Source organism: Duffyella gerundensis (genome assembly GCF_001517405.1).
GTDB classification, from domain to species: Bacteria; Pseudomonadota; Gammaproteobacteria; order Enterobacterales; family Enterobacteriaceae; genus Duffyella; species Duffyella gerundensis.
On sequence record NZ_LN907827.1, the window covers coordinates 286,798 to 402,140 of the forward strand.

The 115,343-nt window shown below is 56.2% G+C and carries 86 protein-coding genes (2 of these 86 only partly in view); 55 read left to right on the plus strand and 31 right to left on the minus strand.

Annotated features, from left to right (window positions below; genetic code table 11):
• The 4 genes from ftsY to rpoH all read left to right on the plus strand — a co-directional run.
• Positions 1-253, plus strand: partial view of a signal recognition particle-docking protein FtsY gene (gene ftsY, locus EM595_RS01285; protein ID WP_067435057.1) — the 3' portion only. It extends 1,334 nt beyond the left edge of the window; only the last 253 of its 1,587 coding nucleotides appear in the window; its start codon lies off the left edge, out of view; the stop codon is at positions 251-253.
• A 5-nt stretch (positions 254-258) separates the two neighbouring features.
• The gene (gene ftsE, locus EM595_RS01290) at positions 259-927 is read left to right on the plus strand and encodes a cell division ATP-binding protein FtsE (RefSeq protein ID WP_067427097.1); all 669 of its coding nucleotides are present in this window, start codon (positions 259-261) and stop codon (positions 925-927) included.
• Complete coding sequence (ftsX, locus tag EM595_RS01295) at positions 917-1,900, plus strand: permease-like cell division protein FtsX (protein ID WP_067427099.1); 984 nt, start codon at positions 917-919, stop codon at positions 1,898-1,900. The genes ftsE and ftsX overlap by 11 nt, the downstream gene beginning before the upstream one ends.
• 244 nt (positions 1,901-2,144) lie before the next feature.
• Positions 2,145-3,002, plus strand: a complete 858-nt coding sequence (rpoH, locus tag EM595_RS01300; RefSeq protein WP_067427102.1) for an RNA polymerase sigma factor RpoH — start codon at positions 2,145-2,147, stop codon at positions 3,000-3,002.
• Between the two features lie 60 nt (positions 3,003-3,062).
• Here rpoH and panM read toward each other — a convergent pair whose 3' ends face one another.
• Positions 3,063-3,464 carry an aspartate 1-decarboxylase autocleavage activator PanM gene (panM, locus tag EM595_RS01305; protein WP_067427105.1) on the minus strand — a complete coding sequence of 134 codons (402 nt, stop codon included), beginning with the start codon at positions 3,462-3,464 and terminating at the stop codon, positions 3,063-3,065.
• A 397-nt stretch (positions 3,465-3,861) separates the two neighbouring features.
• On the opposite strand from panM, the gene EM595_RS01310 reads away from it, so the two are divergent.
• The 10 genes from EM595_RS01310 (at position 3,862) to ugpQ (ending at position 14,209) form a co-directional block, all read left to right on the plus strand.
• Positions 3,862-4,977, plus strand: a complete 1,116-nt coding sequence (locus tag EM595_RS01310; RefSeq protein ID WP_067427108.1) for a branched-chain amino acid ABC transporter substrate-binding protein — start codon at positions 3,862-3,864, stop codon at positions 4,975-4,977.
• A gap of 230 nt (positions 4,978-5,207) precedes the next feature.
• On the plus strand, positions 5,208-6,134 hold the full coding sequence (gene livH / locus EM595_RS01315; RefSeq protein WP_067427111.1) for a high-affinity branched-chain amino acid ABC transporter permease LivH: 927 nt from the start codon (positions 5,208-5,210) through the stop codon (positions 6,132-6,134).
• Positions 6,131-7,399 carry a high-affinity branched-chain amino acid ABC transporter permease LivM gene (locus EM595_RS01320; RefSeq protein WP_067427114.1) on the plus strand — a complete coding sequence of 423 codons (1,269 nt, stop codon included), beginning with the start codon at positions 6,131-6,133 and terminating at the stop codon, positions 7,397-7,399. Before livH ends, EM595_RS01320 begins: the two co-directional genes overlap by 4 nt.
• Positions 7,396-8,163 carry a high-affinity branched-chain amino acid ABC transporter ATP-binding protein LivG gene (livG, locus tag EM595_RS01325; protein WP_067427117.1) on the plus strand — a complete coding sequence of 256 codons (768 nt, stop codon included), beginning with the start codon at positions 7,396-7,398 and terminating at the stop codon, positions 8,161-8,163. Before EM595_RS01320 ends, livG begins: the two co-directional genes overlap by 4 nt.
• A 1-nt stretch (position 8,164) precedes the next feature.
• Positions 8,165-8,878 carry a high-affinity branched-chain amino acid ABC transporter ATP-binding protein LivF gene (livF, locus tag EM595_RS01330; protein ID WP_067427120.1) on the plus strand — a complete coding sequence of 238 codons (714 nt, stop codon included), beginning with the start codon at positions 8,165-8,167 and terminating at the stop codon, positions 8,876-8,878.
• Between the two features lie 409 nt (positions 8,879-9,287).
• Positions 9,288-10,607: a sn-glycerol-3-phosphate ABC transporter substrate-binding protein UgpB gene (ugpB, locus tag EM595_RS01335; protein WP_067435060.1), complete on the plus strand. Its 1,320-nt coding sequence runs from the start codon at positions 9,288-9,290 to the stop codon at positions 10,605-10,607.
• 56 nt (positions 10,608-10,663) lie between these two features.
• On the plus strand, positions 10,664-11,551 hold the full coding sequence (ugpA, locus tag EM595_RS01340; protein ID WP_067427123.1) for a sn-glycerol-3-phosphate ABC transporter permease UgpA: 888 nt from the start codon (positions 10,664-10,666) through the stop codon (positions 11,549-11,551).
• Complete coding sequence (gene ugpE / locus EM595_RS01345) at positions 11,548-12,393, plus strand: sn-glycerol-3-phosphate ABC transporter permease UgpE (protein WP_067427126.1); 846 nt, start codon at positions 11,548-11,550, stop codon at positions 12,391-12,393. Before ugpA ends, ugpE begins: the two co-directional genes overlap by 4 nt.
• Positions 12,393-13,466, plus strand: coding sequence for a sn-glycerol-3-phosphate import ATP-binding protein UgpC (locus tag EM595_RS01350; RefSeq protein ID WP_067427129.1), 1,074 nt, complete (start codon positions 12,393-12,395; stop codon positions 13,464-13,466). The genes ugpE and EM595_RS01350 overlap by 1 nt, the downstream gene beginning before the upstream one ends.
• 2 nt (positions 13,467-13,468) lie before the next feature.
• Positions 13,469-14,209, plus strand: coding sequence for a glycerophosphodiester phosphodiesterase (gene ugpQ / locus EM595_RS01355; protein ID WP_067427131.1), 741 nt, complete (start codon positions 13,469-13,471; stop codon positions 14,207-14,209).
• Position 14,210: 1 nt separating this feature from the next.
• Here the strand turns inward: ugpQ and EM595_RS01360 are convergent, their stop codons facing one another.
• Positions 14,211-14,510, minus strand: coding sequence for a DUF2756 domain-containing protein (locus EM595_RS01360; RefSeq protein WP_067427134.1), 300 nt, complete (start codon positions 14,508-14,510; stop codon positions 14,211-14,213).
• A 191-nt stretch (positions 14,511-14,701) separates the two neighbouring features.
• Here EM595_RS01360 and ggt point away from each other — a divergent pair, with 191 nt between their 5' ends.
• Positions 14,702-16,441: a gamma-glutamyltransferase gene (gene ggt, locus EM595_RS01365; RefSeq protein WP_067427141.1), complete on the plus strand. Its 1,740-nt coding sequence runs from the start codon at positions 14,702-14,704 to the stop codon at positions 16,439-16,441.
• Positions 16,442-16,515: 74 nt separating this feature from the next.
• Here ggt and EM595_RS01370 read toward each other — a convergent pair whose 3' ends face one another.
• The 6 genes from EM595_RS01370 to EM595_RS21005 form a co-directional block, all read right to left on the minus strand.
• Positions 16,516-18,528 carry an Ig-like domain-containing protein gene (locus tag EM595_RS01370; RefSeq protein WP_157883834.1) on the minus strand — a complete coding sequence of 671 codons (2,013 nt, stop codon included), beginning with the start codon at positions 18,526-18,528 and terminating at the stop codon, positions 16,516-16,518.
• 190 nt (positions 18,529-18,718) lie between these two features.
• Entirely contained in the window at positions 18,719-24,562 is a 5,844-nt protein-coding gene (locus EM595_RS01375; protein WP_067427147.1) for an Ig-like domain-containing protein, read from the minus strand.
• 266 nt (positions 24,563-24,828) lie between these two features.
• Positions 24,829-31,008, minus strand: a complete 6,180-nt coding sequence (locus EM595_RS01380) for an Ig-like domain-containing protein (protein ID WP_067427151.1) — start codon at positions 31,006-31,008, stop codon at positions 24,829-24,831.
• Positions 31,009-31,286: 278 nt separating this feature from the next.
• Positions 31,287-38,993: an Ig-like domain-containing protein gene (locus tag EM595_RS01385; RefSeq protein ID WP_067427154.1), complete on the minus strand. Its 7,707-nt coding sequence runs from the start codon at positions 38,991-38,993 to the stop codon at positions 31,287-31,289.
• A 282-nt stretch (positions 38,994-39,275) separates the two neighbouring features.
• Positions 39,276-40,976, minus strand: a complete 1,701-nt coding sequence (locus EM595_RS01390; protein ID WP_067427157.1) for an Ig-like domain-containing protein — start codon at positions 40,974-40,976, stop codon at positions 39,276-39,278.
• Between the two features lie 347 nt (positions 40,977-41,323).
• Positions 41,324-43,060 (minus strand): Ig-like domain-containing protein, encoded by a 1,737-nt coding sequence (locus EM595_RS21005; protein WP_067427160.1) that lies wholly within the window; start codon positions 43,058-43,060, stop codon positions 41,324-41,326.
• 143 nt (positions 43,061-43,203) lie between these two features.
• Between EM595_RS21005 and EM595_RS01400 the strand changes: the two genes are divergently transcribed.
• From EM595_RS01400 to gntU, 4 genes are all read left to right on the plus strand, one after another.
• Positions 43,204-43,440: a hypothetical protein gene (locus EM595_RS01400; protein WP_157883836.1), complete on the plus strand. Its 237-nt coding sequence runs from the start codon at positions 43,204-43,206 to the stop codon at positions 43,438-43,440.
• Positions 43,441-43,453: 13 nt separating this feature from the next.
• Positions 43,454-44,449, plus strand: a complete 996-nt coding sequence (gntR, locus tag EM595_RS01405) for a gluconate operon transcriptional repressor GntR (protein WP_067427165.1) — start codon at positions 43,454-43,456, stop codon at positions 44,447-44,449.
• Positions 44,450-44,588: 139 nt separating this feature from the next.
• Positions 44,589-45,131 carry a gluconokinase gene (gene gntK / locus EM595_RS01410; protein ID WP_067427168.1) on the plus strand — a complete coding sequence of 181 codons (543 nt, stop codon included), beginning with the start codon at positions 44,589-44,591 and terminating at the stop codon, positions 45,129-45,131.
• Positions 45,128-46,468, plus strand: coding sequence for a gluconate transporter (gene gntU / locus EM595_RS01415; RefSeq protein ID WP_067427171.1), 1,341 nt, complete (start codon positions 45,128-45,130; stop codon positions 46,466-46,468). Before gntK ends, gntU begins: the two co-directional genes overlap by 4 nt.
• Positions 46,469-46,503: 35 nt before the next feature.
• On the opposite strand, the gene EM595_RS01420 is transcribed toward gntU, so the two are convergent.
• Positions 46,504-47,097 carry a YhgN family NAAT transporter gene (locus EM595_RS01420; protein ID WP_067427174.1) on the minus strand — a complete coding sequence of 198 codons (594 nt, stop codon included), beginning with the start codon at positions 47,095-47,097 and terminating at the stop codon, positions 46,504-46,506.
• Positions 47,098-47,357: 260 nt separating this feature from the next.
• Here EM595_RS01420 and asd point away from each other — a divergent pair, with 260 nt between their 5' ends.
• Positions 47,358-48,464, plus strand: a complete 1,107-nt coding sequence (gene asd, locus EM595_RS01425; protein WP_067427177.1) for an aspartate-semialdehyde dehydrogenase — start codon at positions 47,358-47,360, stop codon at positions 48,462-48,464.
• Between the two features lie 798 nt (positions 48,465-49,262).
• Here asd and EM595_RS21010 read toward each other — a convergent pair.
• On the minus strand, positions 49,263-49,718 hold the full coding sequence (locus EM595_RS21010) for a hypothetical protein (protein ID WP_157883837.1): 456 nt from the start codon (positions 49,716-49,718) through the stop codon (positions 49,263-49,265).
• A 465-nt stretch (positions 49,719-50,183) separates the two neighbouring features.
• Here EM595_RS21010 and glgB point away from each other — a divergent pair, with 465 nt between their 5' ends.
• The 5 genes from glgB to glgP all read left to right on the plus strand — a co-directional run bounded on the left by glgB (position 50,184) and on the right by glgP (position 59,624).
• Positions 50,184-52,373 carry a 1,4-alpha-glucan branching enzyme gene (gene glgB / locus EM595_RS01440; RefSeq protein WP_067427185.1) on the plus strand — a complete coding sequence of 730 codons (2,190 nt, stop codon included), beginning with the start codon at positions 50,184-50,186 and terminating at the stop codon, positions 52,371-52,373.
• Positions 52,370-54,355 (plus strand): glycogen debranching protein GlgX, encoded by a 1,986-nt coding sequence (glgX, locus tag EM595_RS01445; RefSeq protein ID WP_067427186.1) that lies wholly within the window; start codon positions 52,370-52,372, stop codon positions 54,353-54,355. The genes glgB and glgX overlap by 4 nt, the downstream gene beginning before the upstream one ends.
• 10 nt (positions 54,356-54,365) lie before the next feature.
• Entirely contained in the window at positions 54,366-55,655 is a 1,290-nt protein-coding gene (glgC, locus tag EM595_RS01450; protein ID WP_067427189.1) for a glucose-1-phosphate adenylyltransferase, read from the plus strand.
• Positions 55,656-55,722: 67 nt separating this feature from the next.
• Positions 55,723-57,156 (plus strand): glycogen synthase GlgA, encoded by a 1,434-nt coding sequence (glgA, locus tag EM595_RS01455; RefSeq protein ID WP_067427192.1) that lies wholly within the window; start codon positions 55,723-55,725, stop codon positions 57,154-57,156.
• Positions 57,157-57,176: 20 nt separating this feature from the next.
• Complete coding sequence (gene glgP, locus EM595_RS01460) at positions 57,177-59,624, plus strand: glycogen phosphorylase (RefSeq protein WP_067427194.1); 2,448 nt, start codon at positions 57,177-57,179, stop codon at positions 59,622-59,624.
• A gap of 112 nt (positions 59,625-59,736) precedes the next feature.
• Here glgP and glpD read toward each other — a convergent pair whose 3' ends face one another.
• Positions 59,737-61,245, minus strand: coding sequence for a glycerol-3-phosphate dehydrogenase (gene glpD, locus EM595_RS01465; RefSeq protein WP_067427197.1), 1,509 nt, complete (start codon positions 61,243-61,245; stop codon positions 59,737-59,739).
• 224 nt (positions 61,246-61,469) lie between these two features.
• On the opposite strand from glpD, the gene glpE reads away from it, so the two are divergent.
• From glpE to EM595_RS01480, 3 genes are read left to right on the plus strand one after another with little or no spacing between them, the layout of a single operon-like run.
• Positions 61,470-61,790 carry a thiosulfate sulfurtransferase GlpE gene (gene glpE / locus EM595_RS01470; RefSeq protein ID WP_067427199.1) on the plus strand — a complete coding sequence of 107 codons (321 nt, stop codon included), beginning with the start codon at positions 61,470-61,472 and terminating at the stop codon, positions 61,788-61,790.
• Between the two features lie 38 nt (positions 61,791-61,828).
• On the plus strand, positions 61,829-62,656 hold the full coding sequence (glpG, locus tag EM595_RS01475; RefSeq protein ID WP_067427202.1) for a rhomboid family intramembrane serine protease GlpG: 828 nt from the start codon (positions 61,829-61,831) through the stop codon (positions 62,654-62,656).
• A 48-nt stretch (positions 62,657-62,704) separates the two neighbouring features.
• Positions 62,705-63,463: a DeoR/GlpR family transcriptional regulator gene (locus tag EM595_RS01480; protein WP_067427205.1), complete on the plus strand. Its 759-nt coding sequence runs from the start codon at positions 62,705-62,707 to the stop codon at positions 63,461-63,463.
• On the opposite strand, the gene malT is transcribed toward EM595_RS01480, so the two are convergent.
• Positions 63,460-66,183 (minus strand): HTH-type transcriptional regulator MalT, encoded by a 2,724-nt coding sequence (malT, locus tag EM595_RS01485; RefSeq protein WP_067427208.1) that lies wholly within the window; start codon positions 66,181-66,183, stop codon positions 63,460-63,462. The two genes, EM595_RS01480 and malT, sit on opposite strands and share 4 nt — an antisense overlap.
• Positions 66,184-66,557: 374 nt before the next feature.
• Between malT and malP the strand changes: the two genes are divergently transcribed.
• Positions 66,558-68,969 carry a maltodextrin phosphorylase gene (gene malP, locus EM595_RS01490; RefSeq protein ID WP_067427211.1) on the plus strand — a complete coding sequence of 804 codons (2,412 nt, stop codon included), beginning with the start codon at positions 66,558-66,560 and terminating at the stop codon, positions 68,967-68,969.
• A gap of 9 nt (positions 68,970-68,978) precedes the next feature.
• Positions 68,979-71,036, plus strand: a complete 2,058-nt coding sequence (malQ, locus tag EM595_RS01495; RefSeq protein WP_067427214.1) for a 4-alpha-glucanotransferase — start codon at positions 68,979-68,981, stop codon at positions 71,034-71,036.
• A gap of 64 nt (positions 71,037-71,100) precedes the next feature.
• Here the strand turns inward: malQ and nfuA are convergent, their stop codons facing one another.
• Together nfuA and gntX are read right to left on the minus strand one after the other, a co-directional pair.
• On the minus strand, positions 71,101-71,676 hold the full coding sequence (nfuA, locus tag EM595_RS01500; protein WP_067427217.1) for a Fe-S biogenesis protein NfuA: 576 nt from the start codon (positions 71,674-71,676) through the stop codon (positions 71,101-71,103).
• Between the two features lie 58 nt (positions 71,677-71,734).
• On the minus strand, positions 71,735-72,415 hold the full coding sequence (gene gntX / locus EM595_RS01505) for a DNA utilization protein GntX (RefSeq protein ID WP_067427220.1): 681 nt from the start codon (positions 72,413-72,415) through the stop codon (positions 71,735-71,737).
• A 35-nt stretch (positions 72,416-72,450) separates the two neighbouring features.
• On the opposite strand from gntX, the gene bioH reads away from it, so the two are divergent.
• Positions 72,451-73,224, plus strand: coding sequence for a pimeloyl-ACP methyl ester esterase BioH (bioH, locus tag EM595_RS01510; RefSeq protein WP_067427223.1), 774 nt, complete (start codon positions 72,451-72,453; stop codon positions 73,222-73,224).
• Here the strand turns inward: bioH and EM595_RS01515 are convergent.
• From EM595_RS01515 to yjbE, 4 genes are all read right to left on the minus strand, one after another.
• The gene (locus EM595_RS01515; RefSeq protein ID WP_067427226.1) at positions 73,221-74,906 is read right to left on the minus strand and encodes an alpha-amylase family glycosyl hydrolase; all 1,686 of its coding nucleotides are present in this window, start codon (positions 74,904-74,906) and stop codon (positions 73,221-73,223) included. The two genes, bioH and EM595_RS01515, sit on opposite strands and share 4 nt — an antisense overlap.
• A gap of 130 nt (positions 74,907-75,036) precedes the next feature.
• Entirely contained in the window at positions 75,037-77,373 is a 2,337-nt protein-coding gene (locus tag EM595_RS01520; protein WP_067435063.1) for a Tex family protein, read from the minus strand.
• Positions 77,374-77,487: 114 nt separating this feature from the next.
• Complete coding sequence (greB, locus tag EM595_RS01525; protein WP_067427229.1) at positions 77,488-77,979, minus strand: transcription elongation factor GreB; 492 nt, start codon at positions 77,977-77,979, stop codon at positions 77,488-77,490.
• A 190-nt stretch (positions 77,980-78,169) separates the two neighbouring features.
• On the minus strand, positions 78,170-78,409 hold the full coding sequence (gene yjbE, locus EM595_RS01530) for an exopolysaccharide production protein YjbE (RefSeq protein ID WP_067427232.1): 240 nt from the start codon (positions 78,407-78,409) through the stop codon (positions 78,170-78,172).
• 532 nt (positions 78,410-78,941) lie between these two features.
• On the opposite strand from yjbE, the gene ompR reads away from it, so the two are divergent.
• Complete coding sequence (gene ompR, locus EM595_RS01535) at positions 78,942-79,661, plus strand: osmolarity response regulator transcription factor OmpR (RefSeq protein WP_003853014.1); 720 nt, start codon at positions 78,942-78,944, stop codon at positions 79,659-79,661.
• Positions 79,658-81,016: a two-component system sensor histidine kinase EnvZ gene (gene envZ, locus EM595_RS01540; protein ID WP_067427235.1), complete on the plus strand. Its 1,359-nt coding sequence runs from the start codon at positions 79,658-79,660 to the stop codon at positions 81,014-81,016. The genes ompR and envZ overlap by 4 nt, the downstream gene beginning before the upstream one ends.
• A gap of 34 nt (positions 81,017-81,050) precedes the next feature.
• On the opposite strand, the gene pckA is transcribed toward envZ, so the two are convergent.
• The 5 genes from pckA to EM595_RS01570 all read right to left on the minus strand — a co-directional run bounded on the left by pckA (position 81,051) and on the right by EM595_RS01570 (position 87,149).
• Positions 81,051-82,670, minus strand: a complete 1,620-nt coding sequence (pckA, locus tag EM595_RS01545) for a phosphoenolpyruvate carboxykinase (ATP) (protein WP_067427239.1) — start codon at positions 82,668-82,670, stop codon at positions 81,051-81,053.
• Positions 82,671-82,962: 292 nt separating this feature from the next.
• On the minus strand, positions 82,963-83,841 hold the full coding sequence (gene hslO / locus EM595_RS01555; RefSeq protein ID WP_067427244.1) for an Hsp33 family molecular chaperone HslO: 879 nt from the start codon (positions 83,839-83,841) through the stop codon (positions 82,963-82,965).
• 26 nt (positions 83,842-83,867) lie between these two features.
• A complete protein-coding gene (gene hslR / locus EM595_RS01560; RefSeq protein ID WP_067427246.1) occupies positions 83,868-84,269 on the minus strand; it encodes a ribosome-associated heat shock protein Hsp15 in 402 nt (133 codons plus the stop codon).
• Between the two features lie 2 nt (positions 84,270-84,271).
• Positions 84,272-84,955 (minus strand): GMP/IMP nucleotidase, encoded by a 684-nt coding sequence (gene yrfG, locus EM595_RS01565; protein WP_067427248.1) that lies wholly within the window; start codon positions 84,953-84,955, stop codon positions 84,272-84,274.
• A gap of 55 nt (positions 84,956-85,010) precedes the next feature.
• Complete coding sequence (locus EM595_RS01570) at positions 85,011-87,149, minus strand: intracellular growth attenuator family protein (protein WP_067427250.1); 2,139 nt, start codon at positions 87,147-87,149, stop codon at positions 85,011-85,013.
• A 385-nt stretch (positions 87,150-87,534) separates the two neighbouring features.
• On the opposite strand from EM595_RS01570, the gene nudE reads away from it, so the two are divergent.
• Entirely contained in the window at positions 87,535-88,101 is a 567-nt protein-coding gene (gene nudE / locus EM595_RS01575; protein WP_067427252.1) for an ADP compounds hydrolase NudE, read from the plus strand.
• Positions 88,102-88,182: 81 nt separating this feature from the next.
• On the opposite strand, the gene mrcA is transcribed toward nudE, so the two are convergent.
• Entirely contained in the window at positions 88,183-90,738 is a 2,556-nt protein-coding gene (gene mrcA / locus EM595_RS01580; protein ID WP_067427253.1) for a peptidoglycan glycosyltransferase/peptidoglycan DD-transpeptidase MrcA, read from the minus strand.
• A 121-nt stretch (positions 90,739-90,859) separates the two neighbouring features.
• Here mrcA and pilM point away from each other — a divergent pair, with 121 nt between their 5' ends.
• From pilM to trpS, 12 genes are all read left to right on the plus strand, one after another.
• Complete coding sequence (gene pilM / locus EM595_RS01585; protein WP_067427255.1) at positions 90,860-91,678, plus strand: pilus assembly protein PilM; 819 nt, start codon at positions 90,860-90,862, stop codon at positions 91,676-91,678.
• Positions 91,679-91,680: 2 nt separating this feature from the next.
• Positions 91,681-92,226, plus strand: a complete 546-nt coding sequence (locus EM595_RS01590; RefSeq protein ID WP_067427257.1) for a PilN domain-containing protein — start codon at positions 91,681-91,683, stop codon at positions 92,224-92,226.
• Entirely contained in the window at positions 92,219-92,731 is a 513-nt protein-coding gene (locus EM595_RS01595; protein ID WP_067427259.1) for a HofO family protein, read from the plus strand. The genes EM595_RS01590 and EM595_RS01595 overlap by 8 nt, the downstream gene beginning before the upstream one ends.
• Entirely contained in the window at positions 92,718-93,047 is a 330-nt protein-coding gene (locus EM595_RS01600) for a HofP DNA utilization family protein (RefSeq protein WP_082691641.1), read from the plus strand. Before EM595_RS01595 ends, EM595_RS01600 begins: the two co-directional genes overlap by 14 nt.
• Positions 93,044-94,297 carry a DNA uptake porin HofQ gene (hofQ, locus tag EM595_RS01605; protein WP_071852470.1) on the plus strand — a complete coding sequence of 418 codons (1,254 nt, stop codon included), beginning with the start codon at positions 93,044-93,046 and terminating at the stop codon, positions 94,295-94,297. The genes EM595_RS01600 and hofQ overlap by 4 nt, the downstream gene beginning before the upstream one ends.
• Before the next feature lie 375 nt (positions 94,298-94,672).
• Positions 94,673-95,194 carry a shikimate kinase AroK gene (aroK, locus tag EM595_RS01610; RefSeq protein ID WP_067427262.1) on the plus strand — a complete coding sequence of 174 codons (522 nt, stop codon included), beginning with the start codon at positions 94,673-94,675 and terminating at the stop codon, positions 95,192-95,194.
• 39 nt (positions 95,195-95,233) lie between these two features.
• A complete protein-coding gene (gene aroB, locus EM595_RS01615; protein WP_067427264.1) occupies positions 95,234-96,316 on the plus strand; it encodes a 3-dehydroquinate synthase in 1,083 nt (360 codons plus the stop codon).
• Positions 96,317-96,393: 77 nt separating this feature from the next.
• On the plus strand, positions 96,394-97,386 hold the full coding sequence (locus EM595_RS01620; RefSeq protein ID WP_067427266.1) for an SPOR domain-containing protein: 993 nt from the start codon (positions 96,394-96,396) through the stop codon (positions 97,384-97,386).
• Positions 97,387-97,481: 95 nt separating this feature from the next.
• Complete coding sequence (gene dam / locus EM595_RS01625) at positions 97,482-98,291, plus strand: adenine-specific DNA-methyltransferase (protein ID WP_067427268.1); 810 nt, start codon at positions 97,482-97,484, stop codon at positions 98,289-98,291.
• A 66-nt stretch (positions 98,292-98,357) separates the two neighbouring features.
• A complete protein-coding gene (gene rpe, locus EM595_RS01630) occupies positions 98,358-99,044 on the plus strand; it encodes a ribulose-phosphate 3-epimerase (protein WP_067427270.1) in 687 nt (228 codons plus the stop codon).
• Positions 99,028-99,708 (plus strand): phosphoglycolate phosphatase, encoded by a 681-nt coding sequence (locus EM595_RS01635; RefSeq protein WP_067427272.1) that lies wholly within the window; start codon positions 99,028-99,030, stop codon positions 99,706-99,708. The genes rpe and EM595_RS01635 overlap by 17 nt, the downstream gene beginning before the upstream one ends.
• 14 nt (positions 99,709-99,722) lie before the next feature.
• Positions 99,723-100,727 carry a tryptophan--tRNA ligase gene (trpS, locus tag EM595_RS01640; RefSeq protein ID WP_067427274.1) on the plus strand — a complete coding sequence of 335 codons (1,005 nt, stop codon included), beginning with the start codon at positions 99,723-99,725 and terminating at the stop codon, positions 100,725-100,727.
• Positions 100,728-100,767: 40 nt separating this feature from the next.
• On the opposite strand, the gene EM595_RS01645 is transcribed toward trpS, so the two are convergent.
• Positions 100,768-101,205, minus strand: a complete 438-nt coding sequence (locus tag EM595_RS01645) for a hypothetical protein (protein ID WP_067427276.1) — start codon at positions 101,203-101,205, stop codon at positions 100,768-100,770.
• A 228-nt stretch (positions 101,206-101,433) separates the two neighbouring features.
• Here EM595_RS01645 and EM595_RS01650 point away from each other — a divergent pair, with 228 nt between their 5' ends.
• From EM595_RS01650 to argD, 6 genes are all read left to right on the plus strand, one after another.
• Positions 101,434-102,711 (plus strand): cytosine deaminase, encoded by a 1,278-nt coding sequence (locus tag EM595_RS01650; RefSeq protein ID WP_067427277.1) that lies wholly within the window; start codon positions 101,434-101,436, stop codon positions 102,709-102,711.
• A 131-nt stretch (positions 102,712-102,842) separates the two neighbouring features.
• A complete protein-coding gene (gene ppiA, locus EM595_RS01655) occupies positions 102,843-103,415 on the plus strand; it encodes a peptidylprolyl isomerase A (RefSeq protein WP_067427278.1) in 573 nt (190 codons plus the stop codon).
• A gap of 103 nt (positions 103,416-103,518) precedes the next feature.
• On the plus strand, positions 103,519-103,689 hold the full coding sequence (locus tag EM595_RS20525; RefSeq protein WP_071852471.1) for a YhfG family protein: 171 nt from the start codon (positions 103,519-103,521) through the stop codon (positions 103,687-103,689).
• Positions 103,679-104,272: a putative adenosine monophosphate-protein transferase Fic gene (locus tag EM595_RS01660; RefSeq protein WP_067427280.1), complete on the plus strand. Its 594-nt coding sequence runs from the start codon at positions 103,679-103,681 to the stop codon at positions 104,270-104,272. Before EM595_RS20525 ends, EM595_RS01660 begins: the two co-directional genes overlap by 11 nt.
• Before the next feature lie 46 nt (positions 104,273-104,318).
• Positions 104,319-104,882: an aminodeoxychorismate synthase component 2 gene (gene pabA, locus EM595_RS01665; RefSeq protein ID WP_067427282.1), complete on the plus strand. Its 564-nt coding sequence runs from the start codon at positions 104,319-104,321 to the stop codon at positions 104,880-104,882.
• Between the two features lie 89 nt (positions 104,883-104,971).
• Positions 104,972-106,192 carry a bifunctional acetylornithine/succinyldiaminopimelate transaminase gene (gene argD, locus EM595_RS01670; RefSeq protein WP_067427283.1) on the plus strand — a complete coding sequence of 407 codons (1,221 nt, stop codon included), beginning with the start codon at positions 104,972-104,974 and terminating at the stop codon, positions 106,190-106,192.
• A 29-nt stretch (positions 106,193-106,221) separates the two neighbouring features.
• On the opposite strand, the gene EM595_RS01675 is transcribed toward argD, so the two are convergent.
• From EM595_RS01675 to EM595_RS01695, 5 genes are all read right to left on the minus strand, one after another.
• Entirely contained in the window at positions 106,222-108,297 is a 2,076-nt protein-coding gene (locus EM595_RS01675; RefSeq protein ID WP_067427285.1) for a YccS/YhfK family putative transporter, read from the minus strand.
• A gap of 63 nt (positions 108,298-108,360) precedes the next feature.
• Entirely contained in the window at positions 108,361-108,993 is a 633-nt protein-coding gene (gene crp / locus EM595_RS01680; protein WP_067427287.1) for a cAMP-activated global transcriptional regulator CRP, read from the minus strand.
• 714 nt (positions 108,994-109,707) lie between these two features.
• Positions 109,708-110,577, minus strand: coding sequence for a phosphoribulokinase (locus EM595_RS01685; RefSeq protein ID WP_067427289.1), 870 nt, complete (start codon positions 110,575-110,577; stop codon positions 109,708-109,710).
• Positions 110,578-110,649: 72 nt separating this feature from the next.
• Positions 110,650-110,868 carry a YheU family protein gene (locus EM595_RS01690; protein WP_067427293.1) on the minus strand — a complete coding sequence of 73 codons (219 nt, stop codon included), beginning with the start codon at positions 110,866-110,868 and terminating at the stop codon, positions 110,650-110,652.
• A gap of 3 nt (positions 110,869-110,871) precedes the next feature.
• Positions 110,872-111,879 (minus strand): hydrolase, encoded by a 1,008-nt coding sequence (locus tag EM595_RS01695; protein ID WP_067427295.1) that lies wholly within the window; start codon positions 111,877-111,879, stop codon positions 110,872-110,874.
• A 51-nt stretch (positions 111,880-111,930) separates the two neighbouring features.
• On the opposite strand from EM595_RS01695, the gene EM595_RS01700 reads away from it, so the two are divergent.
• Complete coding sequence (locus tag EM595_RS01700) at positions 111,931-112,533, plus strand: LysE family translocator (RefSeq protein WP_067427297.1); 603 nt, start codon at positions 111,931-111,933, stop codon at positions 112,531-112,533.
• 16 nt (positions 112,534-112,549) lie between these two features.
• Here EM595_RS01700 and EM595_RS01705 read toward each other — a convergent pair whose 3' ends face one another.
• Positions 112,550-113,530: a LacI family DNA-binding transcriptional regulator gene (locus tag EM595_RS01705; RefSeq protein ID WP_067427299.1), complete on the minus strand. Its 981-nt coding sequence runs from the start codon at positions 113,528-113,530 to the stop codon at positions 112,550-112,552.
• 248 nt (positions 113,531-113,778) lie between these two features.
• On the opposite strand from EM595_RS01705, the gene tauA reads away from it, so the two are divergent.
• Positions 113,779-114,759: a taurine ABC transporter substrate-binding protein gene (gene tauA / locus EM595_RS01710; RefSeq protein ID WP_067427301.1), complete on the plus strand. Its 981-nt coding sequence runs from the start codon at positions 113,779-113,781 to the stop codon at positions 114,757-114,759.
• Between the two features lie 11 nt (positions 114,760-114,770).
• Positions 114,771-115,343 carry the 5' portion of a taurine ABC transporter ATP-binding subunit gene (tauB, locus tag EM595_RS01715; RefSeq protein WP_067427303.1) on the plus strand. Its footprint extends 195 nt past the window's final position, so the window shows 573 of its 768 coding nt (coding positions 1-573); it begins with the start codon at positions 114,771-114,773; the stop codon falls past the right edge of the window.

The window sequence follows — 115,343 nt, forward strand, 5'->3', positions numbered from 1 at the left end:
AGTGATGCTGACCATTGACGCCAGCACCGGCCAGAATGCCATCAGCCAGACCAAACTGTTCCATGAAGCAGTGGGCCTGACCGGCATCACCCTGACCAAGCTGGACGGCACGGCCAAAGGCGGCGTGATTTTCTCGGTAGCTGACCAGTTCAGCATTCCGATCCGCTATATCGGCGTCGGTGAAGGCATCGAAGATTTACGGCCTTTCAAGGCTGAGGATTTTATTGAGGCACTGTTTGCCCGAGAGGACTAATTAGGATGATTCGCTTTGAAGAGGTCAGTAAGGCTTATCTCGGCGGCCGACAAGCGTTGCAGGGCGTAGATTTTCATCTGCGTCCGGCAGAGATGGCGTTTCTGACCGGCCATTCCGGCGCCGGTAAAAGTACGTTGCTTAAGCTGATTTGCGGCATTGAGCGGCCGAGCGCGGGCAAGATTTGGTTCGGTGGCCATGACATCAGCCGACTGAAAAACAGCGAAGTGCCGTTTCTGCGTCGGCAGATCGGCATGATTTTTCAGGATCACCATCTGCTGATGGATCGCAGCGTGTATGACAACGTGGCGATTCCGCTGATTATTTCGGGCGCCAGCGGAGAAGATATTCGCCGTCGCGTCTCAGCAGCGCTGGATAAAGTGGGCCTGCTCGACAAAGCGAAAAGTTTTCCTATTCAGCTCTCCGGCGGTGAACAGCAGCGTGTAGGCATTGCGCGTGCGGTGGTGAACAAGCCGGCGGTGCTGCTGGCCGATGAACCTACCGGTAACCTTGATAACGCGCTGTCAGAGGATATTCTGCGGCTGTTTGAGGAATTTAACCGCGTGGGCGTAACGGTCTTAATGGCAACGCACGATTTGGGCCTGATTGCCCGCCGCAACTATCGGCTGATGAACCTGAAACAGGGACGGCTGCACGGAGGCAACGATGGTCAATAAACGCAACAAGCGCGCGCCAGCACCCAAAGCGAAAGTACAGTCAAAGAGCAAGGCGCTGAAAGGCGGCTGGCAGGAACAGTGGCGCTATGCCTGGCGCGGCACGCTGTCGGATATGTGGCGTCAGCCGCTGGCTACGCTGCTGACGGTGATGGTGATCGCCATTTCGTTAACCTTGCCCAGCGTCTGCTACATGGTGTGGAAAAACGTCAGCCAGGCGGCCGAACAATGGTATCCGGCGCCGCAGTTGACCGTTTATCTGTCGAAGACGCTGGATGACGACGCCGCGGAAAAAGTAGTGACGCAGCTGAAGCAGGAAGAGGGCGTCGATAAAGTTAACTACTTAACCCGCGATGAAGCGATGGGCGAATTCCGTAACTGGTCCGGCTTTGGCGGGTCGCTGGATATGTTAGAGCAGAATCCGCTGCCAGCGGTGGCGATCATCACGCCGAAGCTGAACTTCCAGAATGACAACACCATGCAGAGCCTGCGCGAGCGGGTAGAAAAAGTGGATGGCGTTGATGAAGTACGTATGGATGACAGCTGGTTTGCTCGTCTGGCGGCGCTGACCGGTCTGGTCGGTCAGGTTGCGGCGATGATTGGCGTGCTGATGATCGTGGCGGTGTTCCTGGTGATCGGCAACAGCGTGCGACTGAGCATTTTCTCACGGCGCGATACCATTAACGTGCAGAAGCTGATTGGTGCCACCGACGGCTTTATCCTGCGTCCGTTTTTGTATGGCGGCGCGCTGCTCGGTTTTGCGGGCGCGCTGTTCTCGCTGCTGCTGTCAGAAATTCTGGTGTTCAGACTGGAATCGGTGGTGTTGCAGGTGGCTTCCGTATTTGGCACCTCTTTCGTACTGAAAGGGCTGTCGTGGGATGAGTGCCTGCTGCTGCTGTTGATCGCCGCGATCATTGGCTGGGTTGCTGCATGGCTGGCAACGGTACAACATTTACGCCGATTTACACCTCAGTAACCCATCGTCATCTTTTTTGCTATAATCTTCCTCTGCTGCGCGAGAGTGGCCGCAGAGGAAGCTTCCAACTCAGACTTTTCCCCACTTGCAATTGTGTTTAAAATATCCACAATAGTACGCGAACTTGTGGATAACTTTGCGGTCAAAGTAGCACAGAAAGCTTTCAGCACGGGATGGCGATTGACGTAATGTAATCGACCTGACAAGGATTGTGCATCAACATCACTATATTGAGAGGGTTTGAATGACCAAAGAAATGCAAACTTTAGCTATTGCTCCTCTTGGTAACCTGGAATCGTATATTCGGGCTGCCAATGTCTGGCCGATGTTAACGGCAGAAGAGGAAAAAGCGCTGGCTGAACGGCTGCATTACCAGGGCGATCTGGATGCGGCTAAGACGCTGATCCTGTCTCACCTACGCTTTGTTGTTCATATCGCTCGTAACTATTCGGGCTATGGCTTGCCGCAGGCGGACCTGATTCAGGAAGGCAATATCGGCCTGATGAAAGCGGTGCGTCGTTTTAATCCGGAAGTGGGCGTGCGTCTGGTTTCTTTCGCCGTGCACTGGATTAAAGCGGAAATTCACGAGTATGTGCTGCGTAACTGGCGCATCGTGAAAGTTGCCACCACCAAGGCCCAGCGCAAGCTGTTCTTCAACCTGCGCAAAACCAAGCAGCGTCTCGGCTGGTTTAATCAGGACGAAGTGGAAATGGTCGCCCGCGAGCTGGGCGTTTCCAGCAAAGATGTCCGCGAGATGGAATCACGCATGGCGGCGCAGGATATGACGTTTGATATGTCAGCCGATGACGACGCCAGCGAAGGCAAGTCCATGGCGCCGGTGCTTTACCTGCAGGATAAAACCTCTGACTTTGCCGACGGCATTGAAGAGGATAACTGGGAAAGCCATGCGGCGGACAAACTCAGCGACGCAATGCTGGGGCTGGATGAACGTAGCCAACATATTATTCGCGCCCGCTGGCTGGATGACGACAATAAAACCACCCTGCAGGAACTGGCCGATACCTACGGCGTTTCCGCAGAGCGTGTGCGTCAGCTGGAAAAAAATGCCATGAAAAAACTGCGTATGGCGATCGAAGCCTGACGGCAACGATAATAATATGAAGAGAGCGGCCTTAACGGGCCGCTTTTTTTTGCGCGCGGTTTAGTCGTGCTCGACGTTTTTCACCCAGCCATCCGCCTGCGCTCTGAAATCACACGCCTGCATAAAGGCGGCAATCACCTGCTGTTCATCGTAGCCATCATCTGCCACCCACCAGTGATCCACCGACGGGTTTTGCGTCAGCGTCTCTTCCAGTAAATAGCCTCCTACGCCGCGCCTGCGCGTAACATCGCGCACGTTAAGCCGCCGAATTTTTCCCTGCGTGCCAGCAATCTCCAGCTGCAAAGCCGCCAGTAAACGATCGTTGAAGCGCGCAGCGTAGACGCGATGCGTGGAATTCAGTCGGGCCGCCAGCGCGGAAATATCTTCATCCGGCCAGATCTTTTGCAGATCGATCCTGTCCTGTGCGCTGAAGTGCTGTAGAGGAAGAATAGTCAGTTTCATGCGGCCGCCATCAGTTGGAAAAGACCTGGCTAGTGTAGCGAACCGGCGCACAAAATCATCTGTAAGTTTTTTTGTACAAAAACAGAGCAAAGTGATTTTTACAGCGCGCAATTTCCGAGCAAACACCCATACTTCTTTCTGAGAGGCAGCATAACGCGCTGGCAAATGACCAATTAATGTCATTAAAGCGCCAGATAAATATGCTGCGAGCCCCAACAGTTTCTGGATGTGTCATTTGATTTGCAGCAGAAAATTCCTGTTTAATGATCTGAAAAATAAAGTGTTATTACTTATAACCGCCGGATAATTACCCTAACTCGTTATACAACAACGATTTTTAATAATTTACCGGCGCAAGTATGACTACCTGGCAAGCACAACAGATGGGGAAGTGTGGATGAAGATCGGTAAAAGTAATGCGTTTCTGGCGGGTTGCGTAGCACTGGCGATGAGCCATGCGGCACTGGCGAAAGATATCAAAGTGGCGATTGTTGGCGCACTTTCCGGTCCGGTTGCGCAGTATGGCGACATGGAATTCACCGGGGCCAAGCAGGCTATCGCGGACATTAATGCCAAAGGCGGCGTCAACGGCAACAAACTGGTCGGCGTACAATATGATGACGCCTGTGATCCAAAACAGGCGGTGGCCGTTGCCAACAAAGTGATCAATGACAATATTCGTTACGTCATTGGCCACCTCTGCTCTTCTTCCACACAGCCAGCATCTGATATCTATGAAGATGAAGGCATCATCATGATCACCCCGGCGGCGACCAATGCCGATCTCACCACTCGCGGCTACAAAATGATCATGCGCACCACCGGCCTCGATTCCGATCAGGGCCCAACGGCGGCGAAGTATGTGATGGATAATATCAAGCCGCAGCGCATCGCCGTGATTCACGACAAACAGCAGTATGGCGAAGGTCTGGCGCGTTCTGTTCAGGATAGCCTGAAAAAAGCGGGCGCTAACGTGGTGATGTTTGAAGGGGTTACCGCGGGCGATAAAGATTTCTCCACGCTGGTGGCACGCCTGAAGAAAGAGAACGTCGACTTCGTCTATTTCGGCGGTTACTACCCGGAAATGGGGCAGATTCTGCGCCAGGCGCGCGCCGCCGGTCTGAAAACGCAGTTTATGGGTCCGGAAGGCGTCGGCAACTCCTCGCTCTCTAACATTGCCGGTGCCGCGTCAGAAGGCATGCTGGTCACGCTGCCAAAACGTTACGATCAGGTGCCAACCAACAAAACTATCGTTGATGCGCTGAAAGCCGATAAGAAAGATCCAACCGGCCCGTTCGTCTGGACCACCTATGCGGCGCTGCAATCGCTGGTAACCGGCATGGAGCGCAGCAAAAGCGAAGAGCCAGCTGACATCGTTAAAAATCTGAAAGAGGGCGCTCCGGTGCCAACGGTGATGGGCGACCTGAGCTGGGATCAGAAAGGCGATCTGAAAGGCTTTGAGTTTGGCGTGTTCAAATGGCATGCGGACGGCTCTTCTACCGCAGTGAAATAACCGCTTCTGGTGCCCGATAAGGCGCGGGGCGCATCGACTGACATGCGCCCCGAACGCGTTAGCGATAAACAGCAAGGTTGATCGGGTGCAAACGGCGCATGTATTGCGCCGTCAGCCAGCCGCCAATCCGTTGATGATGTAAAACGTAACGCTGGCAGAAGCCATTCTGCCAGCCTGTTCCTGCGGTTTCGCTGCTTCTTCCCGCAAGCAGTTGTGTAAGGTGTTCAGGTATGTCCGAGCAGTTCCTCTATTTTATCCAGCAGATGTTCAACGGCGTCACGCTTGGCAGCACTTATGCGCTGATCGCCATCGGCTACACCATGGTTTACGGCATTATCGGCATGATCAACTTCGCCCACGGCGAGGTCTATATGATCGGCAGCTACGTGTCGTTTATCGTCATCGCCGCTCTGATGATGATGGGCATCGATGTCGGCTGGATGCTGATTGGCGCCGGTTTTATTGTGGCTATCGTGATCGCCAGCGCCTGGGGCTGGAGCATTGAGCGTGTTGCCTATCGGCCGGTACGCTCTTCCAAGCGGCTGATCGCCCTGATCTCGGCGATAGGCATGTCAATTTTTCTGCAGAACTACGTCAGCCTGACGCAGGGCTCGCGTGATATCGCGCTGCCCGCGCTGGTCACTGGCCAGTGGACGCTGGGCGAAAGCAACGGCTTTGCCGCCACCATCTCCACCATGCAGCTGGTGATCTGGGGCGTAACCTTTGTCGCCATGCTGGCGCTGACGCTGTTTATTCGCTATTCGCGCATGGGTCGCGCCTGTCGCGCCTGTGCCGAAGACCTGAAAATGGCCAGCCTGCTCGGAATCAATACCGATCGGGTGATTTCGCTGACCTTTATTATCGGCGCGGCGATGGCGGCGGTAGCGGGCGTGCTGCTGGGCCAGTTCTACGGCGTAATCAACCCCTATATCGGCTTTATGGCGGGCATGAAAGCCTTTACCGCCGCGGTACTGGGCGGCATCGGCAGCATCCCTGGCGCGATGGTCGGCGGCCTGGTGTTGGGTATTGCCGAAGCCTTAACCTCTGCTTATCTCAGCACGGAATATAAAGACGTGGTCTCGTTTGCATTGCTGATTGTGGTGCTGCTGGTAATGCCAACCGGCATTCTGGGTCGTCCGGAGGTTGAGAAAGTATGAAGCTGCTGCTTAACGCTCTCATCTCCTCGCTGATGCTGCTGGTGCTGGCGTCGTTCTTTATGGGTATGCGCCTGAGTCTGGACGGCACGCAGCTGGTGGTAAACAACGCTGGCAGCGTACGCTGGAACTGGATTGCCATCGGCTGCGTTGTGGTGTTCTGCTTCCAGCTGGCGCGTCCGCTGTTTCAGCAGGGCATGAAAAAAATCTCTGGCCCGACGTTTATCCTGCCAAGCATTGATGGCTCCACCGCGAAGCAGAAACTGTTTCTGCTGGCGCTGATTGTGGTGGCGGTCGCCTGGCCGTTTATGGTGTCACGCGGCACCGTAGATATTGCCACGCTGACGCTGATTTATGTGATGCTCGGCCTTGGCCTCAACGTGGTGGTTGGCCTGTCGGGCCTGCTGGTGCTTGGCTACGGCGGTTTTTATGCCATCGGCGCTTACACTTTCGCGTTGCTGAACCACTATTACGGCCTTGGCTTCTGGCAGTGCCTGCCGCTGGCGGGCCTGATGACGGCGATGTTTGGCCTGCTGCTCGGCTTTCCGGTACTGCGCTTGCGCGGCGACTACCTGGCTATCGTGACGCTCGGCTTTGGCGAAATCGTTCGTATTCTGCTGTTGAACAACACGGCGATCACCGGCGGCCCGAACGGCATCAGCCAGATCCCGAAACCTACCCTGTTTGGCCTGGAGTTTAACCGCAGCGCGCGCGACGGCGGCTGGGACACCTTCCATAACTTTTTCGGTCTGCAGTACGATCCCGGCGACCGCATCATTTTTCTCTATCTGGTCGCCTTGCTGCTGGTGGTGCTGACGCTGTTTGTCATCAATCGCCTGCTGCGCATGCCGCTGGGCCGCGCGTGGGAAGCGCTGCGCGAAGATGAGATCGCCTGTCGTTCGCTGGGCCTTAGCCCTACGCGCATCAAGCTGACCGCATTTACCATCAGCGCCGCCTTCGCCGGTTTTGCCGGTTGCCTGTTTGCTGCGCGTCAGGGCTTTGTCAGCCCGGAATCCTTTACCTTCGCCGAATCCGCCTTTGTGCTGGCGATTGTGGTACTGGGCGGCATGGGTTCGCAGTTCGCGGTAATTCTGGCTGCGGTGCTGCTGGTGGTCTCCCGCGAATTAATGCGCGACCTGAATGAGTACAGCATGCTGGTGCTCGGCGGCCTGATGGTGCTGATGATGATCTGGCGGCCGCAGGGGCTGTTGCCGATGCAGCGCCCACATCTGAAGCTGAAAACCCGGCAAAAAGGAGAGCCATCATGAGCCAGCCGTTATTAGCAGTCGATGGGTTGATGATGCGCTTTGGTGGCCTGCTGGCGGTGAATAACGTGGCGCTGGAGCTGCATCCGCAGGAGATTGTCTCTCTGATCGGCCCAAACGGCGCCGGCAAAACCACGGTGTTTAACTGTCTCACCGGTTTCTACAAACCCACCGGCGGCAACATTATGCTGCGCGGCCGTCAACTGGCCGGTTTGCCAGGGCAGAAAATCGCCCGCATGGGCATCGTGCGTACTTTTCAGCATGTGCGCTTGTTTCGTGAAATGACGGTGATTGAAAATCTGCTGGTGGCGCAGCATCAGCATCTGAAAAGCGGCGTGTTTGCCGGGCTGCTGAAAACCCCGGCGTTTCGCCGCAGCGAGGGAGAAGCGCTGGATCACGCCGCCAGCTGGCTGGATCGCATCGGCCTGCTGGAGCTGGCTAATCGTCAGGCGGGCAACCTGGCTTACGGCCAGCAACGTCGTCTGGAAATAGCGCGCTGCATGGTGACGCGGCCGGAAGTGCTGATGCTGGATGAGCCCGCCGCGGGCCTCAATCCCAAAGAGACGCATGAGTTAGATGAACTGATTGCGGAACTGCGTAATGAACACAAGGTATCGGTGCTGTTGATTGAACATGATATGAAACTGGTGATGGGCATCTCCGATCGCATTTACGTGGTCAATCAGGGCACGCCGCTGGCCAGCGGTACGCCAGAGCAGGTACGTAACAACCCGGATGTGATCCGTGCTTATTTAGGTGAGGCGTAAAATGACCGATCCCATGTTAACGCTGGAGAATGTCAGCGCCCATTACGGAAAAATTCAGGCGCTGCACTCGGTAAGCCTGCATATCAATCAGGGCGAAATTGTGACCCTGATCGGCGCCAACGGCGCAGGCAAAACCACGCTGCTCGGCACACTATGCGGCGAACCGCGTGCCAGCCAGGGGCAAATCACCTTTGATGGCAAAATCATTACCGACTGGCAAACCGCCCGCATTATGCGCGAGGCGATCGCTATCGTGCCGGAAGGGCGCCGGGTCTTCTCGCGCATGACGGTGGAAGAGAATCTGGCGATGGGCGGTTTTTTTGCCAGCCGTCCGCAGTATCACGAGCGCATTGAGCGCGTCTACGATCTCTTCCCGCGTCTGCTGGAGCGTCGGCTGCAGCGTGCTGGCACCATGTCCGGTGGCGAACAGCAGATGCTGGCCATTGGCCGTGCGCTGATGAGCCAGCCGCGGTTGTTGCTGCTCGATGAACCGTCGCTGGGTTTGGCGCCAATTATCATCCAGCAGATTTTTGACACCATCGAAAAACTGCGCGCTGAAGGCATGACCATTTTCCTGGTGGAGCAGAATGCTAATCAGGCGCTGAAGCTGGCGGACCGGGGGTATGTGCTCGAAAACGGCCACGTCGTGCTGGAAGATAGCGGCGAAGCGTTGCTATCCAATGATTCGGTGCGTAGCGCGTATTTGGGGGCGTAACGGCCTGGCTTACTCGTAGGTGAAAGGGTAACGGCCTGGCTTGCTCGATAGCTCGCGGTTGGGCAGTGCGCGCAATGCTCACGTACTTCAGTACGCTCCGCTTGCTGTGCGCTGTCCGCCCGCGATCTCTCTTCGACGCCGACGGCCTTGATCGAGGGGGAAGGGCAAGGGCAAAGGGCCACGTCGAAGGGCGCGATTAACGCGCGTTGAAACATAAGTAAGCGTGAAGCGGCTGCGGCCGCTTTTTTTATGGCTGGCGTAGTGAAACCTTGCCGTCATCTCTGCAATCTGGCTGTCACCGGGTTGTCATGTCGTGGTTATTATTCTGTCATTTTCCCGTGTCATGTTACTTCGCGAACAGGAAAAAAGCGTGTTGTTGCACGCACCTACCATGTCACAGGAAACCGATATGTCATCTTGCAAACTGGGTTATCGCGCGCTGAGTCTGGCGCTGGGCTTGGCACTGAGCGGTCACGCGCTGGCAGCGACCGAGATACCGTTCTGGCATTCGATGGACGGCGAGCTGGGGAAAGAGGTGGATTCGCTGGCGCAGCGCTTTAACCAGACGCATCCCGATTACAAAGTGGTGCCGGTTTATAAAGGCAACTACGAGCAGAACCTGGCGGCGGGCATTGCCGCCGTGCGTACCGGTAAAGCGCCTGCGCTGCTGCAGGTGTATGAAGTCGGCACGGCGACCATGATGGCGTCGCAGGCGATCAAGCCGATGTATCAGGTGTTCAAGGATGCGGGCATTCAGTTTGATGAGAAACAGTTTGTGCCAACGGTGGCCGGTTACTACACCGATGCGAAAAGCGGACACCTGCTGTCGCAGCCGTTTAACAGCTCGACGCCGGTGCTCTACTACAACAAAGACGCCTTCAAAAAAGCGGGCCTCGATCCGGAGCAGCCACCGAAAACCTGGCAGCAGCTGGAAAAAGATACCGATGCCCTGCGCAAAGCGGGCGTGAGCTGCGGCTACGCCAGCGGCTGGCAGGGATGGATTCAGATCGAAAACTTCAGCGCCTGGCATGCGCTGCCGGTGGCCACGGAAAACAACGGCTTTGACGGCACCAACGCGAAGCTGGTGTTCAACGGTCCGGTGCAGGTGCGCCATATTCAGCTGCTGGAAGCGATGAATAAAAAAGGCACGTTTACCTATTTTGGCCGCAAAGACGAATCCACCGAGAAGTTTTATAACGGTGACTGCGCCATCACCACCGCGTCATCTGGCTCACTGGCCGATATCCGCCATTACGCCAAATTTAACTACGGCGTGGGCATGATGCCGTACGACGATACGGTGAAAGAAGCGCCACAAAACGCCATCATCGGCGGCGCCAGCCTGTGGGCGATGAAAGGCAAAGATGACGCGACCTACAAAGGTATCGCGCAGTTTATGCAGTTCCTTGCCCAGCCGGAAATCGCCGCCGAATGGCACCAGAAAACCGGTTATCTGCCAATCACCACCGCTGCCTATGAGCTGACGCGCAAGCAGGGCTTTTACGACAAAAATCCCGGTGCTGATATCGCCACCCGCCAGATGCTGAACAAGGCGCCGCTGCCGTTCACCAAAGGTCTGCGCCTTGGCAACATGCAGCAGATCCGCACCGCAGTGGATGAAGAGCTGGAAAGCGTCTGGACCGGCAAGAAAACGCCACAGGCCGCGCTGGATGCCGCAGTTGAACGTGGCAACCTGTTGCTGCGCCGCTTCGAACAACAAACGAAGTAATCCTCCTTCGGGGCGGTTTTCGCCGCCCCTGTTCTCTGTTCTGCGTAAGGTTTGCTATGTCTTCAGCCCGCCCCGTATTTCGCAGCCGCTGGCTGCCTTATCTGCTGGTGCTGCCGCAACTCTGCATCACGGTAATCTTCTTTATCTGGCCCGCGGGTGAAGCGCTCTGGTATTCGCTGCAAAACGTTGACCCTTTCGGCATCTCCAGCACCTTTGTGGGCATGGAAAACTTCAGCCGCCTGTTTGCCGATGACTACTATCTCGCCTCGTTCTGGACCACGCTGAAATTCAGCGCGCTGGTGACCTTTTTTGGCCTGAGCATTTCGCTGCTGTTTGCCGCGCTGGTTGACTACGTTTTGCGCCTGCGCCGTTTTTATCAGACGCTGCTGCTGCTGCCCTATGCGGTGGCACCGGCCATCGCCGCGGTACTGTGGATGTTTCTGTTCAATCCCGGACTCGGCCTGATTACTCACGTGTTGCAGCTGGTTGGCTATCAATGGAACGTGGCGCAGAACAGCGGCCAGGCGATGTTTCTGGTGGTGCTGGCGTCGGTATGGCAGCAAATCAGCTACAACTTCCTGTTTTTCTTCGCCGCGCTGCAATCCATTCCCCGTTCGCTGGTGGAAGCGGCGGCGATCGATGGCGCCGGACCGGTGCGTCGTTTCTTTCAGCTGTCGCTGCCGCTGATCACGCCGGTGAGCTTCTTTCTGCTGGTGGTCAATCTGGTGTACGCCTTCTTCGATACCTTCCCGGTGATTGATGCGGCGACGCAGGGCGGACCGGTGCAGGCGACCACCACGCTGATTTATAAAATCTACCGCGAAGGCTTTGCCGGGCTCGATCTCTCCTCATCGGCCGCGCAGTCGGTGGTGCTGATGCTGCTGGTGATTGTGCTCACCATCATTCAGTTCCGTTACGTCGAACGTAAGGTGCGTTACCAATGATTGAAAACCGTCCCGGATTGACCTTTTTTAGCCACGCCGTGCTCTGGCTGGGCGTGCTGACGGTGCTGTTTCCGCTTTATGTCGCCTTTGTCGCGGCGACGCTGGATAACCAGCAGATTTATCAGGTGCCGATGACGCTGATTCCCGGCGGCCATTTATGGCAGAACCTGCAAACCATCTGGCGCGACGGCGTGAACAGCAACAGTCCGCCGCTGGCGGTGCTGCTGCTCAACAGCACGCTGATGGCGCTGGCGATCACCATCGGCAAAATCAGCGTCTCTATGCTCTCGGCCTTTGCGCTGGTGTGGTTCCGCTTTCCGCTGCGTAACCTCTTTTTCTGGATGATTTTCATCACTCTGATGCTGCCGGTTGAGGTGCGTATTTTCCCTACCGTCGAGGTGATTGCGCGGCTGAATATGCTCGACAGTTACAGTGGATTGACGCTGCCGCTGATGGCGTCGGCTACCGCCACTTTCCTGTTTCGCCAGTTCTTTATGTCGTTGCCCGATGAGCTAATGGAGGCGGCACGCATCGATGGCGCCAGCCCGATGCGCTTCTTCTGGGATATTGTGCTGCCGCTGTCGCGCACCAATCTGGCGGCGCTGTTTGTGATCATCTTTATCTACGGCTGGAACCAGTATCTCTGGCCGATCCTGATTACCAGCGATGCGCACATGGGCACGGCGGTCGCAGGCATTCGTAGCATGATTTCGTTCGGTGACGGTTCAACGCAGTGGAATCTGGTGATGGCAGCGATGCTGTTGACGTTAATTCCACCGGTGGTGGTGGTAATGGTAATGCAGCGCGCCTTTGTGCGCGGGCTGGTGGAGAGTGAAAAATAATGGCAGGCGTCCGACTTCAGGCAGTAACAAAATCCTATGACGGTAAAAATCAGATCATCCAGCCGCTGAATGTCACGGTCAATGACGGCGAATTTATGGTGATGGTCGGCCCGTCGGGCTGCGGAAAATCGACCCTGCTGCGCATGGTCGCCGGGCTGGAGCGCGTCTCTTCCGGCGATATCTGGATCGATCGCCAGCGCGTTACCGAGCTGGAGCCTAAAGATCGCGGCATCGCCATGGTGTTCCAGAATTACGCGCTCTATCCGCACATGACGGTGGAACAGAACATGGCTTACGGCCTGAAAATTCGCGGCATGGGTAAAGAGCAGGTGCGCCAGCGGGTGCTGGAAACCGCCCGTAGCCTGGAGCTGGATAAGCTGCTGGATCGCCAGCCGCGCGAGCTGTCAGGCGGCCAGCGTCAGCGTGTGGCGATGGGCCGCGCCATCGTGCGTGAACCGGCGGTGTTTCTGTTTGATGAGCCGCTCTCCAACCTCGATGCGCGCCTGCGCGTGCAGATGCGGCTGGAGTTACAGCAGCTGCATCGCCGTCTTAACACCACCAGCCTGTACGTCACGCACGATCAAGTTGAGGCGATGACGCTGGCGCAGCGCGTAATGGTAATGAACAAAGGCGTGGTCGAGCAGATGGGCACGCCGGTCGAGGTGTACGAACGTCCGGCGACGCGCTTTGTTGCCAGCTTTATTGGCTCGCCGGCGATGAACCTGCTGGAAGGCCAGGTCAGCGCCGACGGCAGCAGTTTTATCGTCGCGCCGGACATGTTGATCCCGCTGGGTGCGCCGCGCACCCGCTGGGCCAATCGCGCCTTGACGCTGGGCGTCCGGCCAGAGCATATTCAGCTGGCAACGCGTGACACCGGCGGCGTGCCGCTGGTGCTGGAGACGCTGGAACTGCTGGGCGCAGATAACCTTGCGCACGGCAAATGGGGCACTAATCGCGTGGTAGCGCGGCTGCCACACGCCGTCAGACCGGCCGCCGGATCGCCGATCTGGCTGCAGCTGCCGCCAAAAACGCTACACTTTTTCGACGCTAACACTGGCATGCGAATGGAATAATCATGAACAAATCCTGGCCTTATCCTGCCGTGGTCGCCCATCGTGGCGGCGGCAAACTGGCACCGGAAAACACGCTGGCGGCGATTGACGTCGGCGTGCGTTTCGGCCACACGATGATCGAATTTGACGTTAAGCTCAGCCAGGACGGCCTGCCGTTTCTGCTGCACGACGACACGCTGGATCGCACCAGCAGCGGTTACGGCGTGGCGGGCGAACTGCCGTGGCAAACGCTAAAAACCTTTGATGCCGGCGGCTGGTTCAGCGGTGAATTTGCCAGTGAAAAGCTGGCGCTGCTCAGTGACGTAGCGGAAAAATGCCGCCAGCATGCGCTGTTTGCCAATATTGAAATCAAGCCTTCGCCAGGCACCGATCGCGAAACGGGCCGCGCTGTGGCGCTGGCGGCCGAACAGCTGTGGCAGGGCCAGCCGGCACCGCTGCTCTCCTCTTTTTCATCCGCGGCGCTGGAAGCAGCAATGGCGGCCGTGCCCGCTTTGCCGCGCGGCCTGCTGCTGGATGAGTGGCATGACGACTGGCAGGCGCTGACCGCATCGCTGGATTGTGTGTCTCTGCATCTTAACCATCGACTGCTGGACGCTCAGCGCACGGCACAGCTGAAAGCCGCAGGCTTACGCGTGTTTGTCTATACCGTGAATAAACCTGAACGGGCAAGAGAGTTACTGAATTGGGGTGTCGATGCGATCTGTACCGACCGCATCGACACTATCGGACCTGACTTCGCCTGAGTTACTGCGTGCTGTTTTGATTCACCGACGGCACGCGGCTCTGTCCCGGCTGCGACTGCAACACGCGCTGCTGGGTGCTGTTGCGCTGTTCCTGTAATTTACGCTGCATATCCTGGCTCTGGCGCTGCTGACTCTGCTGGAGCTGCTGTTTCTGCTGCTGCGACTGATTGCGCATCTGATTCTGCATGCGCTGCTGGCTCGGATTGTAGCCCGGCTGATTTGCATCGTTATTGTTGTTCAGCATGTTGGCCGACGCCGCCAGCGGCAGCAGGGCAACACACATCGTTAGCCACTTCTTCATTCTCTTTCCTCCATTGCTGCGACAGTGCATCTGGCCTGACAAAGGCCAGCGGCTGTCTGGTTTACTTTAGTGTAGCTCACAGCCTGCGACCCCAGGAGTTAACCGAATTTGACTTAGCGTGCAATTTGTTGCTGTATTTGTAGGCGTATAAAAACAGTAAACAAAATGTAAATAAAAAGGGATGGTCGCGGATGATAACAACACGGTTTTGCCAGCTGAGCTGGTCAGTTATGCTCTGTTTTAGCCTGGTGCAGGGCGCAAGTGCGGCGCCTTCACCGGTCTCGTACGGCGTGGAAACGGACACCTTTCACCCGGTAAAAGAGCAGCACGGCATGGTGGCGAGCGTGGATGCGCTGGCCACGCAGGTCGGCGTTGATATTCTCAAACAGGGCGGTAATGCCGTCGACGCCGCGGTGGCAGTGGGGTTTGCCCTGGCCGTGACCCATCCGCAGGCGGGTAATCTTGGCGGCGGCGGTTTTATGATGCTGCGCACCGCTTCAGGCCGTACCACCGCCATCGACTTCCGTGAGATGGCGCCCGCGCGCGCCAGCCGCGATATGTTCCTTGATGCCAACGGCAATGCCGACAGCAAACGCTCCCTGACTTCGCATCTGGCTACCGGCACGCCCGGCTCGGTAGCGGGCTTTGCGCTGGCGGCGCAGAAATATGGCACGCTGCCGCTGAGCCGTCTGCTGGCACCGGCGATCAAACTGGCGCGCGATGGCTTCGTGGTCAACGAGGCGCTGGCCGACGATCTCAACACCTACGGCAAAGAGGTACTGCTCGCCCATCCCAACAGCAAAGCGATCTTCTTTAAGGCCGACGGCGCACCGTATCAAAAAGGCGAAAAGCTGGTGCAGAAGAACCTTGCGCACAGCCTGTCGCTGATTGCCAAACAGGGGCCGGACGCCTTTTATAAAGGCGCGATTGCCGATCAGATCGCCAGCGAGATGGCGGCCAACGGCGGCCTGATTGGCAAAGCCGATCTGGCGGCCTATCGCGCGGTGGAGCGTAAGCCGGTCAGCGGCAGCTATCGCGGCTATGAAGTGTTCTCTATGCCACCGCCGTCATCAGGCGGCATTCACATCGTGCAGATTCTGAATATCCTTGAGAACTTTGATCTGGCGAAAATGGGCTTTGGCAGCGCCGATGCCATTCAGGTGGTCGCTGAGGCGGAGAAATATGCTTATGCCGATCGCTCTGAATACCTTGGCGATCCCGATTTTGTGAAGGTGCCGGTGCAGGCGCTGACCAGCAAAGCCTATGCGAAATCGCTGGCGCAGCAGATCGACCTGGCCAAAGTGCGGCCCTCCAGTGAGATCAAACCCGGCAAGCTGGCACCGTATGAAAGCAATCAAACCACCCATTTCTCGGTGGTCGACAGCAAAGGCAATGCGGTAGCGGTGACCTATACGCTGAACACCAACTTTGGTAGCGGCATCGTGGCGGGCAACAGCGGCATCCTGATGAACAATGAAATGGATGACTTTTCCGCCAAGCCGGGCACGCCAAACGTCTACGGTTTGGTCGGCGGCGAGGCCAATGCGGTGCAACCTGCCAAGCGTCCGCTCTCTTCCATGTCACCGACCATTGTGGCGAAAGATGGCAAAACTTGGCTGGTAACCGGCAGCCCTGGCGGCAGCCGCATTATCACCACCGTGCTGCAGATGGTGGTCAACAGTATCGATTTTGGTATGAACGTCGCAGAAGCGACCGCTGCGCCGCGTTTCCATCATCAGTGGCTGCCGGATCAGCTGCGGGTGGAGAAGGGCTTTAGCCCGGATACGCTGCGCCTGCTGGAAACCAAAGGCCAGCACGTGAAGGTGCAACCGGCGATGGGCAGCACGCAGAGCATTATGATTGGGCCGGATGGCATGCTGTACGGTGCCTCCGATCCGCGTACCGTTGACGATCTTACTGCGGGTTACTGACCGCGGTTGCGGCAGGATGTGAACGAAAAAAGGGACGCCGCGGCGTCCCTTTTGCTCATCCCTTATCGCCGATGTTACTGGTCGACTGACGCGGAATTCCACTCATCAAGCAGCGGTGCGGCAACCGGTACAAAACCGGTCGGTGCTGCCGGCTGACCGTCATTAACCTCAGGCGCTGGCGCGGCAAACAGCAACGCTTCAGGCTCTTCCAGCAGGCCATTCACTGAGAGCGTCGATGGCACGTCGATGTGCAGCGTAAACTGCACATCGCTGCTGTGCTCAACACCATTGCTGTCTTTCACATTGAAAGTGAGGTCGTTCTGTCCGCCCGGCAGTGGGGAGGTCGGCGTAAAGGTCCAGTGCCCTGAACCATCCACCTTAAATGAGTGCAGCAGATCGCCGTTATCGCGAACCACAATAACCGTACCTGGCGTCACGTAACCCAAAAGCTGCGGCATGGTGTCATCGGTGTGCGCACCATTCTCCAGCAAATTGCGATCCTCGCCGATATTATCCAGGGCGAAATTAATCTTCAGGTCGTAGAGGGTGAACTCAACGCTGTTGCCTGGCACGCCGATCGTCTCGCCGGTGTTTAAATCCATCGACTGAGCGTAAAACCGTTGCTCGCCTGCGCTGGATATTTGTGGCGAGTGGTGCCAGTTGCCCTGCTCATTGACCCAGGCAAAGCCAGAGAACTGGTGATCGCCATAAAAAATAGCCACAAAGGTTGAAGGTTCGCCGGTGCCTCTTAGCACTGGCGAGGCATCAAGGCTCACACCGCCGTTCTCAATCAGTTTTTCACCGTTGCGGTTGTCATAAATACCTTCGATAGTCGGGCCAGGTGCCAGCTCTGGTGGCTCCGGGATTTCCGGCACGGGAGCATCAATGATCAGGGTAAACGTACTGTCACTCAGGTGTTCATTGCCATATTGATCCAGCACCGAGAAGGTGATTTCACGTTCGCCATTTCCCAGCGGTTCGCGCGGTGAATACGCCCAGTGACCTGACTCATCCACATGTATCGTGCGCAGCAGGTTGCCGTTTTCACGAATGACCAGCGTGGTGTTTGGCGTGGTGAAACCGCCGATCAGTGGCGTGCTATCTTCGGTGCGATCGCCATCCTTCAGCTCGCCGCTGTTTGCCACGTTATTGGCATAAATCAAATGGATATTCATTTGATAAAGCGTGAAGTCAACGGCATTACCCGCCTCGCCAACCGGCTGCAAGGTTTTCATATCAACCGCCCTCGCGGACAGCTGATGCTCGCCAGTCAGCCCCTGCGGCAGCGTATAGCTCCAGTTACCTTCGGTATTCACGCGCGCATAGCCCATTAACTGCTGGCGCGCATCAAAAATAGCGACGTAAGAAGAGGGCTCGCCGGTGCCTTTGAGCATCGCCGCGTTGTCGAAGGAGGCACCAAAGTTATCAATTGGTTGATCGCCGCTGGTGCGATCATAAAGTCCATCGATCACCGGCGTACGTGGCGCAGGCCCCGGCGGGGTTTCCGGATCAACCGGTGTCGGCGGAATAATGGGTACGATCGGCGTCGTCGGCGGCGGGGCTGGGATGGTCGGATCGTGCGGGTTTTCCGGCAGGCCTGGCTGGGATGGCGCTTGTGGTCCTGTACGCGCCGGCGTAATAGACGACATCACCGGTGGCGAAGGCGGTTCATCTGGAAAACCCGGCAGAGAGGGGCGCTCAGGCTCAACCGGCGTTTCAGGTACCACCGGCACTGGTGGAATTTCTGGCATCACCGGTGGCGAAGGCGGTTCATCTGGAAAACCCGGCAGAGAGGGACGCTCAGGCTCAACTGGCGTTTCTGGAACAACCGGCACTGGTGGAATTTCTGGCATCACCGGCGGCGAAGGCGGCTCGTCTGGCCAGCCCGGCAGAGAGGGGCGCTCAGGCTCAACCGGCGTTTCTGGAACCACCGGGGGGTTTTCTGGCTGTGGAATAAGCTCAGGTGGCAAAGGCGGATAGCCAGGCATCACAGGTGCGCCGGGACGTTCAGACATCACGCCCTGCGCCTTGCGACGCGCGATATCGGCATCATGTCGTGAAGGGGCTGCTGGGATTGATTTCATCATTATTCCTCATTGTTGTGAGCGGCCATTCTGAGGCGAACCAACGTGGACCGTCCTTGAGAAGCGTCCCGAAGCGGTTGAGGATGCAGTTAATGACTACTGTCGGTGCTAAAAGATAAAAAAAGGGCCATGTTCAACATGGCCCTTTGCGTATTATCCGGCGCGCTGCGCGCCGCTATCTGTTACGGATCGATTAATAGTGATTCGTTGTGCTCTCCCACTCCTGTACCAGCGGCGCAGACGCCGGGATAAAGGCCGTTGGTTCAACCGGTTGCGTGGTGCTGAGTTCCGTCTGCGGCTCATCGAACAGCGGTACATCAGCGTCCTGCAGCAGTGAGCGCACAGTGAGTGAACGATCGATTTCAGGCGCGGTGATCGTCAGCTCAAACCAATCGGTCCTTTCAAGCTCATTACCGGCTGAATCTCTGATGGTGCCGATAAAGGAATAATCACCGGCAGGCAAAGGCTTGTCCGGCGTCCAGCTCCAGTTGCCCTCAGGGCCAATGGTTTCTTTGGCGAATACGCCATCTGTACCAAAGATTTCAATAATGCTGCCCGGCTTGCCGGTACCCCGTAGCGTGGGCTGTGAATCATCGGTGCTGCTGCCACTGAGCAGTGGATCGGTTACCGCACCGACATCATCATCTGCAGAGAGAATGGTCAGCGGGATCGCCGGATCGACATGCAGTGTAAACGCCTCAGAAATGTATTCTTCGCCTTTGTCGTCAACGGTAACAAAGGTGAAGGTGTGCTCACCTTTTTCCAGCGCCGGAGATGGCGTGTAGGTCCAGACGCCCCACGGATCGACTTTGGCCTCGCCATAATACTGGTCGTTGATGTACACCGCGATGGTGCTGTCCGCCAGCCCTTTGCCCGCAAAATATGGCGTGGCATCGTCGGTGGCATCGCCGTTATAAAGCATTGTCAGCCCGTGAACATTACTCGCCGCGCCGTCAATGACCGGCGCAAAGTAAACCACCGGTGCATTGATGATCAGGCTAAACGTCGGGCCGGCAGGCAGCGTGGTGCCATCCGGGCTGGTGACCACCACGTAAAACTCATGGCTGCCGTTGCTCAGCGTTGAGTTCGGCGTGTAGCTCCACTCACCCTTATTATTGATCTCTGCGTAGCTCATTAACTTGCCGTCGTAGAAGATCTCCACCGAGCCGCCTGGCGTGCCGACGCCGCGCAGCGTTGGCTGGGCATCATCGGTTGTCGAGCCGCTGGTCAGCGCATCGGTGACCTCACCGACGTTGTCATCCGCGGAAACAATGCGTCCGGCAACGTGGCTGATGATCTCAAGGTTAAAGTCGGCGCTGGCGTACTCGCGGCCATCCTCGCCCACGGTGACAAAGCTGAAGCGGTAATCGCCGGCTTCCAGCGGCTGGGTTGCGGTCCAGCTCCAGTTGCCATAGCGATCGACCGGTACCTCGGCGATAACCTTGTCGTTGTCGCGCACTTCGATAGTGCTGTTCGGCGTACCACGTCCGGAGAAGCGCGGGGTGGTGTCATCGGTGATGCTGCCGTTGCTGAGGTACTTTTGCGTCAGCACGTTATCGTAAACGTTGCTGATGGTCGGCGCGGTGTAGCTCACCGGCGGCGCAATGGTCAGGGCGAAATTCGGGCTGTTGGCCAGCACGGTGCCATCCGGGCCGGTGACTTTGGCGTAGAAATTGTGTGCGCCCGCGGCCAGCGCGGAGGACGGCGTGAAGCTCCATTCGCCGCTCTCATTGATTTTCGCCGAGCCGATCAGACGGTTGTTGTCGTAAATCCGGACGATGCCGTCCGGCGTGCCGACGCCGTTCAGGGTTGGCGTGGTGTCGTCAGTGCGCGCGCCGCTGGTCAGCGGATCGGTGACGGCACCAACGTTGTCCTCGGCAAAGTCGATGCGACCGGCAACGTGGCTGATGATCTCAAGGTTAAAGTCGGCGCTGGCGTACTCGCGGCCATCCTCGCCGACGGTGACAAAGCTGAAGCGGTAATCGCCCGCTTCCAGCGGCTGGGTTGCGGTCCAGCTCCAGTTGCCATAGCGATCGACCGGCACCTCGGCGATGACCTTGTCGTTGTCGCGCACTTCGATAGTGCTGTTCGGCGTGCCGCGGCCAGAAAAGCGCGGGGTGGTGTCATCGGTGATGCTGCCGTTGCTCAGGTACTTTTGCGTCAGCACGTTGTCGTAAACGTTGCTGATGGTCGGCGCGGTGTAGCTCACCGGCGGCGCAATGGTCAGGGCGAAATTCGGGCTGTTGGCCAGCACGGTGCCATCCGGGCCGGTGACTTTGGCGTAGAAATTGTGTGCGCCCGCGGCCAGCGCGGAGGACGGCGTGAAGCTCCATTCGCCGCTCTCATTGATTTTCGCCGAGCCGATCAGACGGTTGTTGTCGTAAATCCGGACGATGCCGTCCGGCGTGCCGACGCCGTTCAGGGTTGGCGTGGTGTCGTCGGTGCGTGAGCCGCTGCTCAGCGGATCGGTGACGGCGCCGACGTTGTCTTCGGCTGAGGTAATGCGGCCCGTAACCTGGCTGATGATCTCAAGGTTAAAGTCGGCGCTGGCGTACTCGCGGCCATCCTCGCCGACGGTGACAAAGCTGAAGCGGTAATCGCCGGCTTCCAGCGGCTGGGTTGCGGTCCAGCTCCAGTTGCCATAGCGATCGACCGGCACCTCGGCGATAACCTTGTCGTTGTCGCGCACTTCGATAGTGCTGTTCGGCGTGCCACGTCCAGAAAAGCGCGGGGTGGTGTCATCGGTGATGCTGCCGTTGCTGAGGTACTTTTGCGTCAGCACGTTGTCGTAAACGTTGCTGATGGTCGGCGCGGTGTAGCTCACCGGCGGCGCAATGGTCAGGGCGAAATTCGGGCTGTTGGCCAGCACGGTGCCATCCGGGCCGGTGACTTTGGCGTAGAAATTGTGTGCGCCCGCGGCCAGCGCGGAGGACGGCGTGAAGCTCCATTCGCCGCTGTCGGTGATCTTGGCCGAGCCGAGAAGGCGGTTGTTGTCGTAAATCCGGACGATGCCATTTGGCGTGCCGACGCCGTTCAGGGTTGGCGTGGTGTCGTCGGTGCGTGAGCCGCTGCTCAGCGCATCGGTGACCGCGCCGACGTTGTCCCCGGCTGAGGTAATGCGGCCCGTAACCTGGCTGATGATCTCAAGGTTAAAGTCGGCGCTGGCGTACTCGCGGCCATCCTCGCCGACGGTGACAAAGCTGAAGCGGTAATCACCGGCTTCCAGCGGCTGGGTTGCGGTCCAGCTCCAGTTGCCATAGCGATCGACCGGCACCTCGGCGATAACCTTGTCGTTGTCGCGCACTTCGATAGTGCTGTTCGGCGTACCACGTCCGGAGAAGCGCGGGGTGGTGTCATCGGTGATGCTGCCGTTGCTCAGGTACTTCTGCGTCAGCACGTTGTCGTAAACGTTGCTGATGGTCGGCGCGGTGTAGCTCACCGGCGGCGCGATGGTCAGGGCGAAATTCGGGCTGTTGGCCAGCACGGTGCCATCCGGGCCGGTGACTTTGGCGTAGAAATTGTGTGCGCCCGCGGCCAGCGCGGAGGACGGCGTGAAGCTCCATTCGCCGCTCTCATTGATTTTCGCCGAGCCGATCAGACGGTTGTTGTCGTAAATCCGGACGATGCCGTCCGGCGTGCCGACGCCGTTCAGGGTTGGCGTAGTGTCGTCGGTGCGTGAGCCACTGCTCAGCGGATCGGTGACCGCGCCGACGTTGTCATCGGCTGAGGTAATGCGGCCCGTAACCTGGCTGATGATCTCAAGGTTAAAGTCGGCGCTGGCGTACTCGCGACCATCCTCGCCGACGGTGACAAAGCTGAAGCGGTAATCACCGGTCTCCAGCGGCTGGGTTGCGGTCCAGCTCCAGTTGCCGCTGCTGTTGACCGGCACCTCGGCGATAACCTTGTCGTTGTCGCGCACTTCGATAGTGCTGTTCGGCGTGCCACGTCCAGAAAAGCGCGGGGTGGTGTCATCGGTGATGCTGCCGTTGCTCAGGTACTTCTGCGTCAGCACGTTGTCGTAAACGTTGCTGATGGTCGGCGCGGTGTAGCTCACCGGCGGCGCAATGGTCAGCGCGAAATTCGGGCTGTTGGCCAGCACGGTGCCATCCGGGCCGGTGACTTTGGCGTAGAAATTGTGCGCGCCCGCGGCCAGCGCGGAGGACGGCGTGAAGCTCCATTCGCCGCTCTCATTGATTTTCGCCGAGCCGATCAGACGGTTGTTGTCGTAAATCCGGGCGATGCCGTCCGGCGTGCCGACGCCGTTCAGGGTTGGCGTGGTGTCATCGGTGCGTGAGCCACTGCTCAGCGGATCGGTGACGGCGCCAACATTGTCATCGGCAGAGTCGATGCGGCCCGTAACCTGGCTGATGATCTCAAGGTTAAAATCGGCGCTGGCGTACTCGCGGCCATCCTCGCCCACGGTGACAAAGCTGAAGCGGTAATCGCCGGCTTCCAGCGGCTGGGTTGCGGTCCAGCTCCAGTTGCCATAGCGATCGACCGGCACCTCGGCGATAACCTTGTCGTTGTCGCGCACTTCGATAGTGCTGTTCGGCGTGCCGCGGCCGGAGAAGCGCGGCGTGGTGTCATCGGTGATGCTGCCGTTGCTCAGGTATTTCTGCGTCAGCACGTTGTCGTAAACGTTGCTGATGGTCGGCGCGGTGTACTCAGTCACCGGCACGATTTCGAGCGTGAACTCAGGGCTTTTTGTCAGTTCTGTGCCATGCTCATTCACTTCGCGCGCAAAGAAACTGTGTGTACCTGCCGGCAGTTTGCTTGATGGCGTGAAACTCCATTCGCCGTTGGCGTTGCTCTTTGCCGAACCCAGATAGTAATAGCCCTGATAGTAGATTTTGACCAGGCTGTTTGGGTTGCCGGAGCCGTGCAGGGTTGGTGTTTCATCGTCAGTACGGTCGCCGGAATGCAGTGCGTCTGTCACATCGCCAACGTTGTCATCGGCATACAGAATTTGCGCAACCACCGGAATCACCACTTCCAGCATAAACGGTTCACTGGCGTGTACGTTGCCTTCACTATCAACTACTTCAAATGTCAGCGTGTAACTGCCCGCTTCCAGTGCCGGAGACGGTGTCCATGTCCACTCGCCGTCGCTGTTCACTTCCGTCTGGCCAATTTCTTTACCGTTATCACGCACTACGATGGTCATACCCCGCGCATAAGCGCCGCCGCTAAAGGTTGGCGTGGTATCGTCGGTGGTATCGCCACTAGTCAGTCTGCTGTTGCTGCCTTCGTTGTCATGAACTGACCAGATATCCGGCGTCGGTAGTGGTGGCGGTGGCGGTGCTACGCCAATTCTGACATCAATGGTTTCGCTGGCGTAGCTGACGCTGGACGAATCATTGGGATCGACCGCAACGGCCTGATAGGGAGGCAACATCCTGCCCGCGATTTCCAGCGCCCAGTTGCCGTCTTCATTCGCCTGTACGCTCCCCACGGGCATGCCCAGATAGTTAGTAATATAAACAATTGCGTGCGGATCGGCGGTGCCTTTTAGCAGCGGCGTGGTGTCTTCGGTATAGCGATTTTCAACCAGCACTTCACCGTTACGGTTGTCGTAAGCGCCTTCAATCACCGGACGGCTGAGGACAGGAACCGGATTGGCCGGCAGGTCGGGGTCGCTTGGGTGGCGAATATGGTTATAGCCGATGTTATATGTCTCTGAAAAAATCCAACTCCCGTTTTCCTGCTCGGTTCGGGCAACGATCCGCTGGCTTCCAACAGGAAGCGGTGTGGTGGCCAAAAAGCTAAAATTACCGTTTTCATCGGCATAGCCTTCGCCCAGTTTAATGCCCACCGAGTAAATCTGAACCAGGCTACCTGGCTCGGCGGTGCCGCTAAAGCGCGGCATGGCGTCATCGGTCGCGGTATCCCGTTCCACAACGCCGGTTGTGGTGCCCGAATCACTGTAGATTTCGGTAATGACCGGCCGAATTGGTGAGGAGAGCAGTTGGATATCACCGTTCAGTGTGCTGTCCTGCGGCGTCGCACCAGCGCGAGATGTGTTCTTTGAATCTTTCATACGCTTCCTTTTTAGGATTTTATGTAGAGGGGTAAAGCTGAGCGCTATAGTGGTTTAGCGCTTTTTTTATTGCCCTGAGAAGCGTCTTGAAGGGATGAGACTGACGTTTATTTACCTCAGTGAAGATGCTTTTTCACATAACAATTAAATAGTTATTGATTACCGCTCTAGTCAGACAATCCCTGACCATAAAAAAAGGGCCACGTTTAACATGGCCCTTTGCGTATTATCCGGCGCGCTGAGCGCCGCTATCTGTTACGGATCGATTAATAGTGATTCGTTGTGCTCTCCCACTCCTGCACCAGCGGCGCAGACGCCGGGACAAAGGCCGTTGGTTCAACCGGTTGCGTGGTGCTGAGTTCCGTCTGCGGCTCATCGAACAGCGGTGTATCAGCGTCCTGCAGCAGTGAACGCACAGTGAGTGAACGATCGATTTCAGGCGCGGTGATCGTCAGCTCAAACCAATCGGTTCTTTCCGACTCAAAGCCATATGAATCTTTCATGATGCCGACAAACGAATAATCACCGGCAGGCAAAGGCTTGTCCGGCGTCCAGCTCCAGTTGCCGTCAGAATCAATTTTTTCTGAGCCGAATACACCCCCCGTACCAAAGATTTCAATGATGCTGCCTGGCATACCGGTGCCGCGCAGTGTCGGCTGTGAATCATCGGTGGTGCTGCCACTGAACAACGGATCGATGATCGCGCCAATATCATCATCCGCAAAGAGAATGGTCAGCGGGATCGCCGGCTCGATATTCAGCGTAAACGCCCCGGAACGGTATTCGGTGCCCTGGTCATCAACGCTAACAAAGGTAAAGGTGTGCTCCCCTTGCTCCAGCGCCGGAGATGGCGTGTAGGTCCAGACGCCCCACGGATCGGCCTTCGCCTCACCATAGTATTGATCATTGACGTATACGGCGATGGTGCTGTCCGCCAGCCCATTACCGACGAAGGATGGCGTGGCGTCGTCGGTGGTGTCACCGTCAGACAGGAATGCCAGACTATGGACGTTATCCACCACGCCGTTAATGACCGGCGCAAAGTAAACCACCGGCGCATCAATGATCAGGCTGAACGTCGGGCCGGCAGGCAGCGTGGTGCCATCCGGGCTGGTGACCACCACATAAAACTCATGGCTGCCGTTGCTCAGCGTTGAGTTCGGCGTGTAGCTCCACTCGCCCTTGTCATTGATCTCTGCGTAGCTCATCAACTTGCCGTCGTAGAAGATCTCCACCGAGCCGCCTGGCGTGCCGACGCCGCGCAGCGTTGGCTGCGCATCATCGGTTGTCGAGCCGCTGGTCAGCGCATCGGTGACCTCACCGACGTTGTCATCCGCGGAAACAATGCGTCCGGTAACGTGGGCGATGATCTCCAGTGGAATCGCGTCGCTGATAAATTCGTTGCCAGCTGCGTCTGTCGATACAAAGGTAAACGCATGTTTGCCCGGCTGCAGCGCCGGTGAAGGCGTCCACGACCAGCGGCCAGCCTCGTCGACCTCAACGCTGTACTGGGTTTTGCCGTCGATGCGCACCTGCAGCGTGCTGCCGGCTACCGCGCGGCCGCTGAAGGTTGGGGTGGTATCGTCGGTCATGCCGCCGCGTGAGCCGACGGAGTTACGGCCAACGTTATCCTCAATATCAGAGACCGTCGGCGCGTAATAATCCACCGGTTTCTCGATAATCAGATCAAATGCCGGGGTTTGTGCGAGGCGGGTGCCGTCCGGGCTGATAACCGTCGCGCGGAAGCTGTAAGAGCCATCCTGCAGCGCATCCGGCGTGAAGCTCCACTCGCCATCGGCGTTGATTTTCGCCGAGCCGAGATAGCGGTAGCCGTTGTGAATCTCTACCGTACCGTTTGGCGAGCCAACGCCCTTCAGGGTTGGCGTGGTGTCGTCGGTGCGTGAGCCACTGGTCAGCGGATCGGTAGCGGCACCAACATTGTCTTCGGCAAAATCGATGCGACCGGCAACATGGCTGATGACCTCAAGGTTAAAGTCGTCGCTGGCGTATTCCTGACCGTCGGCACCGACGGTGACAAAGCTGAAGCGATGGTTGCCCGGCTCCAGCGCCGTGTCAGATGTAAATTCCCAGTAACCTAGCCAGGTTACACTCGCCTCGCCAATTTTTTCTCCGTTAAGACGGACTTCAATGGTGCTGCCCGGCATGCCGCGACCGCTGAAGCGTGGCGTGGTGTCATCCGTGCTATCGCCACTGCTCAGATAGTTGTGACGTCCTTCATCGTCGTATACGTTGGTGATGGTCGGCGCAAAATACTCAATCGGCGGCACAAATGGCGCGATATCCAGGGTAAAGATCGGGCTGGATTCCAGCGTGGTGCCGTCCGGTCCGGTGACCGAGGCGAAGAAGTTATGCTCGCCCGCTGACAGCGCCCGCGTTGGCGTAATGCTCCAGGTGCCGTCGGCGTTGATTTTCGCCGAGCCGAAGGTATTCCAGTTGCCGTAGTAAACGGTGACGATGCCGCCCGGCGTGCCGACGCCGTGCAGGGTTGGCGTGGTGTCGTCGGTACGCGCGCCGCTGGTCAGCGGATCGGTGATATCACCGACGTTGTCTTCAGCAAAATCAATGCGGCCCGCAACCTGAGTGATGACCTCAAGGTTAAAGTCGTCGCTGGCGTATTGCTGACCGTCGGCACCGACGGTGACAAAGCTGAAGCGGTGGTTGCCCGGCTCCAGCGCCGTGTCCGGCATAAAGCTCCAGTAACCCATATAGTTAACGCTGGCTTCGCCAATCTTCTCACCGTCAAGGTGTACGTCGATGATGCTGTCCGGCATGCCGCGACCGCTGAAATGTGGCGTGGTGTCGTCGGTCAGACCGCCGTTGCGCACGGTGGTCTGGTGCCTTTCATCGTCGTATACGCTGGTGACGGTTGGCGCAAAATACTCAATCGGTGGGGCAGGGAGCTGAATATCGAGTTTGAAATCAGGGCTGGCGTCCAGTGTGGTGCCGTCCGGACCGGTGACCACGGCATTAAAGCTGTGCGACCCTTCTGGCAGGTCGCGAGATGGCGTGAAGCTCCACTCGCCGTTGGCATTGATTTTCACCGAGCCGATAGGGTTCCAGTTGTCCCAGATGGTGACGATGCCGTTTGGCGTGCCGACGCCTTTCAGGGTTGGCGTGGTGTCGTCGGTGCGTGCGCCGCTGCTCAGTGGATCGGTGACGTCGCCAGCATTGTCTTCAGCCAGATCGATACGACCGGGGGTATGGGAGATGACCTGCAGATTGAACGCCTCGCTGGCGTACTCCTTGCCATCTTCGCCCAGGGTAACAAAGCGGAAAGTATGACTGCCAGGCTCCAGCGCAGTGTTTGGCTTGAAGTTCCAGTAACCCCAGTCGTTGACCTTCACTTCGCCAGCGGGTTTACCGTCCACATACACCTGAATGGTACTGCCCGGCATGCCGCCACCGTGGAAATCGGGTGCGGTATCATCGGTGTAATCACCATTTTCCAGCGCCTTATGCCACCCTACGTAATCGTAAACTTCACCCACGGTCGGCGCGAAGTATTCAACCGGCTTCGCGATGGTCAGGTCAAACGCCGGGCTTTGCGCCAGCACGGTGCCATCCGGGCCGGTGACGGTGGCATGGAAATGGTAAACGCCTTCGTCCAGCTCATAGGGCGTGAAGCTCCACTCGCCGTCGGCGTTGATTTCTGCCGAGCCAAGATAGCGGTAACCGTTATAAATATCGACCGTTCCGTTTGGTGTGCCGACGCCGTTCAGGGTTGGCGTGGTGTCATCGGTGCGTGCGCCGCTGGTCAGCGGATCGGTCACGTCGCCAACGTTGTCTTCCGCAGAGATAATGCGGCCCGCAACCTGGTTGATGATCTCAAGGTTGAAATCGTCGCTGGCATAGTGACTGCCATCTTCGCCCACGGTGACAAAGCTGAAGCGATGATCGCCTGTTGGCAGCGCCGAGCCTGGCGTCCAGGACCAGTTGCCCTGGCCATCAACCTTAGCGTCAGCGATTTTTTCACCGTGGTCATACACTTCGATGATGCTGTTTGGCATGCCGTTACCGCTGAAACGCGGCGTGGTGTCATCGGTGATATCGCCATTGCGCAGATGATTGTGCAGCTCTTTATTGTCGTAGGCAGCGTCTACGGTCGGCGCAAAATACTCAATTGGCGGCGCAACCGGCACGATCTCGAGCGTGAAGTTCGGGCCTGGCGCCAGCTCTGAGCCATATTCATTCACTTCGCGTGCAAAGAAATCGTGTGTACCCGCAGGCAGATCGTGTGATGGCGTGAAGCGCCATTCGCCATTGGCGTTGCTCTTTGCCGAGCCCAGATAGTAATAGCCCTGATAATAGATATTAACCAGGCTGTTCGGGGAGCTGGAGCCGTGCAGGGTAGGGGTTTCATCGTCGGTGCGGTCGCCAGAATGCAGCGCGTCGGTGATGTCGCCAACGTTGTCATCGGCATACAGAATCTGCGTAACCACCGGTGTCACCACGTCGAAGATGAACGGCTCGCTGGCGTGCACGTTGCCTTTGTTGTCAACCACTTCGAAGGTCAGGCTGTAACTGCCCGCTTCCAGTGCCGTTTCAGGCGTCCATGTCCACTCGCCGTTGCTGTTCACCTCGGTCTGGCCGATGGCTTTACCGTTATCGCGCACCACGATGGTCATGCCGCGGCCATAAGCGCTGCCGCTGAAGGTTGGCGTGGCGTCATCGGTTGACGCACCATTTTCTACTATGCTGTGATCGCCCTGGTTGTCGTAAACCGACCAGATTTCCGGCGTCAGTGAAGGAGGGATGGCGATTTCCAGCATAAATTCTTCGCCGGTAACCGGGGTTGCCACGCCTGGATATTCCACCACTGGATGGAAAGTATGCAGGCCCGGTGGCAGCGCCACATCCGGCGTAAAGTGCCATTCCCCTTTTTCATTGATTTGAGCTGAACCCAGCAGGCCTTTTTCGGTATAGATTTTCACCATGCCGTTTGGCGTGCCGACGCCGCGCAGCGTGGGCTGGCTGTCATCGGTGAAATAGCCGGTATATAAATTATCGGTTTGCTCGCCTACATCGTCTTCGGCGTAATTAATTCTTGCTGACAGGGCGATATTCAACGTAAAGCTCTGTTCAGAAATCTGCTCCTCACCGTCGTTGATACCGGCAAAGGTAAAGACGTTTTCACCTGGTTCAAGCGGCGTCTTCACATCATAGCGCCAGCTGCCATCGTAGTTGGCCTGGACCTCACCGATCACGTTGCCGTTAAGACGAATGATCACCATGGCGTTAACATTTGCTTTGCCGATCAGCGTCGGGGTGAAGTCAGAGGTGGTGGCACCGTTTGCAATACTATCCTCGAACGGTTCATCGACATTCGCAGCAGATGCATAAGGTGGGACAAAAGGCTCCGGAATATATGGCGCATTGACATACTGGATATCGAAGAAGTTCGATACGCTGCTTTCCACACCCTTAACGGTGCTGGTGGCATACAGCATGTTTAAACCCAGCTGCAGGTCTGAGGTGGTTTCAAAGCTGAAATTGCCATTTTCGTCAGCATAACCCTCACCTAACACTTCTCTGGTATGGACAGAGTAGATTTTTACCAGGCTGCCGGGCACGGCCTTGCCGCTGAACCGGGGACGGGCATCATCGGTGATGCCATTGTTGCTGACATTGCCGGTGCTATCGACGTTATCAAAAGCGCTCTCGATAACGGGCGCTGACGGGCGGGGTGGGGGTTCTGTTCCAACCCAGACATCAATCGTTTCGCTGGCGTAACTGACGCTGGCGGGGTTCTGCGCATCGACGGCGATTGCCTTGAAAGGGCCGGCGTAAATCGCTTCGATTTCCAGTTCCCATTTGCCGTCATTATTGGCTTGCACGCTGCCCAACACGTCGTTGAGTATATTCGTGATATAGACAATGGCTAACGGATCGGCGGTGCCTTTCAGCAGCGGCGTGGTGTCTTCGGTAAAGCGGTTTTCAATCAGCACCTCGCCGTTGCGGTTATCGTAAGCGCCCTCAATCACCGGTTTGGAAAGGAGAGGTTCCTGATCAACCGGCTGATCGGCATCAACCGGATGTTTAATCGCGCGATAATGCAGGATGAAAAAGTCTGAGTAGGCGACTTCTCCATCAGCCTGCGTGGCTTGTAGGGTAATAAATTGCTCGCCATCCGCGAAAGGCGTGGTGGTGACAAAGCTGAAGATGCCCTGATCGTTGGCATAGCCTTCGCCCAGTTTAATTCCCCGGGAGTAGACAGCTACAAGGCTTCCTGGCGCAGCGGAGCCGGTAAAACGTGGCATCGCGTCATCAATCGCGGAGCCGGGACGCACAGCGCCGGTTGTCCGTCCTGTATCACTGTAGATTTCGGTAATCATGGGAGTGACCGCGGATAACAACGTGTTCTGTGCATTCAACGTTTCATTGTTACGCGTGGTACCCGTGCGGGGATCGATCTTTGAATCTTTCATACGCTTCCTTTTTTAGGATTTTTTATAGAGGGTAAAGCTGAGCGCCATAGTGGTTTAGCGCTTTTTTTATTGCCCTGAGAAGCGTCTCGAAGCCGTGAGACTAGCGTTTATTTACGTCACTGGCGTGAAGAGATGTCATTATTGTGATGAATAATCAATGGTTTAAATTTATCGGCCAGAGCAGATAAATCGCCGCTATAAAAAAAGGGCCATGTTTAACATGGCCCTGTGCGTATTATCCGGCGCGGATAGCTCCGGGAAGGGTTACAGCAAAAGGATTAATAGAGGGTCGGCGCGATCTCCTCGGTTTGCAGCAGCGGTGCAGAAACTGGCACAAAAGCCGTTGGCTCGACCGGCGGTGTGGCGCTGATAACTGGCTCAGCCTCAGCAAACAGCGGCGCATCAGCGTCCTGCAGCAGTGAGCGCATAGTTAAAGGCTCCTGCTGATCCCATTCAATGTTTAGATTAAATACTTCGCTTTCAGCGCTTGGCAGCACATCCAGATTTTTAGGATCAATTGCCACGGCAAAGAGAGGAGCCTGACCGATTGAACCCTTGAGTTCCAGTTCCCAGTTGCCGTCTTTATCGACGATAGCAGTGCCAAAGGAATGACCTGGAACATTAACGGTTACCAAAGTAAACGGCGTGGCGGTGCCTTTCAGCAGCGGCGTTGCATCGCCGGACGGTTCGCCTTCGCCAATCAGACGCTCGCCATCGCGGTTGTCATAGGCCGCAAGGATCACCGGCGGTGGCAGTTGTTCAGGCTCAACCGGCTCCGGCTCACCCGTTACCGGCACGATCTCCAGTGCGAAGGTTGGGCTGGCAGGTGTCATGATTTTATCAGTCGTGGCACTGGATTTAGCACTGAAATGATGGATGCCCATCTCCAGTGGCTGTTCCGGAGTAAAGCTCCACTCGCCTTTACCATTGATGGTTTCTGAACCCAGCAGCTTGTCATTGTCGTAAATCCAGACAATGCCGTCTGGCACACCAAAGCCGTGCAGCGTGGGTTTCGCATCATCAGTTTGCGCACCGGCCAACAGGCTTTCTGTACTGCCAACGTCATCGGTGGCCGAGATAATGCGGTTGTCGCCTGGATAGACGATCTGCAATGCAAACAGGCTACCGTCGCTGAGGCTGTGCTCTTTGCCGTTCTCATCGATGCCGGCAACGGTGAAGAAATGCTCACGCTCACTCAGCGAAGCTAGCGGCGTCCATACCCAGAAGCCCTCGCCGTTCACCTGCACTTTAGCCTCTTCGCCGGTCACCAGATTGCGGATGACAACCGTTGAGCCCGGCTGGCCTTCGCCGCGCAGCGTTGGCGTGGTGTCATCACTGATGGCGCCAGATGGCAGTAGTTGCTGATCGCCTTCGCTGTCGATAGCGTAAAGGATATTCGGTGCCTGGAAATCATTTGGCTCGGTGATAATCAGGTCAAACGGCGCGGTTGGCGGATGAGTATAACCATCCGGATCGGTTACCAGCGCCATCAGGGCGTGACGGCCAATCTCCAACGGGTTTTCTGGCGTCACGCTCCAGGTACCGTCAGGACGGATAGTGGCTGTGCCCACCAGACCCTGAGCGTTAATAACAATCACAAAACCGTTTGGTGTACCGGTGCCGTGTAGCGTGGGCTGCGCGTCATCGGTGCGGCTGCCATCATAAAGCGGATCGGTATTGGCACCGACATCGTCATCAGCAAAGAGAATACGCACCGGAACCGGCGGTTCAATCTGCAACGTTAAACCTTTGGATGGATGCTCAACACCTTTATTGTCTATGGTGACAAAATTGAAGGTGTATTCGCCTTTTTCCAGTGCCGGAGAAGGCGTATAGGACCAGTTTCCCTGTGCGTTCACATGGATATCGCCCACGGCCTCTTCATTGATATAAACCGTGATTTTGCTGTTTGCCACGCCTCTGCCGCTAAAGGTTGGCGTGGTGTCGTCGGTGGTCGCACCGTGCGAAAGCGAGACGACGTTGCCGACGTTATCCAGGACATTTTCGATAACCGGTGCGAAATAGACCACTGGTTTAGTGATCACCAGATTAAAGGTTGGGCTTTGCGCCAGACGGGTGCCATCCGGGCTGATCACGATGGCGCGGAAGTTGTACGATCCTTCTAACAGGCCGCGTGATGGCGTCCAGCTCCACTCGCCGTTGTCATTAATGTTAGCGGTACCGTGATAGCCATAGCTGTCGTAAATATCGACTTTACCGCCCGGCGTGCCCACACCTTTCAGGGTTGGCGTGGTGTCGTCGGTGCGCGCGCCGCTGGTCAGCGGATCGGTAATCTCGCCGACGTTGTCTTCAGCAAAATTAATGCGTCCGGCAACGTGAGTGATGATCTGCAATGAGAAGTCGTTGCTGGCAAACTCGCGGCCATCTTCGCCGGTCACGACGAAGTTGAAGCGGTGGTTACCCGGTTCCAGTGCCTGCGTCTGCGTTGGCATCCAGCTCCAGTTGCCGTAGCGATCGACATACACCTCAGCGATTTTTTGATCGTTGTCGCGTACCTCGATTTTGCTGTTCGGCGTACCACGTCCGGTGAAGCGTGGGGTGGTGTCATCGGTGATGCTGCCGCTGCTCAGGTATTTCTGCATCAGCATGTTGTCGTAGGCACTGCTAATAGTTGGTGCGGCATACTCAACCGGCTTTGCAATGATCAGGTTGAACGCCGGGCTTTGCGACAGACGCGTGCCATCCGGGCTGATCACCGTAGCGCGGAAACTGTAGTTACCATCCTGCAGAGCGGCAGGTGGCGTCCAGCTCCAGTTGCCGTCGGCGTTGATATCGGCCCGGCCAATAATGCTGTAGCCATTGTAAATGTCGACCTTGCCACCCGGTGTGCCGACACCTTTTAGGGTTGGCGTAGCGTCATCGGTACGCGCGCCGTTGCCCAGCGGATCGGTGACAGAACCGACGTTATCCTCTGCCGAAGTAATGCGGCCGTTAACATGGCTAATGATCTGCAATGAGAAATCGTTGCTGGCAAACTCGCGGCCTGCTTCATCGATAGCGACAAAGCTGAAGCGGTGGTTACCCGGTTCCAGCCCCTGAGTTGAGGTCCAGATCCAGTTGCCATAGTGATCGACATACACCTCAGCGATTTTTTGATCGTTATCGCGTATCTCGATTTTGCTGTTCGGCGTGCCGCGGCCGGCGAAGCGCGGCGTGGTGTCATCGGTAATGCTGCCGTTGCTCAGGTACTTTTGTGCCAGCACGTTGTCGTAAACGTTGCTGACGGTTGGCGCAACATACTCAACCGGCTTTGCAATGATCAGGTTGAACGCCGGGCTTTGCGACAGACGCGTGCCATCCGGGCTGATCACCGTAGCGCGGAAACTGTAGTTGCCATCCTGCAGAGCGGCAGGTGGCGTCCAGCTCCAGTTGCCGTCGGCGTTGATATCGGCCCGGCCAATAATGCTGTAGCCATTGTAAATGTCGACCTTGCCACCCGGTGTGCCGACACCTTTTAGGGTTGGCGTGGCGTCATCGGTACGCGCGCCGTTGCCCAGCGGATCGGTGACAGAACCGACGTTATCCTCTGCCGAAGTAATGCGGCCGTTAACATGGCTAATGATCTGCAATGAGAAATCGTTGCTGGCAAACTCGCGGCCTGCTTCATCGATAGCGACAAAGCTGAAGCGGTGGTTACCCGGTTCCAGCCCCTGAGTTGAGGTCCAGATCCAGTTGCCATAGTGATCGACATACACCTCAGCGATTTTTTGATCGTTATCGCGTATCTCGATTTTGCTGTTCGGCGTGCCGCGGCCGGCGAAGCGCGGGGTGGTGTCATCGGTGATGCTGCCGTTGCTCAGGTATTTCTGCGTCAGCACGTTGTCGTAAACGTTGCTGACGGTTGGCGCAACATACTCAACCGGCTTCGCAATGATCAGGTTGAACGCCGGGCTTTGTGGCAGGCGCGTGCCATCCGGGCCGATCACCGTGGCGCGGAAGCTGTAGTTGCCATCCTGCAATGCACCCGCAGGCGTCCAGCTCCAGGTGCCGTCGGCGTTGATATCAGCGGTACCGATGCGGCTGTAGCCGTTGTAGATCTCAACTTTTCCGTCCGGCGTGCCGACGCCGTTCAGGGTTGGCGTGGTGTCGTCGGTGCGTGAGCCACTGCTCAGCGGATCGGTGACCGCGCCGACGTTGTCATCGGCAGAGTCGATGCGGCCCGTAACCTGGCTGATGATCTCAAGGTTAAAGTCGGCGCTGGCGTACTCCTGGCCATCCTCGCCCACGGTGACAAAGCTGAAGCGGTAATCGCCGGCTTCCAGCGGCTGGGTTGCGGTCCAGCTCCAGTTGCCATAGCGATCGACCGGCACCTCGGCGATGACCTTGTCGTTATCGCGCACTTCGATAGTGCTGTTCGGCGTGCCGCGGCCAGAAAAGCGCGGGGTGGTGTCATCGGTGATGCTGCCGTTGCTCAGGTACTTCTGCGTCAGCACGTTGTCGTAAACGTTGCTGATGGTCGGCGCGGTGTAGCTCACCGGCGGCGCGATGGTCAGGGCGAAATTCGGGCTGTTGGCCAGCACGGTGCCATCCGGGCCGGTGACTTTGGCGTAGAAATTGTGTGCGCCCGCGGCCAGCGCGGAGGACGGCGTGAAGCTCCATTCGCCGCTCTCATTGATTTTCGCCGAGCCGATCAGACGGTTGTTGTCGTAAATCCGGACGATGCCGTCCGGCGTGCCGACGCCGTTCAGGGTTGGCGTGGTGTCATCGGTGCGTCCGCCGCTGCTCAGCGCATCGGTGACGGCACCAACATTGTCTTCGGCAGAAGTAATGCGGCCCGTAACCTGGCTGATGATCTCAAGGTTAAAGTCGGCGCTGGCGTACTCCTGGCCATCCTCGCCCACGGTGACAAAGCTGAAGCGGTAATCGCCGGCTTCCAGCGGCTGGGTTGCGGTCCAGCTCCAGTTGCCGCTGCTGTTGACCGGCACCTCGGCGATAACCTTGTCGTTATCGCGCACTTCGATAGTGCTGTTCGGCGTGCCGCGGCCAGAAAAGCGCGGGGTGGTGTCATCGGTGATGCTGCCGTTGCTCAGGTACTTCTGCGTCAGCACGTTGTCGTAAACGTTGCTGATGGTCGGCGCGAAGTACTCAATCGGCGGTGCAATGGTCAGCGCGAAATTCGGGCTGTTGGCCAGCACGGTGCCATCCGGGCCGGTGACTTTGGCGTAGAAATTGTGTGCGCCCGCGGCCAGCGCGGAGGACGGCGTGAAGCTCCATTCGCCGCTCTCATTGATTTTCGCCGAGCCGATCAGACGGTTGTTGTCGTAAATCCGGACGATGCCGTCCGGCGTGCCGACGCCGTTCAGGGTTGGCGTGGTGTCGTCGGTGCGTGAGCCACTGCTCAGCGGATCGGTGACGGCGCCAACATTGTCTTCGGCAGAAGTAATGCGGCCACCCACCTGGGTGATGATCTCAAGGTTGAAATCGGCGCTGGCGTACTCGCGGCCATCCTCGCCCACGGTGACAAAGCTGAAGCGGTAATCACCGGTCTCCAGCGGCTGGGTTGCGGTCCAGCTCCAGTTGCCATAGCGATCGACCGGCACCTCGGCGATGACCTTGTCGTTATCGCGCACTTCGATAGTGCTGTTCGGCGTGCCGCGGCCAGAAAAGCGCGGGGTGGTGTCATCGGTGATGCTGCCGTTGCTCAGGTATTTCTGCGTCAGCACGTTGTCGTAAACGTTGCTGATGGTCGGCGCGAAGTACTCAATCGGCGGTGCAATGGTCAGGGAGAAATTCGGGCTGGCTGGCTGTTCCTGACCGCTGCCATTCACTTCGCGCGCGGTAAAGTCATACGAGCCCGCTGGCAACGGCGAGGAGGGGGTAAAGCTCCACTTACCGTCGGCGTTGATTTCTGCCGAACCGAGATAGAGGCGGCCTTTATAGTAAATATTCACCGTGCTGTTTGGCGTGCCGCTGCCGTGCAGCGTTGGCGTGGTGTCATCGGTACGGCCACCGTTGCTCAGCGCATCGGTGACGCTGCCAACGTTATCATCGGCATAGAGGATTTTGGTGTCTGTCGGCAACACAACCTGTAGCACGAAAGGCTCGCTGGCGTGTACCTTGCCCTGGAGATCAACAATTTCAAAGGTCAGGCTGTGGCTGCCGGTTTCCAGTGCAGGCTCGGGCGTATAGATCCAGTCGCCGAATGGATCGACCTTGATACTACCGATGACGTTGCCGCCGTCGCGCACCATCACCATTCTGCCAGGGGCATCAACATAGCCGGTGAAAGTTGGCGTGGCGTCATCGGTGGTGTCACCGCTGTCCAGCCAGCTGCTGTATCCCTGATCGTCGCGAGCATAAAGAATTTCCGGCGTCATCGAGACCGGTGTGGTGATAGTGAGGGCAAAGTAGTCGCCAGAGACAGGCTGGTCAGAATCAGGATGCGTAATAATCGGGCGGAAGCGGTGCACGCCCGGTGCCAGCGGTGACTCTGGCGTAAAGCTCCATTCGCCGTTTTCATTGACCTGAACGGAACCCAGCAGGCCACGTTCGGTGCGAATCAGCACAATGGCGTTTGGTGTGCCTGCACCATGCAGCGTCGGCTGGCTGTCATCGGTACTCTGGCCTGCTGACAGCTCGCCGATATCAAGACCCACGTTATCGTCGGCATAGGTGACGCTGACCCTGAGGGCAATGTTGAGCGTAAAGCTTGCTTCAGAAATCTGCTCAACGCCATTGTTCATGGCGGCAAAGGAAAAGATGTTTAGGCCTGGCGACAGCGGTGCTTTCGGCTCAAAGATCCAGATGCCATCTTTATTGGCCACCACTTCATCAACCACGATGTCATTGATGCGAATAATCACCGTGGCGAAAGCGTTGGCCTTACCGGTTAGCGTTGGCGTGACGTCGGTGGTGGTGCCGTCGTTACCAATCACGTCGTTAGCTGGCTCATCAATCGCGGCTTGCAGCGCATACGGCGGAATGAACGTATCCGGTAGTTCTGATTGCGGTGTGTAGGTCAGGCTAAACGGGTCAGAAGGAGGGCTGCTGACACCATCGAAGGAACTGATGGCGTAAAACGTATTTGAACCCGACGCCAGCGGTTCGGTAATGGTAAAGCTGAAGTGCCCGTTCTTGTCGGCGTAACCCTGACCAAGTAGCACGGACGTGCCTGACAGGAAAATTTCTACCAGGCTGTGAGGATCGGCTGTGCCGCTAATGACGGGCTGCGGATCATCAGTAACTCCATCCTGGTCAACGTAGCCTGTTGCGCCAACATTGTCGTAAACCGATTCAATCAACGGCGCACTTTCTGACTGAAGCCGGAGGTGAACGAGTTCGCTTCTGTAGCTGACGTTAGCTGGATTTTCCGCATCAACCGCAATCGCCTTGAACGGGCTGCCACGATTGATGTCGACTTCCAGCTCCCATTCGCCCTCAGCACTGGCCTGAATGCTGCCCACAGGCTGCCCAAAAAAGTTGGTTACGTAGACAATCGCCAGCGGATCGGCCGTGCCTTTCAGTAGCGGCGTTTTGTCGACGGTAAAGCCATTTTCAATCAGCTTTTCGCCGCTGCGGTTATCGTAAATGCCTTCAATTACCGGTCTGGAAATCGTGGGTTCGAGGTTTACCGGCTGATCGGGATCGACTGGATGCTTAAGCGGCAGGAAACTAAGAGAGATGACTTCTGAGCGCGCTTCGTCTCCGTTGCTCTGCGTCGATTTAGCAGAAATCAACTGACCACCGGCAGCGAATGGCGTGGTGCTGACAAAGCTAAACCGGCCATTTTCGTCAGCGTAGCCTTCGCCCAGCTTTGTGCTCCAGGAAAAAATTTCGACCAGGCTGCCCGGTGCGGCGGTGCCGGTGAACCGTGGCATTGGGTCATCGGTTACTCTGCCCGGAATGACCGGGCCAATGGCGGTGCCGGAGTCATTGTAGATTTCGGTAATCACCGGTGAGGTAAACAGGCCACTGCGTGCATCGGCGTCGTGCGCTGTGTCAGTAATGTGGGTTGAGTCTTTCATACGCTTCCTTGTTTAGGATTTTTTTCAGAGGGGTAAAGCTGATGGCCATAGTGGTGCACCATTTTTGCTAATGCCCTGAGAAGCGTCTTGAAGCCCGTGAGACTGACGTTTATTTACGTCAGCAGAAATTATTGCCGATCTCATTTATGCGTTTATCAATGCGTTATTGGTTTGCGCTGGCTGCAGCCATCCGGGAAAAGCAGATAAAAAAAGAGCCATGATCATCATGGCTCTTTGCAGGTATCCGGCGTGGATCACGCTGGAGAAGGGACAGAAAAAGAATTAATAAAGAGGCAACACGATCTCTTCGGTTTGCAGCAGCGAGGGGGATGCCGGAACAAAGCCGACAGGCTCAGCGGGCTGCGTGGTGCTGAGGGCCGGTTCAGCTTCAGCGAACAGCGGTGCGTCGGCTTCCTGCAGCAGTGAGCGCCGATTGATATTTTCCGGCACCACGGCGACCGGCACAATCTCCAGTTCAAACGTCGGGCTGGATGGCGTTCTGGCACCGGAAAACAGGTCGGTGGACATGGCACTGAACTGGTGGATGCCCTCTGACAGCGGCTGCTCCGGGGTAAAGCTCCATTCGCCTTTGCCGTTAATTATGCCCGATCCCAGCAGACGACCATTGTCGTAGATCCAGATGTCGCCATAAGGTAAGCCAAAGCCGTGCAGCGTAGGGCGGGCATCGTCGGTTTGTGCGCCGGCCAGCAGGGTTTCAGTGTCGCCAACATCATCGGTCACCGAGGTAATACCGTTGTCGGTGGGGTGAACGATGTTGATCGGGAAAAGCGCACTGACATCGCCATATTCATCGCCATTTTCATCAATGCCGACCACGGTGAAAATGTGCTCACCCTCGCTGAGTGAAGCCACCGGCTTCCAGGCCCACCAGCCCTCGCTATCCACCTTCACTTCAGCAGAATCGCCGGTAGCAAGATCGCGTACGACGATCGTCGCGCCCGGTTCGCCCTGGCCACGCAGCGTCGGCATGGTATCGTCGCTGGTTCCGCCTGGTGCAACCAGGCCCTGTCGACCCTGGCCATCATGAATGGAGTCAATGGTCGGTATCTGCGAAGTCAACGGCACCAGCTTTGAGCCCTCACCTGACGCGCTGCTTCCCGAAGCAGCAGCCTCCGCCGCGGCGGCCTGCTCAGCGGCGGCTTTAGCGGCAGCCTCCACCGCGGCGGCCTGCTCAGCGGCGGCTTTAGCGGCAGCCTCCGCCGCTTCAATAATTTTATCAGTCTGCTCATCGGCACCCGCGGTTTGAGCACTCACTGGCGGTGTTATCTGCAGGATAAAAGGCGCGCTGGCATGCACGTTGCCCTGGCTATCAATGATTTCAAACGTCAGGCTGTGGCTGCCGGCTTCCAGCGCCGGATTCGGCGTATACGTCCAGTCGCCATATTCTTCCACTTCAACAGAACCTGTCACTTTGCCGTGATCGCGTACCAGGATAGTCATGCCGGGGGCATCGACAAAGCCGGTAAAGGTTGGCGTGGTGTCATCGGTGGTCGCGCCACTGTTGAGCCAGCTGCTACGTCCTTCATTGTCGCGCACGTCCATGATTTCCGGCGTCAGCGGCACCGGTGCAATCACCGTCAGCTCAAACCAGGCACCGGAGAGTGAATTGTCGGCATCAGGATGGCTGATAACCGGGCGAAAACGGTGCACGCCCGGCGGCAGTGCTATTTCTGGCGTAAAACGCCATTCGCCGTTTTCATTCACCTGAACGGAACCGAGCAGGCCACGTTCGGTATAAATCTTCACAATGGCGTTTGGCGTACCGGCACCCTGCAACGTCGGCTGGCTGTCATCGGTGTACTGGCGCGCTGACAAATTGCCGGTTTCAGGCCCGACATTATCTTCGGCATGTTTGATACTTACTGCGAGAGCGATCTCCTGTGCAACGTCGTGCGCGGCTGCCTGCTGCAGCTGTTCAACGGCGGCGCCTGAACCATTATCATTATAAAGGCCCGCAGACATGGATGACGCCAGCAGATCGCGCACAGGGAGTCTGTCGGTATGAGGTATTGTGCCAGTGCGTGAGGCGTTTATTGAGTTGTTCATATACTTCCTTATTGAGGCTATTTTTAGAGGGATGGTGCCGGACCATAGTCGATTAACTGTTTTTTGAATGCCCTGAGAAGCGTCCTGAAACAGCAAGGTGAGGGGGGATTAAGGCAGGGTTGATATTAATATTATCAATGGGTTATTTTGATTCTTCCTGATTGCGGATATAAAAAAGGCCATGAAAACATGGCCAGATAAGCAGGGCGCAACGCCCTGCTCTGTGTGCAGTGGGTTATATGCCGCTGCACAATTGATGACGGTTACCAGGTGGTGGTATCGTCCAGATCCTGTTGAATCAGACCTGTATTCACCGGCGCGTAAGCCATCGGCTCAGTGGGCTGCGTGGTGCCAACAGCGTTCTCTTCCTGCGGGAACAGCAGTTCGTTGCCGTCCTGCAGCAGCGTTTCGGTAGAGAAGGGGGTAACGGCGCGGGAGAGATCGAAAGTCACTTCAATCGGCTCGCTACGATCGCTGATATTGCCCGGATTCTCAGGGTTGCTGGCTATTGCAAAGAACTGGTTGCCACGAGGTCCTGGAATTTCATACGACCACTCGCCCTGAGCGTTTGCTTCTGTCATGCCAATCAGGTTACCGACACGATCGAGAATGCCTATGGTAGCCAGTGGATCGGAGGTGCCTTTCAACACTGGCGTGATGTCGCGTGAGATGCCGTCTTCAATACGGATATCTTCACCAGAACGGTTGTCATAAATGCCTTCAATCACCGGTATGGAAGGCTGCGGGCGTGGCAGTGGCTCAACTGGCGGCAACGGATCGACCGGTGGTTCTACCGGCGGCTCAACAGGTGGCAGTGGATCAACCGGCGGTTCGACCGGTGGCTCAACTGGCGGCAACGGATCGACCGGTGGCTCAACAGGCGGCAATGGATCGACCGGTGGTTCTACCGGCGGCAGTTCGCCGTTCACAATGTTCAGTTCCAGAGGCTGTGGTGCGAAGCTGAAGGAGCCATCCGCGCCAGCCACTTCGATGTAGAAGCTGTGATCGCCTGCCACAAGATCTGCGTCTGGCGTGAACGACCATTCGCCTTTTTCATTGATCGGGGCGGTGCCAAGCATGCGGCCGTTATCAAGGATAAACACCGTGCCGTTTGGCGCGCCGGTGCCGAACAGGGTTGGACGGCTGTCGTCAGTTTGCGCACCGACATTGTCGCCCGCGTCGTTCAGCGCGCCGACAATGGCTGCGGCTACCGGAGCGGCTACGGTCAGCGCAAAGCTTTCCGGGCTGATACGCATTGCACCGGTGCTATCAATGCCGCCAAAGGTCAGCGTATGCTCACCGTTGTTCAGCGCTGGCTCATAGCTCCACATGCCGTTGCGATCTGCCTGCACGGAGCCAATTTGCTGACCATTATCGAAGATATAAACCAGCGCATTGCGATCGGCGTGGCCGTACAAGGTTGGCGATGCATCATCGGTAGAGGTGCCGTTCTGCAGGCGACCCTGACGTGGACCCTGGTTGTCCACCACGTCGTAAACGCCCGGCGCGATGAAAGGCACCGTGGGCTCCACTGGCGGCTCAACCGGTGGTTCTACCGGCGGCAGCGGATCGACCGGCGGCTCAACAGGTGGTTCAACCGGCGGAACTGGATCAACAGTGCCTTCGCCATTCCAGAAAATGACCGTCTGCGGCGCTGAAGAGGGGCTGGTTTCGTTATTCAACTCGGCGCGAGCAGAAATCAGCTGAGGTCCGGCAAGCAGCGGCGTAGTGATTTCAAAATTAAAGATGCCGAACTGATTGGCATAGCCTTCGCCAACTTTGACGCCGTTAGCCCAGATCGAGACCAGGCTGCCTGGTGCTGCAATGCCTTCAAATACTGGCGTGGAATCGGTGGAGGTGACGCCATCACCGACCGGCATTAATGGACTGCCAGAGCTTTCATAAATGGTGCTGATGACCGGCGCCGCGATAGCCAGTTGCTCAAAGCGGTTGGTCTGGTTTTCCTGGGGGGTGGGGCGATTAAAAGTGTTTCTTTTCATGAGATGTTCCTTATTAAGCGCATCAGATGATGATGCGTCTGTGGCACATCCTTGTTCAGAACGTTAAAGGGGTGCGTTAAGAAGCGTCCCGAATGGTCCTGAAACGACACTTCATTACATTCGCGTGTGATGGTAAACGCGAAATGAAAACTATTCGCATAAAGAACTTTACAGACGCGAATGATAATGATTATTATTGCTCTGCGTTCTCAGCCGGTCTGCTGGCCGTCTGTGAAAGCACGACATTGCTCACATTGCTTCCAGTATTTCTTGCCAGCCTTGCGCTGGCTTTTTTTTGCCCTGCATTTGCCGTCGATAACCACCTTCTCTTACAGGCGTTCTCGCGCTTTTTTGATAGACTCAGCCCATCACTTCTTTAGCTGCCTGATTCCGATGAAGAAAAAAAGACCTGTGTTGCAGGATGTCGCCGATCGCGTGGGCATCACCAAAATGACGGTTAGTCGCTATCTGCGTAATCCTGAGCAGGTCTCTTTTGCGCTGCGCGATAAGATTGCCGCGGCGCTGGATGAGCTGGGATACATTCCCAATCGCGCGCCTGACATGCTCTCTAATGCCACCAGCCGCGCCATCGGCGTGCTGCTGCCGTCATTAACCAATCAGGTGTTTGCCGATGTGCTGCGCGGCATTGAAACGGTCACCGACGCGGCGGGTTATCAAACGCTGGTGGCGCACTTTGGCTATAACGCGGAGAAAGAGGAATTACAGCTGCGTTCCTTGCTCGGCTGGAACATCGATGGCGTGATCCTCACCGAACGTAGCCATACGCCGGGCAGCCTGCGCATGCTGGAAACCGCCGGCATTCCGGTGATTGAGATGATGGACAGCCTGTCGCCGTGCCTGGATATGGCGGTGGGGTTTAACAATATTGAGGCGGCGCGACAGATGACGCAGGCGATCCTGCACAAAGGTTATCGGCACACCGTTTATCTCGGCGCCCGTCTGGATGAACGCACGCTGCAAAAGCAGCAGGGCTATGAGCAGGCGATGCGGGAAGCGGGGCTGACGCCGCACAGCGTGATGATGGAGAAAGCGTCGTCCTTCTCAGCTGGAGCAATGCTGCTGCATGAGGCGCGCAGTCGCCATCCTGAAACCGATAGCCTGTTCTGTACCAACGACGATCTGGCGGTCGGCGCCATGTTTGAGTGCCAGCGGCTGGGATTACAGGTGCCGCAGGATATGGCGATTGCCGGTTTCCATGGCCATGATATTTGCCAGGTGGTCAATCCGCGGCTGGCCACGGTATTAACGCCACGTGAGCAGATGGGCGAACAGGCCGCTACCATGCTGCTGGCGCGCATCGCGGGCGATACCAGTAAACCGCAGCCCTGCGATATCGGCTTTTCTATTCTTGAAGGTGGCAGCATCTGAATTTGCCAGTTTTACGAGCTGGCTCACACTTTCGTACTTTTCACCGCTGAACGGTTGCTACGCTTTGCGCACCTCCTGACAATGCTGTTCATATTGTTATCGGTAACATTGCATAAAACCTTCGCCGGAGAAAACCTCTATGTCCACATATCTACCGCCGCATCACGTCTTTATCCTGATGGGCGTTTCAGGCAGCGGCAAATCCGTCGTGGCCAGCGACGTGTCGCACCAACTCAGCACCGCCTTTCTTGACGGTGATTTCCTGCATCCGCGCGCCAATATCATGAAAATGGCTGATGGCCATCCCTTGAATGATGAAGATCGCCAGCCATGGTTACAGGCGCTAAATGATGCAGCGTTTGCCATGCAGCGCACCCAGCCAATCTCGATTATCGTCTGCTCAGCACTGAAAAAGCAGTACCGCGACATCCTGCGTCAGGGCAATCACAACCTGAAATTTATCTACATGAAAGGCGATTTCGACACCATTGAAGCCCGCCTGCGTGCGCGCAAAGGGCACTTTTTCAAGCCGCAGATGCTGGTAACGCAGTTCGCTACGCTGGAAGAGCCGGGTGCAGATGAGCCAGACGTGCTGACCATCGATATCGACCAAACCGTGCAAAACGTGGTGGCCGATACGGTTGCCGCCATCAAGGACGCGATTGCTAAAGGTCAGGCATGAGCACGGCAACGCTAATTTTAACCGCTGCTGGCTCGGTACTGTTGTTGCTGTTTCTGGTGATGAAAGCACGACTGCACGCTTTCGTAGCGCTAATGATGGTCTCGGTTGGCGCGGGCCTGTTCTCCGGCATGCCGCTGGATCAGATAGCGGAAACCATGCAAAAAGGCATGGGCGGTACGCTCGGTTTTCTGGCGATTGTGGTCGCGCTGGGCGCGATGTTTGGCAAAATCTTGCATGAAACCGGCGCGGTCGATCAAATCGCCATTCGCATGCTCAACGCTTTTGGCGAGAATCGCGCGCATTACGCCATGGGCATCGCCGGGTTGATCTGCGCACTGCCGCTGTTTTTTGAGGTCGCAGTGGTGCTGCTGATTAGCATCGCCTTTGCCGTGGCGCGCCGCACCCACGATAATCTGGTGAAGCTGGTGATTCCACTGTTTGCTGGCGTGGCGGCCTCGGCGGCCTTTCTGCTGCCTGGCCCGGCGCCGATGCTGCTGGCATCGCAGATGCATGCCGATTTTGGCTGGATGATTTTGCTTGGTCTCTGCGCGGCGATTCCGGGCATGCTGATCGCCGGTCCGCTGTTCGGCAACCTGATTGCGCGGCACGTCACCTTCAGCTCACCGCCGGAAGATCATCAGCCCGATGTGCATGAAAGCAAGCTGCCGTCGTTTGGCTTCAGCATCTCGCTGATCCTTTTCCCGCTGGTGCTGGTTGGTCTGAAAACCATCGGCGCACGCTTTACCCCAGAAGGCTCGCAGCTGTATCAGTGGCTGGAGTTTATCGGGCATCCGTTTATTGCCATTCTGCTCGCCTGTCTGGTGGCGATTTATGGCCTGGCCGGGCGTCAGGGTATGGAAAAAGAGAAGGTGATGGAAATCTGCGGCAGCGCGCTGCAACCGGCAGGCATTATTTTGCTGGTGATCGGTGCAGGCGGCGTGTTCAAGCAGGTGCTGGTGGATTCGGGCGTTGGCCCGGTGCTCGGCCATGCGTTGACCGGTGCGGGGTTACCCATCGCGCTGGCCTGCTTTATTCTGTCGGCGGCGGTCAGGGTCATTCAGGGATCGGCCACGGTCGCCTGTCTGACCGCGGTGGGGTTAGTGATGCCGGTGATTGAGCCGCTGCACTACAACGGCGCGCAGATGGCGGCGCTGTCGATCTGCATTGGCGGCGGTTCCATTGTGCTGAGCCACGTTAACGACGCCGGTTTTTGGCTGTTTGGCCGCTTTACCGGCGCCACCGAAGGCGAAACGTTGAAAACCTGGACGCTGATGGAGACCATTCTCGGTACGGTCGGCGCGGTAATCGGCATGATCGCCTTTACGCTGCTCTCCTGACATCACGCGCGGGCGACGCTCAGTCGCCCGCCGTTTTACAACTTCATGTAGGCGCGAATGCCATCCAGAAACATCTGTGTCGCCAGCATAATCAGAATCAAGCCCATCAAACGCTCCAGCGCATTGACCCCTTTCTCGCCCAGCAGGCGAATAAACAGCCCTGACATCAGCAGCACCGCCACCGTAATTCCCCAGGCAAACAGCAGCGCCAGCACCAGATAAGACATCTGGTTGGGATATTGATGCGACAGCAGCATCAGCGTCGCCAGCAGCGACGGCCCGGCCACCAGTGGAATCGCCAGCGGCACTAAAAAGGGTTCTTCACCCACCGGCAGGCCGCTGGCGTTGCTTTCATGCGAAGGGAAAATCATTTTGATGGCGATCAGGAAAAGAATAATGCCGCCGGAAATCGACACCGTTTCGGTGCGCAGATTAAGGAAGGTCAGAATTTTTTCACCGGCAAACAGAAACAGCAGCATCAGAGCCAGCGCGATCAACATTTCGCGAATCAGCACCACGCGCCGTCTTTTGGGTTCGAGATGCTTGAGCACCGACATAAATATCGGCAGATTGCCCAGCGGATCCATGATTAACAATAATAATATGGTTGCCGAAATCATTTCAGTCATTTGTATTACTCTGCGTGATCGCCCGCTCAGGCGGTTATTAGCGGTACTGCTGAAAATCGTAGCGCTATCGAATTAATTCACTTGCCAGAAGTGCAGCATTTTGTAGAGTTGATACCCATTAGTAAATCGTATATCCCGAAATAAGGCGCGGCTTTTTGCCCCAGCCCCTTTCAGCTCTGTTTTCAGCATGAATTTCGGTTAATGTTCGCCTGTCCAGCTGAGAGTCTCAGCTGGTGTTTCGTCCGCTAAAGAGGCAATAAATGAAATCTGTAGGCTTAATCGGCTGGCGCGGTATGGTCGGCTCAGTACTGATGCAGCGTATGACTGAAGAGCGCGACTTTGATGTTATTCGTCCGGTTTTTTTCTCCACCTCGCAGCACGGAGAGGCGGCGCCGGCGATCGGCGGTCAATCAGCCGGTACGCTGCAGGATGCCTTTGATATTGAGGCGCTGCGTGCGCTGGATATCATTATTACCTGCCAGGGCGGCGATTATACCAACGATGTTTATCCGCGCCTGCGTGCCAGCGGCTGGCAGGGTTACTGGATTGATGCTGCCTCTTCGCTGCGTATGCAGGACGATGCGATCATTATCCTCGATCCGGTCAACCAGCATGTGATTCAGCAGGGTCTGGATCAGGGCATTAAAACTTTTGCTGGCGGCAACTGTACCGTGAGCCTGATGCTGATGTCGCTGGGCGGCCTGTTCGCGCAGGATCTGGTGGAGTGGGCGTCGGTTGCAACCTATCAGGCCGCTTCCGGCGGCGGCGCACGTCATATGCGGGAACTGCTGAACCAGATGGGCCAGCTGCATGGTCATGTGGGCGATCTGCTGCAAAACCCGGCCTCGGCCATTCTGGATATCGAACGCAAGGTGACCGAGCTGAGCCGTTCCGGTGGTTTGCCGGTCGATAACTTCGGCGTGCCGCTGGCGGGCAGTCTGATTCCGTGGATCGACAAGCAGCTGGACAACGGCCAGAGCCGCGAAGAGTGGAAAGGCCAGGCAGAAACCAACAAGATCCTCGGCACTTCACAGGTGATTCCAGTGGATGGGCTGTGCGTGCGTGTTGGCGCGCTGCGCTGCCACAGCCAGGCATTTACCCTGAAGCTGAAAAAAGATGTGCCGCTGGCCGAGATCGAGCAGATGCTGGCCACGCACAACCAGTGGGTGAAAGTGGTGCCAAACGATCGCGATATTACCATGCGTGAACTGACGCCTGCCGCGGTGACCGGTACGCTCGCAACACCGGTAGGCCGCCTGCGCAAGCTGAATATGGGCCCGGAATACCTGTCGGCATTTACGGTCGGCGATCAGTTGCTGTGGGGCGCGGCGGAGCCATTACGTCGGATGCTGCGCCTGCTGGCATAAAGCGGGGGAGTGCTGCCCGAAAACGGGTGGCTTGCCTTGCAGGCGGCTTTTAAGGTCAATGACTTAAGGTCAATGACTTAAGGTCAACAGCCATTTCGTACAGGCTAAAGCCTGCCCGAGCAGGGCCAGGTCAAAGGCCATTTCGTTCTGCCCGAAGGCAGCCCGGGCAGGGCCAGGTCAAAGGCCATTTCGCTCTGCCTGAAGGCAGCCCGAGCAGGGCCAGGTCAAAGGCCATTTCGTTCTGCCTGAAGGCAGCCCGAGCAGGGCCAGGTCAAAAGCGATTTCGTACAGGCTAAAGCCTGCCCGAGCAGGGCCGGCAGTCGCCCCGGCCCTGCACCCGCGCTATCCGGCAAACACAACCGCCCGCTGCGCGGGTGCCCTCAGCAAAAGCGTTTTCCTGACGGACCAGGCGCGATTCGCTCCCGGCTCAGCGCGCCTTCTCGCCGCATCCCTGCGGCTCATCCTGGAAAACACTTTTCCCTCGGCGTTTGTGATGCCTCTAAAGGTCAACACCCAGGTCAAAACCAAAAAAACCAAAACTCAAAACTCAAAACTCAAAACCTAAAGTTAAATGCCCAAAGTCCAAAGTCCAAAGTCCAAAGTCCAAAGTCCAAAGTCCAAAGCCCAAAGCCCAAAGCCCAAAAGCCCAAAAGCCCAAAGCCCAAAGCCCAAAGCCCAAAGCCCAAAGCCCAAAGTCCAAAGTCCAAAGTCCAAAGTCCAAAGTCCAAAGTCCAAAGTCCAAAGTCCAAAGCGTGAAGCCTTAAGTCCAACAAACTAAAAAATTGAAGTGCCTATGACTTAGATATTTGGGTTTTGACCTGGGTTTTGACTTGGGGGTTGACCTTGAGGAGGCATCACCACCGCTGAGGAGGTGAACATTTTAGGATGGCCCGCCATGGATGGCGGGACAAGGGAGCGCTGAGCAGGAGCGAATCGCGAGCGGTCCATGAAGAAATGTGAACCGACGAAGGTACCCGCCTGCGGCGGGCGGTTGTGTTTGCCGGATAGCCGGGGTGCAGGGGCGGGGCGCATGCCGCCCCTGCTCGGGCAGGCTTTAGCCTGTACGAAATGGCCGTTGACCTTAAAGACATTGACCTTAAAGACATTGACCTTAAAGACATTGACCTTAAAGACATTGACCTTAAAGACATTGACCTTAAAGACGTTGACCCTAAAAGCCCGCCTGCAAGGCATAACGAAATAGCCGTTGACGTTGACCTTAAAAGCCCGCCTGCAAGGCAAAAACGCCCTCAAGCCGCTGGCTTAAGGCTGCCCAGCCGGCACAAGGCTTCACTAATCGCTGGACTTAATGGCCGCGCCGCCAGGCAACTCCCACTTGACCAGACCGCGATAATATCGCTAGGTTGGTAGCGTCCCCTGGCTGGAGGCACACGCACGGTGATGAACGCGCTTTTCCCTGCATAAAAAGTGTTCGTCGAGTGATCAACTTCTTCTTTTTAGACATCCAGAAAAATAATTTTTCTATTCAATACAGGGATCGGCGAAGGTCGAACTATGCTTAACCCTGAATAACGGAATTTTGACTGTTTTTGCTTTCCGAACTGAATGTTGTTGTACGCGGCATTGGGTTTTTACCAGAGGAAGGTTGGCTTCCCTGCGCGCGTGCCACCAGCTCAATGAAGAGCAGAGCATGTGATAACGGCTGAGTGAATCACGCCCTTTTTCATATCATCTGCCAACTATCACAGGAAGAAAGTCATGTCAGAGCTTGTCGATCGTCAGACGATCAATGCCCTTATTTCGGGCCATTACGCCGATCCATTTGCCCTGTTGGGAATGCACCAGACCGAAGCTGGACTTGAAGTTCGCGCACTGTTGCCTGATGCATCAGAAGTGTGGGTAATTGAGACGAAAACCGGGCGTAAATGTGCCCAGCTTACCTGTATCGATCCGCGCGGGTTCTTTAGCGCCGTTGTCCCGCGCCGTAAAAATCCTTTCCGCTATCAGCTGGCTGTCACCTGGCACGACCAGCAAAATTTGATCGACGATGCCTACCGCTTTGGGCCGCTCCTGCAGGATATGGAGACTTGGCTGCTGGCGGAAGGCACGCACCTGCGCCCGTATGAAACCATGGGCGCGCACAGCGCCGTGATTGATGGCGTGACCGGAACGCGGTTTATCCTGTGGGCGCCTAATGCGCAGCGCGTTTCCGTGGTCGGTGAGTTCAACTTTTGGGATGGCCGCCGTCATCCGATGCGCTTTCGCCGCGAAAACGGCATGTGGGAACTGTTTGTTCCCGGCGCAATGAATGGCCAGCTCTACAAATACGAAATTATTGATGCGCACGGCCAGCTCAGGCTGAAAGCCGATCCTTATGCGTTTGAAGCACAGATGCGTCCGCAAACCGCCTCCATGATCTGCGGTCTGCCGGAAAAAGTGGAGATGGCCGAGGCGCGTAAGCAGGCCAACGGCTTTGATAAACCTATCTCCATTTACGAAGTGCATCTTGGATCCTGGCGCCGCCATACTGATGACAACTTCTGGCTGAGCTACAAAGAGCTGGAAGAGCAGCTGATCCCTTACGCGGTGGAAATGGGCTTTACCCACCTGGAACTGCTGCCGATCAGTGAACATCCGTTTGACGGCAGCTGGGGTTATCAGCCGCTCGGTCTGTACGCGCCAACGCGTCGTTTTGGCACGCGCGATGAGTTCCGCCAGTTCATTACCGCAGCGCACAATGCCGGTCTGAATGTGCTGCTGGATTGGGTGCCAGGACATTTTCCTTCCGATGACTTCGGCCTCGCAAAATTCGACGGCTCGGAGCTTTATGAGCACCATGACCCGCGCGAAGGCTACCATCAGGACTGGAACACGCTGATTTATAACTTTGGCCGCCGCGAAGTCAGCAACTTCCTCGCGGGCAACGCGCTCTACTGGATGGAACGCTTTGGTATCGATGGTTTGCGCGTCGATGCAGTGGCCTCAATGATCTACCGTGACTACAGCCGCAAAGCGGGCGAGTGGATCCCGAACGAGTTCGGCGGCCGCGAAAATCTCGAGGCGATCTCGTTCCTGCGCTATACCAACCGTGTGCTCGGCGAAGAGGCGGACGGCAGCATCACCGTGGCGGAAGAGTCTACCGACTATCCCGGCGTGACCCGACCTTCTGAAGGCGGCGGTCTGGGCTTCCAGTACAAATGGAACCTCGGCTGGATGCACGACACGCTCGACTACATGAAGCAGGATCCCATCTACCGTCGCCATCATCACAACCTGATGACCTTCGGCATGCTCTATCACTATGACGAAAACTTTGTCCTGCCGCTGTCGCATGACGAAGTGGTGCACGGCAAAAAATCGATTCTGGATCGCATGCCGGGCGACGCATGGCAGAAGTTTGCCAACCTGCGTGCCTATTACGGCTGGATGTGGGGCTTCCCGGGCAAAAAGCTGCTGTTTATGGGCAACGAGTTTGGGCAGGGCAGAGAGTGGAATCACGACGTCAGCCTCGACTGGCACCTGCTGGAAGGCGAAGACAACTGGCACAATGGCGTGCAGCGTCTGGTGCGCGATCTGAACAAAACCTATCGTCACTTCCCCGCCATGCATCAGCTGGATTTCGATCCGCAGGGCTTTGAATGGCTGGTGGTGGATGACTTCGATAACTCGGTATTTGTGTTTGTGCGTCGCGACAGCGAAGGCAATGAGATGATCGTTGCCAGCAACTTCACGCCGGTTACGCGTGAGAACTATCGCTTTGGTATCAATCTGCCGGGCGGCTGGCGCGAAGTGTTGAACACCGACAGCGGCCACTATCACGGCAGCAATACCCAAAACGGCACCCTGGTGCAGAGCGAGCCGATCGCCAGCCACAAGCGCGACCATTCGCTGAGCCTGACGTTGCCACCGCTGGCCACCATCTGGCTGGTGCGTGAGGACGCCGAATGAGCCGCATTCAGGGCGGTAAGCCGACGCCATCTGGCGCGACTTACGATGGCAAAGGGGTTAACTTCACCCTGTTTTCGCAGCATGCACAGCGCGTTGAGCTCTGCCTGTTCGATAAGCAGGGAACGGAAACCCGTGTCGATCTTCCCGCACGCAGTGGGAATATCTGGCACGGCTATTTGCCCGCTCTGAAACCGGGCCAGCGCTACGGATACCGTGTGCATGGCCCGTGGCAGCCACAGCGTGGCCATCGCTTTAACGCGGCCAAGCTGCTGGTCGATCCCTGCGCCCGTGAAGTTGACGGCGACGTGCCTGATGACGTGCGTTTTCAAGGCGGAGAGTGGGAGATCGATCTGGCTGACAACGGCGACATCGCGCCGAAAAGCGTGGTCGTTGCCGACGATTTTGACTGGCAGGATGATGTTGCGCCGCGCGTGCCGTGGGGCGAAACCATTATTTATGAAGCGCATGTGCGCGGCCTGACCAAACGTCATCCGGCTATACCGGAAGCGTTACGCGGCACCTATGCGGCGCTGGGTCATCCGGCGATGATCGATTATCTGCGTGCGCTGGGCATCACCACGCTGGAACTGCTGCCGGTGGCGCAGTTTGCTCATGAGCCGCGCCTGCTGCGCGCCGGGTTAACCAATTATTGGGGCTATAACCCGTTTGCCCTCTGGGCGGTTGATCCGCGCTACGCGTCGGGCGAACCGGGCGTCAGCGCGCTGCAAGAGTTTCAGCAGGCGGTGAAAGCGCTGCATGCGGCGGGCATCGAAGTGGTGCTGGATGTGGTGTTCAACCACACCGCCGAGCTGGAAGAGATTGGCCCTACCATCAACCTGCGCGGCGTCGATAACGCCAGCTATTACTGGCTGGATGAATCGGGGCACTATCCTAACTGGACCGGTTGTGGCAACACCGTCAATCTCAGCCATCCTCAGGTGCGAGCCTGGGCGCTGGATTGCCTGCGCTGCTGGGTACAAAACTGCCACGTTGACGGCTTCCGTTTTGACCTGGCGACGGTGCTTGGCCGCACGCCTGATTACGACATTGCAGCTGAATTTTTTAATGAAATGAAAGCCTGTCCGATTTTGTCGGCGGTGAAGCTGATCGCTGAGCCATGGGATATCGGCCCCGGCGGCTATCAGGTTGGAAACTTTCCGGCGCCTTTTGCCGAGTGGAACGACCATTTCCGCGACGTGAACCGCCGTTTCTGGCTGCATGGCGCGCTGAGCAACGGAGAGTTTGCCCGGCGCTTTGCTGGCTCCAGTGATGTGTTTGCACAGAGCGGCCGCCCGCCGTCTGCGTCGATCAACCTGATCACCGCGCATGACGGCTTTACCCTGCGCGACGTGGTCAGCTTTGAGCGTAAGCACAACGAGGCGAATGCCGAAGATAACCGCGACGGCAGCAGCGAAAATCACAGTAACAACCACGGCGTGGAAGGACTAACGGCCTCGCCGGACGTACAGCAGCGCCGCCGTCACAGCGTCCATGCACTGCTTACCACGCTGCTGCTGGCGCAGGGCACGCCGATGCTGCTGGCCGGTGATGAAATGGGTCAGACGCAGCACGGCAACAATAATGCGTACTGCCAGGACAACGAACTGACCTGGCTCAACTGGCCGCAGTTTGACCAGGGATTATATGTCTTCACCGCAGCGCTGATTCATCTGCGGCGCCAGATACCGGCGCTCACCGCCGATAGCTGGTGGCAGGAAGGAGACGGGAATGTGCAGTGGCTCAATGCTGGTGGCCAGCCACTGATGAGTGAGGAGTGGACGCAGGGGCTGCATCGCATGCAGATCCTGCTTTCCGGCCGCTGGCTAATCACAATAAACGCCACGCAAGATGTGGCAACAATGACATTACCCAACGGAGAATGGCATGCCATTCCTCCTTTTGCCGGGGATAACAACCCGATCCTGTCAACCGCCTGGCATGGACCCGCGCACGGCGTGTGCGTGTTCCTGAAGCAGGGGTAAGGAGTCAGACATGGTCAAGATAGAGGAAGCGGATCACCTGATGTTGGCCAGGCAGTTGCCAGCACAAACCGTGGCGTTGATTCTGGCGGGCGGTCGCGGTACGCGGTTAAAAGATCTCACCGCCAAGCGCGCCAAGCCTGCGGTGCATTTCGGCGGTAAGTTCCGCATTATCGATTTTGCGCTATCGAACTGCCTGAACTCAGGCATTCGGCGTATCGGCGTGATCACGCAATATCAGTCGCATACGCTGGTGCAGCATATCCAGCGCGGCTGGTCACTGCTGAATGAAGAGATGAACGAGTTTGTCGATCTGCTGCCTGCGCAACAGCGCTCATCAACCGACAGCTGGTACCGCGGCACCGCCGATGCGGTATCGCAGAATCTCGACATTATTCGCCGCTATAACGCGCGTTACGTGGTGATTCTGGCTGGCGATCACATCTATAAGATGGACTATTCGCGCATGCTGCTGGATCACGTTGCCAACAAGGCGAAGTGCACCATTGCCTGCCTGCCGGTACCGCTGCATGAAGCGAGCGCATTTGGCGTGATGGCGGTTGATGCCGATAACAAAGTCATCGATTTTGTGGAAAAGCCGCCGCATCCACCTACCATGCCGGGCGACGACAGCAAGGCGCTGGCGAGCATGGGCATCTACGTTTTTGACGCCGATTATCTCTTTCAGCTGCTGGAAGACGATCTGCTGATGACCGAGTCAAACCACGATTTTGGCAAAGATCTGCTGCCAAAAATCGTCGGCAGCGGAGAGGCTTATGCGCACTCCTTTAGCCTGTCTTGCGTGCAGAACGATCAGAGCGCGCCGCCTTACTGGCGCGATGTCGGCACCCTTGAAGCCTACTGGCGTGCCAATCTCGATCTCGCCTCGGTGCAGCCCGAGTTGGATATGTATGATCACAGCTGGCCGATCCGTACCCACATGGAACCCTCGCCGCCGGCGAAATTTGTGCAGGATCGCTCAGGCAGCCACGGCATGACCATGAATTCGCTGGTGTCGGGCGGCTGCATCATTTCCGGTTCGGTGGTGGTTAATTCCGTGCTGTTCTCCCGCGTACGGATAAATTCATTTTGTAATATCGATTCATCAGTGTTGCTGCCAGACGTCAATGTTGGACGTTCCTGTCGGCTGCGCCGCTGTGTGATTGACCGTGCCTGTGTTATTCCAGAGGGCACGGTGATTGGCGAAAATCCCGACGAAGACAGTCGCCGGTTCCATCGATCAGAAGAGGGCATCGTACTGGTTACGCGCGCTATGTTGGCTAAATTGGCCACGGGGCACTAATCGGTAGGGCCAGGAATTACTATTGTCGGCGCGCGGAGCGCGTCCGATCCAGTTATAGGGGCGGAGAATGCAGGTTTTACATGTCTGTTCAGAGCTGTTCCCGCTGTTAAAGACCGGCGGGTTGGCTGATGTAGTGGGGGCATTACCGGCAGCACAAATTGCTGATGGTACGGATACACGCGTACTGATTCCGGCTTTTCCAGCCGTGCGCAAAGGCATTGCCGATGCGAAAGTGGTGGCTGAATTACAGACCTTTGCCGGGTTTGTACGTTTACATTTTGGCTATTTTAATGGCGTGGGGATCTACATGATCGAGTCTACCGGACTGTACGATCGTCCAGGTAGCCCCTATCACGATGAAAACCAGTTTGCCTACACCGACAACTATCTGCGCTTTGCGCTGCTGGGCTGGATCGGTTGTGAAATGGCCTGCGGTCTTGATTCACACTGGCGTCCCGACATCGTGCATGCGCATGACTGGCATGCCGGTTTAACCTGCGCCTATCTGGAAGCGCGTGGACGTCCGGCTAAATCGGTCTTTACCGTGCACAACCTCGCCTATCAGGGGCTGTTTTATGCCCAGCATATGGATGAGATCCAGCTGCCGTGGTCCTTCTTCAATATGCATGGGCTGGAGTTCCACGGTCAGATCTCCTATCTGAAAGCGGGTCTGTTCTACGCCGATCACGTTACCGCGGTGAGCCCGACATACGCCCATGAAATTACCCTGCCAGAATTTGGCAACGGTATGGAAGCGCTACTGGCGCAGCGTCTGCAGGAAGGTCGCCTGAGCGGCATCCTTAACGGCGTGGATCCGGAGATTTGGGATCCGGCTCAGGATTTGCTGCTCAGTGCGCGCTACAACCGCGATACGCTGGATGCCAAGGCTGAGAACAAGCGCCAGTTGCAAATTGCGATGGGGTTGAAGGTCGATGACAAAGCGCCGGTGTTTGCGGTAGTCAGCCGTTTGACACGACAGAAAGGTCTCGATCTGGTGCTCGAAGCGCTGCCGGGTCTGCTGGCGCAGGGCGGTCAACTGGTGCTGTTAGGTGCTGGTGATGCCGAGTTGCAGCAGGGATTTCTGGCCGCGGCGGCGGAACATCCGGGCCAGGTTGGCGTACAGATTGGTTATCACGAAGCTTTCTCGCACCGCATTATGGGCGGTGCCGATGTGATCATGGTGCCAAGTCGCTTTGAGCCCTGCGGGTTAACGCAGCTTTATGCGCTGAAATATGGCACTTTACCTCTGGTACGCCGCACCGGTGGTCTCGCGGATACGGTAAACGACAGCTCGCTGGAAAACCTTGCCGATGGCATTGCCAGCGGTTTCTGCTTTGAAGACAGTAACGCCTGGTCGCTGCTTCGCGCGATCCGCCGTGCCTTTGTGTTGTGGTCGCGTCCGTCATTGTGGCGCTATGTGCAGCGTCAGGCGATGGGAATGGATTTTAGCTGGCAGGTGGCGGCGCAATCCTACCGTGAACTCTATCAACGCTTGATGTAACCAGTACGGGGATTACTGAAATGAATGCACCTTTCATCTATGCTGCACCCACGTTAACGGTTGAAGCTTTAAAGCACTCTATCGCTTACAAACTGATGTTCACCATCGGCAAAGATCCCTCTATGGCGAACAAGCATGAGTGGCTGAACGCCGCGCTGCTGGCCGTACGCGATCGCATGGTGGAGCGCTGGCTGCGCTCTAATCGTGCTCAGCTTTCTCAGGATGTGCGGCAGGTTTATTACCTGTCGATGGAATTCCTGATGGGGCGCACGCTGTCGAACGCGCTGCTGGCCATGGGCATCTATGACGATCTGCACCATGCGCTGGAAGAGATGGGGCTCAGCCTGGATGAACTGGTGGAAGAGGAAAACGATCCCGGTTTAGGCAACGGCGGCTTAGGTCGACTGGCGGCCTGTTTCCTCGATTCGCTGGCCACGCTCGGTTTACCGGGACGCGGCTATGGCATTCGTTACGATTACGGCATGTTCAAACAGAACATTATTGACGGTCGTCAGGCGGAATCGCCTGATTACTGGCTGGAATACGGTAATCCCTGGGAGTTTCAGCGTTACAATACCCGCTACAAAGTCCGTTTTGGCGGCCGCGTTCAGCACGAAGGCAGCAAAATTCGCTGGGTGGAAACCGAAGAAGTGTTGGCAACGGCTTATGACCAGATCATTCCTGGCTTTGATACCGATGCCACTAACACGCTGCGCCTGTGGGGCGCGCAGGCCAGCAACGAAATCAACCTGGGGAAATTTAACCAAGGCGATTATTTTGCCGCGGTTGAAGACAAAAACCACTCTGAGAACGTGTCGCGCGTGCTCTATCCCGATGATTCAACCTATTCTGGCCGTGAACTGCGGTTGCGGCAGGAATATTTCCTCGTCTCCGCCACGGTGCAGGATATTTTCCATCGTCACTGGGAGATGCACAAAACCTGGGACAATCTCGCCGACAAAATTGCTATCCACTTGAATGACACGCACCCGGTGCTGGCCATTCCAGAAGTGATGCGTTTGTTGATCGATGAGCACAAGTTTACCTGGGATGATGCTTTTGACATCGCCTGTCAGGTCTTCTCTTATACCAACCACACGCTGATGAGCGAAGCGCTGGAAACCTGGCCGGTCGATATGCTTGGCAAGATCCTGCCGCGTCATCTGCAAATTATTTTTGATATCAACGACTACTTCCTCAAAACCATCGAAGAGCAGTATCCCGATAACTGGGAGCTGCAGTCGCGCGTATCGATCATTGATGAAAATAACGGTCGTCAGGTGCGCATGGCGTGGCTGGCCGTGGTGGTCAGTCACAAAGTGAATGGCGTATCGGAACTGCACTCCAACCTGATGGTGCAGTCGCTGTTTGCTGATTTTGCCGCGCTGTTCCCGAACCGTTTCTGTAACAAAACCAACGGTATTACGCCGCGTCGCTGGCTGGCGCTGGCGAATCCGGCGCTGTCGGATGTGCTGGATGAGGCGATTGGCCGCAACTGGCGCACCGATCTCGGCCAGCTGGAAGAGATCAAGCCGCAAATCGATTATCCGGCGTTTATCGCTAAAATTGCCGATGCCAAGCTGGCCAACAAAAAGCGTCTGGCAAGCTGGGTAGCGAAAAACATGGATATCGTGCTGGATCCAGAGGCGTTGTTTGACGTGCAGATCAAGCGCATCCATGAGTACAAGCGCCAGCTGATGAACGTGCTACATGTCATCACACGGTACAACCGCATTAAAAACGATCCCGACGCTGACTGGGTGCCGCGCGTTAATATCTTCGCCGGCAAAGCGGCTTCAGCCTATTACGTTGCTAAACAGATCATTCATCTGATCAACGACGTGGCCAACGTGATCAACAACGATCCACAGGTCAAGAATAAGCTGAAAGTGGTATTTATCCCGAACTATGGCGTGAGTCTGGCGCAGATGATCATTCCGGCGGCCGATCTGTCCGAACAGATCTCCCTGGCCGGTACCGAAGCCTCGGGCACCAGTAACATGAAGTTTGCTCTGAACGGCGCACTGACCATCGGTACGTTGGATGGCGCGAACGTTGAGATGCTGGAGCACGTTGGCGAAGAGAATATCTTCATCTTCGGCAACACCACGCCGCAGGTTGAAGCGCTGCGTAAAAATGGTTACGACTCGCATAAATATTACGATGAGGATCCGGAACTGCGTCAGGCATTGACCCAGATTGCCAGTGGCGTGTTCAGCCCGCAGGAGCCTGGCCGTTATCGCAATCTGTTTGATTCGCTGGTGAACTTTGGTGACCATTACCAGCTGTTAGCGGATTATCGTAGCTATGTGGATACGCAGGATGAAGTGGATGAACTCTATCGTCGTCCGGAAGAGTGGCAGCGTCGGGCAGCGTTGAATATCGCCAATATGGGATACTTTTCGTCAGACCGCACCATTCAGGAATACGCCGATGAGATTTGGGGTATTTCGCCTGTTCGTCTGTAACTGATATAAACAGGGCCGCCGCTGGCGGCCTTTTTGTTGCGCAGAAATGGGTACAGTTCAGACGTAAAAAAAGGGCCGATTAAATCGGCCCTTTTCTGTTATGCAGCGAAGATTAGCTTGCCAGCGAGAGCGCCGGCTTCTTCGCATGCGCCGCCAGCCATTCGCTCACGCGCGCCTGCTGCGCTTCATTCAGCCACATACCCTGTTTGGTACGGCGCCAGATCGCATCATCCAGTTCGCGAACCCACTCGTTTTCCATCAGATAACGCAGTTCGACTTCGTAGAAGTCGTGGCCGAAGTTCTCACCCAGATCGTCCAGCGAGCTGGCGTTCTGCAGAATCACTTCGGTACGGCTACCGTAGGTGCGGGCAAAATGACGCGCCATATTTTCAGTAATGAACGGATAACGGCGACGCAAACCGGCCGCGTAATCTTCACGCGTGCCTGAGAAATCACCGCCTGGCAGCACGCAGTTTTTGGTCCATGCTGCACCAATGCCCGGATAGTATTTGGACATCTTCTCCATCGCATGCTCAGCCAGCTTACGATAGGTGGTCAGTTTACCGCCAAACACCGACAGCAGCGGCGCTTTACCGTTTTCATCACGCACATCCAGCGTGTAATCGCGGGTAATGGCCTGCGGCGAATCGGATTCGTCGTCACACAGCGGACGAACGCCGGAATAGCTCCAGACGATATCTTTACGCGACAAGTCTTTCTTGAAGTGCGCGTTGAAGACGTTCAGCACATAATCGATCTCGTTATCGTCGATATGGACGTTTTTCGGATCGCCTTTGTACTCCACGTCGGTGGTACCGATAATGGAAAACTCATCCATCCACGGAATAACAAACACAATGCGATTGTCTTCGTTCTGCAGGATATAAGCCTGTTTTTCGGTATGCACGCGCGGCACCACGATATGGCTGCCTTTGATCAGGCGAATACCATAAGGCGATTTCAGCTTCAGGCCGTCGTCAAACAGCTGCTTAACCCATGGGCCAGCGGCGTTGACCAGACCTTTTGCACGCCAGGTCAGGGTTTTGCCGGTATCCACTTCTTCAGCTTCAACCACCCAAATGTCATTTTCACGCCAGGCGCGCGTCACACGGGTACGGGTGCGCACTTCGCCACCGCGTTTTTCCACTTCCTGCGCATTGAGCACCACGAGGCGAGCATCATCTACCCAGCAGTCAGAGTATTCGAAACCGCGCGTGATCTCTGGCTTGAGAGCGGAATCCGCGCCAAAACGCAAACTCTTACTGCCCGGCAGGCTGGTACGTTTGCCAAGATGATCGTACATAAACAGGCCAACGCGGATCATCCACGCCGGACGCAGATGCGGACGGTGCGGCAAGCGGAAGCGCATGGGGAAAGCGATATGCGGCGCCATTTTCAGCAGCACTTCACGTTCAGCCAGCGCTTCGCTGACCAGACGGAATTCGTAATGTTCCAGGTAGCGCAGGCCACCGTGGATAAGTTTTGAACTGGCGGAAGAGGTTGCGCAGGCCAAATCCTGCGCTTCCAGCATCAGCACAGACAGTCCGCGTCCTGCAGCATCGGCTGCAATGCCGGCTCCGTTGATGCCGCCGCCGATTACGATCAGGTCTTTGGTTTCCACGTCATCTCCTCCAATGTTCGGAATAGTTCATTTATGTTCGTTTTCGAGCATTATAATAGTCGCAAACCAACATTGATGCCAGTGGTTAACTAAACAAAAACATTTATGCGTGATGCAGCTAACATTCTGACAGCCTGTTTTACCCTTTTTCCTTACACTTTGCCGGGTTATGCCGCGACGCGTTCGCGGTACACTAAGGCACAACCTTACTGACTGGAAATCCCATGGAAAACTTTGAATGTATTGATGTGCAGCAGGCACAACAGCGTCTGGCGGCTGGCGCGCAGCTGGTTGATATTCGCGATCCGCAAAGCTTTGCTCAGGGCCATGCCACCGGCGCTTTTCATCTGACTAACACCTCAGTTAACCACTTTGTTGAACAGACCGATGTCAGCGTGCCGGTGCTGGTTATGTGCTATCACGGCATCAGCAGCAAGAGCGCCGCGGGCTATTTAGCTACGCAGGGTTTTACCGAGGTTTACAGCGTGGATGGCGGTTTTGAAGCCTGGCAGCACGCCTTTCCACAGCAGGTTGAATCCGCCTGACAGGGCGGCACACTTCCTCAGCAAAGGCACACAAAGCGATGAAGCGCATTACTCAGTTTAACAACCCGCGCATGGCGCAGGCGTTTGTTGACTATATGGCGACGCAGGGCGTCAGCCTGCAGATTGAGCAGGATCAGCACTATGTTGTGCTGCTGGAAGATGAATCGAAAGCGGAAATGGTCGAAAACGAACTTCGCCAGTTCGTTAGCGATCCGTATCATGCGCGTTATCAGGCTGCCAGCTGGCAAAGCGGCACCATGGAAAGCGGGCTGAATTATCCACGAAACCGGCTAATCGGGCATCTGCGCGAGCGTGCCGGACCCTTGACGCTCACGTTGATGGTCATCTGCGTGGCGGTATTTATCCTGATGCAAATCGTTGGCGATGAGCAGGTACTGGCGTGGATGGCGTGGCCTGCCGATACCGCGCAGGATTTTCAGCTGTGGCGCTGGTTCAGCCACGCACTGCTGCATTTTTCGCTGCTGCATATTCTGTTTAACCTGATGTGGTGGTGGTATCTCGGTGGCGCGGTTGAAAAACGTCTTGGCAGCGGCAAGCTGTTTGTCATCGCCCTGATTTCTGCTTTATTAAGCGGCTTTGTTCAGGCGAAATTCAGCGGCATCTGGTTCGGCGGTCTCTCTGGCGTGGTCTATGCGCTGATGGGCTATTGCTGGCTGCGCGGCGAGCGCGATCCCGAAAGCGGGATTTTCCTTGAGCGCGGACTCATGGCTTTCGCTATTCTGTGGCTGATTATGGGTTATTTCGATATGTTCGGCCTGGCCATCGCCAACGGTGCGCATCTGGCAGGATTGCTGGTGGGCTTAGCCATGGCTTTTGTTGATACCCGTCATCGCCGTCGCGCCTGATCGGCGGCCTGTAACACAATAAGAACAACGGGTTTTGAGGAGATTTACGTGAAGCAGACGCAACGTCATGACGCTATCATCGATCTGGTGCGTCGGCAGGGATATGTCAGTACCGAAGAGCTGGTTGAGCACTTTGATGTCAGTCCACAAACCATCCGTCGCGATCTCAACGATCTGGCGGATCAGAACAAAATCCAGCGTCATCACGGCGGCGCAGCGCTGCCTTCAACGTCAGAAAACACCGCCTGGCAGGATCGTAAAATGATGTGGTCAGCGGAAAAAGCGCGCATTGCGCAGCGAGTCGCCAGCCAGATCCCGGATGGCGCGACGCTGTTTATCGATATTGGCACCACGCCGGAAGCGGTGGCGCATGCGCTGATGAATCACAACGATCTGCGCATTGTCACCAATAACCTCAACGTCGCTATGCTGCTGATGTCGAAGCCCGATTTTAGGCTGATCATTGCCGGTGGTGAAGTACGCACGCGCGATGGCGGCATCATGGGAGAAGCGACGCTCGATTTCATCTCCCAGTTCCGTCTCGACTACGGCATTTTAGGCATCAGCGGCATCGACATGGATGGCTCGTTGCTGGAGTTCGACTATCACGAAGTGCGCACTAAGCGGGCAATTATCGACAATTCGCGCTGCGTGATGTTGGTTACTGATCATTCGAAGTTTGGCCGCAACGCCATGGTCAATCTCGGCAACATGAGCCTGGTAGACTATCTGTTTACCGATCAGGCGCCGCCCGCCAGCGTGATGAAAGTCATCGAACAGCATGAGGTTCACCTCGAGCTCTGTTAAGCCTGGCTGACGCTCATCCCCATCAGGTGCAGCAGTTGCTGTGCCTGCTGGACCGCTTCCTGACGATGCGCCACACCGAGTTTCTGATAAAGGTTGCGGATATGCGTTTTGATGGTGGTTTGCGCCACCGCCAGTTCGCCTGCGATTTGGTCGTTACTGTAACCGGAATAGATCAAACCTAAAACCTGCCACTCACGCTGGGTCAGCGGGCTGGTACGAATCAGCTCCGGCACCTGTGGATGGGTCAGCAGGCGATGCACAAAGCCTTCGTCGAAATGCGCAAATTTATGCCGGTGATGCTGATTAATGTCACGCAGGATGCGGTTCGCGCGATGCTGCTCCAGTTCCGGCAGCGCATTCAATTGCAGCAACTGTCGCAGCTGCTGCGCCATCGCTTCGCCTTCAATCACAAAATGACTGACAAAACCGGTGCGGTTTGCCAGCGACAGCGCCTCAATCAGCGCCTGCTGTGCCGCCGTTTTGCGATCGGTTTGCCAGTAAAGCAGGTTAAGCAGCAACAGGTTACGATTGAGATCGCTGACCAGTCGCAGACGCCGTGCGCTCTCATTTAACCGATCGAGCACCGCTTCCGCCGCGGCATAATCGCCGAGCAGAATCTGCGCGCGAGCAATGTTGCGCCACTGTCCCTGCATAAAATGATTATCGGCCTGCGCCGGTTTCCGCGTCTGTTGTAGCCAGCTCGCTGCCGCGGATTTGTCGTCGGTCATTTGCCAGTAGATCAGCCGCGGTTTATCGGCATTGGTCACCCAGTCGCTGTGATACTGGCCGTTGCTCAGCAGATTTTCGCAACGGATCAGGTGGCGGCGGGCATTATCCAGATCGCCACGTGCCAGCGCGCATTTGGCAAGCATCGCCAGACACTGCAGCTGCTGTTGCGGATGGAAGTTTTCCAGCACTAACAAACCCTGACGCGCGGCGGCTTCTGCCTGATCCAGTTGCGCCCATGACCACAGCAGCTGCGCACGGATGCGCAGCAAAAATTCATGCATCGGCAGTTGGGTTAACCCTTCATCATGAACCAGCTGAAAGGCTTTTTCCTGCGTATCAAAAGCGCTTTGCAAATAGCCCTGTGCCAGCAGAATTTCGCTCTGTTGCAGCAGCGCCCACAGCGCGTAATGGCAGATATCGTGCTGACGCGCCATCTGATCGGTCTGCATCATCATCTGCATCGCCTCATCCAGCCGACCGTGACAGTGCAGCACTTCGCCTTTAACGGACGTGGCAACAATGCGGCTGTAGAAGCTGGAAAGCGGCAGCACCGCCAGCGCTTTGGTCGCCAGCAGTTCGGCTTCGTTTGGCTGTCCGGCATTGATAGCAACCTGTGCGCGAATCGCGTCAAACTCGGCGCTCAGTACGCTGTCGACCGCCAGATGTTGTTGCGCCATGCCTTCTTCCGCCCGCGCCAGCAACATATTCACTTCGCTGTAGCGATGCTGGCTCTGTGCCAGCCACGCCTGTAGCAAAATCAGCCGCGGCGTCTCCACGCGCTGTTCCCAGCTCAGGGCATTTAATCCCTCTTCCAGCAGCGCCAACTCACTGTGATTAAACAGCGACCAGGCGTGATTCAGCAGGATATCGCGCAGCAGTGGCTTATCGTCGGCGGCCAGCGCGTGGTGCATTGCCTCATTGGCAAACCCCAGCGCCATCCAGCCTTCGGCCGCGGCGCGGTGAATGTGTTGCAATTCGCCGCCTAATTCCCACTGGCAGCGCTGACGCAGGAAAGAGGCGAACAGCGGATGGAATTTGAACCATTCGCCGCTGTCATCCATACGCTGCAGGAATAAGCCCTGCCGTTCAGTCTCTTCCAGCCGCAGCTGGGCATTCTCTTCGCCGGTAAGACGATGAATCAGGCTTTCATTCATGGAGCGCAGCACCGAGCTGCGCAGCAGAAAGTCGCGCGTACTGCTGTCGACGCAGTCCAGCACTTCATCAACCAGATAATCAGAAAGGTGGCTGGCATTAATGCCGGACAGTCGTTGCGCTGACTGATGCGTCGGCGTGTTGGATTGCCGTTCAGAAAGAGCAATCAGTTGCAGTGCCGTGGCCCAGCCCGCGACTTCATCGCACAGACGCTGAGAATCGCCGTCGTCGATCGGCTGCTGCAGGCGGCAGTTGAAAAACTGGCGCGCTTCATCATGGGTGAAGGCCAGCGACTGGCTGTTGATCTCCAGCAACTGTTCACGCACGCGCAGGTTAGCAATGCCCAGCGAAGGCAAATTACGTGACAGCACAATCAGCGTCAGGTTTTCGGGCTGATGGCGAATAAAGAAGCGCATCGCCTGATGAATCTGTTCGTTGGTCAGCAGATGATAATCATCAATCACCAGATAAATAGGGCGATCCAGCGTCGCCAGCTCGATAAAAAGCTGCGAAAACAGGGCGCTAAGGTTGGCATACTGCCGTTTTTGCGCCATCGCTTCACTGCGCACGCAGTGATTGCCGGTGGCCTGCTGAATCGCAGCCATCAGATAGCTGGCGAAGCGCTCGGGGTAGTTGTCGCTCTCATCGAGTGAGAACCAGCCAAGATCGTTTTTTCCACTGGCCCACTGGGCGACCAGCGTGGTTTTTCCGTAGCCTGCCGGACTGGCCACCAGTGCAAGACGATAATTGGGCGTGCCCGCCAGTCTGGCGATCAATCGCTCGCGGATAATGGTGTGTTGCAGGCGCAGAGGGCGGCTTAGTTTTGATGGTATCAGCATGGATTACACTTCATCGCGTGAAACACCAGGAAACAAAAGGAATTATTTTAAGGCGTGTAATTAAGCACTTTCGTTGCGAAGTGTTTTGAAAGCAAGTATTCGCTTACCTCAGTTACCAGTTAGTTGCACCTCATCACAATTCCTTATGACATCGCTTACACCCCGCCGGTTTTTTTACGGTACAAAGAGGGTATCAGCCGCTGCGCTTGTTGTTTCTCAGCCTGGCTATCGACAACCGGACGACTCGCGAGATGCGCTACGCCCTGTCTCTCCACCCCAGGCGTTTGCAAGCCGGGAGGATGTTCAGTTAACGGACGGGCGTCAGCATGTGCGCAATGACTTTTCCTGAGTCCTATTCACCGAAGGGGATCTGTATGTCACAGCAAACATTTAATCCTGCACGCTTTGACGCTGCATTGACACGGCAGTGGCAGTTGTGGGGTCTCTCCTCTGCACAAGAGATGACGCCGCAGCAATGGTGGCAGGCGGTCAGCGGTGCGCTGGCTGAGCTGCTGGCCGCCCAGCCAGCCGCGCCGATGGCCACTGACCAACGGCATGTCAACTATCTTTCCATGGAATTCCTGATTGGTCGTCTGACCGGCAACAACCTGTTAAATCTCGGCTGGTTTGATGAAGTAAAAACGGTACTGGCGCAATATGACGTCGATTTGAGCCATTTGCTGGAGGAAGAGGTCGATCCGGCGCTGGGCAACGGCGGGTTAGGGCGTTTAGCCGCCTGCTATCTCGATTCGATGGCCACGGTAGGGCAGTCTGCTATCGGCTATGGTCTCAACTATCAATATGGTCTGTTTCGTCAGCGCTTTGACGACGGCGAGCAGAAAGAGTCGCCGGATGACTGGCATCGCGAATCCTATCCGTGGTTTCGCCATAACAGCGCGCTGAACGTTACTGTCGGCTTAGGCGGCACGGTCTGCAAAGAGGAAGATGGGCGCATGCGCTGGGAACCGGCGTTTATGCTGCGCGGCGAAGCCTGGGATCTGCCGGTTGTTGGCTATGGCAACGGCGTCACGCAGCCGCTGCGTCTCTGGCAGGCGACGCACGCTCAGCCATTTGATCTATCGCTGTTTAACGAGGGCGAATTCCTGCAGGCGGAGCAGCAGGGCATCGATGCGGCAAAACTCACCAAGGTACTTTATCCCAACGACAATCACGAAGAAGGCAAACGCCTGCGCCTGATGCAGCAATATTTCCAGTGCGCCTGTTCGGTGGCCGATATTTTGCGTCGTCATCATCTGGCTGGACGCGCGATTGCCGATCTGCCCGATTACGAAGTGATTCAGCTCAACGATACCCATCCCACCATCGCTATCCCGGAAATGCTGCGCGTGCTGCTGGACGAGCATCAGCTCTGCTGGGACGAAGCCTGGCGCATCACCAGCCAGCTATTTGCCTACACCAACCATACGCTGATGCCGGAAGCGCTGGAGCGCTGGGATGAAGCACTGGTGGAGAACCTGCTGCCGCGTCATTACCTGATCGTGAAAGAGATCGATAAACGTCTGCGCAAGCAGGTGGCACACGCCTGGCCCGGCGACACCGAAAAGCTGGCGAAGCTGGCGAAGCTGGCGATACTGCACGATAAGCAGCTGCGTATGGCTAATCTGTGCGTGGTCAGCGGATTCGCGGTTAACGGCGTGGCGGCGCTGCACTCCGATTTGGTAGTGAAAGATCTGTTCCCGGAATATCACCAGCTGTGGCCCTACAAATTCCACAATATCACCAACGGCATTACGCCGCGTCGCTGGCTGAAGCAGTGTAACCCGGCGCTCGCCACGCTGATCGATCAAACGTTGAACGTGGAGTGGGTTACCCATCTTGATGCGCTGCGTGGGCTGGAGCCTTTTGCTGAAGATGCCGCCTTCCGTGAACGCTATCGTCAAATCAAGCAGGATAATAAAGTGCGGCTGGTGGCGTACATCGATCGCGTGACCGGCATCAAGGTCAACCCGCATGCGATGTTCGACGTGCAGATAAAACGCCTGCATGAGTACAAACGTCAGCACCTCGGATTGATGCATATTCTACACTGTTACCGTGAGCTGCGAGACAACCCGCACGCTGACATTGTGCCACGCGTCTTTCTGTTCGGCGCGAAGGCAGCGCCGGGATACTATCTGGCGAAAAATATTATTTACGCTATTAATAAAGTGGCGGATGTCATTAACAACGATCCGCTGGTGGGTGACCGCCTGAAAGTGGTGTTTATCCCGGATTACCGTATTACGGCAGCCGAACTGATGATTCCGGCCGCCGATCTTTCCGAGCAGATCTCCACGGCAGGCTATGAGGCGTCGGGCACGGGCAATATGAAGCTGGCTCTGAATGGTGCATTAACCATCGGCACGCTGGATGGTGCCAACGTTGAGATAGCTGAGCAGGTGGGCGAAGAGAATATCTTCATTTTCGGTAACAGTGTCGATCAGGTTAAAGCGTTAAAAGCCGATGGTTACAACCCGGCGAAGGTGCGTAAGAAAGATAAGCACCTTGATGGCCTGTTGAAAGAGCTGGAACACGGCTTGTTCAGCGATGGCGATGAGCATGCGTTTGATTTGATGCTTGAAAGCCTGACGAAAAATGGCGATCCCTGGCTGGTACTGGCTGATTTTGCTGATTACATCGCCGCGCAGAAACGGGTTGAGGCGTTATGGCGCGACCGCGAAGCCTGGACTCGCGCCGCTATTCTCAATACAGCTCGAACCGGAATGTTCAGTTCTGACCGTGCGATCCGCGACTACCAACAACGTATCTGGCAAGTGAAACGCTAAGGATTGTCTATGGATCGAGAACAACTTGAAAAGGCTGCCAGCGCGGCCGGTATCGCCGCGGACTATATCAACGCGAAAGGGGAGCGCGAGGCGATCAGCCCGGAAACCATAGCGCTGCTGCTGGAAGCGATGGAAGATCCGGTGGATCGCTCTGCGCGACCGATTGCGCCGGTAAGCGTGATTGTCGGCGACGCAGAAAAAGTGCTGGCGGTGGAAGGCGAAGGCGATTTTAGCTGGCAGCTGATGACCGAAGCGGGTGAATCGCACAGCGGCCATGTGCAGGGCGGTCAACGCATTGCGTTGCCAGACCTTGTTCAGGGCTATCATGAGTTGACGCTTACTCAGCATGATAACAGCTGGCAATGCCGCATTATTATCGCGCCAGCGCGCTGTTTTGAGCCTGAGGCGTTGACCTCCGGCGGCAAACTGTGGGGCGCCTGCGCCCAGCTTTACACGTTGCGCTCGGAGCATAACTGGGGCATCGGCGATTTTGGCGATCTGGCCCGCATGCTCAAAGAAGTGGCCCGCCGCGGCGGTGCCTTTATCGGCCTGAACCCGATCCATTCGCTCTATCCGGCCAGCCCGGAGAGCGCCAGTCCGTACAGTCCTTCTTCACGTCGCTGGCTCAACGTCATCTATATCGACGTTGCGGCGGTGCCTGATTTTCAGCAAAGCGAAGCCGCACAGCGCTGGTGGCAGGAAGAGCAGACGCAAAACCTGTTGGCTAAAGCGCGCGACAGCAAGTGGGTCGACTATCGCACCGTCACCGAGCTGAAACTCACGGCGCTGCGTTTTGCCTGGCAACAGTTCAAACAGCGCGATGAGCAGGATGCCGGTTTCCAGACTTTTGTTGCCGAAGGCGGCGACAGCCTTTACTGGCAGGCGGCCTATGATGCGATGCATCAGGAGATGCTGCGTCAGGATGGTTCCCGCTGGGGCTGGCCAGCCTGGCCAGACGAATACCGTCGCGCTTCACGTCCGGCAGTGGCTGAATTCTGTCAGCAGCATGATGATGACGTGCAGTTCTATCTGTGGCTGCAATGGCTGGCAGACAGCCAGTTTGACCAGTGCTGGCAGCAGAGCCAGCAGGATGGCATGCCGGTGGGGCTTTACCGCGATCTGGCGGTCGGCGTAGCGCAGGGCGGGGCTGAAACCTGGCACGATGCCGAGCTTTATCGCCTGAAAGCCTCAGTGGGCGCGCCGCCAGATATTCTTGGTCCGCAGGGGCAGAACTGGGGCCTGCCGCCAATGGATCCGCACGTTATGCGCGAGCGTGGCTATCAGCCGTTTATTGAACTGCTGCGTGCCAACATGTCGAGCTGCGGTGCGCTGCGTATCGACCACGTGATGTCGATGCTGCGCCTGTGGTGGATCCCTTATGGCATGACCGCCGATCACGGCGCCTACATCTATTATCCGGTCGACGATCTGCTGGCGATTCTGGCGCTGGAGAGTCAGCGCAGTCAGTGCATGGTGCTGGGTGAAGATCTCGGTACGGTTCCAGAGGAGATTGTCGACAAGCTGCGCGACAGCGGCGTCTACTCCTGGAAGGTGCTCTACTTCGAGCAGGAAAATGCCACCACCTACCGTCTGCCGGCGAAGTGGCCGCGCCAGGCGATGGCCAGCGCCACCACGCACGATCTGCCTACGCTGGCGGGTTATTGGGGAGCAGAAGATTTGAGCCTCGGCGAAAAGCTGGGTGTCTATCCTGACAAAGAGGTGTTGGCAGGGCTGTATGAACAGCGCGCCGAACAGAAACAGGCGCTGCTTAATGCACTGCATGAGCATGGCTGTTTACCGAACGATTTCCCGGTCGATGCAGAAAGCTGTGAAATGTCGCCAACGCTGAATCAGGCGATGCACAATTTCCTCGCCGATACCCACAGTGCGCTGTTGGGCCTGCAGCCGGAAGACTGGCTGGAAATGAGCGAGCCGGTTAACGTGCCCGGCACAGTGGATGAATATCCTAACTGGCGGCGTAAACTCAGTGCCACGCTGGAAGAGATGTTTGCTCGTCCTGAGCTGGATCGCCTGCTGGAAACCATTCAGCAGCGTCGCGCTCAGTAAGCATTACGCAACAAAAAGGGACGATAATTATCGTCCCTTTTTTTATGGCCGTGGTGCAGCGAACTCAGTAGTACGAATGTTCGCCTGGCTGGTGCTCAGTGATATCACGCACGCCTTTCAGTTCCGGGAAGGCAGCCAGCAGTTCTTTCTCGATGCCTTCCTTCAGGGTGACATCGACCATAGAACAGCCGTTACAGCCGCCGCCAAACTGCAGAATCGCATAGCCTTCGTCGGTGATCTCCATCAGGGAAACCTTGCCGCCGTGACCTGCCAGCTGCGGGTTAATGGTCGCCTGCAGCTGATATTCCACGCGATCCATCAGCGGCGCATCGTCAGAGACCTTACGCATTTTGGCGTTAGGCGCTTTCAGCGTCAGCTGTGAACCCAGATTATCGGTAACGAAGTCAATTTCCGCCTCTTCGAGATAAGGCGCACTGAGTTCGTCCACAAAGGCGGAAAGCTTCTCAAACTTCAGTTCGGTGTCCGTGGCTTCGACCGCGTCAGGTGGGCAATAGGAGACGCCGCACTCAGCGGTTGGCGTACCTGGATTGATCACGAAAACACGGATTTGAGTGCCATCTTCCTGACTTGATAGCAGTTTAGCAAAGTGCTCTTGGGCAGCATCGGTAATACGGATCATGGCAATTGCTCAATAGTTGACTAAATTACTTGGTTATTATACGCCCAACGCCGACCCTCTACAAGGTACGGCACAGGCACCATATTTGAATGCTGGCAGCGCCTGCGGCCAGCAACAGACGGCTAATTTCTGCCGCGGTACTGCCGGTAGTTACCACATCGTCCAGTAAAGCGATATGACGGCCACGCACATCAATTTCAAGCCGGAAGGCGCCGCGCAGGTTTTTCCGGCGGGCGCGGGCGGTGAGCTGATGCTGCACGGCGCCTGCACGTTGACGGCATATTGCCTGCGGCACATAGCGACTGCCTGTCCAGCGAGCCAGCGGCTTCGCCAGCAGCGCAACCTGGTTAAAACCGCGTCGCCAGGCGCGATGGTGATGCAGCGGTACCGTCAAAATCATATCGGGGCGTTGCAGCTGGCGATCGCGCCGTGCCTGTAACCAGCTTAGCAAAATGAGTCGCGCCAACATCACAGAGAGTGCGGTCACCCCAGAAAACTTCAATTGGGAAACCAGCTGGCTCAACGGTGGCTGATAGGCGGTCACGGCTACCAGCGCATGCCACGGCGGCGGTTTTTGCAGGCAGCGACCGCACGGCTGATGGCTAAATGCGGGTAAGCCGCATTGCGGACAGCAGGGCGGCAACGGGGGTAATCGGCGCAGACAATGGCTGCACATACCCTGAACCGCAAGATGAAGCGGTAAGTGGCATAGCCAACAGCATCCCGGCATTGATAGCATAGCGCTCTCCTTTTTGACTCTCAGGACAATAACCGATGACCCAGCTTTACTGGCAAACAACCGGCAGTGGAGATCGCGATCTTGTGCTGCTGCACGGATGGGGATTGAACGCCGAAGTGTGGTCTTGCATTCGCGAGCGACTTGGCGCGCATTTCCGCCTGCACCTGGTGGACCTGCCAGGATACGGCCGCAGTGAGAACTTTCCGGCAATGACGCTGGAGGAGATGGCAGAGTGCCTACTGCCGTTTATGCCGTCGCAGACGCTGGTCCTGGGCTGGTCGCTTGGCGGCCTTGTTGCCAGCCAGCTGGCGCTGCGTGCGCCTCAGCGCGTGACTGGCTTGATCACCGTTGCCTCTTCGCCCTGTTTCAGCGCGACGGAAGCGTGGCCGGGCATAAAACCAGATACCCTGACGCAGTTTCAGCAGCAGCTTAGCGAAGATTTTAAACGCACGGTGGAACGTTTTCTGGCGTTGCAAACGCTGGGCACCGACACCGCCCGCGAAGATGCCCGCACCCTGAAAAACGTGGTGCTGCGGCTGCCGATGCCGCCGGTCGACGTGCTGGAGGGAGGACTGAAAATTTTGCGCACTGCCGATCTGCGCGAGGCGATGCAAACGCTGCCGCAGCCGTTGCTGCGCATTTACGGTTATCTGGACGGTCTGGTGCCACGCGCGATTGCACCCTTGCTGGATGCAGAGTGGCCAAACAGCGAGTCAGCGATCATGGAAAAAGCAGCGCATGCGCCGTTTATCTCTCATCCTGAGGCATTCTGTGAGCAGGTCATCGCCTTTGCTGACCGCCTGCGCTAATGCTGTAGCCAGAGATATTGCCACGGCGCCAGCTCCAGCGGTGCCGAGCCATCCCATTTTTCACCGCTAATAATGTCGCGATAGCGATGCGCTTCCGGCAGCACCAGCGCCGCTGGCTTGCTGCTGAGGTTAAACACGCACAGCAGGCCGCGCTGGCCGGGCGCATGGCGGCGCATCATCAAGATGGCGTTGTTGCTGTCGAGCAGCTCCATCGGATTATCGGGATGAAAAGCGGGCTGGCGGGTGCGCAACTGAATCAACGCGCTCAGGCTGTGATAAACCCGCTGGCGCAGGCTCTGCTTCACCGCCAGTTCTGCTTCTATTTGCCCCAGGCTGTATTTTTCGCGATTGATCGCCCGGTTATGACCTGCCGCTTTTACGCCTTCGGTATCGTTACGCGATCCCAGAATGCTCTGGATGTAGACCGCTGGCACGCCAGGAAAGACGAGCAGTATGGCGTGCGCCAACATGAAACGCCGCAGCCGCGTGTCATCATCGTCGTCCTGACGATTGAGCGCATCCATAAAGGTGACGTTGATTTCATACGGGCTGGTGGTGCCATCGGGATTATTTTTGTAAGAGACCAGCGCGCCTTCCAGCGCCAGATCGCGCACCAGTGACACAATTTCCACTTCCGGCAGAATGCCGCGCGCTGGATTCAGGCCGATGCCGTCATGCGAAGCGAGGAAGTTGAAGAAGGTGGTGCTGTTGTTGCCAATATCGAGAGAGGCCGCCCACTGACGCAGCGCGCGCGCCGAGCCGGAGTGAATCGCGTGTAGCACCAGCGGCGGTAGCGAAAACTGGTAAACCATCTGTGCTTCATCATGCCCGTTGCCGAAATAGCTGATGTTGTCTTTATGCGGCACGTTGGTTTCGGTGATGATCACCGTGCCAGGCGCCACCACATCGGCGATCGCCCGAAACAGCTTCACCAGCAAATGGGTTTTTTCGAGGTGAATACAGCGGGTGCCCGGCGTTTTCCACATATAGCCCACCGCATCCAGCCGCACATAATCCGCGCCGCGCTTCAGGTAGTCGAGCAGCACGCCCACCATGCGAATCAGCACTTCAGGATGACCGAAGTTAAGATCGATCTGATCGGCGCTGAAGGTGGTCCAGACAAAGCGTGTTTCGCCATTGGCCAGCGTAAACGGTGTTAACAGCGGCGATGTGCGAGGACGCGTAACCTCGCTGAGATCGGTGGCGGGCGGCATGCTGATAAAGAAGTCGTTCCAGCCTGGATCGGCAGCAAGGTAATGGCGAAACCACTGGCTGTGCGCCGACATATGATTACAGACAAAATCAAACATCAGACGCGTATGGCTGCGCAATTCAGCCACCTCGCGCCAGCTGCCGCAGACAGGATTGACCTGATGGTAATCAATCACCGAAAACCCGTCGTCTGAAGAATAGGGAAAAAACGGCAGCAGGTGCACAAGGTTAAAGGTGGCGGCGAGATGCTGCTGATAGAAGCGGGAAAAGGTAGCCAGCGTCGGGGCTTCGCTTTCGCGAAACTGATCGGCATAGGTGATCAGCACCACGTCCTTTTCATCCCAGTGCGGTTTGCGCGGCATCTTGACCGCATCGCGTGCGGCTCGAATATGAGAAAGCAGGCGTTCACGTGCCGCCAGCGGAAAAGTGTTGGCGTAAATACGATCGATTAACGCGTTGATTGTTTCCATATTTAAGGCGAGCCACCGCAGCGAGAGTTTTTAAGGACGCTGTTTTTCAGCTTAGTCTTCTGGCGGGAATGCGCAACTCAGGCAGGGGGAAAACGAGAGCGGGCCGCCAGCTGAGCGGCCCGTAAGAGGATTAGCTTTTTTTACCGAAGGCTGCAGCCAGCGCATCGCCCATCGCGCTGTTACCGGCAGCCGCACCGTTGTTGCCCCGTGATTTAGCTTTGTTATTGGCGCCACGCGGCGCGGTATCACGCGCACTGCTTTTCGCCGCTGTCGGGCGCACGTTGCCTTCACCTGGCTGCTCATCAAGGCGCATGGTGAGGGCAATTCGCTTACGCTGCAGATCGATCTCCATCACTTTCACCGTGACGATATCACCTGCTTTCACCACTTTGTGTGGATCGTCGATAAACTTATCCGACAGCGAAGAGATATGCACCAGGCCATCCTGATGTACGCCGATATCGACAAAGGCGCCAAAGTTAGTGACGTTGGTTACCGCACCTTCCAGCACCATGCCCGGCGTCAGATCGTTCATGGTCTCTACGCCGTCGGTAAATTTTGCCGTTTTAAATTCAGGACGCGGATCGCGACCCGGTTTTTCCAGCTCTTTCAGGATATCGGTGACGGTTGGTACGCCGAAACGGTCGTCGGTGAAGTCTACCGCTCTGAGATTACGCAGGCTGCCCGGGTTGCCCATCAGTGCATCCAGCGCCTGCTCGGTGGCGGCGAGGATGCGTTGCACCAGCGGATAGGCTTCCGGGTGAACGGTTGAAGCATCCAGCGGATTATCGCCGTGATTGATGCGCAGGAAGCCAGCGCACTGTTCAAACGCTTTCGGCCCAAGACGGCTGACTTTCAACAGCTGCTGACGGTTCTGGAAGCGGCCATTTTCATCGCGCCAGCTAACAATGTTCTGCGCCATCATGCGCGTCAGGCCCGCCACGCGGGTCAACAGCGCCACTGACGCGGTGTTGAGATCGACACCCACGGCGTTAACGCAATCCTCCACCACCGCATCCAGTTTTTTCGCCAGCTGTCCCTGGCTGACGTCGTGCTGATACTGGCCCACACCGATCGACTTCGGATCGATTTTTACCAGTTCAGCCAGCGGATCCTGCAGACGACGGGCGATTGACACCGCGCCGCGCAGTGAAACATCCAGATCGGGGAACTCCAGCGCGGCCAGTTCTGATGCTGAATAGACAGAAGCGCCCGCTTCGCTGACGATCACTTTTTCGGCGGTGACGGCCGGAAACTGCTTCTGCACATCAATAAAGAAGCGCTCGGTCTCGCGTGAAGCCGTACCGTTGCCAATCGCGACCAGTTCCACTTGATGTTTAGTGCACAGTGCCGCCACCGCAGCTGCTGCTTTTGTGGTCTGGCCGGTATGCGGATAAATGGTGTCGGTAGCCACCAGTTTGCCGGTGGCATCCACCACCGCAACTTTTACGCCGGTGCGCAGGCCAGGATCGAGCCCCATGGTTGCGCGCATGCCGGCAGGCGCCGCCATCAGTAGATCGTGCAGATTGCGTGCAAAGACGTTAATAGCTTCATCTTCTGCCCGTTCACGCACCGTACCCATCAGCTCGGTTTCCAGATGCATCAGCACCTTAATGCGCCATGTCCAGCTCACCACCGCTTTGCGCCAGGCGTCAGCCGGAGCGTTGTTAAGACGCAGCTGCAGGTGCTCGGTAATCAGCGTTTCGCCGTAGCTTTCACGCGGCGGTTCGTCGTGTTGCGGATCGGCATTCAGCGAGAGCTGCAGCACGCCTTCGTTGCGGCCGCGGAACATCGCCAGCGCGCGGTGAGACGGCACGCCAGCCAGCGCTTCGTGATGATCAAAATAATCGCGGAATTTCGCGCCGCTCTCCTCTTTGCCCTCAACTACGCGGGAAACCAGGTGGGCATTTTTCCACAGGTAATCACGGACTTTCGCCAGCAGCGCTGCATCTTCGGCAAAACGCTCCATCAGGATGTAGCGGGCGCCATCCAGCGCGGCTTTGGTATCCGCCACGCCGTTGTCGGCGTTGATGTAGTCAGCGGCCAGCAGCTCAGGTACCTGGGTTGGATCCTGCCATAGCGTATCCGCCAGGGGTTCCAGCCCCGCTTCAATAGCGATCTGTCCGCGCGTGCGGCGTTTCTGCTTATAGGGCAGATAGAGATCTTCCAGCTCGGTTTTGCTTAGCGTGCTGGCGATAGCGTCGCTGAGCGCATCGGTCAGCTTGCCCTGTTCTGCGATAGATTTCAGGATCGACTGGCGGCGCTCTTCCAGCTCGCGCAGGTAGCTCAGCCGGGTTTCCAGCTGGCGCAACTGGGTATCATCCAGCCCGCCGGTTACTTCCTTACGATAACGTGCAATAAACGGCACGGTATTGCCTTCGTCCAGCAGGCGAATGGCGGCATCAACTTGCTCAGGCCGCGCGTGAAGTTCGCCTGCAATCAGGCGGTTCAGCGAATCTTTCATCATCATCGGGTCAACTATCTTGCAGAAACAGGGTTAAAAACAGCGGACAGTTATACGGATTGAACCGCTAAATTGCCAGCCGTGCTCATGGCTTTAGGGGATATTCTGAACGCAGCTTCAGGAATCACTAAATCCCGCTTCACCATAGGCGATAAGGTTGATATACCACAGTGCTTCACCAGCCGGGGTATGCACGATAACGCTGTCGCCAGACTCTTTTTTCAGCAGCGCGCGCGCCATCGGCGAATCGATAGAGATGTAATCTTTACGGCCAAAAATTTCGTCATAGCCGACGATGCGAAAACGTTTGATGTCGCCCTCGTCATTTTCTATCTCGACCCAGGCGCCAAAAAATACGCGGCCATCCTGCTGGGGCGAGTAATCGACGATGCGCAACTCTTCGATGCTTTTAGAGAGGTAACGTACGCGGCGGTCAATTTCGCGCAGACGCTTTTTGTTGTATTGATAATCGGCATTTTCGCTGCGATCGCCGAGGCTGGCCGCCCAGGTCACTTTTTTGGTGACTTCAGGTCGCTCTTCGCGCCAGAGATAGTCGAGTTCCGCCTTGAGCTTGTTAAAGCCTTCGCGGGTAATTAATCGGGTTTTCATTCCAGCTCGCCTGTGACAGAACAGAGCGACAATTTTACGGAGTTTGCGGGCGCTGACAATGCGGGAGAAAAGAAACGGGGAAGGGGTTCAGTTTTGTGAACCCGCAAGATGCTGTTCCCCGCCGGCAAAGCGGCGAAAAATCACTCTTTTTCGCAACAGGTAGCCGATAGCAGAATAATAGTGCAGATTGTTATTTAGCGTGTGTCGCCGTGGTGGTCGAGGTGCTGGAACCGTTGCTGTCACCGCCGCCGCCAGCGGTAGCCAGCGCAACGCCTAACAGTGCGGCAACGGCGCCAACGCCGATAGCGTCTGAGTTACCTTTTGCCGTGGTGGAAGCCTGCGCACCCGCCGCTTCGCCAACAGTGGCGGCGCTAGCCTGGCCTACAGCAAATACCGCTAATGTTGCGGCGATTATAATAATTTTTTTCATCGTCTTGCCCCTGTTGTTGTAAGTTGAACGAGTCAAAGTGTGGGGCAACAATTGCACGGAAGCCATGCTAAAACCGGCCAGAAAAATATTGCTCATCAACCGCCTGGACCGTAAGCCAGTGAGCTGAAATTATTCCGAAACGACTCCGCTTAAAGGGGGGGTGTTTACCAGATTTTATGCTGCCTATTTTTCTTTGTGCCCCGCTTTTGCAGGCGCGACTTTTCAACCTGGTTCAACCTTCTGCGCTTATTCCTGGTCTTAAAAGGGTAATGCGATGAAAAATAAAGGATCCCGATCAAGGCGCGTGCGTTAAGCCAGCGTTTACTGCAGAGACCGCGAATATTTCAGAATTGTTGGAGCAGGCCTGGTTTTGCGCCCAACCGCCTGAAAACAACCGTAAACGTTATATAAGCTGCTGTTTAATATGCTTTGTAACAATTTCGGCTAGAATATAAACCATATTTGGCTGTCACTATTGGGTCGGTTTTTTAACAATGTCCGTTCAGGCAATAGCGCCTTTGGGAGTATCTACATGCAAGAGAATTACAAAATTCTGGTGGTCGATGATGACATGCGTTTACGCGCACTGCTGGAACGCTACCTGACCGAGCAGGGTTTTCAGGTACGTAGCGTGGCCAATGCTGAACAGATGGATCGTCTGTTGACCCGTGAATCCTTCCACCTGATGGTGCTGGACCTGATGCTGCCAGGCGAAGATGGCTTATCGATCTGCCGCCGCCTGCGCAGTCAGAGCAACCCGATGCCAATTATTATGGTGACGGCGAAAGGCGAAGAGGTCGATCGTATCGTCGGGCTGGAAATTGGCGCCGATGATTACATTCCCAAGCCGTTTAACCCGCGTGAGCTGCTGGCCCGTATCCGTGCCGTTCTGCGCCGCCAGGCCAATGAACTGCCCGGTGCGCCTTCGCAGGAAGAGGCGATCATTGCGTTTGGCAAGTTCAAGCTGAACCTCGGCACGCGCGAAATGTTTCGCGAAGATGAGCCGATGCCATTAACCAGCGGTGAGTTTGCGGTGCTGAAAGCACTGGTTAGCCACCCACGCGAGCCGTTGTCGCGCGACAAGCTGATGAATCTGGCGCGTGGCCGTGAGTACAGCGCGATGGAACGCTCAATTGACGTGCAGATCTCTCGCCTGCGTCGCATGGTTGAAGAAGATCCGGCCCATCCACGTTATATCCAGACCGTTTGGGGCTTGGGTTACGTTTTCGTTCCGGACGGCAGTAAAGCATGAGGCGACTCCGCTTCTCTCCCCGCAGTTCATTTGCCCGAACGCTGTTGCTGATCGTTACCTTGCTGTTTGTCAGCCTGGTAACGACCTATCTCGTGGTGCTGAACTTTGCCATTTTGCCCAGCCTGCAGCAGTTTAATAAGGTATTGGCCTACGAAGTCCGTATGTTGATGACCGATAAGCTGCAGCTGGAAGATGGCACGCAGCTGGAAGTGCCACCGGCGTTTCGTCGCGAGATCTATCGTGAGCTGGGCATTTCGCTGTACACCAACGCGGCGGCGGAAGAGAGCGGGCTGCGCTGGGCGCAGCATTATGAGTTTCTCAGCGAGCAGATGGCGCAGCAGCTTGGTGGCCCAACCGATGTCCGTGTGGAGGTCAATAAAAACTCCCCGGTGGTCTGGCTGAAAACCTGGCTCTCGCCGGATATCTGGGTGCGCGTACCGCTCACCGAAATTCATCAGGGCGATTTTTCGCCGCTGTTCCGCTATACGCTGGCGATTATGCTGTTGGCGATTGGCGGCGCCTGGCTGTTTATTCGTATGCAGAATCGGCCGTTGGTCGATCTGGAACATGCCGCATTACAGGTGGGCAAAGGCATTATTCCCCCGCCGCTACGGGAATATGGTGCTTCGGAAGTGCGTTCAGTCACACGCGCCTTTAATCAGATGGCTGCAGGTGTGAAGCAGCTGGCTGATGACCGCACGCTGCTGATGGCCGGGGTAAGCCACGACCTACGTACGCCGCTGACGCGCATCCGCCTCGCCACGGAAATGATGTCACAGGAAGATGGCTATCTGGCCGAGTCGATCAACAAAGATATCGAAGAGTGCAACGCCATCATTGAGCAGTTCATCGATTATCTGCGCACGGGGCAGGAGATGCAGACCGAACGCGCCGATCTCAATGCGGTGCTGGGTGAAGTTGTCGCGGCGGAAAGCGGTTATGAACGGCAGATTGAAAGCGATGTTATGGCGGAAGAGTTGCAGCTTGATATCGATCCTCTCTCCATAAAACGCGCCGTTGCCAATCTGGTGGTTAACGCGGCGCGTTACGGCAATGGCTGGATCAAAGTCAGTAGCGGTTTTGAGTTACAGCGGGCGTGGTTTCAGGTAGAGGATGATGGCCCGGGTATTCATCCCGACCAGTTGCAGCATCTGTTCCAACCCTTTGTCCGCGGCGACAGCGCACGCAGTACCAGCGGAACCGGTTTGGGGCTGGCAATTGTGCAACGTATTATTGATGCGCATCGTGGCGCACTTGATATTGGCGTCAGTGAAAAGGGCGGCCTGCGTATTCGTGCCTGGCTGCCAATTCCTGCCGATGTGGTCGCCAGCGAGTTGCCCTCCAGTCACGGTTAATCAGTCGGCTCTGTTGCCAGAGCCGACATGATATTTACAGCTGTGGTCCCGCTTTTACCAACGCCGCACCGGCTGGCGTATCGGTATATTTATCAAAGTTAGTGATAAAACGCTGGGCCAGATCGCGCGCTTTCTGTTCCCATGCTCCTTCACCTGACCAGCTATTACGCGGATCGAGAATCTCGCTGTCGACGCCGCTCAGTGCCAGCGGAATCTGCAGGTTGAAAATCGGTAACGTTTGCGTCTCGGCATCGCTTAATTCACCCGCCAGAATGGCATTGATGATGGCGCGCGTATCCTTAATGGAGATACGTTTGCCGCTGCCGTTCCAGCCGGTATTTACTAAATAAGCTTCGGTGCCCGCAGCCTGCATTCTCTTCACCAGCACTTCCGCATATTGCGTTGGATGCAGCATCAAAAACGCCGCGCCGAAGCAGGCAGAAAAGGTGGGCGTGGGTTCGGTGATGCCGCGTTCAGTGCCCGCCAGCTTGGCGGTGAAGCCGGAAAGAAAATGGTATTGCGTCTGCTCAGCATCCAGTCGTGAAACCGGCGGCAGCACGCCAAAGGCGTCAGCGGTCAGGAAAATGACCTTGCTGGCGTGACCCGCTTTGGAAACCGGCTGCACGATATTGTCGATGTGATACAGCGGGTAAGAGACGCGGGTGTTCTCGGTCTTGCTGTCATCGTCAAAATCGATGCTGCCATCGTCGCGTACCACAACGTTTTCCAACAGCGCATCGCGGCGAATCGCGTGATAAATCTCAGGCTCAGCCTGCTCTGACAAACGAATCGTCTTGGCGTAACAGCCGCCTTCAAAGTTGAAGACGCCATCATCATCCCAGCCATGTTCATCATCGCCAATCAGCTGGCGCTCCGGATCGGTCGACAGCGTGGTTTTGCCGGTGCCCGAGAGGCCGAAGAACAGTGCCACATCGCCCTGTTTGCCAACGTTAGCCGAGCAGTGCATAGACGCAATGCCCTTCAGCGGCAACAGATAGTTCATGATGGCGAACAGCCCTTTTTTCATCTCGCCGCCGTACCAGGTGCCGCCAATCAGTTGCATGCGTTCAGTGAGATTAAAGGCGATAAAGTTCTCGGAATGCAGCCCCTGCGCCTGCCAGTCAGGATTGGTGCATTTGGCGCCGTTCATCACCACAAAGTCGGGTTCGAAGCTGGCCAGGCTGGCATCATCAGGACGGATAAACATATTTTTTACGAAGTGCGCCTGCCAGGCGACCTCAGTAATGAAGCGTACGCTGAGCCGTGTATCGGGGTTGGCGCCGCACCAGGCATCAATCACGAACAGCTTTTTACCGGAAAGCTGACGCGTCACCTGCTGCTTCAGCGCCTGCCATGTCTCTTGCGAGAGCGGTTGGTTATCGTTTTTACCCTTGCCCTGATCGTTCCACCACAGGGTATCGCGCGTGGTGTCGTCACGGACGATGTATTTATCTTTGGGTGAGCGCCCGGTGAAGATACCGGTATCGACGGCGATAGCGCCGGACTGCGTCAGGATGCCACGCTCGTAACCTTGCAGGCCGGGGCGGGTTTCTTCCTGGAAGAGGGTGTCATAATCAGGATTATGAACAATCTCTGCCGTATCAGTGATGCCGAGGGCAAGAAGATCAGGCGAAGTCAGGCCATTAACGCGCATGTTACTGCTCCTTTGTCGGTTTTGTACTGCTATTCAATTCAGGCAAATGACACATTGCCAGGGGATGCCGTTGTGCACCAGCATGATGCAGAAAGGCGATCGCGCGCAGTGTACACCTGTTGACGACCAGGAAAAGGCTGGAGCTCCAGAAATGCGAGGCAAAACTGACTACGCTGCAAATTCAGTGAAATCCGAGAGGCGGTGGCGTGAGGAAGGGGGGGTTAAGATGAAAAAAACAGCACGTCTAAGCTTGCCGTAGAGCAGGCGGGCGACGGCTGCCGCCCGCCAGAAATCAGTGCAGCTGATCGCTGTTGGTCACTGACTGATTGCGGATAGCCGCGATGTCGACGGCGTCGAATACGTAGTGGCTACCGCAGTAATCGCAGTGCATATCGATGTTGCCATCCTCTTCGATGATTTCATCAACTTCCGACTGCGGCAGGCTTTGCAGCACTTCACCACAGCGCTCGCGTGAACAGCTGCATTTGTAGTTCACGGCCTGCGGCTCATAAACCGTGACCTCTTCCTGGTTGTACAGGCGCCACAGCACTTCATTAGCCGGCAGACCAATCAGCTCTTCGGTTTTAATGGTTTCGGTCAGCGTCGCCAGATGGTTAAAGTCATCGCTTTGCGTATCCTGTGCCGGTAATACCTGCAACAGAATGCCGCCCGCGCCCAACTGGCCTTCGTGCTCACCGCTGCGAATAAACAGGCGCGTCGGCAGCTGCTCAGAACGCATAAAGTAATCTTCCAGACATTCCGCCAGTGTCTCGCCCTCAAGGCCAACCACGCCCTGATAACGTTCACCCTGCGACGGTGCAATCGTGATCACCAGATAGCCGTTGCCCGCCATCTCTTTCAACGTGCTGCCCGGCGCGATCTCACCCTGCATACGCGCAACGCCACGCATTTCCTGATGATTATTGCCGTTGATCACCGCCAGCGACAGCGGACCATCGCCCTGAAGCTGCACGGTGATATCGCCATCAAACTTCAGCGTGGCGGTCAGCAGGCTGGTGGCGACCAGCAGTTCGCCCAGCAGTTGCTGAACCGGCTGCGGATAGTCATGGCCGCTGATGATTTCGCGCCAGGTATTCGACACGTTAACCAGTTCACCGCGTACGGCGTGGTTTTCGAACAGGTAACGATGCATTTGATCTTGTACGGACATAGCATTTCTCTCGATGGGATGACGAACTATTCGTCACCCGATAATTTAAATTTCATGAGATCGCGTCGTTCTTTCTTATCGGGACGGCGATCGGGATGCGGCATGCTCAGGCTGTTCATCTTGCGTGCTATCGCGTTCTTCTCACGCTTTTCAATGCTGGCCGCGGTTTCGGTATAAAGCTGCTGTGCCTCCGTGGCCGGACGACGCTGATCGCTGATGCTGTTGACGACAATTGTCCGCTCGTCATTTCCCTGACGTAGCGTTAACTCGGCATTTAGCTCAACGATTTTACTCGGTTTGCTGCGCTGGCCGTTGTAATGCACCTTGCCGCCTTCAATCATTTCACGCGCCACGGCTCGGGTTTTATAGAAGCGCGCGGCCCACAGCCATTTGTCGAGCCGAACACCTTCAGGGGTTTTCTCTTTCATCGCTACTCCTGTGTGACTGGCACCAGTCCCGCACAGAGCGTGCGGTAGTCTCCGATCGCAGGATGGCGCAGAAATTCTTTATCCGGTAAGCCAGAATCAGGGTTGCTGACGCCAAGGCACCAGCCGATTCCCCACTGGCGCGCGGCATCCAGGATCGGCTCGCCGTCGTCGATAAACAGCGTGCGCGCCCGGTTCAGGCCGGTATGCAGCTCAACCGCCTGCCAGAGACGCTGATCTTCTTTCGGATACCCAAATGTGTGGGTGGAAAGTAATAAATCAAGGTGATCGGCAAGACCAGTTTGCTGCAGTTTGACGTCCAGATTATAGGGATGCGCATTGGTCAACAGGATGGTGCGCTTGCCCGCAGCGCGCAGCGCCTGCAAAAAAGGCAGCGTGTCTTCACGCAGGCGAACCTGCTCGCGCTGTTGTCGGGTCATAGCACGAATATCCAAATCGAGCTGCTCGCTCCAGTAATCCAGACAGTACCAGTTTAGCGTATGTTGCACGGCGAGATACTTTGCCTTGATCAGCGCGGCGGCATCCTGCAGCGAAATTCCGCGCTGCTGGCTCAGCGTTTCCGGCACCAGCCGCAGCCAGAAATGGCTGTCGAACGCCAGATCCAGCAGCGTGCCATCCATATCAAGCAGTACGGTATCAATCTGTGACCAGTCGGGAGAAAAGGACATGCGGGTAAGCCTGACGTGAAAAGTGGAGCGACAGGGTAGCACAACCGCTAACGCCTCAGAACAGGCTGTGAACCGGTGGGGCGGGCGTCATTGTCGGGTTAAAGCAGGTGTCATAATAGTGCTGAATGTCCAGCAGCCGTTTGCGATTACGGTGCATGCGGCGCAGGGTTAACAAGCCGTTGATGATGGTGCTGAGCACCAGCAATGACAACAGCAGCGTTGTGCCGATGTAGCGGCTCAGCGTTACCGCATCAGGTTCATTGTGCAGCGCGATATGCCGCGTGCCGTTAGCATCAACGGAAAGGTTAGTGATGATACCGGCAGCCTGGAACGGCGTATTCAACAGCATGCCTGCCAGCCGCTGCAGCTCATCCCACTGTTCTGGCGCATTGTAATCAAACAGAGAAACCGACGGCTGCGGCTGATTCACCAACTGACGACCTTCATCGCTGATGATCAGAAAGCCACCCGGCGGTGGGCTGTTCAGCGCTTCTGCCGCGCGGTGCGTTTCACGATAGAAAAAGGTCGATGTCGCCGTATTGACCAGGTTCTCCAGTGCTTCGGCGCTGACCGGGCGTAACAGCACATTCATGCCATTGAGCGAGCCGGAGTTCGCGCGGCGCACCAGCGTATCCCAGTCTTTCGCATTACCGAGGTTAACCAACGCATTTTTGAGCCGCAGGCAGTCCTGCTGTTGGCTGCACAAATCCTGCGTTTTCATCACCACCTCGGAGAAATCATCCAGCAAAATCATGCCCGATTTCTGTATTGCAGAGGCGAGTTGCGGGTTGAGTTTGGGATCGGTGCTGGTTTCCGGGTGCAGCTGCTGATTCACGCTGTTCATCAAGGCGGCCGCTTTATCGATAATGTCAGACTGCGGCAGCGGCAATGGCGTGGCGGTATTCCAGTACATGGCGGAACAGTCGAACGGCATATAGGCGTAGGTGCGATTACCCTGATAGTTGGCGGGCACGGAGCACATACCGTTGCCGTTAACGTGCAGGCTGTCACCAATGTGCAGCGGCTGTTTTTCCAGGTCAGCTACCTGCGTCACCTTGATACTTTCGGTGCCCTTAAGCCAGGCCACGCTTAGCTTAACCGGCATGCTAAGCGGTATCCAGGTGAGCAGTAGCGTCAGCACCACCAGCGAGCCAAACGCCAGCACGGCGTTCTTGCGCCAGCGCTGAATCGGAAAGTTACGCACTTCGTCCCGCAGAGAGAGATAGCGTCCCTGACGCACCACGTGGCGATTCAGATAGAGCTCAACCTCGGTGTTTTGTCCAAGATCGTGAGTCACATAGTTTTGCCAGTGGGCAGGGTAGATCAGATCAAAAGTGCCAAGTGAAATATTGCTCATCTGGCCCTGATTGGATTCACTGAACAGGCCCCAACGCTTTGGCGTGCCGCGAAAGCAGTGAATTTCACGGAAATCTTTTTCCGCTGGCCGACGGTATAAGAACCACAGGCTAACCAGAATCATGACTACGGCGGCGGTAATCAGTGCCGCCATCACGCTGACCGGTGCGGTTAACCCGAGAAACAGCAGCAGCAGCGCAACGCAGATGATCACCGCTTCGCGCGTGCCGTCAGGGCGGGTGAGCATATACTCTTCGTAGCTCTCCTTGCGCACGCTCAGCAACTCAATGTTATCGCTCTCTTCTTTACGAATCGAGGCATTGGTTGCCAGCGGCCGCACCAGCGGCGTCAACGCAGGCTGCTCAAACAGATAATTCACCAGCGAATGGCCATTCAGCGAAATCACCAACGGAATAGTGTCGGTTTTGATCAGCTCAACGTAGTTTTCATCGGCGATATATTGTTCCCACAGCGGCGGCAGATGCACTTCAACGGCATCGAGATAGTAGCGCCATTTCTGCGGTTCATCGGTGGTTAATCCATAACGTGTGATTGATCGCGTGACCGGATAGACATTGTTGCTTTGGGCATTCAGCGTCAGGCGTTCGGGCGTAGTGCTGCTACCGGTAGGCAACAGGGTTTGCTGATTACGAGTGAGCGTATTGACGTAACGCTCGGCGGCAGCGCGCTCTTCCGACGTGAGTTTTCGATGAGGGGGTTTAATGAATGGCAGCGGTTTCGCCATAGGCGGACGATGCCGCATCGCGTACCAAAAGCCGGCACCTGCAAGGACCGAACACGCGAGCATCACAGCCACGATAATGATCAATGTGCTCATGGTTAGCTCAACCCCGCCAAATTACTGCCTTCACTCTTAATGCCACTCCGATAATATGGTTAGACGGTCAATTTTGGCGGGAACAGACGCCTGAGGCAACCTGTGATTGCACGGGAATAACGCATAAAATCGGAAAATCAGGAGAGCATTATAAAAAGCCTTGCAAGGATCCTAACCGTCGAAAAGCCTATAAAATATAAGCATAATCCTATTTTAGCGGCGCATTATTGACATTGTCGTAAATTATTTAATCTGACACCAGCAGATTTGTTATAACGCGGTAATAAAAATCATGCAATGATTGGAATACCTGAATGGCTGACGCACAATGTCAGGCTAAATAATACTCGGGGCAGTGTCAGAACGCTTTTTTTATGGGGTTGATATGAGTAAACCGTTACAGAAACCGACCATTCTCAACGTCGAGGCTGTTGCTCGTTCCCGCTTGTTTACCATTGAAGCGATCGATCTCGCCTTTAGTAATGGTGCGCGCCGGGTGTATGAGCGAATGAAACCCTCTGAACGAGAAGCGGTGATGATTGTCCCGGTGATCGACGATCATCTCATCCTGATTCAGGAATATGCGGTGGGGCTGGAAACCTATGAACTGGGCTTTCCAAAAGGCCTGATCGATCCGGGTGAGACGCCTTTTGAAGCCGCAAATCGCGAGCTGAAAGAAGAGGCGGGGTTTGGTGCCCAATCGCTGCATCAGTTGGGCAAACTCACTATGGCGCCCTCTTATTTTTCCAGCAAGATGAATATTGTGGTGGCGGAAGGCCTCTACGAAGAACGGCTGGAAGGCGACGAGCCTGAACCTTTGATTGTGCATCGCTGGCCGCTGGCTAATCTGCTCGGGCTGCTTGAGCATCCTGACTTCCGCGAAGCGCGTAACGTTAGCGCGCTGTTTTTAGTGCGTGAGTGGCTGGTGAAGCAGGGCAGGCTGCAATACTGATTGCGAATGGATAATGCCAGACAGTAAAAAGGGCCGCTTACTAAGCGGCCCTTTTTTATGCGTTGCGGTTAACCTGCATGATCAGAACAGTTCATGGCTTTCACCATTGTCCATAATCTCGGTGCCAACATCGTGAACGGAATATTCGGTCGGCTGCGTGCCATCGATAAAATATTCCTGACGAGTATTGCCGCCGCCGTTGGCCAGTTTGCCGGTGCTACGATCGATAGTGACCGTTACCACGCCAAGCGGTGGCGTTAAGGGCTGTTCAGGCACGCCATCCAGCGCCGCCTTCATGTATTGATCCCAGGCAGGCTGTGCGCTTTTCGCGCCGCCTTCATAGCCCGATATCTGATCTTTCAACGCGCCCGAGGCGGTGGTGCGACCCAGGTTGCGACGCGCATCATCAAAACCGATCCACACCGAGGTGACCACGCCCGGACCGTAGCCAGAGAACCAGGCATCTTTCGAGCTGTTAGTGGTACCGGTTTTGCCGCCAATATCGTTGCGTTTTAAATCACGACCTGCGCGCCAGCCGGTGCCCAGCCAGCCCGGCTCGCCAAAGATATTGGAGTTCAACGCGCTTTTAATCAGGAAGGTCAGCGGCGTATTGATAACGTGCGGCGCGTACTCCTGCGTATTGCTCTGCAATGCCGGATCGCCACCTACCTGCTCAAGGGCCGGCTTCGGCACCGTTTGATTAGTGCCTGTTTGTGAAGTCGCGACGTTTTCAACGCTTTCCTGATTCAGGGCCAGCGCTTTTTGCGTTTCGCCATAAATTACCGGCAAATTACACTGTACGCAGGCGACTTTCGGCTTCACTTCAAATACTTTGCCGCCCTGTTCGTTTTCGATGCGGGTGATGAAGTAAGGATCGACGAGGAAGCCGCCGTTAGCCATTACCGCGTAACCACGTACCAGCTGCATTGGCGTAAACGAGGCCGCACCCAACGCCAGTGATTCGGTATGCACGATGTTTTGTGCCGGGAAACCAAAGCGTTGCAGGTATTGCGCTGCATAGTCGACGCCCATCGCACGCATGGCGCGCACCATCACAACGTTTTTAGACTCGCCTAACCCCTGACGTAAACGGATTGGGCCATCGTAGCGTGCCGGGGAATTTTTCGGGCGCCAGTCAGAACCGGCACCGGCATCCCAGCGTGAAATCGGCACGTCATTGAGGATGGAAGCCAGGGTCAAACCGCGATCCATGGCGGCGGTATAAAGGAAAGGTTTGATGTTTGAACCCACCTGACGCAGTGCCTGGGTGACGCGGTTAAACTTGCTCTGGTTAAAGTCAAAACCGCCGACCAGGGCGCGCACGGCACCGTCGTTGGGATCGAGCGAAATCAGCGCGGAGTTCACGTCAGGAACCTGTGCCAGCCACCATTCGTTATCAACCTGACGCACCCAAATTTGCTGACCAGGCTGAACGGCCTGCGTCACGCTTTTCGGCGTTGCGCCTTGCAGGTTGTCTGATTTGAACGGGCGCGCCCAGCGTACGCCGTTCAACGTCAGTGAAACGTTGCTGCCATCGCGCATCAACGCCGTGGCTTCCGTGCTGTTAGCTGACATTACCACCGCCGGAATCAGCGGGCCGTAAACCGGCGTAGCCTTCAACGTTTTCAGCACCTGCTCCTGACGCCATGCCGCTTCGCCTACCTTCCACAGCACCGCCTGCGGACCGCGATAGCCGTGGCGCATGTCGTAGTTCAGCACGTTGTCGCGCACTGACTGTTGAGCCGCCAGCTGCAGTCGGCGCGTGATGGTGGTATAGACTTTATAGCCGTCGTTATAGGCGCCATCGCCATAGCGTTTCACCATCTCCTGACGAACCATTTCGCTGACATAAGGCGCAGAGAAAGCGATTTCAGGGCCGTGATAGGTGGCTACCAGCGGCGTATTACGCGCTTCCTGATATTGATACTGATCGATGTAATGCTGATCGAGCATACGCGCCAGCACCACGTTGCGACGCGAGAGGGCGCGTTCGTGCGAGTAGAGCGGATTGAAGGTCGAGGGGGCTTTTGGCAAGCCGGCAATCATCGCCATTTCGCTCAGGCTCAGCTGATCGATGTTCTTGCCAAAATAGACCTGCGCCGCTGCACCCACGCCGTAAGCACGATAACCAAGATAAATTTTGTTGAGATAGAGTTCGAGAATCTCATCCTTGGTTAACAGCTGTTCGATGCGGATTGCGAGGAACGCCTCTTTAATTTTGCGCATCAGCGTACGCTCAGGGCTAAGGAAAAAGTTCCTCGCCAGCTGCTGCGTAATGGTACTTGCACCCTGTGAAGCGTGGCCCGACACCAGCGCCACGCTGGCCGCACGGAAAATCCCGATAGGATCCACGCCGTGATGCTCATAGAAGCGGCTGTCTTCGGTGGCAATAAACGCTTTTACCAGCTCAGGTGGCATTTGTTGCAGCGTCAAAGGAACACGGCGTTTTTCACCGTACTGGGCAATCAAATCGCCTTCTGCGCTGTAAATCTGCATCGGGGTTTGCAGCTTGATATCTTTCAGCGTGTTCACGTCCGGAAGCTGCGGCTCGATGTATTTGTAGAGACCATAAATCGAGCCAGCTCCCAACAGCATGCAACATACCGCAAGGATTAAGAGATACTTTACGAACTTCACCTGAGATTTCCCATCTGTTGTCGTTTGGGCAGTTTATAAACAACCGCGCGGTAGTATAAAGGCAAGCCTGACGCTTTGATACGTCCTTTTCTTTCACCATGGACAGGGAGAACGCGCGAAAATGGCTTTTCAGAAATGGCAAATTGGCCTGGATATTCACAATGGCCAGCTGTGTGCACTTGGCGTGCAACGCCGACGAAACGGATGGCAACTTCGTCACTGGTGGCATCATCCGCTGCCGCAAGATACGTTAAGACAGGGAGTGCTGCAATCCTCTCCCGAACTGCTCAGCGTGCTTACACGCTGGCGTAAAATGCTGCCGCGGCATTATAGGCTATGCGTGGGATTACCGCCGCAACTGGTGATGCAACGCCCACTGGCTCTGCCGCCGCAATCACTGCGCGAGCCCGATTTGGGGCGCTACATTCATGCTGCTGCGCGGCGTCTGTTTCCGCTGGAGCCAGAATCACTGACCCTCGATTACCGCCCTTTTTCAGATAAACCCAGTCAGCTCTGTGTGACCGCCGTGCGACGCGATGTGCTGCAACAGTGGCAGAGCGTGTTAGCAGAGGCAGGAGTGCAGCCTGAAGTATTTGAGCTTTCATGGGCCGCCTTGCAGATGCTCGCCATGCTGCTCAAGCCACAGCCGGGCACCGTGCTGGTTCACCGGCTGCCCGATCAGTGGCTCTGGTATGCGCCGGGTGAACAGCAGCCTGCGTTTGGCTGCGCCGTCGCCGACGGTAGCGATCTCGCCCAGCTGCGGCTGCGTGCCTTTCCCGAGGCGCGTGCGCTATGGTACAGCAGCGATACAGGTGATGAGCCTGACAGGGTCACACCGCTCAATCCTCTCCATGCATTGCAGCTGATGCAGCCCCCTTTGCCTGTGCAGCCTTCGCGGTTCGCTCTGGCATGCGGGCTGGCGCTCAGGCCGGAGGATTGAACATGGTATGGGTCAATCTGCTACCGTGGCGCGCGCGCCAGCAGCACCATATCTTGCGGCAGTCGATGGTGATTGCGCTGAGTGCCGGTGCGATCGTAACGCTCATTGCCATGCTGCTGTTTATCTCCGCCCGCGATCGTCAGCAGCAGCTTCAGACAAACTCTGATGCGCTGATTGCTGCCAGCAAAGAGGCTGAACAACGGCTTCATCAGTTGCAGCAGGCGCTGGCGCTGCAACAGCAGCTCAATAACGCCTGGGCGCATTATCAGGCTCAGCAAAAGCTGGCGCAGCAATGGCTCGATTTTTTTATGCACCTCGGCAGCCTGATGCCAAAGGCGCTGTGGTTAACCCAGTTGCAGCGCAATGCCGACACCTTAACCTTTGCCGGTCGAGGCTATGCCATGCAGGAGATAGCCGATTTTCGTCAGAGGCTGGCAGAGCAACCGTTGTTGTTACAGGTGAAGCTGGGCAGCGTGACGCGTCAGCCTGGCGGCGAGTTGAGCTTCAGGATCGATGCGCGCGTAAAGCAGGGGGTGAACGATGGATGACGCACTGATTCGTTGGCAGCGCCTGTCGGGCTGGAGTCGTATATTGCTGCTGCTTCTGATTGCGCTTGGCTATGCGCTGATATGGCTGCAAATGGCATTACAGCCGCGATGGCAACGTATCGAACAGCTACAGCAGTCGTTAACGCAGCAGACAGACAGCTATCAGCAGCGTCTGCAACGTTTGCAGCAGCAGTTACCGCTTGCACAGGTTACCGCTGACACGCTCCGGTTACAGACGGCGCTTGCCGCCCTGAAAACAGACAGTGCGCCCGCTTTTGATCTTACCGCACTGTTAGAAAACAGCGGCGGCACGCTGGAAAAATGGACGCCACAGCAGGATGGTGCGGAGCTGACTCTTCAACTGGAGTGGTCACAGCTGCTGCGCCTGTACCACTGGCTGCTGGCGCGGCCAGTATCGCGTCTTCCTGGTCGATTGGATCTCAAGCCACAGGACGATCGACTGTCGGCCACGTTCTGGTGGACGGAGCCGCATGATGAAACATAAATGCTGGCTTTTACTGTGGTTGTTAAGTGGTTTTGGCTTTGGCCGCGATCCCTTCCAACCGCCGATAACTACGCCATGTCTCGTTAGCGTGCCTTCGCTACAGGGTTGGCAGCTCAAAGGCATCATTGGCAACGGCACACGATATATCGCCTGGATGCATGAGGATAAAGGCCGGGTTGTTGCGGTCATGCGCGAGCAGCCTTTTCCGCTACGCGAATGGCAGATAGACAGCTTTGAACCCGAGGCGGTAACGCTGTCAGCACCGGACAGCTGCCATCCGCAACAGACGATACTGCGATTAAAGGAGCAAGCATGACGGCTAAATGGACAGTGGCGTTTTTACTTATCCTCTTCAGTGCGGCGTTGCGGGCCGAAGATAAAAAACTGACGATCTCTTTTGATGAGACGCCGATTGAACGTGTGTTACAGGCGCTGGCGGAGTTTCAGCAGCTCAATCTGATGGTGGCACCTGGCGTTACTGGCCAGCTTTCACTGCGCCTGCATGATGTTCCCTGGCAGCAGGCGCTGGAGCTGGTGGCACGCATGGGGCGTTTGACGATTGAAACCGAAGGCAATGTGCTGGTGGCTTATCCAGAAAGCTGGCTGCATCAGCAGCAGCTTCAGGCCCAACAGCAGCGCGAAGACCAGCTGCAACAGCAGGCGCTGACGACACGCAACGTTATGCTGCGCTATGCCGACGCCGCAACCGTTCACGGCAGCCTGCTGGCAGAGCGTGCAACGCTGTTGAGCCCGCGCGGCAGTGCTACGGTGGATAGCCGTACTAACGCCATTTTGCTGCGTGATGTGCCCGCTAATATTAAAGAGGCCGAGCGCTGGATTCAGGCACTGGATACGCCACTGGAACAGATTGAGCTTTCGGCGCAGATCGTGACCATCAGTGAAGATCACCTGCGCGAGTTGGGCGTAAAGTGGGGATGGCAAGGCGATGACGCGATCGAGAAGGCGCTGCGTAACCCGCAACTCGGCATCGATCTTGGCGTGGCCAACCCGGCGATTACCGCGGGGCTGACGCTGGGGCGTCTCAATGGGCAGTTGCTTAACCTGGAGCTCAGCGCACTGGAGCAGGAAAATCAGATCGATATTATCGCCAGTCCGCGTCTGTTCACCTCGCATCAACAGCCCGCCAGCATCAAGCAAGGCACCGAGATTCCCTATGAAGTCTCTAACGGAAACAACGGTGCCACCACCATTGAGTTCAAGGAAGCAGTACTGGGCATGGAAGTTACGCCCTCTGTTCAGGGCAATGGCCGCATTTTGCTGAAACTACGGCTGAGCCAGAATGTACCGGGCCGCAATCTTCACAGTGGCGACACGGAAATTCTGACCATTGATAAGCAGGAGATAGAAACTCAGGTCATGCTAAAAGATGGTCAGACGCTGGCGTTAGGCGGCATCTTTCAACAGCAACGCGCCAGCGGACGTAATAAAGTGCCGTTGTTGGGAGATATTCCCGTGCTGGGTGCGCTGTTTCGCTATGATATTCAGGAACAAAAACGCCGCGAGCTGGTTATTTTTATTACGCCTCGTCTGGTACGAGAAGAGTGAACACATGAGGCGTTTTTTTTCCTCTGAAAGGCATATGCGTTTGACGCAAGACCAGAATTAGCTTACAAGGTTTAGCGATTTTAAATATGTAGCCAGAATCTCTGTTTGGAAAAGTAGGCGTTATGCCGCTTTTTTTATGCGTAACCGCATGGCAAATAATCTGATTTGGCTCGCTAACCTGTGCGGACTGAAAGGCGCCTGAACGGTTGCTGGTTGCCGTGGCAATTTATTCGGTTGCCAAACGGCCTTTAGTGTTGAGATAATTTTTTATCTGACTCTTGCACTAACGCTCATGAGGTTTCAGTTCATGTCCCGCCAGCAGAGAGATGCTGAACGCGGGGTATCATCAACGAATTTCTTAGTAATACCGAAAAAATGGCAGAGAAACGCAATATCTTTCTGGTTGGGCCTATGGGTGCCGGCAAAAGCACTATTGGTCGTCAGTTAGCTCAGCAACTCAACATGGAATTTTACGATTCCGATCAAGAAATTGAGCGACGTACCGGAGCGGATGTGGGCTGGGTGTTCGACGTCGAAGGCGAAGCTGGCTTTCGCGATCGTGAAGAAAAGATCATCAATGAATTAACGGAGAAGCAGGGTATCGTCCTGGCGACCGGTGGTGGATCTGTAAAATCACGTGAAACCCGCAATCGCCTCTCGGCGCGTGGCGTTGTTGTTTATCTTGAGACGACGATCGAAAAACAGTTAGCCCGCACACAGCGTGATAAAAAGCGTCCGTTGCTGCAGGTTGACGAGCCGCCGCGTGAGGTGCTCGAAGCGTTGGCTGACGAACGCAATCCTCTTTATGAAGAGATTGCTGATGTCACGATTCGCACTGACGATCAGAGCGCTAAAGTTGTGGCAAACCAAATCATCGCTACTCTGGAAAAAAACTGATTCAGCCCGTCAGGGCATAGCAAAAGGTTATACAGCGTCATGGAGAGGATCACCGTCACTCTGGGGGAACGCAGTTACCCCATAACCATCGCCGCCGGACTTTATCAGGATCCGGCTTCTTTTTGGCCGCTTAAAGCGGGCGATAACGCGATGTTGGTTACTAACCAGACGCTCTCACCGCTTTGGCTAACGACAGTACGTCAGCGGCTGGAAGAGGTGGGCGTAAAGGTTGACCAGGTGATCCTGCCTGATGGCGAGCAGTTCAAAACGCTGGCAGTCATGGATCAGGTTTTTACGGCACTGCTGGAAAAACCACATGGCCGCGACACCACGCTGATTGCCTTAGGCGGCGGCGTGATCGGCGATCTTACTGGATTTGCAGCGGCCAGCTATCAGCGCGGCGTTCGCTTTATTCAGGTTCCTACGACGTTACTTTCTCAGGTCGATTCCTCTGTAGGTGGTAAAACCGCCGTCAATCACCCGCTGGGTAAAAATATGATTGGCGCTTTTTATCAGCCCGCTTCCGTGGTTATCGATCTGAACTGTCTTACTACGCTGCCGCCGCGCGAACTCGCTTCGGGTCTGGCGGAAGTGATCAAATACGGCATTATCCTCGACGGTGAGTTCTTCACCTGGCTTGAAAACAACCTTGATGCGCTACTTGCGTTGGATGAAACGGCTATGGCCTGGTGCATCCGTCGCTGCTGTGAACTGAAAGCGGAAGTGGTTTCTGCCGATGAGCACGAGCATGGCGTCCGTGCGTTGCTAAACCTCGGTCACACCTATGGCCACGCTATTGAAGCACACATGGGATATGGCAACTGGTTGCACGGCGAGGCGGTGTCCGCCGGCATGGTGATGGCCGCGCGCACGGCAGAGCGGTTGGGACAGTTCAGCGCCGCGGATACCGATCGTATTATCAGGTTGTTAACGCGTGCCGGTTTGCCCGTGACCGGCCCAGCCAGCATGGATGCAGAAGCCTATCTGCCGCATATGCTGCGTGATAAAAAAGTGCTGGCCGGTAAGTTGCGTCTGGTGCTGCCGTTGGCAATCGGCAAAGCTGAAGTGCGTAGCGGTGTTACGCATGATATCGTGCTGGCTGCTATCAACGACTGCCGCTGATTCTGACGATAACGCGTTGATCTATTTTGCCGTGCTGAAGAAAGGCACGGGCTTGCTGAGTAACAGGAGGAGGTAAAATGGATGAGTTTAAACCGGAAGACGAGTTAAAACCGGATGCCAGCGACCGTCGGCCAACGCGGGCGCGCAAACCGTCCCCTGCCGCCAAAGCGCCGCTTTCCCGTCAGCATATGATGATGGGCATCGGGATTTTAGTGCTCCTGTTACTGGTGATCGGCATCGGCTCGGCGCTGACCGGCCCGGATGAGAAGAAACCCGCAGCGACCGCCGCGGATTCAAGTGCAGCGGGCAACGGCAAAGAAAAAAATATCGATCTTTCCGGTAACAGCTCAATGGCCGGGCAGCAGAACAACGTGCCTGCCACTGGCGATGCGCCGCAAAGCACCGTAAATAACAGCACGCCGCAGGAATTAAGCGCGCCGCCGGTGGCATCAACGCCAACGCAGGCCGCACCGGTTGAAGCGCCGCAGAATCAACAGCGCGTCACCTTACCGGGTGATCTGAATAACGCGTTGACCAATCAACAGGGTCAGGTTGACGATGCCGCAAATGGCGCGTCAGCATCCGGCTTGCCTGTTTCGCCGGCAACCGTAAGCGGCAGCAATGCAGCGACGGCACCTGCGGCTAAATCGCAGCCGTCACAGCCACAAAGCCCAACACGTCATGCCGCGCAGCCAGCGCGTCAGGCACCGGCGCATCGTCCGGCGGCCACGGCCAGCAGCAAGCCAGAAAACAAACCCGCAGCGCCTGCTGCGACGACGCGCAGCAATCGTGAAACAGCAACGCCATCCAGCGGCGGTAACTATACGCTGCAGCTAAGCGGTGCTTCACGTGCTGACTCGTTGAATGCATGGGCGAAAAAGCAGAGCCTGAGCAATTATCACGTCTACAAAACCAGCCGTAATGGTCAGGACTGGTATGTGCTGGTAAGCGGCTCCTACGCCACGCCTGCCGAAGCGAAACGTGCCGTTGCCTCTTTACCGGCTGAGGTCCGCGCGAAAAATCCGTGGGTGAAGCCGGTGAGTCAGGTGAAGAAAGAAGCCAGTAAATAAACCCGTTAGAGCCGAATTCTCGGCTCTTTCATCAAGCGCAGATCTGCTGTCGGTGCGTCCACAGCCATAAGAATAGAAGTTATAAAAACGACGGCATGAAAAAAAATCGCGCTTTTCTGAAGTGGGCAGGGGGCAAATATCCCCTGCTGGAAGACATCCAGCGGCACCTGCCAGAAGGTGATTGCCTGGTAGAGCCTTTTGTTGGAGCAGGATCGGTATTTCTCAATACCGATTATCCACGTTACGTGCTGGCTGATATCAACAGCGATCTCATCAATCTCTACAACATTGTCAAAACCCGCACCGCAGAGTTTATTGCTGATGCGCGGCTGTTGTTCAATGAGCAAAGCAATGATGCGATCTTTTACTACGCCAGCCGTACTGAGTTTAACGGCAGCCGCGATCCCTATCGCCGTGCGCTGCTGTTTCTCTATCTGAATCGCCATTGCTACAACGGACTTTGCCGCTATAACTTAAGCGGCGAGTTTAATGTGCCTTTTGGTCGCTATCGTAAGCCCTATTTTCCGGAAGATGAGCTGAACTGGTTTGCCGAACGGGCGCAAAAAGCGACCTTTGTGTGCGAATCATACGATGTTACCCTGACAAACGCTCAGGCTGGCTCAGTGGTCTATTGCGATCCGCCTTATGCACCGTTATCCGCTACGGCGAACTTCACGGCGTATCACACCAACAGTTTTAGCCTGCGAGAGCAGCAGCATCTGGCTGAGCTGGCGATTAAACTGGCGGAAAGTCGCATTCCGGTGCTGATTTCCAACCACGATACCGCGCAAACGCGATTGTGGTATCAGGATGCTGTTCTGCACGTAGTGAAAGCGCGGCGTTCGATAAGCCGCAGTATTACTGGTCGTAGTAAGGTCGACGAACTGCTGGCGCTGTTTAGCTAGTCTGTTTCGTCCGCGACTAGCTTATCCGGTCAGTGACTGCACTGGCGACAAAATTGGGAGAAACGGATGAAACAATTTTTGCTTGCCCCATCGATACTGTCTGCTGACTTTGCCCGTCTGGGCGAGGATACCGCTCGCGCGCTGGCTGCGGGCGGCGATGTCGTGCATTTTGACGTCATGGACAACCACTATGTGCCTAATCTCACCATGGGTCCGATGGTGCTGAAAGCGTTACGCGATTATGGCATTACCGCGCCGATAGATGTGCATCTGATGGTCAAACCGGTTGATAGTTTGATTCCCCAGTTTGCGCAGGCTGGTGCCAGCTACATTACGTTTCACCCGGAAGCCAGCGAGCATGTAGATCGCTCATTGCAGCTGATCAGAGAAAATGGCTGTAAAGCAGGGCTGGTGTTCAATCCCGCTACGCCATTGAGCTACCTCGATTATGTGATGGATAAGCTCGACATAATTCTGATCATGTCGGTTAACCCGGGCTTCGGCGGTCAATCCTTTATTCCCGGCACGCTGGACAAGCTGCGCGAAGCGCGTAAGCGCATCGATGCCAGCGGTTACGATATTCACCTGGAAGTCGATGGCGGCGTTAAGATTGATAACATTGGCGAAATTGCTGCCGCAGGCGCTGACATGTTCGTTGCGGGCTCGGCTATTTTTGGCCACCCCGATTACAAAAAAGTGATCGACGATATGCGTAACGAACTGGAGAAGTCGCGTCATGGCTCATTTCACTGATATTCGTGCACTGGCCTTCGATCTCGACGGCACGCTGATTGACAGCGCGCCAGGCCTGGCTGCTGCGATCGATCGCACGCTGGAGGCGCTGTCGCTGCGTCCGGCAGGCGTGGAACGCGTTTCAACCTGGATTGGCAACGGCGCCGATATCATGATGGAGCGGGCGCTAACCTGGTCACTCGAGCGCGCCCCACAGCCGGAAGAGCAGCATGATGCACGCGCGCTGTTTGATACGTTTTATGCGCAAACCGTGGAAGCAGGCAGTACGCTGTTTCCGCAGGTGGTGGATACGCTGGAGAAACTGCGCCAGCATCAGCTGCCGATGGCCATCGTCACCAACAAACCGACGCCGTTTGTTGCACCGCTGCTTGAGTCGTTGGGCATTGCTGACTACTTCGATTTAATCATTGGCGGTGACGACGTGGTGGTGAAGAAGCCCCATCCGGCAGCGATTTTTCTCGTATTGGGTAAGTTTGGTCTGATACCTGGCGAGCTGCTGTTTGTTGGCGACTCACGCAATGATATTCTCGCTGCGCAAGGTGCAGGATGCCCGTGCGTTGGCATGACCTTTGGCTATAACTACGGCGAGCCTATTGCCAGCAGCAATCCGGATCTTATCCTGGACAATTTCAATGAACTTTTGCCAGCCATCGGGCGGCGTTAATCAGGACAACAAGCATGAGTAAACCCATCGTTTTTAGCGGCGCGCAGCCTTCAGGTGAACTGACTATTGGCAACTATATGGGTGCGCTGCGTCAGTGGGTGCAGATGCAGGATGATTTTCACTGCATCTACTGCATTGTCGATCTGCATGCGATTACCGTGCGTCAGGATGCGGACGCGCTGCGTAAAGCCACGCTGGATACGCTGGCGCTCTATCTCGCCTGCGGTATCGATCCGGAAAAAAGCACTATCTTTGTGCAGTCGCACGTACCGGAACACACTCAGCTCAGCTGGATTTTGAATTGCTACACCTATTTCGGCGAACTGAGCCGCATGACGCAGTTCAAGGATAAATCTTCGCGCTATGCGGAGAATATCAATGCGGGGCTGTTCAGCTATCCGGTATTGATGGCGGCAGATATTCTGCTGTATCAAACCAACCAGGTGCCGGTAGGTGAAGATCAGAAACAGCATCTGGAACTGAGCCGCGATATCGCCAGCCGCTTTAATGCGCTGTATGGCGATGTCTTTAAGGTGCCGGAGCCGTTTATTCCAAAGTCAGGCGCGCGCGTGATGTCACTGCTTGAGCCTGGCAAAAAGATGTCCAAATCTGACGAGAACCGTAACAACGTCATTGGGCTGCTGGAAGAGCCAAAGTCGGTGATCAAGAAGATCAAACGCGCCATGACCGATTCAGAAGAGCCGCCGGTGATTCGTTATGATGTGAAAGAGAAGGCGGGTGTTTCAAACCTGCTGGATATTCTTTCCGGCGTAACCGGCAAAAGCATTCCGGATCTGGAGCAGCATTTTGAAGGCAAGATGTATGGCCATTTGAAAGGCGAAGTAGCAGATGCGGTATCCACCATGCTGGAAACGTTACAGGCGCGCTATCATGAGTTCCGCAATGATGAAGCGTTGCTGGAGAAAGTGATGCGAGACGGTGCCGCTAAAGCCCGTGCGCAGGCCAGCGAGACGCTGAAAAAAGTGTATCAGGCCGTGGGCTTTGTTGCCGCGCCATAAGCGCTAAGCAGCAGTGGCGATCGTCGCCACTGCTGCTGTCTTACTTTATCCGCCGCAACGAAAGCTGCGCACCATCCCAAAACAGACGCGCATTGCCATCTGCCAGAATACTCAGCACCGCGCCCGGTGCCGGTCCCCACGCGTTTTTGCCGCACATCACATTGAAGCCATATTTAAAACGAAAATCCGCATCCTGCTGACTGCCATTCGCGGCCGTCAGGCGAGGTTTGCTGCGGCAATTATCGGTCGCCGGATTAATGCTGCGCTCTGACGTGCCGCGCAGCCAGGTAATGCCATCAGGCCGAAAAGCCAGACGCGCGCCCATAAAAAGCGGATCCCGTGCAATATAGGTTTGGCCCGGCTGAGCTTTTACCGCCACCGAGACCACCTGCCAGTTGCCCTCCACCGAAGACCAGCTTACCGGCGCGGCCGTAACGCTGAGCGGCAGCAGCGCCAGGATTAAAGAGGTTAAACGCATTCTGTTTCCTTACTGAAAATGTCACAGGGAATAAAGTCGTCACGCAGACAGCATTACTTTATTGCCTGCGTCGACAATTTAGCATCATCGCGGTTTGAGCAGGCGGTTGTTTATCGTTCGGGCAGGCCATTTGCACATCTGTGAGGCAGATAACATTATGCTATGGCTGATGATTCCGCCTGCTGTGTTAGCCTGGTATCCCGCTGTGCGCACATTCTGGAGGTCTGCATGCCTGGCTCACGCTTACACACTATCAACAACGCCCGCTTAGTTGGCAAAACGGGATTGTGGCAGTTAACCCTCAGCGACGGTCTGATCCAGGCCATTGAGCCGCAGCCAGCCGGACAACAACATGATGCGCTGGACGCCGAAGGCGGGTTAGTCATCGCGCCCTTTGTCGAGCCGCATATTCATCTGGATACCACGCAAACCGCAGGTGAACCCGCATGGAATCAATCTGGCACGCTGTTTGAAGGCATTGAACGCTGGGCCGAGCGCAAGGCACTGCTCAGTCATGAAGATGTGAAACAGCGCGCCCGGCAGACGTTGAAGTGGCAGATCGCTCAGGGTATTCAGCATGTGCGAACGCACGTCGATGTCTCTGATCCCAGCCTGACCGCCTTGAAGGCGATGCTGGAGGTGAAAAGTGAGATGGCCCCCTGGCTGGATATGCAAATCGTCGCCTTTCCTCAGGAAGGGATTCTCTCCTATCCTGATGGCGCCGCACTGCTGGAAGAGGCGTTAACGCTCGGCGCTGATGTGGTCGGCGCCATTCCGCACTTTGAATTTACCCGCGAATATGGCATTGAATCGCTGCATATCGCCTTTGCCCTGGCGCAGAAATATCAGCGTCAGGTCGACGTGCACTGCGATGAAATCGATGATGAGCAGTCACGGTTTATCGAAACTGTCGCCGCGCTGGCGCTGCGGGAAAACATGGGCGCACGCGTGACCGCCAGCCACACCACCGCAATGCACTCCTACAACGGCGCCTATACGTCACGGCTGTTCCGTCTGCTTAAGCTGTCAGGCATCCATTTTGTTGCCAATCCGCTGGTGAATATCCATCTGCAAGGGCGGTTTGATGATTATCCGAAGCGACGTGGCGTCACGCGGGTGAAAGAGATGCTGGCAGAGGGCATCAACGTCTGTTTTGGTCACGATGATGTCTACGATCCCTGGTATCCACTGGGCACCGGCAATATGCTGCAGGTGCTGCACATGGGTCTGCACGTGTGTCAGCTGATGGGCTACAGCCAGATTGATGCCGGGCTGGATTTGATTACGACCAACAGCGCCCGAGCGTTAGGCCTGAGCGATTACGGCATTGCCTGTGGCAACACCGCGAATCTGCTGATTTTGCCGGCTGACAATGGCTTTGATGCGGTGCGACGTCAGGTGCCCACGCGCTATTCGATTCGTCATGGCAGAATCATTGCTGCAACCGAACCGGCACGCAGCCATATCTATTGTGGCGAGCCGGAAGCGGTGACGTTCAGGCGTTGAGCAGGCGCATACTTTGTTACAGATGTCAGGCAATTATCAGCGTAAAAATAGGTAAAGCGCTGGCTCTTGTTAAACAGGCTCTTTACAATCAAGTGCGATTTGCGTTTGTTGTCCCAGGTAAGGAAAAACCCATGTTGAAACGTACTATGACCGCTGCAGTTGCTCTGTTTGCGCTCACCGCTATTTCTTCCTCTGCGCTGGCAGCGAAAGGCGATACGCATGTGCTGCTGACCACTTCAGCCGGCAATATTGAACTTGAGATGGATAACCAGAAGGCGCCGGTATCGGTGAAAAACTTCGTTGATTACGTCAACAACGGTTTTTATAACAACACCACCTTTCACCGCGTGATCCCTGGTTTTATGATTCAGGGTGGCGGTTTCACCACCGACATGCAGCAGAAATCCACTAACGCGGCGATTAAAAACGAAGCGGACAATGGCCTGCGCAATCTGCGTGGCACCATTGCGATGGCACGCACCGCCGATAAAGACAGCGCGACCAGCCAGTTTTTTATCAATATCGCGGACAATGCCTTCCTCGATCATGGCCAGCGTGACTTTGGTTATGCGGTGTTCGGCAAAGTGGTAAAAGGCATGGATATTGCCGACAAAATTGCTCAGGTACCGACAAAAAACGTAGGTCCTTACCAGAATGTTCCGGCTAAACCTGTGGTTATCCTCTCCGCTAAAGTCCTGCCTTAATTTTTGACTGCCGCTGCTGTTTCGCCGCGGCAGCCTTTCCCTCTCCGGCAAAGGCGGTTTTTGCTGCTTATACTTAGGGCAATCCAACCACCCGGGAGGCGTTATGCCTGCAAAGCTCACCGACAAACAAAAAGTTACGTTGTGGCAACAGCATCGCTTAGCCAATTTCCTTGCCAGCTGCCGACTGGAAGGTCTGCAGCCGGCAGAACCTGCGGCGGGCGATCAGACTGCCGAACAGCGGCTGGATGCGTTACGGAGGCAATATGGCCGCTAAGGTGATGAACGGACGCGATCCCTATTTCTGGCAAAATGACGATGTGCTGAAAAACCGGCTTAATATTCACGATGCCGCACAGCTGCGCAAGGCGGAACTGGCATTCTCCACGCTGCGCGCCACCACCATTGAACTGGGACCGAAACATCCGGGCCTGCCTCACCTCCGCCAGATCCATCGCACGCTATTCCAGGATATTTACGACTGGGCAGGCGAGTTGCGTAACGTCGATCTTTATCAGGATGATACGCCGTACTGCCACTGCGAATATCTGGAAAAAGAGGGCAACGCGTTGATGGCCGGTCTGGAAGAGGAGAACGGTTTACAGGGGCTGGAGAAGCAGGTGTTTGTTGAGCGTCTTGCCTGGTACTATGGCGAAATCAATATGCTGCATCCGTTTCGCGACGGCAATGGACGTGCTCAACGCCTGTTCTTCGAGCAGGTTGCGCTGCATGCCGGTTACCTGATCGACTGGAGCCAGACAGAGCGCGAAAGCTGGCTGGCAGCCAGTCAGCAGGCAGCCGCAGGTGAAACAGACGCGCTGGCGGCCATTTTTGCCAAAGTGGTAAGCGAAGCGAAATAAATTGCGTAGAATAGCGGCGGCTTTTGCTCACTGGGACTAACCTGCCATGCTGCTGCTGATCGACAACTACGACTCCTTTACCTGGAACCTCTACCAGTATTTCTGTGAACTGGGTGCGCAGGTTGAGGTTCGGCGCAACGATGCCATCACGCTCGATGAGATGGCAGCGTTGCCGCTGACCCACCTGGTGATCTCTCCGGGACCCTGTACGCCCGATCTCTCCGGTATTTCTCTTGAGGCTATCCGCTATTTTGCCGGCAAAATCCCCGTGCTCGGCGTTTGTCTCGGCCATCAGGCGCTAGCGCAGGTATTCGGTGCACGCGTAGTGCGCGCGCCGCAGGTCATGCATGGCAAAACCTCGCGCATTACCCATGACGGCAGCGGTGTGTTTCAGGGGTTAAACAACCCACTCACCGTGACGCGCTATCATTCGCTGCTGGTGGAGAAATCCTCTTTGCCGAACTGTCTGGCGATCACCGCGCTTACCGACAAGGGTGAAATTATGGGATTGCGCCACCGTTCTCTGGAGGTGGAAGGCGTGCAGTTTCATCCGGAAAGCATCCTCAGTGAACAGGGCCATCAACTGCTGGCCAATTTCCTGCAGCGCTAAGTTTCCGATTGCCTTTGAGTGATTTTTTATGCATATTTTATGATTATATTTTCAATCATGAATAGTGAAAGGCGCAGGAGATTTTCGGAATGGCACAAGAAAAAATGGCAGTGACCCGGCAAACCTTTGATGAGGTAATCTTGCCTGTCTATGCACCTGCGCAGTTTGTGCCGGTTAAGGGCAAAGGCAGCCGTATCTGGGATCAGCAGGGCAAAGACTATATCGATTTCTCTGGCGGCATTGCGGTTACCGCGCTGGGACATTGCCATCCGGCGCTGGTCGAGACGCTGAAAAGCCAGGGTGAAACGCTATGGCATACCAGCAACGTCTTTACCAACGAACCAGCGCTGCGTTTGGCCAGCAAACTGATTGCCGCTACGTTTGCCGAACGGGTGTTTTTTGCCAATTCTGGCGCGGAGGCAAACGAAGCGGCATTTAAACTTGCCCGCTACTACGCTTCTAAACGTCACAGTCCGTATAAAAGCAAAATCATCGCCTTTCATAACGCCTTTCACGGTCGCACGCTGTTTACCGTGAGCGTCGGCGGCCAGCCGAAATATTCCGACGGCTTTGGTCCCAAACCGGCGGATATCGTCCATGTACCCTTCAACGACCTTGATGCGGTAAAAGCGGTGATTGACGATCACACCTGCGCCATTGTCGTCGAGCCAATTCAGGGCGAGGGCGGCGTCGTGCCTGCCACCCAGGCTTTTATGCAGGGGCTGCGCGAACTGTGCGATCGGCATCAGGCGCTGTTGGTACTGGATGAAGTACAAAGCGGCATGGGGCGCAGCGGTAAGCTTTTTGCGCACGAACATTACGGCGTGACGCCCGATATTTTAACCACCGCGAAAGCGCTGGGCGGCGGCTTTCCGGTTAGCGCAATGCTGACCAGCAATGAGATTGCTTCGACCATGGCGCCTGGCGTGCATGGCACCACTTACGGTGGCAATCCACTGGCCTGCGCCGTGGCGGAAACGGCACTGGATATTATCAATACGCCAGAGGTGTTGAACGGCGTTGATGTGCGTCGTGAGCGGTTTGTCAGCGCGCTGCAGGCGCTGGATGCCCGCTATGATCTGTTCACCGAGATTCGCGGCAAAGGGCTGTTAATCGGCGCGGCGCTAAAACCACAGCACGCCGGTAAAGCGCGCGATATCTTGCAGGCCGCCGCAGAGGCGGGCGTGATGATCCTTACCGCTGGCACCGACGTTATTCGCCTGGTGCCTTCGCTGATTATCACGCCGGAAGAGATCGACGAAGGCATGGCACGCTTCGCTCAGGCGGTGGAAAGCGTCCTGGCACACTAATCAACCGGCGGGCAACCGGATCCGCCAGGTTATTTATTCCGTAAGCGCCTGACCAGCCACTGACCGTGGTGCGGGCGCTGCTGCCATGCCAGCGATGAGATGGTATGCATCACGCGCAGATGATCGAGAATGCGTTTTGCATGCCGTTCCACAATCGTCACCGGCCCTTCATTCAGATCTTCAGGTTCCTCCAGCACATTGCTGTCCGAGCCCGGGCCATCATATTCCAGCCGCTGCTGACAGCGTTGCAGGCCAATTTCCAGCGATTGCAGATAACGTTCCGCCAGCGCAGGCGTCAGCATGGTGTGTTCACGCGCGAGGCTGGTAATGGCGTTGATGTGCTCAACGATAAACTGGCTGTGCGTCACCCACAGCTTCATGTCATCAAGATACCGGGAATTAAAGCCCGGCTCTTGCATCGCCTGATTCAGCGAGTTAAACAGCGCATTGTGCGCCTGATTGACCCGCATGCGTTGCCAGGCGAGCTTTTGCGGCGACTGCTCCGGCCCCAGCAGTTGCCGTAAAGCATCCTGATAGGTTTCCAGTGCATCATGGGCATTCTGACGTAGCAGGCCGCTCTGCCACTGCGGCCACAGCCAGACCATGCCGGCAAAGGCGATCAGGCAGCCCATCAGCGTGTCCATCAGACGCGGCAGCAGAAAAGCGGAGCCGTTCAGCGACAGCAGCTGCAACGTCCAGACGGTGGTCACGGTAAACCCAACCATTGCCCAGCCGTAAAACTTACGGATGATCAGATAGCCACCCAGCGTGATCGCCAGCATGATCAGCAATACCACCGATTCCGGTACGGCAAAGCGCAGCGTGGCGGCGGCGACAATCAATCCCGCCAGCGTGCCCAGCGCCCGGTGCTGAATGCGTACGCGCGTGGCGCTGTAGCCATTCTGGCTGACGAACATAATGGTCATCAGAATCCAGTAAGGCTTGGGAATATCGAAGAACAGCGCCAGCGTACTGCCAAACATCAGCATAACGGCGAAGCGAGCAGCGGTGCGCAGCGCGGCGGATTTCAACGACAGATAGCTGCGTAGCGCTGGTAAAAGCGGCAGTCGACGCTGACGATCGGCCATCAGGTCGCGGCGGTAAAGTGGGCGCTGAGTGCGCAGCACGCGGCCGATGCGGCTGAAATGATAAAAGCAGAAGTTACCTACCGGATTATCAGGATGCTGGCGGGCGATTTTCTCCAGCGCCTGCAACGGCTTATCCATCTCAAAACGATCCGGCATGCGATGATAAAGAATGTCGTCAGCCAGCACGCGCAGGCGAGCAGAAATGACGCGAGCGTTCCAGCGGATTACTGCCTCGGCATGGCTCTTTTCCACCAGCTTTTGCACCTCTTCCGGCTGATGCAAACTCACCGAAATGTGCTCCTGCAGATCCAGTGCCACCTGAAATGCCCGCGTCAGCCGCTTGTGGCTGTTGTCACGATTGGCCGCCAGCATGTGCATTTGCTGATAACAGGTATTAATGAGATCGACCACTTTCTGTTGCCGTGCCAGCAACGGCGGCAGCGCTTTTTCAGGATCGGTGAGCTGGGTCAGCAGGCTGTATTTTTTATCACAATAATCTGCCAGTTCACGATAGATCAGGCTGAGTGTCTCGCGCATCGGCTGCTCTTCCCACAGCCAGAACCAGAACGCATTGAACAGCCCATACCATAAGGTGCCACCAATATAGAGCAGCGGCGGTGCCCAGATCGGCAGCTTACCTGTCAGGCTCAGGGTAAAGATGGCGGCGATCAGTGAACCCGATAACAGGCGGCCATGCAGCGGGCTGATTTCGCCCAGCACGCCGAGCAGCATGGTCATCGCAAACAGGATCGCGGGCAACGGAATGCCATGCAGCGTTAAGACCTGCATCAGCAGGCTGCTGGTTGCAAACAGAGAACCGCCCACAATTAGCCGCTTAAAAAAGCGTTTGTGCGGCGTATCAAGACCAGAAATATTACAGCAGGCAGGAACCAGCGAGAACAGCAGGCCTTTTTGCAGATCGCCGCACAGCCAGCTGATGGCCACCGGCAGGCACAGCACCAGCGTCTGCCGCAGGGCATAATTTACTTCAGGGTGGTAGATGAGTCGGCGCCACATCAGCTTTTCACAACATAGAAAACGGCGTGATGAGCAATCATCACGCCGTCGGGGTAAGAAAAATCAGCGAGTGCCGTAGACGACGATCGTTTTACCGTGTGCAGAAATCAGGTTTTGATCTTCCAGCATTTTCAGAATGCGGCCCACCGTTTCGCGGGAACAACCAACGATCTGGCCGATCTCCTGACGGGTGATCTTAATCTGCATGCCATCCGGGTGCGTCATCGCATCAGGCTGACGCGCCAGATTCAGCAACGTTTGTGCGATGCGGCCGGTCACGTCCAGGAACGCCAGGTTGCCCACTTTTTCTGAGGTAACCTGCAGGCGACGCGCCATCTGTGAGGACAGACGCATCAGGATGTCGGGGTTAACCTGAATCAGCTGGCGAAATTTCTTGTAAGAGATCTCAGCCACTTCACAGGCGCTTTTCGCGCGAACCCAGGCGCTGCGTTCCTGACCTTCTTCGAACAGGCCAAGCTCACCGATAAAATCGCCCTGATTAAGGTAAGAGAGGATCATCTCTTTGCCTTCTTCATCCTTAATTAACACCGCAACTGCACCTTTAACGATGTAGTAAAGCGTCTCCGCTTTTTCACCCTGGTGGATGAGCGTGCTTTTGGATGGATATTTGTGAATATGGCAATGTGACAGGAACCATTCGAGTGTAGGGTCTGTTTGCGGTTTGCCGAGAACCATTCGCTATTATCCTCTGTTGTAATCGTGCCCTAAACACAGGGGCAAGATTCCCTGTCAGGCGTTGAAATAGTAAAGCTATTCCTTTGAAGGAAAGTCGGCGGGCTGCTGTTTTGAGTTTTGCTCATCAGTGCTCCCGTTTTCGCTTGCGCAACGAAAATATTACAACTTCGTTTGTAGCACAGCTTTCACTTACTGTCTTCTGTTGTCTCGCTTCAGCATGATGTACATCGTGTCAGATTGCGCTTTTAGCAGGGCAGGTTGACGCGATCATACTCACACTCGATCAATGGTTATAGTAAAGCGCATGTCAGCGGAGCGAAGAGCATAATCCCCGCTTTTAGGAGAATCCTCAGGCGTGCAGTACTGCGTAACAGCATGAGTATTGACGGGCCGGTGCGTGATTGCGGCGAGGATAATATCACTGGTAGCAAGCATTTGCAGTGCAGTCGTGCGTTTTCTTTGCTGCTGACGGCAAGAGCGGGCTGGTTTGCATAGCGGAAAAGTATTATCGGCAGTCTGTATCGCCCGATCTCATATCATGATCGTCCGCAGCGCAAAAATCAGGACAAGGGCGAGGAGAGAATAGCGCACCTGCAGAACACCAATACGTGATGATTAACAGGCGTAACGGCTGGCGCAGCGGGCAATGGTCAAACCGCTAAGGTTAACGATTTGTAAAATATTTGTGATTGCCGCCCGCGGCCCGGCTGCATTTTATTCGATCTTTTTACCTTCCATTAAACGTTGTACCAACGGCGTCATAATCAGTTCCATCGCCAGGCCCATTTTGCCGCCCGGTACCACCAGCGTATTGATGTGCGAGATAAACGAGCCCTGCAGCATGGCGAGTAAATAAGGAAAATCGATATCTTCCAGGCCGCGGAAGTGAATCACCACGAAGCTTTCATCCAGCGAGGGAATATCCCGCGCGGCGAAGGGGTTTGAGGTATCCACCGTTGGAACGCGCTGAAAGTTGATGTGCGTGCGCGAAAACTGCGGCGTGATGAAATTGATGTAATCATCCATTGAGCGCACCACGGAATCCATCACCGCTTCACGCGAGTGACCGCGCTCGCTGGTATCGCGCACCAGCTTCTGGATCCACTCAAGATTGACGATAGGCACCACGCCGACCAGCAAATCGACCTTGTCCGCCACGTTATGCTGCTGTGTGACGACGCCGCCGTGCAGGCCTTCGTAAAACAGGATGTCGGTGGGTTCCGGCAGCGGTTGCCACGGCGTAAAGGTGCCAGGCACCTGGTTCCACGGCACCGCTTCATCATAGGTGTGCAGATATTTACGTGACTGGCCGGTACCGTTCAGCCCGTATTCAATAAAGGTCTGTTCCAGCAGGCCAAAATCGTTAGCCTCTGGGCCAAAATAGCTGACGTGGCGCCCGGAATCGCGCGCTTTACGGATCGCCATATCCATTTCAGGCCGGGTAAAACGGTGAAAGCTGTCACCTTCCAGTTCGGCCGCTTGCAAATTAAACTGCTGAAAAATCTTGCGAAAGGCGAGACTGGTGGTGGTAGTACCGGCGCCGCTGGAGCCGGTAACGGCAATGATCGGATGCCTTGCTGACATAGTGCTGCTCCCTGAATGGATCTGCGACAGGCATTGTTAACATGAGTCAACGCGCCTGTCATCTTTCGCCCGTTAGCTGCGGATCGCTTTGCGCGGCATGATATTTACCGTCTCATGCAGTTCTGACCACACCAGCACCGCCTCGCCGCTTTCCAGCTGACGGCGCACATCGGCAATTTTATCGGCGAAGCTGCGTTCCTGCTCACCGTAATCGGTGCCTTCGCGCAACACGAATGATTCAATCAGGCTGTTCAGCGTCTCCGCTTCAAGTTCTTTCCAGGGAATAATCACCGCTTAGTTATCCAGATATGTTGAGAGCCATTGAGGAATACGTTTTTCCAGCCACATTTGCGGCTGCCGTGGCGTGCCGCCGACAAAGCCAACGTGGCCACCGTATTGTGTCAGTTGATAGGTAATGTTAGCAGGAAGCTGGGCTAAATCCGGGATCACCGCCGCGGTCATAAAAGGATCGTCCTGCGCATGCACGATCAGCAGCGGTTTGCGCACCTGCGGCAGCAACGGCATGGCGCTGGCCCGCTGATAATAGTCGCCTGCACTGGCAAAACCGTGTGCGCGAGCAGTAATCGCCTCATCAAAGGCGCGAAGTTTTTTCAGCGCCTTAAGTCCGGCGAGATCGATCGGCAGCGTGCCAGGCCAGGCGTGCAGCTTGCGTGCGGCATTCTGCTTCAACAGCGACAGCAGATAGCGCTGATAAAGCCGGGAGAAGCCCTGTTCGAGTTTGATGCTGCAAGGTTCAAGCAGCAGCGGTGCAGACACCACCACAGCTGCATCAAGCGGCGCGCGATCGCCATCCTGCCCCAGCAAACAGGCCAGCATATTGCCGCCCAGCGATACGCCGACGGCGGCGGTGGCGACGCGGCCATAATTTTCCTGTAGCCAATGCAGAAAAAAGCGTCCATCTTCCGTTTCGCCGGAGTGATAAATGCGGTTCAGCCGGTTGGGTTCGCCGCTGCAGCCGCGAAAATGCATCACCACGCCCAGCCAGCCACGCTGACGAAACGTCTCCAGCAGACCATGCGCATAAGGGCTGTTAAAATTGCCCTCCAGCCCGTGAAACAGCACCACGCGCGGTTTATGCCGCGCCGCCATCGGCTCTTCACTCCAGGCGAGATCGACAAAGTCGCCGTCGGGCAGTTCCAGCCGCTGCCAGTGCGGCGTCAGCGTAATGCGTCGGCGAAAAAAACGTGGCATCACGGTTTGCAGGTGCGGATTGCGCAGGCCCGCCATTGGCGTGAATTCAGTATCCGGTAAATCTGTTATTGCGGGAGTTATACAATCCATATCACACTGTTGGCTTCGATGAGTTGCGTTCGGATAAGGAGCTACCTGTAGATGGAGCTGGGTCTGTTTTTATCAATGTTGGGTTTTCTGTGGGTGGCGGCAATCACGCCCGGTCCTAATAATATGTTACTCACCGCATCAGGCGCTAATTTTGGTTTTCTGCGCTCGTTGCCGTTGATGATAGGCATTATGCTTGGCATGCAGCTGATGCTGGTATTGGTCGCCTCCGGCGTCGGCAGCCTGTTACTGCTGTATCCTTCGCTGCATCTTATCCTCAAAATCGCCGGTAGCCTGTACCTGTTGTGGCTTGCCTGGAAGATTGCCACCGCCGCCTATGAAAAGCTGGAAACCGGCGATGGCCCGCAGTCGCCGATGCCCTTCTGGCAGGGCGGTTTGCTGCAGCTGGTGAATCCCAAAGCCTGGCTGATGGTACTGGGCGCGGTTGCCAGCTTTAGCCTGGCCGGAGCGGCTTACCAGCACTCTATCCTGGCGATTGCGCTTGGCTTGTTTAGCGTGAATCTGGTCTCTGGCATTATCTGGTTGGGTTTTGGTAGTTTGATTGGCCGCATTCTGCGCAGCCCACGGGCGTGGAAAATTTTCAATCTGGCCATGGGCGTTCTGACCGCCGCCTGCGTGCTGCTGATCTGGCATTAATCTGACAAGACGTCGCTCAGGTTGAGCGACGTTCCACCATTTTCCACGGCAGCACATCGTGCGTTGCGGTCGCCTGAGGATGGCGAATGCTCTCCAGCAGAAGTTGTACGCTGCGCGCGCCCATTTTACCCATCGGTTGCTCAATGGTCGTCAGCGGCGGATTAAGGCTGCTGGTAAATGGAATGCCATCAAAGCCGACCACCGCCACATCGTCCGGTATACACAAACCTGCCTCCTGAATAGCATGCATGACGCCCACCGCCAGCACATCAGAAACGGCAATAATGGCGTCAGGGCGCTGCGCCTTGGCCAATAGTTCGTCCGTCGCCGCGGTGCCCGCTTCGCAGGAGACATCACTGGCATAACTTATCGCGCTCCAGTTCAGTCCGGCATCTTTCAGCGCGGCGACATAGCCCGCCTCACGCTGTTGCGCATAGAGATAACGCGTGTCGCTGTTTACCAGCGCAATACGTCGACGTCCTTTGGCGACTAAAAATTTTACCGTACTGGCAGTGGCATCAAAATTATCGATGGTCACCGTTGAGCGGCCAAAGGCGGGATCGCCTTCTGCACACTGGACCCAGGGTGAGTCGCCGATTAGCGCGATCAGCTCAGGCAGGCGGTTAACCGCGTCCAGCGTGATAACCCCCTCGACCACTTTGCCGGTTAACAGCGCCAGGTAGGCGGTTTCCCGGCGGAAAAGCGAGCCGGAATGGCAGAGCAGAATGTGGTAACCCTGCGCTTCGGCTTCTGCCTCAATGCCCTGCACCACGCGTGAGCAGAACGGGTTAGTTAAATCGGGGATCAGCACCAGCAACATGCGGCTTTGTGAGGTGCGCAGCTGGCGCGCCAGCAAATTCGGTTGGTAATCGCAGGCGTTAATTGCCGCCAGCACTTTATCGCGCGTGGTGCTTCTTACACCGGGATGGTCATTCAGTACGCGCGAGACGGTGGCAGTAGAAACGCCCGCCAGACGAGCCACTTTTTCAATCGACATGATGCACGTCATTCCCAGGTTAAAGAGTGTTAATAGCCGCTGCGCTAAGGTAACAAGAATCCTCGTCGCGTACACCCTTCAGGCGCGCAAAGTTGTACCCGCTGGCCTGCGGTTATGCAGTGAAAAACTATGCAAACCCATTTTTCTTCTAAGCATTTAAGGTAATTAAAAATAATTTTTAATTCCTTTATTCATTATTCCGCTACGGCAACACTGAGCGCATAACAACCTCTTTAGTGGATAAGATGATGATCACAACGCGTTCCGGACTGCGGCTGCTTGCTGCGGCGCTCTCACTGTTTGTACTCCAGGCGCAGGCGGTCAATGTGACCGTCGCCTACCAAACCTCGGCGGAACCGGCCAAGGTGGCGCAGGCGGATAACACCTTTGCCAGCACCAGCGGTGCGCAGGTGGACTGGCGTAAGTTTGACAGCGGATCCAGCGTGGTGCGGGCGCTGGCATCGGGCGACGTACAGATTGGTAATATCGGCTCCAGCCCGCTGGCGATTGCCGCCAGTCAGCAGGTGCCGATTGAGGTTTTTCTGCTCGCTTCGCAGCTGGGCAGTTCTGAAGCGCTGGTGGTGAAGAAAGCCATTCGCTCACCGCAGGATCTGATTGGCAAACGTATCGCCGTGCCGTTTATCTCAACCACCCATTACAGCCTGTTGGCGGCGCTGAAACACTGGGGCATCAAACCGGGACAGGTGCAGATCATTAACCTGCAACCGCCGGCGATCATTGCGGCATGGCAACGGGGTGATATTGATGGCGCCTACGTCTGGGCACCGGCGGTGAATGAGCTGGAGAAAAGCGGCACGGTGCTGACTGATTCTTCGCAGGTGGGAAAATGGGGCGCACCAACGCTTGATGTCTGGGTCGTTCGCAAAGATTTTGCCGCGGCGCATCCTGAGATTGTCACCGCATTTGCCCGCAGCGCGTTGCAGGCGCAGCAGCGCTATCTCGATAACCCGGAACAGTGGCTCAAGCAGCCGGACAACCTGAGCAAGCTGTCGCGCTTCAGTGGTGTTGCAGAAGCCGATGTGCCCGCGCTGGTAAAAGGCAATACCTACCTTAGCGCGCAGCAGCAGGTCGATCAGCTCGGTGCGCCGGTGAACAAAGCGATTGTCGACACCGCGGGCTTTTTAAAAGAGCAGGGAAAAGTGCCGCAGGTTGCAGATGATTACCGTGGCTACGTGACCGATCGTTTTGTTAAACCGCTGCTGAAATAACGGAACCGCTTATGCTGACGATCTCTCATCTCACGGCGCGCTATGCCGATCATCTGGCGCTGCAGGATATCAATCTGACCATTGCTGAAGGTGAAATGGTGGTGGTGCTGGGCCCATCCGGCTGCGGCAAAACCACTTTGCTGAACCTGGTGGCCGGTTTTCAACAGCCCGATTCCGGTACGATCACGTTGAATGGCCAGCCGGTGCAGGGGCCAGGCGCTGAACGTGGCGTGGTGTTTCAGCACGAAGGCCTGCTGCCGTGGCGTAACGTGCTGGATAACGTCGCCTTTGGCTTACAGCTGGCGGGACTCGGCAAAGCCGAACGGCAGGCGACTGCGCAACGCATGCTGCAGAAAGTCGGGCTGGAGAGTGCCGGACAAAAATTTCTCTGGCAGCTCTCCGGCGGTATGCGGCAACGCGTGGGCATCGCGCGTGCGCTGGCGGCCGATCCACAGCTGCTGCTATTGGACGAGCCTTTTGGCGCGCTGGATGCCTTTACCCGTGAACAGATGCAGGAGCTGCTGCTGCGGCTCTGGCGAGACAGCGGCAAGCAGGTACTGCTGATTACGCACGATATTGAAGAA

Bases quoted from the DNA above. Each gene is read 5' to 3' on its own strand.
- ftsE (WP_067427097.1), top strand. From the start codon at position 259: ATGATTCGCTTTGAAGAGGTCAGTAAGGCTTATCTCGGCGGCCGACAA.
- ftsX (WP_067427099.1), top strand. From the start codon at position 917: ATGGTCAATAAACGCAACAAGCGCGCGCCAGCACCCAAAGCGAAAGTA.
- rpoH (WP_067427102.1), top strand. From the start codon at position 2,145: ATGACCAAAGAAATGCAAACTTTAGCTATTGCTCCTCTTGGTAACCTG.
- panM (WP_067427105.1), bottom strand. From the start codon at position 3,464: ATGAAACTGACTATTCTTCCTCTACAGCACTTCAGCGCACAGGACAGG.
- EM595_RS01310 (WP_067427108.1), top strand. From the start codon at position 3,862: ATGAAGATCGGTAAAAGTAATGCGTTTCTGGCGGGTTGCGTAGCACTG.
- livH (WP_067427111.1), top strand. From the start codon at position 5,208: ATGTCCGAGCAGTTCCTCTATTTTATCCAGCAGATGTTCAACGGCGTC.
- EM595_RS01320 (WP_067427114.1), top strand. From the start codon at position 6,131: ATGAAGCTGCTGCTTAACGCTCTCATCTCCTCGCTGATGCTGCTGGTG.
- livG (WP_067427117.1), top strand. From the start codon at position 7,396: ATGAGCCAGCCGTTATTAGCAGTCGATGGGTTGATGATGCGCTTTGGT.
- livF (WP_067427120.1), top strand. From the start codon at position 8,165: ATGACCGATCCCATGTTAACGCTGGAGAATGTCAGCGCCCATTACGGA.
- ugpB (WP_067435060.1), top strand. From the start codon at position 9,288: ATGTCATCTTGCAAACTGGGTTATCGCGCGCTGAGTCTGGCGCTGGGC.
- ugpA (WP_067427123.1), top strand. From the start codon at position 10,664: ATGTCTTCAGCCCGCCCCGTATTTCGCAGCCGCTGGCTGCCTTATCTG.
- ugpE (WP_067427126.1), top strand. From the start codon at position 11,548: ATGATTGAAAACCGTCCCGGATTGACCTTTTTTAGCCACGCCGTGCTC.
- EM595_RS01350 (WP_067427129.1), top strand. From the start codon at position 12,393: ATGGCAGGCGTCCGACTTCAGGCAGTAACAAAATCCTATGACGGTAAA.
- ugpQ (WP_067427131.1), top strand. From the start codon at position 13,469: ATGAACAAATCCTGGCCTTATCCTGCCGTGGTCGCCCATCGTGGCGGC.
- EM595_RS01360 (WP_067427134.1), bottom strand. From the start codon at position 14,510: ATGAAGAAGTGGCTAACGATGTGTGTTGCCCTGCTGCCGCTGGCGGCG.
- ggt (WP_067427141.1), top strand. From the start codon at position 14,702: ATGATAACAACACGGTTTTGCCAGCTGAGCTGGTCAGTTATGCTCTGT.
- EM595_RS01370 (WP_157883834.1), bottom strand. From the start codon at position 18,528: ATGATGAAATCAATCCCAGCAGCCCCTTCACGACATGATGCCGATATC.
- EM595_RS01375 (WP_067427147.1), bottom strand. From the start codon at position 24,562: ATGAAAGATTCAAAGAACACATCTCGCGCTGGTGCGACGCCGCAGGAC.
- EM595_RS01380 (WP_067427151.1), bottom strand. From the start codon at position 31,008: ATGAAAGATTCAAAGATCGATCCCCGCACGGGTACCACGCGTAACAAT.
- EM595_RS01385 (WP_067427154.1), bottom strand. From the start codon at position 38,993: ATGAAAGACTCAACCCACATTACTGACACAGCGCACGACGCCGATGCA.
- EM595_RS01390 (WP_067427157.1), bottom strand. From the start codon at position 40,976: ATGTCTGCGGGCCTTTATAATGATAATGGTTCAGGCGCCGCCGTTGAA.
- EM595_RS21005 (WP_067427160.1), bottom strand. From the start codon at position 43,060: ATGAAAAGAAACACTTTTAATCGCCCCACCCCCCAGGAAAACCAGACC.
- EM595_RS01400 (WP_157883836.1), top strand. From the start codon at position 43,204: ATGAAAACTATTCGCATAAAGAACTTTACAGACGCGAATGATAATGAT.
- gntR (WP_067427165.1), top strand. From the start codon at position 43,454: ATGAAGAAAAAAAGACCTGTGTTGCAGGATGTCGCCGATCGCGTGGGC.
- gntK (WP_067427168.1), top strand. From the start codon at position 44,589: ATGTCCACATATCTACCGCCGCATCACGTCTTTATCCTGATGGGCGTT.
- gntU (WP_067427171.1), top strand. From the start codon at position 45,128: ATGAGCACGGCAACGCTAATTTTAACCGCTGCTGGCTCGGTACTGTTG.
- EM595_RS01420 (WP_067427174.1), bottom strand. From the start codon at position 47,097: ATGACTGAAATGATTTCGGCAACCATATTATTATTGTTAATCATGGAT.
- asd (WP_067427177.1), top strand. From the start codon at position 47,358: ATGAAATCTGTAGGCTTAATCGGCTGGCGCGGTATGGTCGGCTCAGTA.
- glgB (WP_067427185.1), top strand. From the start codon at position 50,184: ATGTCAGAGCTTGTCGATCGTCAGACGATCAATGCCCTTATTTCGGGC.
- glgX (WP_067427186.1), top strand. From the start codon at position 52,370: ATGAGCCGCATTCAGGGCGGTAAGCCGACGCCATCTGGCGCGACTTAC.
- glgC (WP_067427189.1), top strand. From the start codon at position 54,366: ATGGTCAAGATAGAGGAAGCGGATCACCTGATGTTGGCCAGGCAGTTG.
- glgA (WP_067427192.1), top strand. From the start codon at position 55,723: ATGCAGGTTTTACATGTCTGTTCAGAGCTGTTCCCGCTGTTAAAGACC.
- glgP (WP_067427194.1), top strand. From the start codon at position 57,177: ATGAATGCACCTTTCATCTATGCTGCACCCACGTTAACGGTTGAAGCT.
- glpE (WP_067427199.1), top strand. From the start codon at position 61,470: ATGGAAAACTTTGAATGTATTGATGTGCAGCAGGCACAACAGCGTCTG.
- glpG (WP_067427202.1), top strand. From the start codon at position 61,829: ATGAAGCGCATTACTCAGTTTAACAACCCGCGCATGGCGCAGGCGTTT.
- malT (WP_067427208.1), bottom strand. From the start codon at position 66,183: ATGCTGATACCATCAAAACTAAGCCGCCCTCTGCGCCTGCAACACACC.
- malP (WP_067427211.1), top strand. From the start codon at position 66,558: ATGTCACAGCAAACATTTAATCCTGCACGCTTTGACGCTGCATTGACA.
- malQ (WP_067427214.1), top strand. From the start codon at position 68,979: ATGGATCGAGAACAACTTGAAAAGGCTGCCAGCGCGGCCGGTATCGCC.
- nfuA (WP_067427217.1), bottom strand. From the start codon at position 71,676: ATGATCCGTATTACCGATGCTGCCCAAGAGCACTTTGCTAAACTGCTA.
- gntX (WP_067427220.1), bottom strand. From the start codon at position 72,415: ATGCTATCAATGCCGGGATGCTGTTGGCTATGCCACTTACCGCTTCAT.
- bioH (WP_067427223.1), top strand. From the start codon at position 72,451: ATGACCCAGCTTTACTGGCAAACAACCGGCAGTGGAGATCGCGATCTT.
- EM595_RS01515 (WP_067427226.1), bottom strand. From the start codon at position 74,906: ATGGAAACAATCAACGCGTTAATCGATCGTATTTACGCCAACACTTTT.
- EM595_RS01520 (WP_067435063.1), bottom strand. From the start codon at position 77,373: ATGATGAAAGATTCGCTGAACCGCCTGATTGCAGGCGAACTTCACGCG.
- greB (WP_067427229.1), bottom strand. From the start codon at position 77,979: ATGAAAACCCGATTAATTACCCGCGAAGGCTTTAACAAGCTCAAGGCG.
- yjbE (WP_067427232.1), bottom strand. From the start codon at position 78,409: ATGAAAAAAATTATTATAATCGCCGCAACATTAGCGGTATTTGCTGTA.
- ompR (WP_003853014.1), top strand. From the start codon at position 78,942: ATGCAAGAGAATTACAAAATTCTGGTGGTCGATGATGACATGCGTTTA.
- envZ (WP_067427235.1), top strand. From the start codon at position 79,658: ATGAGGCGACTCCGCTTCTCTCCCCGCAGTTCATTTGCCCGAACGCTG.
- pckA (WP_067427239.1), bottom strand. From the start codon at position 82,670: ATGCGCGTTAATGGCCTGACTTCGCCTGATCTTCTTGCCCTCGGCATC.
- hslO (WP_067427244.1), bottom strand. From the start codon at position 83,841: ATGTCCGTACAAGATCAAATGCATCGTTACCTGTTCGAAAACCACGCC.
- hslR (WP_067427246.1), bottom strand. From the start codon at position 84,269: ATGAAAGAGAAAACCCCTGAAGGTGTTCGGCTCGACAAATGGCTGTGG.
- yrfG (WP_067427248.1), bottom strand. From the start codon at position 84,955: ATGTCCTTTTCTCCCGACTGGTCACAGATTGATACCGTACTGCTTGAT.
- EM595_RS01570 (WP_067427250.1), bottom strand. From the start codon at position 87,149: ATGAGCACATTGATCATTATCGTGGCTGTGATGCTCGCGTGTTCGGTC.
- nudE (WP_067427252.1), top strand. From the start codon at position 87,535: ATGAGTAAACCGTTACAGAAACCGACCATTCTCAACGTCGAGGCTGTT.
- pilM (WP_067427255.1), top strand. From the start codon at position 90,860: ATGGCTTTTCAGAAATGGCAAATTGGCCTGGATATTCACAATGGCCAG.
- EM595_RS01590 (WP_067427257.1), top strand. From the start codon at position 91,681: ATGGTATGGGTCAATCTGCTACCGTGGCGCGCGCGCCAGCAGCACCAT.
- EM595_RS01595 (WP_067427259.1), top strand. From the start codon at position 92,219: ATGGATGACGCACTGATTCGTTGGCAGCGCCTGTCGGGCTGGAGTCGT.
- EM595_RS01600 (WP_082691641.1), top strand. From the start codon at position 92,718: ATGATGAAACATAAATGCTGGCTTTTACTGTGGTTGTTAAGTGGTTTT.
- hofQ (WP_071852470.1), top strand. From the start codon at position 93,044: ATGACGGCTAAATGGACAGTGGCGTTTTTACTTATCCTCTTCAGTGCG.
- aroK (WP_067427262.1), top strand. From the start codon at position 94,673: ATGGCAGAGAAACGCAATATCTTTCTGGTTGGGCCTATGGGTGCCGGC.
- aroB (WP_067427264.1), top strand. From the start codon at position 95,234: ATGGAGAGGATCACCGTCACTCTGGGGGAACGCAGTTACCCCATAACC.
- EM595_RS01620 (WP_067427266.1), top strand. From the start codon at position 96,394: ATGGATGAGTTTAAACCGGAAGACGAGTTAAAACCGGATGCCAGCGAC.
- dam (WP_067427268.1), top strand. From the start codon at position 97,482: ATGAAAAAAAATCGCGCTTTTCTGAAGTGGGCAGGGGGCAAATATCCC.
- rpe (WP_067427270.1), top strand. From the start codon at position 98,358: ATGAAACAATTTTTGCTTGCCCCATCGATACTGTCTGCTGACTTTGCC.
- EM595_RS01635 (WP_067427272.1), top strand. From the start codon at position 99,028: ATGGCTCATTTCACTGATATTCGTGCACTGGCCTTCGATCTCGACGGC.
- trpS (WP_067427274.1), top strand. From the start codon at position 99,723: ATGAGTAAACCCATCGTTTTTAGCGGCGCGCAGCCTTCAGGTGAACTG.
- EM595_RS01645 (WP_067427276.1), bottom strand. From the start codon at position 101,205: ATGCGTTTAACCTCTTTAATCCTGGCGCTGCTGCCGCTCAGCGTTACG.
- EM595_RS01650 (WP_067427277.1), top strand. From the start codon at position 101,434: ATGCCTGGCTCACGCTTACACACTATCAACAACGCCCGCTTAGTTGGC.
- ppiA (WP_067427278.1), top strand. From the start codon at position 102,843: ATGTTGAAACGTACTATGACCGCTGCAGTTGCTCTGTTTGCGCTCACC.
- EM595_RS20525 (WP_071852471.1), top strand. From the start codon at position 103,519: ATGCCTGCAAAGCTCACCGACAAACAAAAAGTTACGTTGTGGCAACAG.
- EM595_RS01660 (WP_067427280.1), top strand. From the start codon at position 103,679: ATGGCCGCTAAGGTGATGAACGGACGCGATCCCTATTTCTGGCAAAAT.
- pabA (WP_067427282.1), top strand. From the start codon at position 104,319: ATGCTGCTGCTGATCGACAACTACGACTCCTTTACCTGGAACCTCTAC.
- argD (WP_067427283.1), top strand. From the start codon at position 104,972: ATGGCACAAGAAAAAATGGCAGTGACCCGGCAAACCTTTGATGAGGTA.
- EM595_RS01675 (WP_067427285.1), bottom strand. From the start codon at position 108,297: ATGTGGCGCCGACTCATCTACCACCCTGAAGTAAATTATGCCCTGCGG.
- crp (WP_067427287.1), bottom strand. From the start codon at position 108,993: ATGGTTCTCGGCAAACCGCAAACAGACCCTACACTCGAATGGTTCCTG.
- EM595_RS01685 (WP_067427289.1), bottom strand. From the start codon at position 110,577: ATGTCAGCAAGGCATCCGATCATTGCCGTTACCGGCTCCAGCGGCGCC.
- EM595_RS01695 (WP_067427295.1), bottom strand. From the start codon at position 111,879: ATGGATTGTATAACTCCCGCAATAACAGATTTACCGGATACTGAATTC.
- EM595_RS01700 (WP_067427297.1), top strand. From the start codon at position 111,931: ATGGAGCTGGGTCTGTTTTTATCAATGTTGGGTTTTCTGTGGGTGGCG.
- EM595_RS01705 (WP_067427299.1), bottom strand. From the start codon at position 113,530: ATGTCGATTGAAAAAGTGGCTCGTCTGGCGGGCGTTTCTACTGCCACC.
- tauA (WP_067427301.1), top strand. From the start codon at position 113,779: ATGATCACAACGCGTTCCGGACTGCGGCTGCTTGCTGCGGCGCTCTCA.